This window comes from Cellulosimicrobium marinum (assembly GCF_020551945.1).
Taxonomy (GTDB): domain Bacteria; phylum Actinomycetota; class Actinomycetes; order Actinomycetales; family Cellulomonadaceae; genus Cellulosimicrobium; species Cellulosimicrobium marinum.
In genome coordinates this window covers 249,294-364,636 of record NZ_JAJBZH010000003.1, presented here as the reverse complement: position 1 = coordinate 364,636, position 115,343 = coordinate 249,294, and the positions used below count along the sequence as shown (strand labels likewise).

The window sequence follows — 115,343 nt, the reverse complement described above, 5'->3', positions numbered from 1 at the left end:
ACGACCTCATGACCGAGCACCCGACGGTCGTCGACGGGTTCGTCGACGTCTACCAGGACTGGATCGACCTCGGCATCGACGGGTTCCGCATCGACACCGTCAAGCACGTCGACTTCCCGTTCTGGGAGCGCTGGACCACCGAGGTCCTCGACTACGCGCACGCGCAGGGCAAGGACGACTTCTTCATGTTCGGCGAGGTGTACGACGCCGACGCCGCGAAGCTCTCGCCGTACGTGCGCCGCACCGACATGAGCTCGACGCTCGACTTCACGTTCCAGTCGGCCGCGACGAGCTTCGCGAGCGGCAACAGCGCGAAGGGGCTCGCGGCGCTGTTCGCGAGCGACGACATGTACACGACGCCGGGCACGTCGGCGAGCGCGCTCCCGACGTTCCTCGGCAACCACGACATGGGCCGCGTCGGCTACATGCTCGCGGGCACCGACGACCCGCTCGCGCGCGACGAGCTCGCGCACGAGCTCATGTACCTCACGCGCGGCCAGCCCGTCGTGTACTACGGCGACGAGCAGGGCTTCGCCGGCACGGGCGGCGACAAGGACGCGCGCCAGACGCTCTTCGCGACGCAGGTCGCCGAGTACGCCGACCAGCCGCTCGTCACCGGCGAGACGGCGGGCAGCGTCGACCGCTACGACACCGACGCGCCGCTCTACGCGCACATCGCGTCGCTCGCGGCGCTGCGTGACGCGCACCCCGCGCTCGCGACCGGTGCGCAGGTGGAGCGCTACGTCGAGAACGGCGCGGGCGTGTACGCGTTCAGCCGCGTGGACCGCGAGGAGAAGGTCGAGCACCTCGTCGCGCTGAACAACGCGGCGCAGGCGCGCGAGGCGACGGTCACGACGCTCACCCCCGGCGCCTCGTACGCCGTGCTCCACGGGGACGCCGAGCCCGTCACCGCCGACGCCGACGGCACGGTGACGCTCACCGTCCCGGCGACGTCCGCCGTCGTGCTCGTGGCCGACCGCGAGGTCGGCGCGGACTCGACCGGCGAGATCGCCGTGACCGTCCCGGCCGCGGGCGCGGGCGTGACCGGCGTCGCGCCCGTCGCGGCGACGGTCGACGGCGACGCCTGGTCGGAGACGTCGTTCGCGTGGCGCGAGGTGGGTTCTCAGGGGTGGACGCCTCTCGGCACGGCCGAGGACACCACGCCGCGCGTCTTCCACGACGTGACCGGCCTGCCCGACGGCACGCTCGTCGAGTACCGCGCCGTGACGACCGACGCCGACGGCGACCGCGCCGCCGCGTCGACGTTCGCGAGCGTGGGGGTCGACGTGACCGGCACGGTCTCCGAGGAGCCCGAGCCCGACATCGACCTCGTGACCGTCCCCGGGAGCCACAACTCCGAGATGGGCTGCGCGGGCGACTGGGCGCCCGGCTGCGAGGCGGCGAAGCTCACGAAGCGCCCCGACGGCGTCTACGCGGGCACGTTCGACGTCGCCCCGGGCACGTACGAGTACAAGGTCGCGATCAACGGGTCGTGGGCCGTGAACTACGGCGTCGGCGGCGTGCCGGACGGCGGCAACGCGACGTACACGACCGAGGGCGGCGCCGTCACCTTCTACTGGGACCCGGTGAGCAAGGACTTCTCGAGCACCGCGCAGGGCCCGGTCGTCACGCTCCCCGGCTCCTACCAGGACCAGGTCGGCTGCCCCGGCACCTGGGCGCCCGACTGCCTCGCGACGTGGCTCAAGGACCCCGACGGCGACGGGACGTACACGTGGTCCACGGACGACCTCGCCGCGGGCGCGTACGAGACGAAGGTCGCGCACGGCCTCGGCTGGGCCGAGAACTACGGCGTCGGCGGCGCGCCCGGCGGAGCGAACTACCCGTTCTCCGTCGGTGACGACGAGGTCGTGACGTTCACGTACGACCTCGAGACGCACGTGCTCGAGATCGGCGTCGAGAACCCGCCGCTGCCGGGGACCGGCCAGCAGTCGGCGCACTGGGTCCGCGAGGGCCTCCTCGCGTGGCCGACGACGCTCGGCTCGGGGGACGCGTTCACGCTGTGGACCGCCCCGGAGGGCGGGATCACGGTGTCGCCCGGCGACCCCGACGGCGAGGTGAAGGCCCCCGAGGGTGCGACGTCGTACGCGCTCGAGGTCGACGCCGACGGGCTGCCCGACGACGTCGTCGCCGACTTCCCGGCGCTCGCCGCGTACACCGCGCTGCGCGTGACGGGCGACGACGGCGAGCCGGTCGGGCGCGACGCCGTCGAGGCGGCGCTGCGCGGCCAGCTGCTCGTGACGCGGGCCGACGGCGACGTGCTCACCGCCGCGACCGGGGTGCAGGTGCCCGGCGTGGTCGACGACCTGTTCGCGCAGGACGCCGCCGACCGCGAGCTCGGCGTCACGTGGCACGCCAACGGCAGGTGGGCTTCCTTCGCCCTCTGGGCGCCGACCGCGCAGGACGTCACGCTGCTCGCGTGGCCCGCGGGTGCGTCGCTCGACGACGACCCGCGCCGGTTCGCGGCCACGCGCCAGTCCGACGGCACGTGGACGCTCGACGGCAAGGAGGCGGACACGAAGCTCGGCGGCGCGTCGGTCGGGTGGAAGGGCGCCCGCTACCTCTACGAGGTGCGCGTGTACGTGCCGAGCACGGGGAAGGTCGAGACGAACGTCGTCACCGACCCCTACTCGGTCGGCCTCACGCTCGACTCGACGCACTCGGTCGCCGTCGACCTCGACGACCCCGCGTTCCGTCCCTCGGCCTGGGAGGGGACGCCCGCCCCGGTCGTGGAGCGCGCCGTCGACCAGACGATCTACGAGCTGCACGTGCGGGACTTCTCGATCGCGGACGAGACCGTCCCCGCCGAGGAGCGCGGCACCTACCTCGCGTTCGCGCACGAGGACTCCGACGGCATGACGCACCTCGCCGAGCTCGCGGACGCGGGCCTGACGACCGTGCACCTGCTGCCGACGTTCGACATCGCGACGATCCCCGAGGACCGGGCCGAGCAGGCGACGACCGGTGACCTCACCGGGTTCGCGCCCGACTCGGCCGAGCAGCAGGCCGCGGTCGCCGCGGTCCAGGCGCGCGACGGCTTCAACTGGGGCTACGACCCGCTGCACTTCTCCACGCCGGAGGGGTCGTACGCCGTCGAGGCCGACGGCGGCGCGCGCGTCGCCGAGTTCCGCACCATGGTCGGCGCGCTGCACCGCACGGGCCTGCAGGTCGTGCTCGACCAGGTGTTCAACCACACCGCGGCGAGCGGGCAGGACGCGAGGTCCGTGCTCGACAAGGTCGTGCCCGGCTACTACCACCGCCTGAACACCGCCACGGGCGCGGTCGAGACGAGCACGTGCTGCCAGAACGTGGCGACCGAGCACGCGATGGCCGGCAAGCTCATGGTCGACTCCGTCGTCACGTGGGCGCGCGACTACAAGGTCGACGGGTTCCGCTTCGACCTCATGGGCCACCACTCGAAGGAGAACATGCTCGACGTCCGGGCCGCGCTCGACGAGCTGACGCTCGCCGAGGACGGCGTCGACGGCGCGTCCGTCTACCTGTACGGCGAGGGCTGGGACTTCGGCGAGGTCGCCGGGAACGCGCTGTTCGAGCAGGCCACGCAGGGCCAGCTCGGCGGCACGGGCATCGGCACGTTCTCCGACCGGCTCCGCGACGCCGTGCACGGCGGGTCGCCCGTCGACGGCGCGTCCACCTTCACGCAGGGCTTCGGCACGGGCCTCGCGACCGACCCCAACGGGCAGCCCGCCCGGGCGGGGGAGCCCGGCACGGTCAACGACGGGTCGGACGACGAGTACGCCGACCTCGGCCACCAGACCGACCTCGTGCGGCTCGGGCTGGCGGGCAACCTGCGCGACTTCACGTTCGTCACGTCGACGGGCGAGGAGAAGCGGGGCGACGAGATCGACTACCGCGGCGCGCCCGCGGGATACGCCGACTCGCCCGAGGAGGTCGTCACCTACGTCGACGCGCACGACAACGAGACGCTGTTCGACCTGCTCGCGCTCAAGCTGCCGGCGGACACGCCCATGGACGAGCGCGTGCGGATGAACACGCTCTCGCTCGCCACCGCGGCGCTGTCCCAGACGCCGTCGTTCTGGCACGCCGGCACGGACCTGCTGCGGTCCAAGTCGCTCGACCGCAACAGCTACGACTCCGGCGACTGGTTCAACGCGATCGACTGGTCCGGCCAGGACAACGGCTTCGGCCGCGGCCTGCCGATGGCCGCGGACAACGAGGAGAAGTGGCCGCTCATGGCCCCGCTCCTCGCGGACCCGGCGCTCAAGCCCTCCCCGGAGGACATCGCGACGGCGTCCGCCCAGGCCCGCGACCTGCTGCGGCTGCGGCACTCGACCGACCTCCTCCGGCTCGGCGACGCCGACGCGATCCGCGAGAAGGTCACGTTCCCCGGAGCGGGACCCGAGCAGGAGCCCGGTGTGGTCGTCATGTCGGTGGACGACCTCGTCGGCGCCGACGCCGACCGGACGCTCGACGGGCTGCTGGCCGTGTTCAACGCCTCGCCCGAGCCGGTCACCCAGACCGTCGACGCGCTCGCGGGCCGGGACTACGTGCTGTCGCCGGTCCAGGCCCAGGGGAGCGACGCCGTCGTGAAGCAGACGGCGTGGGACGCCGCGACGGGAACGGTCACCGTGCCGGCCCGCACGGTCGCGGTCCTCGTCGACCCGCAGGCGGGCGACGAGCTCCCCGTCACGGTCGAGGCGCAGGCCCGCTGCCTCGCGGGCAAGGCGTACGTCGCCGTGCGTGCGACGAACGACGGCCCGCTCCCGGTCCACGTGCGCCTGGAGACGCCGTTCGGCTCGCGCGCGGCCGGGACGGTGCAGCCCGGCAAGAACGCGTACCAGTCGTTCACGACGCGGGCGCGCTCGGTCGAGGCGGGCGAGGCCACGGTGACGGCGACGGCGCGGGTCGACGGCGCGGAGGTCACGTCGGCGTTCACCACGCCCTACGAGGAGCTGACCTGCTCCTGACGCCGGGGGAGGGCGCTGCTCCGCGAGGTGGGGCCCCGGTCGCCGACCAGGGCCCCATCTCGTGCGGCATGCGCCCTCACGCGAGCGCGCGAAGGGACCGGGGTCAGCGGAAGACGACCGTGCGGTGGCCGTCGAGCAGCACGCGGTGCTCGGCGTGCCACCGGACAGCGCGGGCGAGTGTCTGGCGCTCGACGTCCTCGCCGATCGCGACGAGGTCCTCGACGCGGCGCGAGTGGTCCACGCGCTCGACGTCCTGCTCGATGATCGGGCCCTCGTCGAGGTCGCCCGTCACGTAGTGCGACGTCGCACCGATGAGCTTCACGCCGCGGTCGTGCGCCTGCGCGTACGGGCGCGCGCCCTTGAAGCTCGGCAGGAACGAGTGGTGGATGTTGATGATCCGGCCCGGCATCTCGCGGCACAGGTCGTCCGAGAGGATCTGCATGTACCGGGCGAGGACCACGAGCTCGACGTCGAGCTCGGCCACGAGCTCGCGCAGCCGCGCCTCCGCGCCCGGTTTCGTGTCGCGCGTGACGGGCACGTGGTGGAACGGCTTGCCGTAGAACGTCGCGATGTCCTCCAGGTCGCGGTGGTTCCCGACGACGCCCACCACGTCGATCGGCATCGCCTGGGACCGCTCGCGGTACAGCAGGTCGACGAGGCAGTGCGGCGCCTTGGAGACCATGAGCAGGGTGCGCACGCGCCGCCCGACGACGTCGAGGTCCCACGACATCCCGAACCGCTCCGTCACCGGCACGAGCGCCTGCTCCAGCGCCTCCCGCGGGACGTCGGCCTCCACCTGGACCCGCATGAAGAACAGGCCCGACAGCGGGTCGCCGAACTGCTGCGACTCCGTGATGTTGCCGCCGAGCCCCGCGATCGCGCCCGCCACGGCGTGCACGATCCCGGGCCCGTCCGGGCACGAGAGGGTCAGGACCCAGTGGGTGGGGGGCGGCGCTGTCGTGGACACCCCTCAGAGGGTAGCCGCGGACCCGGGGCCGGGGCGCCGTCGTCCCCCCGGCGGACACCCCGCCCCCCACCGACATCACCCGGACACCGGACGTGAGCCAGGCCCATCTCTGACACGATGAGGACATGACCGACGCGCAGACCACCACCCGCCTCGTCACCGACGCCGAGGCCGGCGAGCTCCTCACGCTGCGCCGGGCCGCGTTCGTCACCGAGGCCCAGCTCTACGGCGACCCGAACATCCCGCCGCTCACCCAGACGCTGCACGAGCTGCGCGACGACCTCGCCCGCGAGGACGTCGTCACCGTCGGCGCCTGGCTGGGCCACCGCCTCGTCGGGTCGGTGCGCGTCGAGATCGAGGACACCAGGGCCACCCTCGGTCGTCTCGCCGTCGCCCCCGACATGCAGGGCCGGGGGATCGGCACCCAGATGCTCTTCGAGGTCCTGCCGTACCTGCCCGAGCAGACCTCCGAGATCTGGGTCTTCACCGGCAAGGACTCCAAGCAGAACCTCGCCATGTACACCAAGCACGGGTACGAGGAGCAGTACGACAAGGCCGCCGGCGACCTCACCTACACCTACCTGCGCCGCATCCTCGGTGCCGCCGAGGTGCGCGACGGCGGGGCCGACGCCTCCGGGGCCGTGCGCTAGGATCGAGGCCGTCGCGACTGGCGCGCCCGTCCTCCACGGACCGGGCAGGGTGGATCACCACCGGGGAGCGACGAGCTGTGCAGACGACGGGTCGTTCGCCTGGGCCCCGGGTCACCCCCTCGGTGGTGCGTGCCCGGACGTGAGCCCGCACCAGCCCCCGGACCGCAACCGGCCCGGACCCCGACCACTGCCCAGACCGCGAGGAGACGCCATGAGCGCCCAGCCCGTACACCGCCCCGCACAGAACGTCCTCGACGCCCCGCTCGCCGAGCTCGACCCCGAGATCGCCGCCGTCCTCGACGGGGAGCTCGCCCGCCAGCGCGACACCCTCGAGATGATCGCGTCGGAGAACTTCGTCCCCCGCGCCGTCCTGCAGGCCCAGGGCAGCGTCCTTACCAACAAGTACGCCGAGGGCTACCCCGGTCGCCGCTACTACGGCGGCTGCGAACAGGTCGACATCGCCGAGAACCTCGCCATCTCCCGCGCCAAGGAGCTCTTCGGGGCCGAGCACGTCAACGTCCAGCCCCACTCCGGCGCCCAGGCGAACGCCGCCGTCCTGCACGCCCTCATCAACAAGGGCGACAAGATCCTCGGCCTCGAGCTCGCCCACGGCGGCCACCTCACGCACGGCATGAAGATCAACTTCTCCGGCAAGCTCTACGACGTCTCCGCGTACGGCGTCGACCCGCAGTCCTACCGCGTCGAGATGGACGAGGTCCGCAAGCAGGCCCTCGAGACCCGCCCCGACGTCATCATCGGCGGCTGGTCCGCCTACCCCCGCCACCTCGACTTCGCGGCGTTCCGCGAGATCGCGGACGAGGTCGGCGCCAAGCTCTGGGTCGACATGGCGCACTTCGCCGGCCTCGTCGCCGCCGGCCTGCACCCCTCCCCGGTGCCCTACGCCGACGTCGTCTCCTCGACCGTCCACAAGACGATCGGCGGCCCCCGCTCCGGCTTCATCCTCAGCAAGGAGGAGTACGCCAAGAAGATCGACTCCGCCGTGTTCCCCGGCCAGCAGGGCGGCCCGCTCATGCACGTCGTCGCCGCCAAGGCCGTGTCGTTCAAGGTCGCCGCGTCCGACGACTTCAAGGACCGCCAGGAGCGCACCCTGCGCGGCGCCAGCATCATCGCCGACCGCCTCGCCCAGCCCGACGTCGCGCAGGCCGGCGTCTCCGTCCTCACCGGCGGCACCGACGTGCACCTCGTGCTCGTCGACCTGCGCCACAGCGCGCTCGACGGCCAGCAGGCCGAGGACCTCCTCCACGAGGTCGGCATCACCGTGAACCGCAACGCCGTGCCGTTCGACCCGCGCCCCCCGCGCGTCACGTCCGGCCTGCGCATCGGCACGCCCGCCCTCGCGACCCGCGGGTTCGGCGACGCCGAGTTCACCGAGGTCGCCGAGATCATCGCCACCGCCCTGCGCGAGGGCAGCGCGGCCGACGCCGAGGCGCTGCGCGGACGCGTCGCGACGCTCACGGCCGACTTCCCGCTGTACCCGGACCTGCAGCAGTAGTCCTCTGCGCGAGGCCCGGGGACGGGCGTCTCGTCGCGGGTCGACCATCCGCACCGCTCGTTCCTCGCGGTGCTCCCGCCAGACCCGCCACGACCCGCGACGAGACGCCCGACCCCGGCCCGCGGTCACCGGCCGCACGCCCCCGCCGCACCCGTCCTCGTCCGTCCCCGCGTCGTCACACCCGCCGCACGCCACCCGGAGGTCCACCCATGACCGCACAGATCCTCGACGGCAAGGCCACCGCCGCCACCATCAAGTCCGAGCTCAGGTCCCGCGTCGCCGCGCTGCGGGACCGGGGGGTCGTGCCCGGCCTCGGGACCGTGCTCGTGGGCGAGGACCCCGGCTCCGTCTCGTACGTCGCGGGCAAGCACCGCGACTGCGCCGAGGTCGGCATCGCGTCCATCCGTGAGGACCTTCCCGCCGACGCGACGCAGGCCGACGTCGAGGCCGCGATCGACCGGCTCAACGCCGACCCGGCGTGCACCGGGTACATCGTGCAGCTCCCCCTGCCGAAGGGCGTCGACACCAACGCCGTGCTCGAGCGGATCGACCCCGACAAGGACGCCGACGGCCTCCACCCCACGAACCTCGGGCGCCTCGTGCTGCGCGTCAACGAACCCGTCACCTCGCCCCTGCCCTGCACCCCCGCGGGCATCATCGAGCTCGTGCGCCGCCACGGCATCGAGCTGGCCGGCAAGGACGTCGTCGTCGTCGGGCGCGGCACCACCGTCGGGCGCTCCATCGGCCTCCTCCTCACCCGCCGCGAGATCAACGCGACCGTCACCCTCACCCACACCGGCACGCGCGACGTCGTCGCCCACCTGCAGGGCGCCGACGTCGTCATCGCCGCCGCCGGCGTCGCCGGGTTCGTCAAGCCCGCGCACGTCAAGCGCGGCGCCGTCGTGCTCGACGTCGGCGTCAGCCGCGTCGTCGAGCCCGAGACCGGCAAGGCGCGCCTGCGCGGCGACGTCGACCCCGGCGTCGCCGAGGTCGCCGGGTGGCTCTCGCCCAACCCGGGCGGTGTCGGCCCCATGACCCGCGCGATGCTCCTCGCCAACGTCGTCGACACCGCCGAGCGCGCCTTCGCCTGACCACACGACCCCGCACGACGTGAGCGGGACCACCACGCCCCGGTGACCGCGTCGGCGGCCGTCCGTGATGGGATGTCCCGGTGCTGACCATCGCCACCGCCAACGTCAACGGCATCCGCGCCGCCGTCCGCCGAGGGATGGACACCTGGATCGCCGACCGCACCCCCGACGTCCTGCTGCTGCAGGAGGTCCGCGCACCCGACACCGTCGCGCGCGACCTCCTCGACGGGTGGCACGTCGCCCACCAGGCGTGCGACCTCAAGGGCCGCGCCGGCGTCGCCGTCGCCTCCCGCCTGCCCCTGACCGCCGTGCGGGTCGGCCTCGGAGCGGGCGAACCCGAACCGCCCGTCGACACCGGCCGCTGGGTCGAGGCCGACGTCGAGCTGCCCGACGGCGGGACCGTCACCGTCGTCTCCGCCTACATCCACTCCGGCACCGTCGCCCAGCCCGAGACCATGGTCGCCAAGTACGCCTACCTGGAGAAGGTCACCGCACGCCTGCGCGAGCTCACCACCGACGGACGCCGCGCCGTCCTCGCCGGCGACCTCAACATCGCGCACACGAACGCCGACATCAAGAACTGGAAGGGCAACCTCAAGAGCGCCGGGTTCCTCCCCGAGGAACGTGCGTACGTCGACACGTGGCTCGACGACGTCGGCCTCGTCGACCTCGGACGCGTCCACGGCGGCGACGGCCCCGGCCCGTTCACCTGGTGGTCCTGGCGCGGACGCGCGTTCGACAACGACTCCGGGTGGCGCATCGACTACCAGCTCGCGACCCCCGCGCTCGCGGAGCACGCGGTGAAGGTCGAGGTCGACCGGGCGCCGTCGCACGCCGAGCGCTGGAGCGACCACGCGCCGCTCGTCGTGACGTACGACCTCTGACGTCGGGCGGGTCCGGTCGCGGTCGTCGGGTCGGTGCGGTCCGGTGGGCGGAGGGGCGGCCGCGCCGGGTCTGCCATCCGCGCCGCTCGTTCCTCGCGTCGCTCCCGCCAGACCCGCCACGACCCGGCACGGCCGCCCCTCCGCCCGCCTTCCGGGCGGTAGTTCGCACCCCCGGCCTTGCCGCCCACCTCGGTCGGACGGCGGTCCTTCGCTCTCCGACTCTCCGCGGACCTGGTCGGGCCGTTCGGTCAGGCGGTCGGGCCGGCCGCGGCGGAGGGAGTGGCGAGGAGGAAGCCGGGGGCGCCGAAGCCCTCGCGCTCGAACGCGGTGCGGACCGCATCGGCCACGGCCTCGGCGCGGTCGGCGGGGACGAGGGCGATGGCCGAGCCGCCGAAACCGCCACCCGTCATGCGGGCGCCGAGCGCGCCGGCGACGCGGGCGGCGTCCACGGCGACGTCGAGCTCGACGCTCGACACCTCGTAGTCGTCGCGCAGCGACGCGTGGGACGCGGTGAGGAGCGGGCCGACCTCCGTCACGCGGCCGTCCTGCAGGAGCGCGACGAGGTCGCGGACCCGGCCGATCTCCGTGACGACGTGGCGCACCCGGCGGCGGGAGACGTCGTCGGGCAGCTTGTCGAGCGCCACGTCGAGGGTGCCGGTCGGGTCGTCGGACGTGGCGACGGCGTCCGCGAGCTCGCGCAGGTGCGCGAGACCGAGGGTCAGGGCCGCGGCCTCGCAGGTGTCCCGGCGCTGCGCGTACTGGCCGTCCACGAGGCGGTGCTCCGCCCGGGTGTCCATGACGAGGACGGCGAGCCCCGCGGCCGCGAGGTCGAACGGCTCCTGCTCGGCCGAGTCGTCGGGGTCGAGGCCGAGCCGGCAGTCGAGCAGCAGGGCGTGGCCGAGCGTGGCCCGCAGCGCGGCGGACTGGTCCATGCCGCCGGTCGGCGCGCCCGCGACCTCGTTCTCCGCCCGCACGCACACCGCGGCGAGGGTCGCGCGGCCGGTGTCGGTCGCGGAGAGGCCGAGGCCTGCGACGTCGTCGAGCGCGACCGCGACGGCGCACTCCAGCGCCGCCGACGAGGACAGCCCCGCGCCGAACGGGACGCACGAGTCCACCGCCGCGTCGAACCCCGGGACGCGCTCGGCGTCGTCCCCGGTCGCCGCGAGGTGCTCGCGCAGCGCCCACGCGACACCCGCCGCGTACGTGCCCCAGCCCGCGACCGTGCCGGGGGCGACGTCGTCGAGCCGCGCCTCCCACACCTCGCCGAGCGCCTGCGCGGATACGAGCCGCACGACGCCGTCCGTGCGGGGCCGCAGCGCCACGTACGTGCGGTGCGGCAGCGCGACCGGAAGGCACAGGCCCGCGTTGTAGTCCGTGTGCTCGCCGATGAGGTTGACCCGGCCCGGTGCGCTCCACACGCGGGGCGCGCCTTCGCCGGACCCTGCCGCGGCACCGGCGTCGGACACGCCGCCGAACGCCTCGGCGAACACCGCCCGCGCACGGCGGGCGCCCTCCTCGGGCGTCCACGCGGGCACCCAGCCCCGCGCCGTCCCGGCGGGGGCGAGCTCCTGGAGGCGGGCTGCGACGCGCTCCGGCGTCGTGTCGCTGATCCAGGCGCCCATCCCCGACTCGGACCCCGCGAGGTACTTGAGCTTGCCCGGGGCGCGGAGCACGGAGAACACCTGCAGGTGCAGGCGTGCCAGCGTGACGTCGTCCGTGCCTCCGTCCGCGACGGAGCGGCCCTGGTGCGCGGGCGCCTGGTGCCACGCCGCGATGTACGGCAGGGGGATGGGGTCGCCGTCGGCCGTCTCGAAGAACCGGTCGAGGCGGCGCAGCAGCTCGAGATAGGTCGTGGCGAGGTCGTCCCGCTCGGCGTCCGTGAGCGCAGGCAGGTCGGGGACGTCGCGGCGCGGCGCGAGGTGCACCTCGACGGGCCAGCGCGCCGCGTACGGCACGTACGCCACCCAGTGCTCCGTCTCCAGCACCACCCGGCGCCCGTCCGCGAGCTCGGAGTCGAGGAGGTCGCGCAGCAGGTTGCGCCCCGTGCGCTCGTGGTGCGCCCGCGCCTGGGCGAGCATCTGGCGCGTGCGCGGCGTGACGTACGGGTAGCCGTAGATCTGCCCGTGCGGGTGGTGCAGGGTGACGCCGATCTCCTGGCCCCGGTTCTCGAAGCAGAACACCTGCTCGACGCCGGGCACCTCGCCGAGCGCGGCCGTGCGGTCCGCCCAGGCGTCGATGATGGTGCGGACGCGCTGCGGGGGCAGCGCCCCGAACGACGTGGTGTGGTCGCTGGAGAAGCACACGACCTCGCAGCGCCCCGCGGCCGGCCCGTGGACCTGCAGCGGCGCGTCCTGGACGCGCTCGTCGCCGATCCCCGGGACACGCTGGAGCGACGGGAAGCGGTTCTCGAACACGACGACGTCGTAGTCGGTGTCGGGGACCTCGCCGTCGGAGTACGCGCTGCCGGGACGTGCCGGGCACAGCGGGCACGAGTCCGCGGCGGGCAGGAAGGTGCGGTTCATGCGGTGCGCGGCCATCGGCACCCAGTCGCCCGTGAGCGGGTCGAGGCGCATCTCCGGGCCCGTGTACGGATGGGGCTCGCCGTCCGGCCCCGGGACCGGGGCGTAGCGGTCCGGCAGCGGGCGCGGGTCGTGGAGGCGCCGGGTGCGCTCGCCGGAGACGAACTCGGGGGAGTCGTCGAAGTAGACGAGGTCGCGGCCGTCGGCGAGGTGCGTCGCGGTGCGTCGCAGGTGCTGGTTCATGGTGCGGGGGCTTCCGATCGTGGTGCGGGTCGCGCGGGGAGCGGCGGGTCAGGCGACGACGAGCTGCTCGACGAGCTCGCGGACGCGCTCCTGCTCGTCGGTGGGCAGCGCGGCGTCCGTGACGAGCACGTCGACGTCCGCGAACGACGCGAACACCCGCAGGCCCGTGGTGTGCCACTTCGTGTGGTCGGCGAGGACGACCGTGCGCCCTGCCGCGTCGATGAGCGCCCGGTTGGTCGCCGCCTCGTCGAGGTTCGGCGTCGTGAGCCCGACCTCGACGTCGATGCCGTGCGTCCCGAGGAACGTCTGGTCGACGCGCAGCCCGGACAGCGCGGACTCCGCGAGGGGCCCGACGAGCGCGTCGGACGGCGTGCGCGAACCCCCCGTGAGGATGACCTCGAGGCGCGGGTCGTTCGCCCGGTGCAGCGTCTCGGCGACGGGCAGGGAGTTCGTGACGACCGTGAGCGGGCGCAGCGTCGCCGAGGTGGCGATCTGGGCGGCCAGCAGGTGCGTCGTGGTCCCTGCTGACAGCGCGACGGACGAGCCCGGCGCGATGAGCCGGGCCGCGGCCTCGGCGATGGCGCGCTTCTCGTCGGCCTCGCGTGTGCTCTTCGCCGCGAACCCGGGCTCGTGCGACGTCGTGTGCGGCGCGACGGCGCCGCCGTGCACCTTGCGGACCAGGCCCTGCTCGGCGAGCTCGAGCAGGTCGCGCCGGACGGTCATGTCCGAGACGCCGAGGTCCCGGGTCAGGTCCCCGATCCGGACCGCACCGGCGTCACGGACCTGGGCGAGGATGCGCTCGTGGCGCTGCGAGGCGAGCATGGGTCACAGTATTGTCCAACCGCGCGGGAAAACCAACACGATCGAACACTAATGAACACGTCGCCCTCGGCGGTCGCCAGGGGTCAGACGACCGTGACCCCGAGCGACCGTCCCGCCAGGCCGCGCGGCCGGCGCGCGAGGCTCCGCGCGACGTCGTGCAGGGCGACCGCCGCTGCAGCCCCCGGGTCCGCGAGCACGACCGGGGTGCCGGTGTCCCCGGCCTCGCGCAGCGTGACGTCGAGCGGCACCTGCCCGAGGAGCGGGACGTCGGTGCTGGTGGCCGCCGAGAGGTTGCGTGCCACGCGCTCACCGCCGCCCGACCCGAACACCTCCAGGCGCGAGCCGTCGGGCTGCACGAGCCACGACATGTTCTCCACCACCCCGACGACGCCCTGCTGGGTCTGCGTCGCGACCGACCCCGCCCGCTCCGCGACCTCCGCGGCCGCGACCTGCGGCGTCGTGACGACGACGATCTCGCTGCCCGGCAGGAGCTGGGCCACGGAGATCGCGATGTCCCCCGTGCCCGGGGGCAGGTCGAGGAGGAGCACGTCGAGGTCGCCCCAGTACACGTCGGCGAGGAACTGCTGCAGCGCGCGGTGCAGCATCGGGCCGCGCCACACCACCGGTTGCCCCGCGGGGACGAACATCCCGATGGAGACGACCTTGACGCCGTGGGCCACGGGCGGCAGCAGCATCGAGTCGACGCGCGTGGGCTGGCGGTCCACGCCGAGCATGCGGGGGATGGAGAAGCCGTAGATGTCGGCGTCGACCACGCCGACGGACAGCCCGTCCGCGGCGAGCGCGACGGCGAGGTTCGCCGTCACCGACGACTTGCCGACGCCGCCCTTGCCGGAGGCGATCGCGTACACCCGGGTGAGCGACCCGGGCTGGGCGAACGGGATGACCGGCTCGCCGACGCCGCCGCGCAGCATGGTGCGCAGCTCGGCCCGCTGCTCGGCGCTCATGACGCCGAGGTCGACCCGGGCGTCCGCGACCCCCACGACGCCGCGCACGGCGGCGTCGACGTCCCGCACGAGCGTGTCGCGCATCGGGCACGTCGCGACGGTGAGGTCCACCCCGACGGTCACGACCGCGCCGTCCGGGCCCGGCGCCACGTCGACCGACCGCACCATGCCGAGCTCGGTGACGGGGCGGCGGATCTCGGGGTCGAGGACGGTCGCGAGGGCCGCGCGCACGGCCTGCTCGTCGGGGGCGGCAAGGGCGTCGGGCATGGCCCCATCGTAGGCGGGCGGGGCGCCGCGCCCCGTACTAGCGTGCACGGCATGGAGGCCCTGGAGTCCCTGGTGCGCGACAGCGAGCTGTTCGGCGACGCGGCCCGCGGCGCGCCGCCGGACGCGCGCGTCCCGTCGTGCCCCGCGTGGGTGGGCGCCGACCTGGTCTACCACCTCGCGGAGGTGCAGGACTTCTGGGCGCGCGTCGTCGGCCCCGCGCCGGGCCGCGGCGTCGCCGGCCCGGACGTGACGCTCCTCGCCCGTCCGGCGTCCGACGCCGAGCTCCCCGCCCTCCTCCAGCGGTCAACGAGCGCGCTCGTCGCGGCCCTGCGCGGGCGTGATCCGCACGAGCCGTGCTGGTCGTGGCACGCCGACGGCGGCCGCGTCGGGTGGGTGCTGCGCCGCCAGGCCCACGAGGCGCTGATCCACCGGGTGGACGCCGAGCTGACCGCGGGGCGCGACGTCACGCCCGCCGACCCGGCCGTGGCGGCGGACGGCGTGGACGAGGCCCTCACGGTCCTCGTCGACGCCGCGCCGGGCTGGGGGGTCTTCACGCCCGACGGCACGACCGTGTCCGTCGTCGTCGACGACCCGGACGTGCCCCCTCGCGTCCGGCGGCTCGCGCTGGGGCGCTTCGCCGGCACCGGGCCGGAGTCGGGCACCGTCTACGACCTGGACGCGGCCCGGCTCGTGGACCTCGACGGCCCGACGACCGCCCAGGTCGGGGGACCGGCCTGGGCGCTCGACCTGTGGCTCTGGGGCCGGGGCGGCGCCGACGGCCTCGACGTCGCGGGAGACCCGACCGTCGCCGACCGGCTGCGGCGCGTCGCCGCCCAGGGCATGCAGTAGGTCTGTCCGGACGCCGGGTGCCCGACGCCGGGCGCCACGGGACCTCAGTCGCGCGCGGCCTCGTCCTCGCTCGCCGTGCGGGCCGACTTCTCCTCCAGCTCCTCGAGGAGGTTGCGGATCTCCGAGCGCACGAAGTCGCGCGTCGCCACCTCGTTGAGGGCGAGCCGCAGCGCCGCCATCTCGCGCGCCAGGTACTCGGTGTCCGCGAGGTTGCGCTCCGCGCGCTGGCGGTCCTGCTCCGCGGTGACGCGGTCGCGGTCGTCCTGCCGGTTCTGGGCCAGGAGGATCAGCGGCGCGGCGTACGACGCCTGGAGCGAGAGCATGAGCGTCAGGGCCGTGAACCCGAACTCGGCCGAGTCGAACCGCAGCCCCTCCGGGCCCCACGAGTTCCACGCGATCCACAGCGCGCAGAAGATCGTCAGGTAGATGAGGAACCTCGGCGTGCCGAGGAACCGCGCGATGCCCTCCGTCGAGCGGCCCACCGCGTCCTGGTCGACGCGCACCCGCGGCCACAGGCTGCGGCGCGCGGACTTCGGGGTGTCGAGACCGTCAGCCACGGGACACCTCCGTCCGTGCCGGGGTGCCGGTGCGCGGGTCCTCGGGCCGTCGTTCCACCTCGAGGTGGTCCGTCTCGCGCCAGTCCTCGGGCAGCATGTGGTCGAGCACGTCGTCGACGCTGATCGCGCCGAGCAGTCTCCGCTCGGTGTCGAGCACGGGCACGCACAGCAGGTCGTAGGTCGCGAGGATGCGTGTCACCCGGCCCAGGGGGGCGTCGGGAGCGACCCCCTCGACGTCGGTGTCGAGCACGGACCCGACGGCCGCGTGGGGAGGTTCGCGCAGCAGGCGCTGGAAGTGCGCGACGCCGAGGAAGCGGCCCGTGGGCGTCTCCAGCGGCGGCCGGACGACGAAGACCATCGACGCGAGCGCGGGCGCGAGGTCCTTGCGCCGGATCTGCGCGAGAGCCGTGGCGATGGTGGTCTCGGGACCGAGCACGACCGGCTCGGTCGTCATGAGACCGCCCGCGGTGTCCTCGTCGTAGGCGAGGAGACGGCGCACGTCGCGCGCCTCGTCGGGCTCCATGAGCTCGAGCAGCTGGGCGGCCTGCGCCTCGGGGAGCTCGTGCAGGAGGTCGGCGGCGTCGTCGGGCTGCATCGCCTCGAGGACGTCGGCGGCGCGGTCGGTGTCGAGGCCGGAGAGGATCGCGACCTGGTCGTCCTCGGGGAGCTCCTCGAGGACGTCCGCGAGCCGTTCGTTGTCGAGCGCGCCCGCGACCTCGAGGCGTCGTGTGTCGGCGAGGTCGTGGATGACGTCGGCGAGGTCGGCCGGCTTGAGGTCGTCGTAGGCGGCGAGGAGCATCGTGGCGCCCTGGGCGGCGCTGCTCCCGGCGAGACCCGTGACGGCGTCGACGTCGACGACGACGGCGTCGCCACGACGCCGCAGCCTCAGCGTGCCCTTGTGCGCCGCGGTGCGGCGCACGTACAGCTTGGTGACGAGCCAGTCGCCCGTGCGCTGACGCTCGATCGCGAGGTCCTCGACCGTCCCGGTGCCGGAGCCGTCGGTGAGCTCGACCGTGCGTTCGAGCAGCTCCCCGACGGCGAGGGTCTCCATGGCGCGCTGCTCGAACCGGCGCATGTTGACGAGCCCGGTGGAGATGACCTGGCCCGCGTCGATGCTGGTCACGCGCGTGAGGGGCAGGAACACGCGACGGCGGCCCGGGACCTCGACGACGAGCCCGACGGCACGCGGGGCGCCCTTGGGCCGCAGGAGGACGACGACGTCGCGCACCCGGCCGACCTGGTCGCCGATCGGGTCGAACACGGTGGTGCCGGCGAGGCGTGCGACGTAGACGGTGGTGGCTGCGCTCACGCCGCAAGCCTACGCACCGAGCGCCCGGCGGCACGCCGGGCAGCTCCGGCGGGAGGGACGGCGCAGGGCGGCGGCTCGCGGCGTAGCGCCGTGCCGCGGAGTAGGACAGACTGGGCGAATGAGCATGACGCGGCCGAACGCGATCCCCCGAGTGCCCACCCCTCCGCGCGGCGAGCCGGTCGCGTCCTACGCGACGTACCTCGAGGCGCAGAAGGCCGTCGACTACCTGTCCGACAACCGGTTCGCCGTCGAGTACGTCACCATCGTCGGCACGGACCTGCGCATGGTCGAGCGGGTCACGGGGCGCCTGACCTACGGGCGCGTGGCGCTCGCGGGCGCGGCGTCGGGCGCGTGGTTCGGCCTGTTCGTCGGCCTGCTGCTCTTCCTGTTCGGCGGGTCGGGCGGGTACGTCCTCACCGGCATCGCGATCGGCGCCGGGTTCGGCCTGCTGTTCTCCGTGCTGTCGTACGCGCTGACGCAGGGGCGGCGCGACTTCACGTCGCAGAGCCAGATCGTCGCGTCGGCGTACGCGATCCTCTGCGCGCCCGAGCGGGCGGAGGACGCGCGCCAGATGCTGGCCCGCATGCCCGACGGCGCGGGCGGGGTCCGCGGGCCCGCCGCCCCGGCGAACCCCGCGTGGGGCAGCGCGCAGCCGCCTGCACAGCCCGGGCAGCCGCCCTACCCCGGGCAGCCCGCCCCGCCGTCGCAGCCCGCACCCGCACCGCCCGCGGGTGGCTCGGGCGCGGCGCAGCCCCCGGCGCCGCAGCCCGCACCGCCGACGCGCACGCCGGACCCCCGGTGGACCACGCCCTCCGGCGAGCCGCGCTACGGGGCGATGCGCCCGACGTCGGGCACCGCGGACGCCCCCGCCGAGCAGACGCCGCCGGAGCCCCCGGCCGAGCCCTCGTCGCGGCCCGACACCCCCGCCTGACCCGAGGGCGCGCGGGTCAGCCGCGCAGCGACGCCATCCACGCCTCGACGTCCTCCGGGCGCCGGGGGAGCGCTGCGGACAGGTTCTCGTTGCCGTCGGCGGTGACGAGGACGTCGTCCTCGATCCGCACGCCGAGGCCGCGGTACTCCGCCGGGACCGCGAGGTCGTCCGCCTTGAAGTACAGGCCGGGCTCGATGGTGAACACCATGCCGGGCTCGATCACGCCGTCGAGGTAGAGCTCGCGGCGCGCCTGCGCGCAGTCGTGCACGTCGAGGCCGAGGTGGTGGCTCGTGCCGTGCACCATCCAGCGGCGGTGCTGCTGGCCCTCGGGCGACAGCGACTCGGCGGCCGAGACGGGCAGCAGGCCCCACTCCTCCAGGCGGGCGGCGATCACCTCCATCGCGGCGGCGTGCACGTCGCGGAAGCGCGCGCCCGGCACGGCGACGGCGAACGCGGCGTCGGCGGCGTCGAGCACCGCCTGGTAGACGCGGCGCTGCACGTCGGTGTACGTCCCGTCGACCGGCAGCGTCCGCGTGACGTCGGCGGTGTACAGCGAGTCGACCTCGACCCCGGCGTCGAGCAGCACGAGCTCGCCCGCGCGCACGGCGCCGTCGTTGCGGATCCAGTGCAGCGTCGTCGCGTGCTCGCCCGCCGCCGCGATGGTCTCGTAGCCGACGGTGTTGCCCTCCAGGCGGGCGTGCGCGTCGAACGTCGTCTCGACGACCCGCTCGCCGCGCCGGTGCGCCAGGGCGCGGGGCAGGTTCCGCACGACCTCCTCGAAACCGGCGATCGTCGCGTCGACCGCGGCGCGCATCTGCTCGACCTCGTGGGAGTCCTTGACGAGACGCAGCTCGGAGACGGCCTCGACGAGCGCGGCGTCGGTACGGCGGTAGGCGGCCTCGGCGCGCTCGACCCACTCGGCGTCCGTGAGGGTCTCGCCCGCGGCGACGTCCTCGGCCGATGCGGCGTCGACACCGGCCTCGGCGCGGATCGCGTCGACGAGCGCCTCCACGCCCTCGTCGGCACCGGTGACGACGAGCAGCACCACCCCGCCGGGACCGACGTCCTTCGCGAGCGCGTCGCGCAGCCCGTCGACGTGCTGCGCGTCGACGCCCGTGCGGGTCGTCACGTCGTCGAGCGACGGGCGGGCGCCGACCCAGAACTCGCCGTAGCGCGCGTCGGCGTAGAACTCCTCCGTGTCGCGGTCCGCCAGCGGGCGCACGTACAGCACGGCGCGGTGCCCGGTGCGGGTGCCGTCGTCGGCGAGGTCGCCCGTGCCGGCCTCGACGGGGTGCAGCACGAGCACGGCGTCCGGGTCGGTGTCCCAGCCGGTCCCGGTGAGGTGCGCGTACGCGGAGTGGGGGCGGAAGCGGTAGTCGGTGTCGTTCGAACGGACCTTGAGCGGGCCCGCGGGGACCACGAGGCGCGACCCGGGGAAGCGCGCGGAGAGCGTGGCACGCCGGGCGGCGGCGAACGGCGCGGCGGGCGAGGGCTCGACGTCGAGCGCGGCGCGCGGCGCCCAGCCGCTCGTGATGAAAGCCTTGAACGCGGCGGAGTCCGGACGCTGCGAGCGGTTGCTGCCGCGCGCCGACACGTCCTGGGCCGTGCCCGCGGCGACGGGGTCACCGGCGCGGGCGGTCTCGGGCGGGGTGGTCTCGGGGGTGACGGGGGTGGCGTCGGTCATGCCCCCAGTGTCGCACCGCGGGGGCGGCCGAAGTCCGCCAGCGCCCGCGAGAGCACACGGTTGAAGACGTCGGGCGCCTCGCTGTTCACGTCGTGGCCGGCGCGCGGCACGACGACGAGCGCGGCGTCGGCGGCGGCGGCGAGGTAGCGCTGCTCGTCGAGCCGCAGGTGGTCGCGCGCACCGTTGACGAGCCACACGGGGACGTCGACGTCGCGCACGTGGGCGAGCCACGACCGTCCCGCGAGCTCGGTGAGCGCGTCCGTGACGATGCCCCACCCGGGTCGCGGCGTCGTCGGCTCCCCGGCGGGGGTGCGCAGCGCGTACGACGCCGCGGCGCCGGCCGGCAGGGAGCGGCCCGCGCGGGTCATCCCCGCCCAGGCGGCGCCGGTCGTGCGGGCGGCCCAGCGGGCGCCGCGACCGACGGCCCCGCCCCCGGCGACGACGAGGCGGGCGACGTCGCGGTAGAGCGCGACGGGCTTGCCCTTGGGGTCGGAGGTGCAGGCCGCGGCGACGACGCCCGCGAGGTTCGCGGGGCGGCGCGCGGCCCACGCGAGCGACGTGTAGCCGCCGAGCGAGAGCCCGACGAGCGCGACGCGACGACCGGGACCGAAGGACGCGACGGCGTCGTCCACGACGTCGAAGGCGCGGTCGAGGGTGAAGCGCTCGTGCGCGCGGGTCCCGTGCCCGGGGAGGTCGACGGCGACGGCGGGGTGGCCGAGCCCGCGCACGTGCTCGAGCTGCCGGTCCCAGATCGCGCCGGACGTGCGCATCCCGTGGACGAAGACGACGGCGGGCGGGTGCTCGTCGGCGACGTGCTCGGTGCGGGGATGCGCGGCGGGCGGGGGCGTGGGGGCGCTCGGGGCGGTGGAGGTCATCGCCATCGACCCTCGCACCTGTGCCTGGGAGCCGGGTGGTGGGGGACGGTGGCCGGGGTGGACATCGTGTGCGGGTCCGGTGCCCGCGCCGGGACGGTCTCACTATCCTGGGCGGGTGCGCATCGACCTCCACACCCACTCGACGGCGTCCGACGGCACGGACGCGCCGGGGGCGGTGGTGGAGGCGGCCGCGGCGGCGGGGCTCGACGTCGTCGCGCTCACGGACCACGACACGACGGCGGGCTGGGCGCAGGCGACGGACGCCGCGCTGCGCACGGGGGTCGCGCTGGTGCGCGGCGCGGAGATCTCCGCGCGCTCCGGCGGGATCAGCGTGCACGTCCTGTCCTACCTGCACGACCCGGCGCACGTGGCCCTGCTGGACGAGCTGGAGCGGACGCGCGAGGCCCGCACGTCGCGGGCGCGGCGGATGGTCGACCTCGTCGGCGAGGACTACGCGATCACGTGGGAAGATGTGCTCGCGCAGACCGCCGAGGGCACGACGATCGGGCGACCGCACATCGCGGACGCGCTCGTCGCGGCCGGGCACGTGACCGACCGCTCCGCGGCGTTCGCGACGATCCTCGCGCCCGGCACGCCGTACTACGTGCCGCACTACGCCCCCGGCGCGGTCGACGCGGTGCGGGGCGTGCGTGCGGCGGGCGGCGTCCCCGTCTTCGCCCACCCGGGCGCGGACGGGCGCGGCCGGGTCGTCGCGGACGTGGTGATCGAGGAGATGGCCGCGGCGGGGCTCGCGGGGCTCGAGGTGCACCACCGCGACCACGACGAGCGGCAGCGCACCCGGCTCGACGGCATGGCCCGCACCCTGGGCCTGTTCGTCACCGGGTCGAGCGACTACCACGGGGCCGGCAAACCGAACCGGCTCGGGGAGAACACGACGGCACCGACCGTGCTGGAGCAGATCGAGGAGCTGGGACTGTTGGACGTGATCCGGTGACCGGGCGCACGCGTGGGGCGAGCACGGGGGGCGGACGATGAGCGACGTCCTGGACGTCCGGCTCTTCACCGAGGTGTTCGTCACGCTGTTCGTCATCATGGACCCGCCCGGGACGGTGCCGGTGTTCCTCGGCCTGACGAGCGCGATGGGCGCCAAGCAGCGCAACCAGGCGGCGCGGACGGCGATCCTCGTGGCGTTCGGCGTCATCGTGGCGTTCGCCGCGTTCGGCCAGCAGATCCTCAGCTACATGCACATCTCGCTGCCCGCGCTCCAGACGGCGGGCGGCCTGCTCCTGCTGCTCGTCGCGATGGAGCTGCTCACCGGGAAGATGGAGGAGCCGCAGCCGTCGGGCAAGGCGGGGGTGAACGTCGCGCTCGTGCCGCTCGGCACGCCGCTGCTCGCCGGCCCCGGCGCGATCGTCGCGACGATGGTGTTCGTGCAGCGCGCGCAGCAGCAGGGCGGCGGCGTGGCCGAGTGGGTCGCGATCGCCGCGGGCGTCGTCGCCGTGCACCTGTGCCTGTGGCTGGCGATGCGGTTCGCGAACGTCATCAACCGGGTTCTCGGCGACTCGGGCACGATCCTCGTCACGCGCATCGCGGGGCTGCTCCTCGCGGCGATCGCGGTGCAGCTCGTGGCCGACGCCGTCACGGAGTTCGTGCAGACGGCCTGACCGCGGGCCCGGCCGGTGCCCGGGGGCGGCGCGGCCCCCGGGCACCGCGGTCTCACGGCCAGTAGGCGTCGAAGTTCCGCGAGAACTCCCAGGCGTTGTAGCGGTCCCAGTTGATCGACCACGTCATGAGGCCGCGCAGCGCGGGCCAGCGCCCGTGGGTCTGGTACGACCCGCACCCCGTGCCCTTCGTCAGGCAGTCCAGCGCCTGGGTGACCTGCGCGGGCGACGTGTGCCCGTTGCCCGCCTGCGTGCTCGCGGGCAGGCCGATGGCGACCTGCTCGGGCCGCAGGGCGGGGAACACGCGCGACGGGTTCTTCGCGACGGGGAACCCGGTGAGGAGCATGTCCGTCATCGCGATGTGGAAGTCCGCGCCGCCCATGGTGTGGTACTGGTCGTCGAGGCCCATGATCGGGCCGGAGTTGTAGTCCTGGACGTGCAGGAGCGTCAGCTCGTCGCGCAGGGCGTGGATCACGGGCAGGTAGGCGCCGCACCGCGGGTCCTGGCCGCCCCACGGGCCCGACCCGTAGAACTGGTACCCCATCTGCACGAAGAACGTCTCCGGCGCCATGGTGAGGACGAAGTCGTCGCCGTACCGTGCGGTGAGCGTCTCGAGCGCCGCGATGAGGTGGACGACGACGGGCGTGGTCGGGTTGCGGAAGTCCGTGTCGCCGGTGTCGAGGGACAGCGAGTGGCCCTCGAAGTCGATGTCGACGCCGTCGAGCCCGTACGTGTCGATGATCGAGCTCACCGAGGCGACGAACGCGTCGCGCGCCGCCGGCGTGGTGAGCCGCACCTGTCCGTTCTGCCCGCCGATGGACAGCAGGACCTTCTTCCCGGCGGCCTGCTTCGCGGCGATCGCGGCCTTGAACTCCGCGACCGACTCGACGTTCGGGCACTCGGTCCGCGGGCACAGGCTGAACCGGATGTCGCCCGACGTCACGGACGTCGGCTCGCCGAACGCGAGGTTGATGACGTCCCAGCTCGCCGGGACGTCGGCGAGGCGCGTGTACCCCGAGCCGTTCGCGAACGACGTGTGCAGGTACCCGACGAGCGCGTGCTCGGGCAGCCCGCCGCCCGGCGGGGGCGGCGGCGTGTCGTCGCCGGTGGTGCGGGCGCGCAGCGCGGGCGACCGGCCGGACTCCCCGGCGGCGTTGCTCGCCGTCACCTCGAACCCGTACTCCGTCGCGGGGGCCAGGCCCGTGACGGTCGCGGCGGGGGTCGCGACCGTGGCGACGCGCGCGCCGTCGCGGTACACGGCGTAGCCGGTCGCGCCCGCGACGGTGTTCCAGGCGAGGGAGACGGACGTGTCGGTGGCGCCGGTCTGCAGCGGGCGGGCCGGTGCGGGCGGCGTCTGCGGCGTCCCGGTGCCGCCGCCGGGCCCGACCAGGCTCACGTCGTCGGCGTGGTACGCGGGCTGGCCGTACCAGCCGTGCAGGAAGACCGTGGCCGACGTCGCCGTCGCCGTGGTCGTGAACGTCAGGGAGAGCTTCTGCCACGTCGACGCGGACGGCGTCCAGGTGCTGACGTCCTGCGCGGTCGCGCCGCTCGCCCCCAGGTACACGTACGAGCCCTGCACCCATGCGGTGAGCGTGTACGTGGACGACGGCCGCACGGCGACGGTCTGCGCGCACCGCGCGTTGCTGCTGCCCGCGGGCGTGGCGCGCAGCGCGCCGGTGCCCGTGCGGGCCGGTGTCGTGACGACCTGGCCGGTGCCGCCCGCGCAGGTCCAGCCGGCCAGCCCCGACTCGAACCCGCCGTTGGTCGCGAGCTCGCCGTCGGCGGCGCTCGCGGGCGAGCCGGGGCCGAGGAGCGAGCCGGCGAGGGCCGCCGAGGCGACCAGGGCGAGGAGCCGGGTGATCCGGCGGCGCGGTGGGGAGGTGCGTCTCATGGTCGTCTCGCTTCCGTCCTTGGTGAGCGGTCCAGCGCAACGTCCTCCCGGTGCGCCGTGGTGGTCAACACCCGTACGAGGGACCCCGTACGCCCCGAGATCGGCAGACCCGGCCGAGATCGGCGAACCCGACCCGCCGACGTCGGCCAGGTTCGCCGATCTCGCCCCGACGACTCAAACAGGGGATGTTAGGGTCTTTCGGTGCCGCAGCCGATCACCCCGCCTCGCACGGTCTCCCAGCTCGTCGTCGAGCAGCTCGCCGGGCTCGTCGAGCGCGGCGAGTGGCCGGTGGGCAGCCGCATCCCGCCGGAGCCGGAGCTCGTGACGCAGCTCGGCGTGGGGCGCAACACGGTGCGCGAGGCGGTCCGCGCGCTGGAGCACGCCGGCATCCTCGAACCGCGCCGCGGCGACGGCACGTACGTGCGCGCCGCGAACGGGCTCGACGCCGCCCTCGGGCGACGCGCCCGCACGGCCGACGCGCTCGACGTCCTCGAGGCGCGGGCCGTCCTCGAGCGCGGGGCCGCCCGGCTCGCGGCGACGCGCCGCACGCCCGGAGCGCTCGCCCGACTGGAGTCCGCGCTCGCCGCGCAGGTCGCCGCGCGAGGAGCCGACGACGCCGCGTTCCAGGCCGCCGACGTCGCGTTCCACGCCGAGCTCGTCCGCGCCGCGGGCAACCCGCTGCTCGCCGAGATCTACGACGGCCTCGACCACGGTCTCGTCCGTGCGCTCGCGTCCGGCGCCGCACGACCGCACCACCGCGACGTCCCGGGCCACGAGGAGGTCGTCGCCTCCGTCGCCGCGCAGGACCCCGAGGCGGCCGAGCGCGCTGTCGACACGACCATCGCCGCCGTGCGCGAGCACGTCGTCGCCGCGCTCGCCGCCGCCGAGGGGACGTCCGGGGGGTCCGCGGACGGGGCACCGGCGTGAGCGTCGGACGCCGGCCGCTCGGCGTCGCCGCCGTCGTCGCCATCGTCCTCGCCGCGCTCAACCTGCGGCCCGCCGTCGTCGCGATCTCGCCCGTCCTCGGCGAGATCCGTGCCGACCTGGGCCTGAGTGCCGGTGCTGCCGGGATGCTCACCACGCTGCCGGTCCTGTGCTTCGGCGCCCTGGCGCCCGTCGCCCCGGTGCTCGCCCGGCGCTGGGGGCTGGAGCGGGTGCTCCTCGCGAGCCTCCTCGTGCTCTCGGTCGGGTTCGCCCTGCGCCTCGTCCCCGACACGTGGGCGCTGTTCGCCGGGACGCTCGTCGCGGGGTGCGGGATCGGCGTCGGCAACGTGCTGTTGCCCGCCCTCGTCAAGCGCGACTTCGCCGACCGCGTCGGCCTCATGACCGGCCTGTACTCGATGTCGCTCGCCGGCGGCGCCGCGCTCGCGGCCGGGCTCACTCTCCCGGTCGCGGCCGCGGCGGGCCTCGACTGGCGCGGGGCGCTCGCGACGTGGGGACTCCTCGCCGTCGCGGGGGCGCTCGTCTGGGTGCCGCGGGCCGCGCGCGCCACCCTGCCCGGACGGACCGGGCTCACCGGGGCGGGGGTGCCGTCGGCCGGTCGGGACTCCGTCTGGCGCAGCCCCCTCGCGTGGGCCGTGACCGCGTTCATGGGGACGCAGTCGCTCTCGTTCTACGCGACGAACGCGTGGCTGCCGGAGATCGCGGTCGACCAGGGCCGCACGCCCGAGGCCGGCGGGTGGCTCCTCGCGCTGTGCAACCTCGTCGGCATCCTCGGCTCGTTCGTCACCCCCGTCCTCGCCGGGCGGATGCCCCGCCAGCGCGGCATCGGCCTCGTGCTGGTCACGCTCGTCGGCGGCGCGATGCTCGGCCTCGCGCTCGCCCCGGGAGCGGCGGTGCTCTGGGTCGTGCTGCTGGGGCTCGGTCAGGGCGGCGGCATCAGCCTCGCGCTCATGCTCATGGCGCTGCGCGCCCGCGACGCCGCGCACACGAGCGAGCTGTCCGGCATGGCGCAGTGCGCCGGGTACGGGCTGGCCGCGTGCGGCCCGCTCGGGGTCGGGCTCGCCCACGACGCGAGCGGGGGCTGGACCCTGCCCCTCCTGCTCCTCGTGGTCGCCGCCGCCGCCCAGGGCGTCGCGGTGTGGTTCGCGGGGCGCGACGCGCACGTGCGCTGAGACGCCCGGGCAGGGCGCCCGGCGCAGGACGTCCGGCGCAGGACACCCGGTGCAGGCACCCGTGCAGGGACCCCGTGCACGACGGCGGCCCCGGACCAGCACCGACCGTGGGGTCGTGCCGGCCCGGGGCCGCCGTCCGAGGAGCCCTCCGGGGAACCGCCCCGGGACCGCTCCCGGCTACTCCGCGGCGGGCGCGCCGCCCTGCTGCTCCACCGGCTTGCCGCCGCGGGTGCGGCGACGGTTGCGCGACCGACGACGACGCTCGCCGCCCTCGGCCGCCGCGTTCTCGCCCGCGGCCCGCTCGCCGTCGGCCCGCTCGCCGCCCTGGCGCGCCTCGCGCGCGGTGTCCCGGCCGCCCTGGCCCTGGTCGCCACGACCACGACCGCTGCCGCCCCGACCGCCACGACCCGACCGGTCGCCGCCGCGCCCCCCATCGCGGGAGCCGCCACGCCCTCCGTCACGGTCCGAGCGCGTCGGGGTGTGGCGCTTGCCGGTCTCCCCGAGGTCCTCGACCTCCTCGGCGTCCAGCCCGGCGAGGGTGCGCTTCTCCTTCGGGAGACGCCCCTTCGTGCCCGCGGGGATCGACAGGTCGGTGTACAGGTGCGGAGACGTCGAGTACGTCTCGACCGGCTCGGGGATGCCGAGGCCCAGCGCCTTGTCGATGAGCGACCAGCGCGGCACGTCGTCCCAGTCGACGAACGTGACCGCGGTGCCCGTGTTGCCCGCGCGACCGGTGCGCCCCGTGCGGTGCAGGTACGTCTTCTCGTCCTCGGGGCACTGGTAGTTCACGACGTGCGTGACGTCCTCGACGTCGATGCCGCGCGCGGCGACGTCGGTCGCGACGAGCACGTCGATCTTGCCGTTGCGGAACGCGCGCAGCGCCTGCTCGCGGGCGCCCTGCCCGAGGTCGCCGTGGATCGCGCCGGACGCGAACCCGCGGTCCGCGAGCTCGTCCGCGACCTTCGCGGCCGTGCGCTTGGTCCGGGCGAAGACGATCGTGCGGCCCCGGCCCTCGGCCTGCAGGATCCGGGCGAGCACCTCGACCTTGTCGAGCGCGTGCGCCCGGTAGACCACCTGGGCGATGTTCTTCACCGTCTGGCGGCCGTCGTCGTCCGGGTCGATCGCGCGGATGTGCGTGGGCTGCTTCATGTAGCGGCGCGCCATCGAGACGACGGCGCCCGGCATCGTCGCGGAGAACAGCATCGTGTGCCGCTGCGCGGGCGTGCGGGCGAGGATCTTCTCCACGTCGGGCAGGAAGCCGAGGTCGAGCATCTCGTCGGCCTCGTCGAGCACGACCGTGTTCGCGCGCGTGAGGTTGAGGTGCCCCTGGTTCATGAGGTCGATCATGCGGCCCGGCGTGCCGACGACGACCTCGACGCCGCGCTGCAGCGCCTCGACCTGCGGCTCGTACGCCCGGCCACCGTAGAGCTGGACGATGCGCACGCTGCGGCGGCGGGACGCGGTCTCGAGGTCCTTGGCGACCTGCACGGCGAGCTCGCGGGTCGGCACGACGACGAGGGCCTGCGGCTTGCCGGGGGAGGGGAGGGCGTCGAAGCCGTCCTCGCCGGGGGCGACGACGCGGTGCAGCAGCGGGACGCCGAAGCCGAACGTCTTGCCGGTGCCGGTCTTCGCCTGGCCGATGATGTCGTGCGCCGACATCGCGACGGGCAGCGTCATCGCCTGGATGGGGAAGGGGTGGGTGATGCCCGCGTCGGCGAGCGCGTCGACGATCTCCGGGCGGACGCCGAAGTCGGCGAACGACGTGTCGTCGGCCTGCACGCTCGCGGCGACGGCGCGCGCGTCGGCGCTCACGTCGGGCGTGGTCTCGGTGGTGGTCGCGTCTGTGGTGGTCACTGGTGCCTCTGTCTCGTGCGGCGCACGCGACCTCGGGGCGGGCCGCCGTCGTGACGGTCCCGCGGCCCGGTGGGCCGTTCGGTCGTGAGCGCTTCGTGGCCGGCAGCCGATCGTGGATGTCGTGGCGCGGACCCGTGGGACGGGGCCGCTCCTGCCGTCGCCGCACGAGGACGGGCGTCGCCCTGCGTGCCGGCCGGGGCCGGGACGGGCGCGTGAGGTCGGGACGACCGGGCAACCGATGTACCCGGCCATGGTATCGGACACCGCGGCCATCACGGTGGAAGCACGGTGGAAGCACGGTGGAAGCACGCCGCACCACTATCCTGGCCGGATGACCGACGCCGCCCCGCACGCCCGGACGTCCACGTCGACGGCCGACGCGATCGAGCTCCTCGGTCTCGTCGCCTACACCGAGCTCGCAAGCTTCGGGCGACTCGCCGGCGACGCCGCGCACGCGCCGACGCTGCGGCAGCGGCAGACCCTGTCCCGGATGGCGGCGTCCCTGCTGGAGCGGCAGGGCACGGTGCTCGAGCGCGTCGCCGAGCTCGGTGGCGACCCCGAGTCGTGCATGGCGACGTTCGACGGGCTCTTCGACGACTTCGACGCGCGCACCCGCCCGAGCACGTGGTGGGAGGGCATCCTCAAGGGGTACGTCGGGCAGGGGGTCGCCGACGACTTCTGCCTGCTCACCGCGGGCGGGCTCGACGACCGCTCGCGCGACGTCGTCGTCGGGTCGCTCACGCAGGACGCGCCCGCGGACCGCACGGCACCCGTGATCGCTGAAGCCGCCGCCGCCGACGGTGTGCTCGCGTCGCGCCTTGCCCTGTGGGGCCGTCGGCTCGTCGGCGAGGCGCTCGGCGTCGTGGGCGTCGTCCTCACCGAGCACCCCGCGCTGGAGCGTCTCGTGGCCGACGCGATCGCCGAGGGCGGGGTCGACCGGCGCGCGAGCGCGGACGAGACGCGCTCGGCGGTCTTCGCGCACCTCACGGCCGAGCACACGCGGCGCATGGACCGCCTGGGCCTCGCCGCCTGAGACGCGCCGCCCGAGCCCCCGGCCCCCAGGCCGAGAGTCTCTGCTCCCGGGGTCACGAGGCTCGGGCGCCGGGAGCACCGTCCGGGAACGCGGACGGCCGCCGTCCCGGGGACGCGGAGGTCCCGGGCGGCGGCCGTCGGGCCGGGCGGTCAGAGCGAGCCGAAGCCGACCTTGCGCTGCTCCTCCGTGCCGATCTCGACGTAGCCGAGCGACGCGGAGGGGATGATGACACGGCGTCCGCGCGAGTCCGTGAGCTCGAGCGCGGGGGCGCCGGCCAGGGCGTCCGCGACGGCCTGGGCGACGTCCTGCGCGGACTGGTCCGTGTCGACCACGAGCTCGCGGGCCAGGTTCTGCACACCGATCGTGACTTCCACGGGATCTCCTCACAGCGGCCGCGGGTGGCGGCGGTTCGACGGGTCGCGGGCGGTGGACCCGCCGCGACGTCGTCGATAGTAGTCAGATTCCGTCGGCGGGCGCGCCCGCCGACGGGCGACGCAGCATCCCGTGGACGCCGCGCCACACGAGGCGGGGCACGAGGCGCACGACGTCGTCCGCCGTCGTGGTCCCGTCGGGTCGCACCGCCTCCGTGGCGGCGGCCCGCCCGACGGCGGTGCAGGTGCGGGCGACGACGAGCGCCTCGGCGGGGTCGAGGTCGGTGATGCGGCCCAGGACGTCCGCGAACGCCCCCGCGATCCGCGTGTCGGGCGCGAGCACGCGGGCGCGCACCGCCGGGTCGCGCATGACGTCGGACTCGAAGAGGAGCGCGGCGCTGCGGCCGGCTGTGCGCGCGTACGCGACGTAGGCGCGCACGATCCCCTCGAGCACGGCGAGCCCGTCCACGGCGAGCGCGTCGAGGTCCTCGGGCCCGGTGCCGGGCGCGGGGTCGCGGAACGGGTCGAGGACGGCCTGCACCGACCGCACGAGCCGCTCGCCCTGCTCGTCGACGATCGCGAGGTAGAGGTCGAGCTTGGACGGGAAGTGCCGGTACAGGACCGGCTTGCCGACGCCCGCGCGGTCGGCGATGTCGTCCATGGAGATGTGGTGGTAGCCGTCCGTCGCGAAGAGCTCTTCGCCGATCGCGAGGAGCTGCGCGCGGCGCTCCGTCCGCGGCATGCGCGTGCGGACCGGCCCCGCGTCGACCGCGCGGGTTCCGGGGGCCGTGCCGTCCGCCATGGCGCCGAGGATACGGGCACCGCGGCCGTGGTCGACCGCCGCGTCGAGGAGTGGGACGATGGGCGCGTGCCCGACCCTGCCGTCCCGACCCACCGCCCGCGCGACGTCGTCCGGACCGGGTGGCCGCCCTTCGTCGCCGTGGTGGCCAGCCTGGGTCTCGGGTTCGGCGCCGGTGCGGCGACCGCGGAGGTCGTCGAGGTCCCCGGCAGCACGGTGCCGACGCCCGCTCCCGTCGCCGCGGAGCCGGACCCCACCGTCGAGGAGGCCGCGCCCGCGTCGCGCGTGGACGCGCGCGACGCCGGACCGCGCGTCACGAGCCGCAGCGAGGAGACGCGCTCGGCCGTCGGGGCGCTCCCCCTGCCCGACGCCCTCGCGCCGCTCGCCCCGGTCCGCCCTCCGGAGCCGGTCGAGCCCCCGGTGCCCGTCCCGACGGCGCCCGAGGTGCCGCCGACGCCCGCACCGGCCCCGGCAGAGCCCGTCGCGGAACCGGGCTCGGGCCTCCTCGGGACCGAGGTCGAGCCGGACCTGGGGGGCGTCCTCGTACCGGTGCCGGGCGAGGTGGACGCGCCGGGCGAGGGCACGGTGCGCTCGGTGCGCGTCGAGGTCGAGGACGGGCTGCCCGTCGACGGCGAGGTCCTCGCGGAGGCCGTGCTCACCACGCTCAACGACGCGCGCGGCTGGGGCGCGACGGACGGCGTGACCTTCTCCCGGACGGGGGGCGACGAGCCGTCGATCCGGGTCGTGCTCGCCAGCCCCGCGACGACGGACCGGCTCTGCGCGCCGCTGCAGACCGAGGGGACGTACTCGTGCGGCAATGCGGCGACCGGCGTCGCCGTCCTCAACTTCGAGCGCTGGGTCCTCGGCGCGCCGGACTTCGGCGACGACGTCGCGACCTACCGGCAGTACCTCGTCAACCACGAGGTGGGCCACGTGCTGGGGCACGGGCACGAGTCGTGCCCGGGGGAGGGCGAGGTCGCTCCGGTGATGGTGCAGCAGTCGATCAGCACCGAGGGCTGCCTGCCCAACGGCTGGCCGGCGCCCTAGGGTCCGTCGCCGGGCGCCGCCCGACCCGTGTCGGTGGCCCGTGGTTCGATCACGTGGTGCTCCGGACCGCTGCCCCCCGTCTCGTCGTGCCGGCTCTCGACACCGAGGCCCCGGTCGTGCTCGACGACGCGCAGCGGGCCGCGGTGGAGGCGGCGTCGCACCCCGGCGCGACGCTCGTCGTCGGCGCTCCGGGCACGGGCAAGTCGCTCGTCGCGCAGGAGGTCGTGCTCGCGGCCCTCGACGGCGGGACGGACCCGGGCCGGGTGCTCCTGCTCGCGGCGTCGCGCCGTGCCGCCGCGGCGGCACGGGACCGCCTGTCGGCGCGTGCGCGCCGGACGGTCGGCGCGCCCATGGTCCGCACGGCAGCGTCGGCGGCGTTCGCCGTCCTGCGCGAGCGCGCGGCGGCACTCGGGGAGCCCGCCCCGACCCTCGTCTCGGGGCCCGAGCAGGACCTCGTGCTCGCCGAGCTGCTGGAGGGGCACGCCGCGGAGGGCGGTGCGCGGCTGGAGCTTCCGCCCGGTCTTCCCGCCGAGGTCCTGGGCCTGCGCGGGCTGCGGCAGGAGCTGCGGGACCTGCTCATGCGCGCCGCGGAGCGTGGTCTGACGCCGGGTGACCTCGAGGACCTCGGGCGCCGGCACGAGCGGCCGGAGTGGCTGCTGGGCGCCGCCCTGTACGGGGAGTACCTCGACGTCACCGCCCTGCGCGGCAGCACACCGGACGCCGGGGCGCGCCTCGACCCGGCGGTCGTCGTCGACGAGGCCGCGGAGGCGCTCCTCGCGTGGACCGACGAGGTGCCGCACGTGCCGCGGCCCGGGTGGGACCTCGTCGTCGTGGACGACTACCAGGAGGCGACGGTCGCGACGGCGCGCCTCCTGCAGGTGCTTGCCGACGACGGCGCCCGGCTCGTGCTGCTCGCCGACCCGGACTCCGCGGTCCAGGGGTTCCGGGGGGCGAGCCCCGGGCTCGTCGGGCGGGCGTCGGCCCCGCGCCGCCGGGGTGCACCGGGTCGGGGCGAGCTCGACGCGCGCGTCGCCGTGCTCGGGACGGCGTGGCGCCAGCCCGCGGCGCTGCGGGACGTCACGCGGCGGGTCTCCCAGCAGGTCGGGACGCTGTCCGGTGCGGTGCACCGCGGTGCGGCCGCGCGCCCCGGCGACGCCGAGGACGTCCCCGCCCCGGGCGCCGGGCGGGACGGCGACGCCCCGGCCGTCGAGGTCGCCGTGCTCGCGGGACCGGCGCAGGAGGCGGCGTACGTGGCCCGCGAGCTGCGGGCGGAGCACCTCCTGCACGGGACGCCGTGGCAGCGGATGGCGGTCGTGTCGCGGTCCGGGGGGCGGCTGGCCGCGCTGCGGCGCGAGCTCGTCGCCGCCTCGGTGCCGGTGACGCTCCTGGGCTCGGACGTCCCGCTGCGGGACGAGCCGGCGGTCGCGCCCCTGCTCGCCGCGGTCCGCGTGAGCGTCGCGGAGCCCGACGAGGACGCTCTCGACCCGGCGACGGCGGCGCTGCTGCTCACGTCCCCGCTCGGTGGCCTCGACGTGGTGACGCTGCGCAGGCTGCGCCGCGCCCTGCGCGCCGAGGAGCTCGACGGCGGCGGCGGCCGGTCCTCCGACGCGCTGCTCGTCGAGGTGCTCGCGGACCCCGCGCGGGCGGCGACGCTGCCCGCGACGGTGCGTCGCGGGCCGGTCGCGGTCGCCCGCGCGCTCGCGGCCGGCCGGGAGGCGGCGGGCGAGCGGGGCGCGACCGCGCAGACGGTGCTCTGGGCGGTGTGGGCCGCGACCGGGCTGGCCGAGCGGTGGCGCGGTGCCGCGCTCGACGGCGGTCCCGCGGGTGCGCGCGCCGACCGCGACCTGGACGCCGTGCTCGCGCTGTTCCGGGCGGCGGAGACCTTCGTGGACCGCATGCCCGGTGCGCCGGTCGCCGCGTTCGTCGACTACCTCGCGTCCCAGGACCTGCCCGCGGACTCGCTCGCCGCGCGGGCGAGCGGCGCCGGGGCGGTCGCGGCGCTCACCCCGGCGGGCGCCGCGGGCGGGGAGTGGGACGTCGTCGTCGTCGCGGGCGTCCAGGACGGCGTCTGGCCGGACCTGCGCCTGCGCGACTCGCTCCTGGGCTCCCAGGCGCTCGTCGAGCTGCTCGCCGGCCGGACCGACGACGCGCGCGGCGTCGGTCCGCAGGCGCGGGCGCAGGTGCTCGCCGACGAGCTGCGCGCGTTCGTCGTGGCGACGTCGCGCGCGACGCGCCGGCTCGTCGTCACCGCCGTGGAGGACACCGAGGACGTGCCGTCGGTGTTCTGCGACCTCGTCGTCCCACCGCAGGACGGGCCGGGCTGCCCGGACCCGGACCCCGACGGCGTGCCGGGCGGCGGGTCCGGCCTGTCCGGCGCTCCCGCCGGGGTGCGCCGTCGTGTGCGGGTCGGCGCGCCGCTCGACCTGCGCGGCGTGGTCGCCGCCGCCCGGTCCGTGCTCGTCGCCGACGCCGCGCGCTCGGCTCCCACGACGGCCGGACCCGGTGCTGCTCCCGCCTCCGCGGCGCCGACGCACACCGAGGACCCGGCGGCCACGGCCGCGGCGGCCCTGCTCGCGGACCTCGCCGCGCTCGACGTGCGCGAGGCGCGGCCGGAGTCCTGGTACGGCGTCGCCGGCGTGTCGAGCACGACGCCGCTGCGCGCCCCCGAGGAGACCGTCACGGTGTCGCCGTCGAAGGTGGAGACGGCCACCACCTGCCCGCTGCGGTGGTCGCTCGAGGCGGCGGGCGGCACGGCCCCCGACGCCGCGCACCAGAACCTCGGCACGCTCGTGCACTCCATCGCCGAGTCGGCCCCCGGCGGCTCGCTCGCGCAGCTGCGCGCGGAGCTCGACCGGCGCTGGCCGGAGCTCGCGCTGCCCGACGGGTGGCCCTCGCGCCAGCTGCGGCGGCGCGCCGACCGGATGGTCGTCAAGCTCGCGGAGTACCTTGCCGGGGCGGGCGAGGCGCTGCTCGTCGAGCCGTCGTTCGACGTCACGGTCGGGCGCGCCCGCCTGCGCGGGACGATCGACCGGGTCGAGGACGCCGGGGACGGCGCGGTGCGCGTCGTCGACCTCAAGACGGGCCGGCGCACGGCCACGAAGGCCGAGGGGGCGGAGCACCCGCAGCTCGGCGCGTACCAGCTCGCCGTCGAGGAGGGCGGTCTCGACCTGCCGGAGGGCACGCGCAGCGCCGGCGCCCAGCTGGTCTACGTCGGGAGCACCCACGTGGGCCACGCGGTCGTCGCGCAGCCGGCCCTCGACCCCGGGCCGGACGGGTCGAGCTGGGCGCGCGACGTCGTCGAGGACGCCGCCGGGACGATGTCCGCGGCGACCTTCACGGCGCGGCAGAACGGTCTGTGCGAGGTGTGCCCCGTGCGGCGGTCCTGCCCGGTGCAGCCCGAGGGACGGAAGGTCGTCGCATGAGCGGGGAGCTGTTCGAGCTGCCGGAGACACCGCGGCCGCGGCCGGTCGCGGTCGCGTCGCCCGGCACCGCCGGGGACGGTGCCGCGGGGGAGCGTGGGGCACCCGGCACCGGGACGCCCCGGCTTTCCGCGACGCAGATCGCGGACCTCCTGGGACGCCCGCGGCCCACGACGGAGCAGGTCGCCGTCATCGAGGCGCCGCTCGAGCCCGCGCTCGTCGTCGCGGGCGCCGGGTCGGGCAAGACGGAGACGATGGCCGCGCGCGTCGTGTGGCTCATCGCCAACGGGCTCGTGGCGCCCGACGCGGTGCTCGGCCTGACGTTCACGCGCAAGGCCGCGGGCGAGCTCGCCGAGCGCGTGCAGGTCCGTCTCGCCCAGCTCGCGCGGGCGCGCGGCACCGCGGCGTCCGCGCTGTCCCTCCTCGACCGGCCCACCGTCGCGACGTACAACGCCTACGCCGCCTCGCTCGTCGCGGACCACGGGCTGCGCGTCGGCGTCGAGCCCGGGGCGCGGCTGCTCGGCGAGGCGCAGCAGTGGCAGCTCGCGTCGGAGGTCGTCGAGAGCTGGGACGACGACCTCGGGACCGACCGGGCGGTGAGCACCGTCGTCGCGGCCGTCCTCGGCCTGTCCGGGGCGCTCGGCGAGCACCTCCTGGAGCCCGACGCCGCGCGCGAGCGGCTCGCGGACATCGTCGCCACGCTCGACGGGCTGCCCCTCGGGCCGCGGCAACGGGCGCGGACGAAGGAGGTCACGAAGCTCGTCGGCGACGTCGCGGAACGCGTCCGGTTGCTCGACGTCGTGGCGGAGTACCGCCGTCGCAAGCGTGCGACGGACTCCCTGGACTTCGGCGACCAGGTGGCGCTCGCGGCGCGGCTCGCGCGGGAGGTCCCGGTGGTCGGGACGACGGAGCGGTCGCGGTACCGCGTCGTCCTGCTCGACGAGTACCAGGACACGTCGCACGCGCAGGTCGAGCTCCTCGCGGGGCTGTTCGGCGACGGGCACCCCGTCACGGCCGTGGGCGACCCCCACCAGTCGATCTACGGCTGGCGCGGCGCGAGCGCCGGCGGGCTCGCGCGCTTCCCGGAGCGGTTCCACCACCGCGACGGCGGACGGTCCGCCGTGCACCTGCTGTCGACGTCGTGGCGCAACGACGCCGCCGTGCTCGACGCGGCGAACGTGACGTCCGCGCCGTTGCGGGAGCCGGGCACGGGCACGTCGGTCGTCGTGCCGCCGCTCGCGCTGCGCCAGGACGCGGGGCCGGGTGTCGTGCGCGCGCACGTGGCGACGACGGCCGAGGAGGAGGCGGCGGCGGTCGCCGAGCTCGTCGCGAGCCGCTGGCGCCCGGCGGGGGCCCCCGGCGGGCGTGTCACGGCCGCGGTGCTGTGCCGCAAGCGGAGCCAGTTCCCCGCGATCGAGGTGGCGTTGCGGCGCCGCGGCCTGCCCGTGGAGGTCGTGGGCCTCGGCGGGCTGCTCACCACGCCGGAGATCGTGGACGTCGTCTCGCTGCTGGAGGCCGTGCACGACCCCTCGCGCGGTGACGCGCTCGTCCGTCTCCTCACCGGCCCGCGGGTGAACCTCGGGGCGGCGGACCTGCACGCGCTCGGGTCGCACGCGGCCGACCTCGCGCGGCGCGACGGCGGTCCGTCGGGTCGCCCGCACGGCGCGGCGTCCGCGGTCGTGGAGGGCGACGTCGTGGACCACCGGTCGGTCGTGGACGCGCTCGACGACCTTCCCGAGCCGGGTGCCGCGGCGACCGACGGCCGGGTCCTCAGCCCGGCCGCGCGGAACCGCCTCGGCGTGCTGGCGGGGACGCTGCGCGCGCTGCGCAGCCTGACGTACCTGTCCCTGCCCGAGCTGGTCGTGGAGGCCGAACGGGCTCTCGGCCTCGACGTCGAGGCCGTCACGACGGCGTCCCTGCTCGCGCCCGGCCGCGTCGTGGACCCGGACGCGGTGAGCGACCGTGCCCGCGAGCACCTCGACGCGTTCCGCGACGTCGCGGCGACGTTCGCCCAGACGGCGGACGTCGCGACCCTGGGCGCGTTCCTCGCGTGGCTCGGCGTCGCGGCGTCGCGCGAGAACGGGCTCGACCTGCCGGTGCGGGAGCCGGACCCGGACGCCGTGCAGGTCGTCACGGCGCACGCCGCGAAGGGCCTGGAGTGGGACGTGGTCGCGGTGCCGGGCCTCGTGGACGGGGTGTTCCCGACCGTGGCGCGCTCGGCGTCCGGCACGCGGGCGGACAGCGGGTGGCTCACGGACGTCTCGCAGCTGCCGTACCCGCTGCGCGGTGACGCGGCGGACCTGCCCGCGTTCCGCTACGACCTCGCGGGCGACACCAAGGACCTCGTGGCACGCCGGGACGAGTTCCGCCAGGCGTGCGGGGAGCACCTGCTCGCGGAGGAGCGGCGCCTCGCGTACGTCGCGTTCACGCGGGCGCGCCACGAGCTGTTCCTCAGCGCGTCGTGGTGGCAGACGGGGTCGACGCCGCGCGCGCTGTCCCCGTTCCTCCTGGAGCTGGTCGAGGCGGGGGCGGTGCGCACGGACGGGTGGGCGGCCCCGCCGGAGGCGGGCGCGACGAACCCGCTGGAGGACGTCGAGGTCACGGCCACGTGGCCGGCGCCCGACGACGCGGCGCCGGGCAGCGCCCGCGCGGTGCTGCGGGCGACGGCGGAGCGGGTCGGGCGTGCCGCGGCCGAGCGCGCCGCCGCGCGGGTCGGCACGTCGGTCGCCGACGACACCGGTGGGCCCGCCCTCCTCACCGCGCCCGAGGGGCACCTGCACGACGAGGACGGGCGCGACCTCGTCGCGACCGCGCGCGTGCTGCTCGCGGAGCGGGCCGACCGCACCGGCGGCGCCGTCGCGCTGCCGCCCCACCTCTCGGCGTCGGGCCTGGTCCGGCTCGCGAGCGACCGCGAGGAGTTCGCGCTGCACCTGCGCCGGCCGGTGCCGAGCGAGCCGACCGTGCACGCGCGGCGCGGGACGAGCTTCCACCTGTGGGCGGAGCGCTACTTCACGAGCGCGTCGCTGCTCGACGTGGAGGACCTGCCGGGCGCGGACGACTCGGGCCTCGACCCGGACCTGGACCTCGACGCGCTGCGGCGTCGGTTCCTCGCGTCGTCGTGGGCCGCGCGGACGCCCCTCGCGGTCGAGGTCGACGTCGAGACGCCCGTGGGCGGCACGGTCCTGCGCTCGCGGATCGACGCGGTGTTCCCCGAGCTGCCGCAGGACGCCGGCGGCGCGGACGACGCCGTCGTGGTGGTCGACTGGAAGACGGGCCGGGCGCCGTCGGACCCGACGGCGCGCCGTCACCGGGAGGTCCAGCTCGCCGTGTACCGGCTCGCGTGGTCGCGATGGTCCGGCCTACCGCTGGAGAAGGTGAACGCGGCGTTCTACCACGTGGCGTCCGACGAGACGGTCCGGCCCGAGCGCCTGCTCGACGAGGCGGAGATCGAGGCGTTGCTGCGCGGCTGAGGCGGGCGCCTCGGGAGCGGGGCCGCGCGGGAGGTGGGGCCCCTCAGTCCTGGTCGTCCGCGCGGGTGGCGTCCTCGAGGTCGGCGAGCATGTCGAGGGCGTCGGCGACGACGTCGTCGAGACCGTGGCGGACGCCGTGCAGGAGCCACCGGGCGACGGCGAGCTCGCCCACGAGCAGCGCCCGGTCGGCGAGGTGGGAGTCGGTGAGCTCGGTCCGGCGCAGCTGGTACGCCTCCATGACGGAGTCGACGGCCTCCGGCGGTGCGGACACGAGGAGCCAGGCGAGGTCGTCCGCGGGGTCGGCGACCCGCGCGTCGGACCACCCGGTCACGGCCGTGACGCGACCGCGCGTGACGAGCACCTGCTCGGGCCCGAGGTCGCCGTGCACGACGACCGGTCGAAAGCGCCACAGCGCGACGTCCTCCAGGGCCTTCTCCCAGCGGCGCAGCAGCGCCGTGGGGACCTTCCCGGTGGCCGCGGCCTCGTCGAGCTCGGCCATGCGGCGCTGCCGGTACTCCTCGGCGTCGTAGGACGGCAGCCCGGCGTCGTCGACGATCGCGCGGGGGAGCTCGTGGACCGACGCCACGACGCGACCGAGGTCGGCGGCGAGCCCGGGGCCGGGTGTCAGGGCGTCGACGTCGAGCGGGACGCCCTCCACGGTTCGGTGCACGACGGCGCGCCCGCCCTCGGGCAGGACGGCGGTGCCGCTCACGCGCGGCACGGTGAACGACAGCACGCCGGACTCGGCGAAGTGCTGGAGCGACGCGAGGAGCTCGGTCTCGGCCTCGAGCGCCGCCCCGGCCTGGAGGGTGCGGGGTGCGCGGACCGTCCAGCGCGTGCCGTCGGCGTCCGTGACGACCGCGGTGTCGTAGTCGCCCGGGTCCTCGACGGGTCGTGCCGTCCGCGCGTCGAGGCCGGGTACGGCCGCGGTCGCGAGGGCGGCGAGGGTCAGCGCTGAGCGGGGCACCCGACCACGGTAGTCGGCGCGGTGACCCCGCGGCGGGACCCACGCCGTCGCACCGTCGCCGACGGCCCCGCCGTCGCCTACGGTCGGTGCGTGAGCACCGTTCCCCTGCCGACCCCGTTGCCCCAGCCGCTCGACGCCGCCCCGGTGGACCGGGCGGCGCACCGCCGCACCGAGCCCGACCTGGTCCGGAGGCTCCTCGCGGAACCCGCGACGCGGGTCCTGCTGGTGCACCGAGGGCGGCTCGCGGTGGACCCCGGCGGCGGCCTGGCGCTGCTCCCGGGGCCGTCGCTGGAGGGCCTGGGACACGACGGGCACGAGCCGCGTGCGGGGTACGAGGGGCAGGAGCGGTACGAGGGGCAGGGGCGCCACCGGTGGCTCTTCCTCGGCGAGGACGTCCCGGCCGCGGGGGCGCGGCCGGCGTCCTACCTGGCGCTCGTCCTGCCGGACGACGCCGACGCGGAGGAGGTCGACATCGAGGGCGTCGACCCCGCGGACCCGCTCGCGGTCCTCGCGCGCTCGCACGCGTGGTCGGGGCTGCGCGAGCTCACGGCGGTGCTCGCGCCCGCCCCGGCGTCGCTCGCGACGGAGGCCGTGGCGCTCGCCGCGTGGCACGCCGCGCACGAGCGGTGCCCGCGGTGCGGGGAGCCGACCGTCGTCGGCTCGGCCGGGTGGACGCGCCGGTGCCCCGCGCAGGGTGTCGAGCTGTACCCGCGCACCGACCCGGCCGTGATCATGGCCGTCGTGCACGAGGCCGAGGACCCGGAGGACGAGCGGCTCCTGCTCGGGCACGCGGCGCACTGGCCGGACCGCCGCTTCTCCACCCTCGCGGGCTACGTCGAGCCGGGCGAGTCGCTGGAGCACGCGGTGCGGCGCGAGGTCCGCGAGGAGGTGGGGGTCGAGGTGGGCGAGGTCGCCTACCGGGGCAGCCAGCCGTGGCCCTTCCCCGCGTCCCTCATGCTCGGGTTCGTCGCCCGGGCGCTCACGACCGACCTGCGGCCCGACGGCGTGGAGCTCACCGACGCGCGCTGGTTCACCCGCGCGGCGCTGCGGCGGGCGGTGGACGCCGGGGAGGTCCTGCTGCCGGGCCGCGGGTCGATCGCGCGGTCCCTCGTGGAGGACTGGTTCGGCGGGGAGCTCCCCGGCGTGTGACCGGTGCGGGAGGTGCCGGTGCGGGAGGTGCCGGTGCGGGAGGCACCGACACGGGAGGTGCTGGTGCGGGAGGTCAGGCCGCGAGGCGCTGCTTGACCTCGGCGAGGGACGGGTTGGTCGCGGCGGAGCCGTCGGGGAACACGACGGTCGGGACGGTCTGGTTCCCCCCGTTGACCTCCTCGACGAACGCGGCCGTCTCGGGGTGCTCCTCGATGTTCACCTCGGTGTACCCGATGCCCTCGGACTCGAGCTGCGTCTTGAGCCGGCGGCAGTAGCCGCACCAGCTCGTCGAGTACATGACGACGGAGCCTGCGGCGGGGGTGGTCGGGGCGGTCGGCATCGCGGTGCGTCTCCTCGGGTCGGGCTGCGGTTCGGATGGTGCGGGTGCGCGGGTGGTGCGGGTGGTGCGGGGTCGTGCGGTCGGGACAACGTCGCGGACCGTCCCGGTGTTCCCGGACGGCTCCGTGCGACCGGTGTCGGCGGCGGCTGCGACAATCGCCGGTGATGTCTTCCGCACCGACCGCCCCGGGCCCCGCCGTCCTCCCGAGCGCCGACGCGATCCTCGACGCGCTCGACCCCGACCAGCGCGACGTGGCCCTCGCGCTGCGCGGACCGGTCTGCGTCCTCGCGGGCGCGGGCACGGGCAAGACGCGCGCGATCACCCACCGCATCGCCTACGGCGTGCGCACCGGGGCGTACAGCCCGACGTCGGTCCTCGCCGTGACGTTCACGGCGCGGGCCGCGGGGGAGATGCGCACGCGGCTGCGCGAGCTCGGGGCGACGGGCGTGCAGGCCCGCACGTTCCACGCGGCTGCGCTGCGCCAGCTCGGGTACTTCTGGCCGAAGGTCGTGGGCGGCGCGCCGCCCCGCATCCTCGAGCACAAGGCCTCCGCGGTCGCCGAGGCGGCCCGACGGCTCGGGGTGGGCGTCGACCGCGTCGCGGTGCGGGACCTGTCGTCGGAGGTGGAGTGGGCGAAGGTCTCGCTCGTCACGGCCGACGACTACGTGCGCGCCTGCGACGCGATCGGCCGCGACGCGCCCGCCGGGTACGACCACCAGACCGTGGCCCGTCTCATCTCGGCCTACGAGGACGTCAAGACGGAACGCTCCGTCATCGACTTCGAGGACGTGCTCCTCATGCTCGGCGACATGCTCGCCACGCAGGGTGCGGTCGCCGACCAGGTCCGCCGCCAGTACCGCCACTTCGTCGTCGACGAGTACCAGGACGTCTCCCCGCTCCAGCAGTTCGTCCTCGACCAGTGGCTGGGCGGGCGCGACGAGCTGTGCGTCGTCGGCGACCCGTCCCAGACCATCTACTCCTTCACGGGCGCGACGCCGCACCACCTCCTCACGTTCTCCCGCACCCATCCCGGCGCGACGGTCGTCCGGCTCGTGCGCGACTACCGCTCCACGCCGCAGGTGGTCCACCTCGCCAACCAGCTCCTCGCCCGGGCGGGCCGGGCGGGCGGCGCCCACCAGGCCCTCGAGCTCGTGGCCCAGCGCCCCGCCGGCCCTCCCGTGTCCTACACCGCGTACGACGACGACGAGGCCGAGGCGGCGGGGATCGCCGCACGCGTCGGGCGGCTCCTCGCCGCGGGCACCCGCGCGAGCGAGATCGCCGTGCTCTACCGCACCAACGCGCAGTCCGAGGCGTTCGAGGCCGCGCTCGCCGACGCGGGCGTCGGGTACCTCGTACGCGGCGGGGAACGGTTCTTCCAGCGCAAGGAGGTGCGGGACGCCGTCGTGCTGCTGCGCGGCGCCGCGCGGTCCGCCGACCCGGAGGTGCCGATGGCGGACTCCGTGCGCGACGTGCTGGCCGCCGCGGGCTGGGCGCCGCAGCCCCCGGCCGCCCGGGGCGCCGCCCGCGAGCGCTGGGAGTCGATGCAGGCCCTCGTGGCGCTCGCGGACGACCTCGCCGCGTTCGCCGCGTCCGCGGGCGGGGAGCCGCCGTCGGTGGCGTCCTTCGTCGCGGAGCTGGAGGAGCGGTCCGCCGCGCAGCACGCGCCGACGGTCGAGGGCGTGACGCTCGCGTCGCTGCACGCCGCGAAGGGCCTGGAGTGGGACGCGGTGTTCCTCGCGGGGATGAGCGAGGGCCTCATGCCGATCTCGCTGGCGGAGACGGACGAGGCCGTCGCCGAGGAGCGTCGGCTGCTGTACGTCGGGATCACCCGTGCGCGCGAGCACCTGGAGGTGTCGTTCGCGCGCTCGCGGAACCCGGGCGGGCGGGCCACGCGGCGTCGGACGCGCTTCCTGGACGGGCTGTGGCCGGACGACCCGGCCGCGCCGCGGGGCCGGCGCGCTCGCTCGGGCCAGGCACGGGTGCAGCTCACGGGCGAGTACGACCGCGCGCTCTTCGACCGGCTGCGCGAGTGGCGGCTCCAGGTGGCGCAGGAGACGGACAAGCCGGCGTTCACGGTGCTCGTGGACGCGACGCTCGCCGCGGTTGCGGAGACCCGGCCGAGCACCGTCGCGGAGCTCGCGCGCATCAACGGCCTGGGGCCCGCGAAGATCGAGCGCTACGGCGCCACGCTCCTCGAGATCGTGGCCCGCGCGGACGGCTGACGGCGCCGCCGAGAACTTCTCGAAAGAAATCTCGGAAATAAGTTGTGCGCCCTTCCCGGGGCGGCATATGGTCGACGAGTCCTGATGGAGAGGGGCGCGCCGAGAGGCGGGCTCCCGACGGAGAGAGGGGGTGGGAGAGCTGATGAAGAACCAGATCGCCATGGTGCACCTGCTGGATCTCGCGACCGCGAACGCGGGCACGCCAGGAGGGCTCCGTCCGCGTGCAGCCGCACATGGCGGCGGCACCTTCGTCACCCGCCCCGCTCCCGACTCCGCCTCCAGGACGTCTCCGGTCTGACCGACCGGCGCCTCCCAGGCCGCGGAGTCCCTCTCGGACCCGCGGCCTTCGTGTTCCTCCCGGAGCACGACTGTCGATGAGGATCACCCGCGATTCCCGTCCACCGGACGGGACCGCTGTCCTCAGGGTCCTGTGACGACGACGTTCACACCCACGACAGGACATCACTGGAGGACATCGTGCGGCTCACCGCGCTGCTCGACAACATCACGGCCCAGGGCGGATCCGGCCCCTGGGCACCCCACCCACCTCATCGACCGACCGCCGCCCCGCTGGGGGCGAACGACGCCGCCGAGTTCGACCGGCTCCTGGCCGGTCTCCTGCCGTGCCGCAGCAACGACCCCGAGCTGTGGTTCGCGGAGCGCACCGCCGAGGTCGAGCAGGCCAAGGCGCTGTGCCGCACGTGCCCGCTCGTCGAGGGTTGCCTCGCCGGGGCCGTGGACCGTCGCGAGCCCTGGGGCGTCTGGGGCGGCGAGGTCTTCGTGGACGGCGTCGTCGTCGCCCGCAAGCGGGGCCGCGGCCGCCCGAGCAAGGCCGAGGTGCTCGCCCGCCAGGAGGAGGAGGCCCGGCAGCAGGCCGACGCCTCAGCCACCGCCGCCTGACCGCCGCACCCCTCGGACGAGGCGCGTCCCGTCCGGGGGTGCGGTGGTCAGCCCGCCGCACCCGCAGCGCGGGTGCCGGTCGAGGTCGCGCACCCGCGGAACGCCGTCCGGGGCCGGGACCTCGAGGAACGCGCCGCACGTCCGCGGCGTCGACCCGTCGAGCGCCGCGAGCACCTGACCCGCGGCGACCGCGCCCGCGACGGCCGCGAGGACGGACTCCTCGCTCCCGGCACCCGCCTGCTCGCGCAGCTGCCGGGCGACCTGCGGCCAGCACGGGTCCACCTCGGCGCGGGCGAGGTCCGCGCACGTGAGGCACGGGTCGGTCCCGGGACGGACGAACGGGCCGACGACGACGTCCGCCTCCCGGACCACGACCGACAGGTGCGCCACGCCGTCCCCGACGAGCTCGCGCACGCGCTGCGGGTCGGCGCACCCGTGCTCGACGACCACGACGACGTCCGGCGGCTCGACCCCGCTCCCGCCCGTCCCCGTCCCCGACCCGGTCACGGTCCCCGTCGCGTCCGCCGAGCCCGGTCCTGCTCCCGCACTCGTCCCCGTCCCCGCAGCCGTCCTGACGTCGGGGGAGACCTCCGCGACCGTGCGCGCGAGGGCACGTTCGCGGGGAGTGCCGACGTCCCGCAGGCGGTACGGTCCGGCGCCGACGTCGGTGACGAGGACGGGCGCGGGGTCGTGGAGGGTCACGGCCCCGACGCCGGCGCTCGCGAGCGTCACCGCGACCGTGGCGCCGATCCTGCCGAGCCCCACGACGGCGACGGTGGACCGCGCGCGCGTCGCGAGCGTGCGGTGCCCGGCGCCGTCGGGCCGCAGCGCCCCCAGCACGGCCAGGTCGGCGGCACCGGCGCCGGGTGCGGGGCTCCGGACGCGCCGTACCGGGCGCGGGACGAGCACGTTCGCGTCCCCGAGGAGCCGTTCCAGGCGTGCGCCGCGCTCGGTGGGCAGGTCCGGGAGGTGCCGCGCGGCGCCGGCCGCGGCGCCCAGGGCGAGGACGAGCTGTTCGTCCTCCTCGGCGAGCCCGACCAGCCGCACCGCCCATCGCGGGTCGGTGCCGAGCTGCACCTCGCCGGGGGCGCGGCGCAGGACGGGGGTGGACGGGCGCAGGACGCGCGGTCGGGGCACGGGACGCTCCAGTCGGTCGACCGGCCGGGCGGCCGGGACGCCAGGCTCGCACGTCGCGACGTGTCGGCGGGCGTCGTCCACAGGCCCGGGGACCGTGTCGCCAGCGGGCCCGCGCGTGGCGGGTCGGCGCCGGTGTGCTGGTGAACGTTTGACCCGGACCCGGCCGACCGCCGGGCCCGTGCCGCGGCGCACGGCGTGGACCCTGCCATTTCATGGCGAGAACCACTACGGTCGTGGCGTGGTCCGAGAGACGGTCGTGGAGGTCCGGCGAAGCCGCCGGCGCAAGAGCACCGTGAGCGCCTACCGCGACGGCGACCGGACGATCGTCGCGATCCCGGCGCGGTTCACGCGCGAGCAGGAGCGCGAGTGGGTGCAGCGCATGCTCGGCCGCCTCGCGGACTCCGAACGCCGCCGCCGCCCGTCCGACGACGAGCTGGAGCGTCGGGCCGTCGAGCTCTCCGCGAAGTACCTCGACGGCCGCGCACGGCCCACGAGCGTCCGGTGGGCGGAGAACCAGGACCGCCGGTGGGGGTCGTGCACGCTCATCGACGGCTCGATCCGCATCTCGACGCGGGTGCGGGGGATGCCGGGCTGGGTGCTCGACTACGTGCTCCTGCACGAGCTCGCGCACCTGCTGCACGCGGGGCACGGGCCGGGGTTCTGGCGGCTCCTCGACGCCTACCCGCGCACCGACCGTGCGCGCGGCTTCCTCGAGGGCTACTCGTTCGCGCGCGACGCGGCGGCGCCGGGCTCCCCGGCGGACGACGAGCCGGGGGCCGACGAACCCGCCGACGACGAGCCTTCCGAGGACCAGCCCGCCGACGACGAGCCGGCGGTCACCTGACGTCCGGCCCCTCGGGGCTCTCGGGCGGGGTGTCGCCGGGCTCCGCGGTCCGGAAGATCTCCTCCAGCGCCTTGTCGACGTCGGCGACCTCCTCGCGTGCGGCGTCGCGGCGGCCGGAGTAGCCCGCGGGGTCGTCGAGGTCGGTCGCGCCGGGCAGCAGGTCGGGGTGGTCCCACACGGCGTCCCGGCCGGCCGGACCGGAGCGCGTGGTGATGAGCGCCCAGAGCGCGGCGGCGTCGCGCGAGCGTCGGGGCCGCAGCTCGAGGCCGACGAGCGAGGCGAAGGTGTGCTCGGCGGGGCCGCCGGCCGCGCGGCGTCGGCGCAGCATCTCGCGCAGGGGCACGGCGTGCGGCAGGTGGGGGAGCGCGGCGGTCGCCGTCACCTCGTCCACCCAGCCCTCGACGAGGGCGAGGGTGGTCTCGAGGCGGAGCAGGGTCGTCTGCTGCTCCGGCGTGTTCTGCAGGCCGAAGACCCCGCCCGACAACGCGGCCTGGATCGCGCCGGTGTCGGTGAGGTCGACGTCGGCGAGCCCGGACTCCAGCGCGTCGAGGTCGATGGTGATGCCGCGCGCGTAGGCGTCGACGAGGCCGAGGAGGTGGCCGCGCAGCCAGGAGACGTGCGTGAAGAGCCGGGCGTGCGCGGCTTCGCGCAGCGCGAGGAACAGGCGCACCTCGTCCGCGGGGGCGTCGAGGCCCTCCGAGAACGCGGCGACGTTGGCGGGCACCAGGACGGTGGCGGGCCGGTCGAGGAGCGGCAGCCCGACGTCGGTCGCGCCGAAGACCTCGCGCGACAGCGTGCCCGCGGCCTGGCCGATCTGCATGCCGAACACCGCGGACCCGAGGCGCTGCATGAGGGCCGTCGGGTCGCTCCCCAGCCCTCCGAGCCCGCCCGCCGGCCCGCCGTCGGGCAGGCCCGGGAGCCGGAACCCGATGCCGGGTGCGGCGTCCTCGGGGCCGGAGAGGTCCCCGAACCGGTCGCCGAGCTGGTCGCGGAGCACGGTCGCGAGGGCGTCGGCCACGGACGACGCCACCGGCGCGACGAGCGTGTTCCACGCCGGCAGGGTCGCCTCGACCCACTCGGACCGGCTCCAGGCGTGGCTGCGCCCGCCGGCGGGCGGGAGGTCGGTCACGGCGTCGAGCCACAGCTCGGCGACGGACAGGGCCTGGACGACGTCGCGCTGCTGCGCGCCCGTCACGGACGGGTCGCCCTCGGCGACGGAGACCTGCCGCGCGACGTCGTGCGCGACCTCGGTGTTCACGGGGCCGTCGGTCGGCGTCGCGAGAAGGCGCTGCACCTGGGCCATGACGTGCTGGAGGAGCTGCGGGTCCGGTGCGGCGCCCCCGGTGGCGGCGAGCGCCTGCGGGTCGAACCCGCGGGCGCGCAACTCGCGCAGCGCGTCGTCCGCGCCCGGGCCGAGCATCGAGCGCAGGAGCTCCTCGAAGCCGCGGTCCGCCCCCTCGTCGTCGGGGCCGGGGGTGCGGTCGGGGGGAAGGCTGCTCATGCCGGGACTCCTCACGGTAGCGTCGGGACTCACCGTAACCACGATCGCGCGCGCAGAACGGGGGCAGGCCCATGTCCGAGGGTGCGGTTCGCTCACGGCGCAGCGCCGACGGGCCCGGTCCGGGCGACGAGCCCGGCGAGACGGTCGTGGTGGGGGCGGGCGCGGTCGCCGAGGCGGTGCGTTCCGGGCTGGGAGCACGCGGCACGACGACGCGTCCCGGCTCGGACGGGACGTGGACGGACGCGGTGCGTCGGCTCGTGCTCGTCGTCCCGGCGGGCGAGTTCGGTCCGCCGGCACCGGACCCCGACGACGTGCGGCGGGTCGTCGCCGCGGCGGTCGCGCACGGCGCGGAGCACGTCGTCCTCGTGACGTCGGCGGCGGTGCACGGCGCCGCCCCGGGCCGCCTCGTGGACGACGACGACCCGGTCGACCCGGCGGCGTCGGGCCTCGCGGCCGACCTCGCCACGGCGGAGGAGGCCGCCCGGGGCGCGTGCGGCCCCGTGCCGTTCGCGGTCGTGCGCCCCGCGGTCCTCGTGGGGCCCGGCGTCGACACGGTCCTCACCCGACACTTCGAGGCCCCGCGCCTGCTCACGGTGCGCGGCGGGGACCGCACGTGGCAGCTCCTCCACGTGGAGGACCTGGTCGCGGCGGTGCGGGTCGTCCTGGAGCAGCGCCTGGAGGGGGCCCTCACGGCCGGGGCGCTGCGCGGTGGCGCCCCGGACACGCTGGACTCCGAGACGGTCGCCGCGGTCGCAGGCCTGCGGACGGTGTCGCTGCCCGCGCACACGGCGTTCGGCGTCGCCGAGCGCCTGCACCGGGTGGGCGTGCTCCCGTCGCCCGCGAGCGACCTCGCCCTCGTCGTGTACCCGTGGACGGTGACCGCGCGGCGGTTGCACGACGCCGGGTGGTCGCCCGCGTGGTCGAGCGCGGCCGCGCTCGAGGTGCTCGTGGACCAGGTCCGGGGGCGGGTCGGGGTGGGCGGTCGCCGCTTCGGCGGCCGCGACGCCGCGGCCCTGGGCGCGGCGGGGGCGGCCGTCGCCGTGGTCGCCACGGCGGCCGTGTGGCGCCAGGCCCGGCCCCGCCGCTGACCGGTGCGCCCAGGACGGGCGACCGGGCGGCGTCGGGCACCTGGAGCACCGTCCCAGGAATCTCGGGGATGATGGCCCGGTGAGCGACACGCCCTCCTTCGACGACCTCCTCACCGAGGACGAGGCCCCGCCCGTCACCCGCCGGTCCGTGACCTTCGGCATCTCCCTGCTCGCCACGACCCTGCTCGTCGCGGGGCTCGCCGTGCTCCCCGCGCCGTACGCGGTGCGCTCGCCCGGGCCGACCGAGGACACCCTCGGGTCGCAGGACGGGACGCCGCTCATCTCGGTCACGGGCGCGCAGACGTACGACTCGACGGGCGAGCTGCGCCTGACGACCGTGTCGGTCGCGGGCGGGCCGGGCTACCCGGTGAACCTCGCCCAGGTCGTGCAGGGATGGTTCGACGGCTCGCGGTCCGTGCGGCCCGTGGAGGAGGTGTTCCCCGCCGACCGGACCAAGGAGGAGACGGAGGAGCAGGGGCAGGCCGAGATGATCTCCTCGCAGGAGAACGCGACGGTCGCCGCGCTCACCGAGCTCGGGTACGACGTCCCGGCGACGCTCACCGTGCAGGGCACGAGCCCGGGCACGGGTGCGGCGGGCGTGGTCGAGGAGGGCGACGTCATCGTGGCGCTCGACGGCGCGCCCGTGCCCACGTACCAGGACCTCATCGACGGGCTCGCCGCGGTGACGCCGGGCGACGACGTGTCCCTGGGGGTGGTGCGGGACGGGGACCGCACGGACGTCACGGTGACGACGAGCGACGGCGGCGACACGGCCGTGCTCGGGGTCTTCATCGACCCGGCGTTCGACTTCCCGGTGGACGTCACCATCCAGATCGACGACATCGGCGGCCCGAGCGCGGGGATGATGTTCGCGCTCGGCATCGTGGACCAGCTCACGCCCGAGGACGAGGCGGACGGCGTCTCGATCGCGGGCACGGGGACCATGAGCGTCGAGGGCGACGTCGGGCCGATCGGCGGCATCCAGCAGAAGCTGTACGGCGCGGTGCGCGACGGGTCGACGTGGTTCCTCGCGCCGCAGGAGAACTGCCCCGAGGTCGTCGGCAACGTCCCGGACGGCCTGCAGGTCGCCGCGGTGTCGACCCTCGCGGACGCCCGTGCGGCGATGACGGCGATCGGCGCGGGGGAGGGCTCGACCCTGCCCACGTGCGAGGCGCGGGGCTGAGGATCAGTCCTCGAGCGTCGCGGCCAGCCCGCCGACGAGTCCCGGGACGAGGTCCGGGCCGGAGGCGACGTCCGCGGAGGTGTCGTGCGCGCGCGAGCGCACGGCGCACCACGCCTCGCCCGTGCGCAGCACCCCGACGGCGACGCGCACGTCCTGCCGGTCGGGGTGGTTCACGAGGTGGTCGAGCGCGGCCTCGGGGTCGTCCGGCACGCCCTCCTCGGCGGCGGGCGGCAGGACGATGCGCTCGACGACGAGGGCGGTGCCGTCGACCGTCGCAGGCCACGCGACCCGCGCGAGCGCCTCCTCGAGGTCGCCGTCCACGCCGAACCCCTCCTGCTCCACCGAGAGCAGGTGGTGCGGGTCGGCGGCCGCTGCGGCGACGACGTCGGCCGGGAGCCGCCCGGCGAGCGACGGGTCCTCCGCGAGCGCACGGGCGGTGCTCACGAGCGCGAACAGGCGGGGCGGGGCGTCCCAGCCGGCGTCCGCGGCGTGGTTCTCGATCTCGTGCACGGACAGGGCGAGGGAGCGCTGCGCGGCGGGCAGGGGCGGCCGGGTCGCCGGGTCGTCGGGGGTCGCCGGGTCGCCGGGGGAGGAGGCGGACGGGGCGTCGTCGGGGCGGGTCATGGGCCCATCGTCGCAGAGGCCCGTGCCGACCACCCCGTCCGGCGCGTGGACGTGGGAACCTAGGAGGACGTGCAGGCGTTGACCCGGTGGGCACGTCTGCGATGACCGACGGCCGACCGACGGCCGACCGCCCAGCACGTCCGAGTCTCGACGCAAAGAGGTACACGCACCGTGTCATTCGCCGCAGCGCCCCGCCGGCCGTCCTCCGGGGCGCGGCCCGCCCGGCGCCGGAGTCCTATCGGGATCGCGATCGCCGTCGTCGGCGTCCTCGTGGTCCTGCTCCTGCTGCTCGCCCAGTTCTGGACCGAGGTCCTGTGGTTCACCCAGCTCGACTTCGAGAGCGTGCTGTGGACGCAGTGGGGCACGCGCATCGCGCTGTTCGTCGCCGGGTTCCTCGTCATGGGCGGGCTCGTCTTCCTGTCGTTCTCCCTCGCCTACCGGTCACGGCCGATCTACGCGCCGTCGACGCCCGAGCAGGCGACGCTCGACCAGTACCGCGAGGCGGTCGAGCCGCTGCGCAAGGTCGTCATGATCGTCGCGCCGGCGCTCGTCGGCTTCTTCGCGGGCGCGGCCGCGGCGTCCCAGTGGCAGACCGTGCTGCTCGCGCTGAACTCGGTGCCCTTCGGGACGAACGACCCGCAGTGGGGCATCGACCTGTCGTTCTACGTCTTCACGCTCCCGATGCTGCGCTTCGTCGTGAGCTTCCTCATGGCGGTCGTCATCATCTCCGGCATCGCCGCGCTCGCCACGCACTACCTGTACGGCGGCGTGCGCATCGGCGGGGGCGCCGACGCCGGGCCGCGCACCACGACCGCGGCACGCGTGCAGCTCTCCGTCACGGCGGCGATCCTCATGCTGCTCATCGGCGCGAACTACTGGCTCGACCGGTACTCGATCCTCACGTCCGCCGGTGACCGGTTCGACGGCGCGTCGTACTCCGACGTGCACGCCGTCATCCCGTCGAAGGCGATCCTCACGGTCGTGGCGCTGCTCGTCGCCGCGCTGTTCGTCGTCACCGCGGTCCGCGGCGACTGGCGCCTCCCCGCGATCGGCGTGGGCCTCATGGTCGTCTCGGCGATCGCCATCGGCGGGATCTACCCGTCGGTCGTGCAGCGCTTCCAGGTCACGCCGAACGCGCAGGACTTCGAGGAGCCGTACATCCAGCGCAACATCGACGCGACGAAGGCCGCGTACGGCATCGACGACGTGCAGACGGAGCCGTACAACGCGAGCACGCAGGCCGAGGCGGGCGCGCTGCGGGAGGATGCCGACACGACCGCGTCGATCCGCCTGCTCGACCCGGAGATCGTCAGCCCGTCGTTCAGCCAGCTCCAGCAGAACAAGCAGTACTACCAGTTCTCCGACTCGCTGTCCGTCGACCGCTACACGATCGACGAGGAGAGCCGCGACACGGTCATCGCCGTGCGCGAGCTCAACCAGGAGGGCCTCGGCGCCGACGCGCGCAACTGGGTCAACGACCACACCGTCTACACCCACGGGTTCGGCGTCGTCGCGGCCTACGGCAACCAGATCGGCCCCGACGGCCGCCCCGCGTTCTACGAGGGGTCGATTCCCTCGACGGGCGCGTTCACGGACGCGGGCGGGTACGAGCCCCGCATCTACTTCTCGCCCGAGGCGCCGCAGTACTCGATCGTCGGCGCCCCCGAGGGCACGGACCCCTGGGAGCTGGACTACCCCGACGACGAGTCGGGCGGCCAGGTGAACAACACGTTCCCCACGCAGGACATCGCGGCCGGGCCGAGCGTCGGGTCGTTCATGAACAAGGTGCTGTACGCGCTGAAGTTCGGGTCCGAGCAGATCCTCTTCTCCGACCGCGTGACGGAGGACTCGCAGATCCTCTACGACCGCAGCCCGCGTGACCGCGTGGCGAAGGTCGCGCCGTACCTCACCCTCGACGGGCGCGTGTACCCGGCGGTCGTCGACGGGCGCGTCAAGTGGATCGTCGACGGGTACACCACGAGCAACGCGTACCCGTACTCCACGTCGGAGTCGCTCGACGAGTCGACGGCGGACTCCCTCGTCGCCGCGAACTCGGTCGAGGCTCTCGCCCCGCAGGAGGTCAACTACATCCGCAACTCCGTCAAGGCGACGGTCGACGCGTACGACGGCTCCGTCGACCTGTACGCGTGGGACGCCGAGGACCCGGTGCTGCAGGCGTGGACGCAGGTGTTCCCGAGCTCGGTGCAGCCGATCACGGAGATCAGCGGCGACCTCATGAGCCACCTGCGGTACCCGGAGGACCTGTTCAAGGTGCAGCGCACCCTGCTCGCGGCGTACCACGTGGACGACGCGCGCCAGTTCTTCTCCCAGCAGGACTTCTGGCGCACGCCGGAGGACCCGACGGCGTCCACGACCGGGGGCACCACGCCGCTGCAGCCCCCGTACTACCTCACGCTGCAGATGCCGAGCCAGGACGACCCGACGTTCTCCCTCATGTCAACGTTCATCCCGGGCGGTCAGAGCGACCGCAACATCCTCACCGGGTTCCTCGCGGTCGACGCGGAGCCGGGCGACGAGGACGGGGTGCGCTCGGAGGACTACGGCACGCTGCGGCTGCTCGAGCTGCCGCGCAACTCGACCGTGCCGGGCCCGGGCCAGGTGCAGAACAACTTCGACTCCAACCCGACGGTCTCGACCGAGCTCAACCTGCTGCGTCAGGGCGACTCGAGCGTGATCAACGGCAACCTGCTCACCCTCCCCGTAGGCGGCGGTCTGCTGTACGTGCAGCCGGTCTACGTGCAGTCGACGCAGGGCACCCAGTTCCCGCTGCTGCGCAAGGTCCTCGTGTCGTTCGGCGACGAGGTCGGCTTCGCCGACACGCTCGACGAGGCGCTCGACCAGGTGTTCGGCGGAGACTCCGGCGCGAGCGCCGGCGACGCCGACGGCGGCGTGGACACCGAGGTGCCCGACCAGCCGGCCGACGGCGAGACCCCGGCGCCCACCGAGCCCGGGACGGGCGAGGACACCGAGACGGAGGAGCCGACGGACGGCGAGACCTCCGCGCCGTCGGACGGCACGGTCAACGGCGAGGCGCGGGCCCGGCTCGACCAGGCGCTCAGCGCCGCGCAGCAGGCCATCGAGGACGGCCAGGCGGCGCTCGCGGAAGGTGACTTCGCGGCGTACGGCGAGTCGCAGGAGCGCCTGCAGTCGGCGCTCGAGTCGGCCCTCGCCGCCGAGCAGGAGCTCGACTCCACGCCGTAGGGCGGCTGACGCCTCTGCACGGCCCGGACGGGCGGGACCACGCACCGTGGTCCCGCCCGTCCGTCGTCGCAGGACCGGGCGTGACGCACGTCTCCGCGGAGCGATTTGGCCGGGTCGCCGGGTTGTGCGTAGAGTAGTGATCACCGACGCGGGGTGGAGCAGCTCGGTAGCTCGCTGGGCTCATAACCCAGAGGTCGCAGGTTCAAATCCTGCCCCCGCTACGAATGTCCTCGGACATCGGATGGCCGGACCTTCAGCACGAAGGTCCGGCCATTCGTCATTGCGGGAGGGCGACCGGTGACGCCGGCGCCCGACGTTCCGACACCGCGGCGCGGGGCCAGGTCCAGGCGGTCCGCAGGACGAGGGCGAGGAGGACGAGCTCCAGCACCACGCCCAGGCCGTAGAAGTAAACCCAGGTCTCGCCCACCACGTTGAACAGGGCGTAGGGGACCTGCACGGCGGCCACGACGAGGTTGGTCGTCCGGTTCGCGCGTGCGGGTAGCGTCGCCGACAGCACGATCATGAGGATCGGGACGGCCATGAGCGCGACGAACGTGGTCAGCAGGGACTGGCTGACGTCGAACTCCCAGACCGTGCCCGCGAGGATGCCGTCGACGACGCCGGGTTTGAAGAACGCGACGATGTCCACGTACGCGTACAGGAACATCACGCCCGTCCAGGCTGCGACGAGCGTGGCGCGTACGGGCAGGGGCTGGTCGTCGAGCGGGCCGGTGGTGCGGTGCGGTCTCATCGTCGTCTCCGTCGGTCGTGGTGGGTGTCGGCGGTTCCACGATGGCCGGGGCCCGGCGTCGGGCACACCGTCCGAGGGGTCGGAGTCCGCTCGGCCGAAGGGACGGCCCGTCCCTCCTGCTGTCGGGTGGCCGTCGACGTCGGGCATCGCGACCGGGGGCGGACGGACGGGGGAGTGCGGGCTCGGCTCCCTAGGGCCCGACCCTGCCGGTGTCGTAGGCCCACATGGCGATCTCGACCCTGTTCCGCGCGCCGAGCTTGGTGAGCAGGCTCGCGACGTGGGTCTTGGCGGTGGTGAGGCTGATGAAGAGCTCGCCGGCGATCTCGGGGTTCGTGCGGCCGACGGCGACGAGCCGGAGCACCTCCTCCTCACGCGGGGTGAGGGGCTCGACCGGCTGGGCGCGGCGCGTCGGCGAGGCCCCCGCGGCGAGGGTCGCCAGCAGCCGCCGGGTGACGTTGGGCGCGATCAGGGCGTCGCCGTCGGCGGCGGCGCGGACGGCCTGCAGCAGGAGGTCCGGACCGGCGTCCTTGAGGAGGAACCCGCGGGCGCCGGCGCGCAGCGCTCCGTGGACGTACTCGTCCAGGTCGAACGTCGTGATCACCACGACCGCGATCGGGTCCGCGACGTCCCGGCCTGCGAGCCTCTCGGTCACCTCGATGCCGTCCAGCCCGGGCATGCGGACGTCGACCAGGCACACGTCGGGCCGGAGCCGTCGCGCGAGGTCGACGGCGACCCTCCCGTCGGCGGCCTCGCCGACGACCTCGACGTCGGGCTGGGCGTCGAGGATCATCGCGAGGCCGGTGCGCACGAGGTCCTGGTCGTCGGCGACGAGCACGCGCACGGTCATCGGGGCGCCTCCGTCGGCAGCTCGGCGTCGACCGCCCACCCGCCCCCGGGCGTCGGCCCGGAGCGCAGCGTGCCGCCGAGCAGCCGCGCGCGCTCGGTCATCCCCAGCAGACCGAAGCCCTGTGGAGCCGGTTGCGCCGAGGTGGTCCGGCCGTCGTCGACCACGCGGAGGCATACCCGGCCCGCGTCCTCGGTGACCGTGATCTCGACGCGCGACGCGTCCCGGGCGTGCCGCAGCGCGTTGGTGAGCGCCTCCACGGCGATCCGGTACACCGCCGCGGAGACCTGGGGCTGCACCCCGTCCAGGTCGTCGGCCAGGTCGACGTCGACCACGGGGTCGGGGGCGCGGCGGGCGAGCGGCACCAGGTCGGCGATGCCGGGCTGGGGACCGTGGTCCGCCGGCCCCCGGTCGCGCAGGACGCGGACCATCGCCCGCATCTCCGCCAAGGTCCGCGTCGCCTCCTCCTCGATACGGGCCAGCGCGTCGAGCGCCCCTCCCGGTCGCTGCCCGGCCACGGCCCGGCCGGCCTGCGCCTGGAGGGTGATGGCCGAGACGTGGTGGGCGACCGAGTCGTGGAGCTCGCGGGCGAGGTGCACGCGCTCCTGGTCCCGGACCTGGTCGAGCGCCCGACGGCGACTCTCGGCGCGGTAGCGGGCCGCCGCACCGGCTGCCGCTGCCGCGACCAGGACGGCGAGCCCGCCCAGCAGCTCCGCCGGTGCGGTGTCGGCGGTCGCGGTGCCGACCGTCGCCGCGACCGCCACCACGGCGAGCCCGACCACGACCTGTCGTCCCGAGCCCCACCGGACCAGCGCGTGGACGAGCACCAGGAGGAACACCATCGTGTCGAGGCCCACGTCGGGGACCCCCGCCAGCGCGCCCAGCAGCCCCAGCGTCGTGCTCGCCCCGAAGCCCACGGCGACGCAGACCAGCGGGTGGGTGCGCCGCCACAGCAGCACCGGGGCGAGCGCGACGGCCGCGACGGTCACGACCGGCCACCACGCGACGTCGTCGCGCAGGATCCCTTCGAGCACCGCGGCCACCATCACCACGCCCACCAGCGCCCCGTCGCGCCACGTCCGCCCGGGCGGGTCCGCGACGCGCGGCTCGTCCCAGACCGAGCGCACGACCGTTCCGATCACGTCCCCCAGCCTAGGGACCGACGCCGCGTCGCGGACCGGCCGAAAGGACGAGAAGCCGCCCCCCGGCGGAGAGCCGCGTCGCGCAGGGCCCCGGGTCGAGGTCGCGCGGTGACGCGCCCCACACGTCGCGCACGTCACGCGGGAAGCAGGGGGCCCGCGCGCGGCGTTATCGTCAGTGGCCGGCGCCGACGACCCTGCGGCGCCCGACTCCCGGAAGGTCACCATGCGCCGTCGTTCCACTGCCCGTCCTGCCCGCCGCCCCGCGGCCCTCGTCGCCCTCGCCGCCGCGTCCGTGCTGACGCTCGCGGCGTGCGGCGACGGCTCGCAGGACGCCGGCACGGCCGAGCCGACCGACGGCGCGTCCTCGGCCGGGCAGTGCGCCCCGGGCGACCTGGCGACGCTCACGGACGGCGTGCTGACGGTCGGCGCGGGCGAGCCGTACTCCCCGTGGTACGTCGGCGAGCCGGAGTCGGGGGAGGGCTTCGAGTCGGCGCTGATCTACGCGGTCGCGGACGAGCTCGGCTACGCCGCCGACGACGTGGTCTGGGAGACGGTGACGTTCGAGCAGATCATCAGCCCCGCGGTGAAGCCGTTCGACGTCGCCGCCTACCAGACGTCGATCACGGAGGAGCGCACGCAGGCGGTCGACTTCTCCAGCCCCTACCTCACGACGCGGCAGGGCGTCATCGTCATGGAGGACGGCCCGTACGCGGACGCGACCACGCTCGCGGACCTGGAGGGCGCGCGCATCGGCGTGACGGCCGCGCAGACGAGCCTCACGCTCTCGGAGGCCGCGTTCGGCGAGGACGCGGACATCTCGCCGTACAGCGCCGCCGGCGACGGGATGCAGGCGCTCCAGTCGGGCTCGATCGACGCGATGGTCATGGACGTCGACCAGGGCATGGCCGCGTCGACCGAGTACTTCCCGGACTCGGTGGTCATCGGCACGCTGCCCGACCAGGGCGTCGTCGAGCAGTACGGCCTCGTGCTCGACGTGGACTCGCCGCTCACCGACTGCGTCTCCCAGGCCGTCGACGCCCTGGAGGAGGACGGCACGCTCGCCGGGCTGCGCACCACGTGGCTGAAGTCGGACGACGTCCCCGTCCTCGAGTGAGCCGGACGTGACCGTGCCCGACGACGCGTCGTCGCGCGATCCCTGGACGCCCTCGGCGCTCGCGCTGGACCGCGCCGCGTTCCGACGCGCTCAGCGGCGCCGGTCGGGCCTCGTCGCGCTCGTGAGCACGGTCGTCGTCGTGACGACCGTCGTCCTCGTCGTCACCGGCGCACCGGGGTGGGACCGGGCGCGCGACGCGTTCTTCGACCCGGAGAAGGCGTGGGAGTCGCTCCCCGCGATCGTCGAGGGCCTGTGGCTCAACCTGCGCGTGTGGGTCGTGGCGGGGGTGCTCGGGACGCTGCTGGGACTCGGGCTCGCCGTCGCGCGCACGAGCCGCGTCCCGGCGCTGTTCCCGCTGCGGGCCTTCGCCGTCGTGTACGTCGACCTGTTCCGCGGCGTGCCCCTGCTCCTCGTCCTGCTGCTCGTCGGGTTCGGTCTGCCGGCGCTGCGCCTGCCGTGGCTCCCGTCGTCGGGCGCGTTCCTCGGGGCGCTCGCGATCGTGCTCACCTACACGGCCTACATCGCGGAGGTCTTCCGGGCGGGCCTGGAGTCCGTGCACCCGTCGCAGGTCGCCGCGGCGCGCTCCCTCGGGCTGACGCGCGGGCAGACGACCCGTCGCGTCGTGCTGCCGCAGGCGGTCCGCAACGTCACCGCGCCCCTCGCGAACAACCTCGTCGCGCTGCAGAAGGACTCGGGCCTCATCTCCGTCCTCGGTGCGGTCGACGCGATCCGGGCCGCGCAGATCGCGACGACCGGGAGCTACAACTTCACGCCGTACGTCGTCGCGGGGCTGCTGTTCTTCCTCGTGTCCTTCCCGCTCACGCGGGCGGTCGACGCGTACCAGGCGCGACGCGGGTGGGGGCGCTCGCTCGCGACCGTGAGCGGGGCCGGGGACATCCGGTGACCCACGTGCTCTCCTTGCGCGGCGTGCGCAAGACGTACCCCGCGCCGTCGGGCACCGGGTGGCGCCCGTGGCGGGGCCGCGGTGCCGGGACGGCGCCGGCCGCGCCGCGCGTCGTCCTCGACGGCGTCGACCTCGACGTCGACCGGCACCGGTGCGTCGTGCTCGTCGGGGCGTCGGGCTCCGGCAAGTCGACGCTCCTGCGCGTGGTCAACCTGCTCGACGAGGTGGACGACGGGCAGGTCCTCCTCGACGGCGTCGACGTCGCGGACCCGCGCCTCGACGCGAACAGGGTCCGCGCGCGGATGGGCATGGTGTTCCAGGCGTACAACCTCTTCCCGCACCTGCGCGTCCTCGACAACGTCACCCTCGCGCCGCGCCTCGTGCACGGCCGACCGGCGATGGTCGCCGAGGAGGCGGCCGTCGCGATGCTGGAGCGCGTCGGCCTCGGCGACAAGGTCACCGCCTACCCGGACCAGCTCTCCGGCGGGGAGCAGCAGCGCGCCGCCATCGCCCGCGCCCTGGTGAACGGGCCGGAGCTGCTGCTGCTCGACGAGGTGACGTCCGCGCTCGACCCGGAGCTCGTCGGCGAGGTGCTCGACCTGCTCACGGAGCTGCGTGCCGAGGGGCGCACCATGCTCGTCGCGACCCACGAGATGGGGTTCGCGCGCCGCGTCGCGGACGAGGTGTGCTTCCTGCACGACGGTCGCGTCCACGAGCGCGGCACGCCCGAGCAGGTCCTGGGCGACCCGCAGCGCGCGCGCACGCGCGAGTTCCTGCGTCGCCTGCACGCCTGACGCCGAGCACGAGGTTGCTGTCGTTCTCGGCCGTGGAACGACGGCAACCTCGTGCTCGACGGCGCGAGCGGCCCGGGCCCGTACCGGGCGAGCGTGCCGCGGGCTGGGAGAGTGGGGTCATGGTCAACCGACTCGGCGACGCCGTGAGCCCGTACCTGCGCCAGCACGCCGACAACCCCGTCGACTGGTACCCGTGGGGCGACGAGGCGTTCGCCGAGGCCCGGCGCCGGGGCGTGCCCGTGATGGTGTCCGTGGGGTACGCGACCTGTCACTGGTGCCACGTCATGGCGCGCGAGAGCTTCTCCGACCCCGCGGTCGGGGACGCGCTGCGCGCCGCCTTCGTCGCGGTGAAGGTCGACCGCGAGGAGCACCCCGACGTCGACGCGAGCCTCATGGCGGCGGCGAGCGCCTTCACGCAGCAGCTCGGGTGGCCGCTCACCGTGTTCACGACGCCCGACGGCGCGCCGTTCTTCGCGGGAACGTACTGGCCGCCCGTGCCGGTCCAGGGACGACCCGCGTTCCGCGACGTGCTCGACGCCGTGTCCCAGGCCTGGTCGCAGCGGCGCGACCAGGTGCTGGAGACCGGCGAGGCGGTCCGTGCGGCGCTGCGCGACGTCGCGGCCGGGGGAGCGGGGGCCGCCGGTGCGGCAGGCACGGGGGCGGACCTGCTCGACGTCGCGGGCTGGGCGCCCGGTGTCGTCGCGGGTCTCGAACGTCTCGAGGACACCACGCACGGCGGCTTCGGGGGCGCGCCCAAGTTCCCCGTCGCGCCGGGGCTGGAGCTCCTGCTCGACGTCGCCGCGTCCGGCGTCGTCGACCCCGACGTCGCGGAGCGGGCGCTCGCCCTCGCCGGGCGGACCGTGGACGCGATGGCCGCGAGCCCGTTGCGCGACGCCGACGGCGGCTTCTTCCGCTACGCGACGCGCGCGGACTGGTCCGAGCCGCACTACGAGCGCATGCTCTACGACAACGCCCAGCTCCTCTCCGCGTGCACCACCCTCGCCGTGCTGCGCCGCACGCGGCCCGGGGCGAGCGAGGACGCGGGCGACGGCGCCGCGCAGGTCGCGGCCGGCGTCGGGCGCTTCCTCCTGTCGACGCGGCGCCGGCCCGGCGGCGCGCTCGCGCGCGCGCAGGACTCCGAGTCGACCGTCGACGGGCAGCGGGTCGAGGGCGCGTACTACCGTCTCCCACCGCACGAGCGGGCGGCGCTCGACCCGCCGCCCCTGGACGCGAAGGTCCTCACCGGCTGGAACGGCCTCGCGATCGAGGCCCTCGCCCGCGCCGGGCACCACCTCGGACTGCCCGACCTCACGCAGGCCGCGTGCGCAGCCGCGGACCGCCTGCTCGCGACGCACGTCCGCGCGGACGGGACGCTGGCCCGCGCGTCCGTCGGCGACCGGGTCTCGGACGCCGTCGCCACCCTCGAGGACCACGGCGCCCTCGCCGCGGCGCTGCTCGTCCTCGGGGGCCTCACCGGCCGGCCCGGGTACGTGCGCGAAGGGCTCCGGCTCGTCGCCGCGACCGTGGACGACGACGCGCGCCTGCGCGCCCCGGACGGCGCCGACCCGGTCCTCGCCTCCCTCGGCCTCGACGCCGGGGCCGCGGCCGACCCGTCGGAGGGCGCGGTGCCGTCCGGCCCGACGGCGGCCGGCCGGGCCGCGCTCCTCGCGCACCGCGCGACGGGGGACGCGCGCACGCTCGACGCGGCCAGGGCGCACGTCGTCGCGTCCGCGACGGCGGCCGGAGCGACCGCGCGCCCGCTCGGCGCGGGCGGGGTGCTGCGCCTCGCCGTCGGGCTCGCGGAACCGCCGCACCAGCTCGTCGTCGTCGCCGACGACCCCGACCGCGCCGCGTTCACCGCCGCCGCCCGGGACTGGTACCGACCCGGGGCGCTGCTCCTCGGGGCGGCGCCCGCCGACGCCGCCGACCTCGCGGAGGACGGCGCCGACGCGCTCGCCGGGCGCGGCCCCGGCGCGTATCTCTGCACCGGGTTCGTCTGCCGCCTCCCCGCGCACGACCCCCACGCGCTGCGCGACCAGCTCGCCCCCTGATCCCGCGCGCGTCGCCACGCCGGGTGCGGCACCCCGCGCGCCGACGCATCATGGAAGGACGAGCGGCCGGAGGAGGAGCCATGAAGGCATCGGTCGGGGACCGGATCGTCACCGCGTCGGGCGTCGTCGGCGGGGCCGTGCGCGACGGGGTCGTCGTCGAGCTGCGGCACGACGACGGGTCGCCGCCCTACCTCGTCGAGTGGGGCGACACCGGCGAGCGCACCCTCGTCTACCCCGGGGCGGACAGCTACGTGGAGCACGTGCCCGGCGCCGAGAACGGCGGCGGGACCGACACCACCAAGGTGTGGCGCGTCCAGGTGAGCGTCGTCGAGTCCGACGGGCGCACCACCGCCGAGGCCGTGCTCGTCGCCGACTCGTCCGAGCACCTGCGGACCGTCGGCCGCGCCCGGCGCGACCCCCACGACACCGACGTCCCCCTCATCGGCGACGAGATCGCCGTCGGGCGCGCCCTGCGCCGCCTCGCGGACCGCCTGCTCGACGACGCCGAGTCCGGGATCGAGTCCCGCACCGGCGCCCCGGCGCACGTCCACCTGTGACCCGGCTGCGCGCCGTCGTCCACGGGCACGTCCAGGGCGTCGGGTTCCGCTGGACGACGCGCGGACGCCTCGCCGCGCTCGGCCTCGACGGGACCGCCACCAACCTGCCCGACGGGACCGTCGAGATCACCGCCACCGGGCCGCCCGAGCGGCTCGACCGGCTCGTCGACTGGCTGCGCGACGGACCCACGCCGGGCCACGTCACCCACGTCGACGTCACCCGCTGACCGGGCTGCCGGCGCCGCACGTATCACCCGGCCCCCGCGCCGCCTCCCTCGTGGTGTCCCCGACGACGACGCCGGGGCGAGCCCGGGAGGGGTCATGAAACGGCTGGTGCTGTGCTGCGACGGCACGTGGAACTCGCCGGTGAACGCCAGCGTGTCCAACATCGAGAAGATCGCACGGTCCGTCGTCACCGGCATCGGGCCCGACGGCGTGCAGCAGATGGTGTTCTCCGTCGAAGGCGTCGGCGCGCAGGGCTACCTCGTCGACCAGCTCCTCGGCGGCGCGTTCGGCTACGGCCTCACCCGCAACGTCGTCGCCGGCTACCGGCACCTCGCCCTCAACTACGAGCCCGACGACGAGATCTACGTGTTCGGCTTCAGCCGCGGCGCGTACACCGCCCGCAGCGTCGTCGGCATGGTCGCCACCGTCGGCCTGCTCACCAAGGACGCGCTCGCGCAGGACCTCCTCTGCGAGGCCGAAAGGATCTACCGGCTCCAGGACCCCGACCGACGACGCGACCTCGCCACCGCGTTCCGGGCCGAGCACTGCCACCCGGCCGTCCCCGTCGCGTTCCTCGGCGTCTTCGACACCGTCGGTGCGCTCGGCGTCCCCGGGCTCTCGCGCCGCCGCTCCCGCTTCCACGACCTGCGCCTCTCCGCCGACGTCGAGCAGGCGCGGCAGGCCCTCGCCATCGACGACCGCCGCCTCACCTACGAACCCTGCCTGTGGGAGGTCCCCGCGGACCGGGCCGACCGCGTCAAGCAGGTGTGGTTCCCCGGCGCCCACAGCGACGTCGGAGGCGGAGCACCGTGCCGCGCCCTCTCCGACTCCGCGCTGCTCTGGATGGTCGGCGAGGCGATCGCACGCGGCCTCCAGATCGACGAGGACCGGCTCTTCGCCCAGCTCCGCAGCGAGGACGAACGCGTGTGCCGCTTCCGGCCCGGCCCCCTCTTCCGCGTGCTCAACGTCCTGCGACGCCTCGGCCCCACCCCCCGGTTCCGCGGCACCCGACGACTCCTCGCCGGTGTGCCGGTGCGGGAGGGGTACGTCGACGCCGTCTCCCTCGCCGAGACCGCCCAGCTCCTGACCGTCGACCCGGCGAGCCCCTACGCACGGCACGCCCGCAACGTCGCCTGGTGGCGCGACGCCGCCCGCGACGACCTCCCGCTGCGCGTCGAACCCGTCCCCGGGGCCTCGCTCGAGGACCGCCCGCTCGTGCTCGCCTGACCGTGGTGAACGCCTGACCGTGGTGACCGCCTGACCGCGGTGCCCGGACGGCGTGCCCCCGAACGGCGGGCCGTGAGGGGCCGTGCCATCCTGGCCCCGTGAGCGAGCAGCCCTCCGCCGACCGCCTCGTCCCCGCCGGAGCCCACGTGCTCGGTGCCGCCGACGCACCCGTGACGATCGTCGAGTTCGGCGACTTCGAGTGCCCCTACTGCCGCGCCGCAGCGCCCGTGCTGCGCGACGTCGTCGAACGCTCCGACGGGCGGGTACGGCTCGTCTTCCGGCACTTCCCCCTCTTCGAGATCCACCCCCACGCGCTCACCGCCGCCCTCGCCGCCGAGGCCGCCGGCGCGCACGGGCGCTTCTGGGAGATGCACTCCGCACTGTTCGCCGACCAGGACCGGCTCGACGACGCCGCCCTCGCCGAGCGCGCCGACGCCCTCGACATCCCCGCGCACGAGGTCGTCGGCGACGACGTGCAGCAGCACGCCGACGCCGTCCGTCGCGACTACGCCGACGCCCTCGCCCTCGGCGTCCAGGGCACCCCCACGCTCTTCGTCGACGGCGAGCGCTACCACGGCCGCGTCACCGCCGAGGGCCTGCAGGCCGCGATCGACGCCGCCCGCGCGAGGTAGTACCGAGGTCCGCGAGGTAGAACCCAGGTCCGCGAGGTAGTACCGAGGTTTGTCGAGGTAGTACCCCGGTTCGTGGTCGCCTGCGGGAGTGCGTGGGGCGGGGCGGTGGGGTCACGACGGCGCGGGCGGGCGCCAGGGGAGCGGGGGGAGGTCCGGGGGCGGGCCGTCGGCGCCGGGGGAGCACAGGGGCCAGCGCTCGCCGAAGAGGCGCAGGGCCACGGAACCGAGCACGGCGGCGACGAGCGACCCGGCGAGGATGCCGATCTTCGCCTGCTCGACGAGGGCCTCGTCGTCGAACGCGAGCTCGGCGATGAACAGCGAGATGGTGAAGCCGATGCCGGCGAGGATCGACCCGCCGAGCAGGTGGGAGTACCGCACGCGGCCCGGGAGGTCGCCGAGGCCCATGCGCAGCGCGAGGGTCGACGCCCCGAAGATGCCGATCGCGTTGCCGGCCACGAGCGCGACGGCGACGCCGATGGTCAGGGGCGACGTCGCCGCGGTCCGGAGCGTCTCGGCGTCGAGCGCCACCCCGGCGTTGGCGAGCCCGAAGACCGGTACGACGAGGTAGGCGCTCCACGGGTGCAGGACGCGCTGCAGGCGTTCGCTGGGGGCGATGGCGGCGCGGGCGGCGAGCTCGGTGAGGTGCTCGCGCTCCGCCGTCGTCTCCTGCGCGAGGCGTTTGGCGTACCGGGGGACGACGGCGACGTCGTCGGGCCGGGCGGGTCGGGACGGGACGAGGAGGCCGACGAGGACGCCGGCGAGGGTCGCGTGGACCCCGGAGGCGTAGACGGCGCCCCACAGCCCGATCCCGACGAGGACGTAGGGCGCGAGCTGCCAGACCCCGAGCCAGCGCAGGGCGAGCATGGCGGCGACGAGCACGACGGCGACGGCGAGGCCGGGCAGCCACACGTCGTCGGTGTAGAAGATCGCCATGACGGTGATCGCGCCGATGTCGTCGACGACGGCGAGGGTGAGGAGGAACAGGCGGAGCTGGTCGGGGCAGCGCGGCCCGAAGAGCGCGAGGACGCCGACGAGGAACGCGGTGTCGGTCGACATGACGATGCCCCACCCGTGCTGCGCGGGCGTGCCGGCGTTGAACGCGAGGAAGAGGAGCGCGGGCACGGCGAGGCCGCCGAGCGCGCCGAGCGCGGGCACGGCGACGGTGCGCCGGTTGCGCAGCTCGCCGCTCGTCACCTCCCGGTTGATCTCGAGGCCGATGACGAGGAAGAACACGGCCATGGCGGCGTCGTTCACCCAGTGGTGGAGGTCCATCTCGAACGACCACGCGCCCACGTGCCATCCGGCGGTCGTGTGCCACAGGTCCTCGTACGCCCCGGCCCACGCGGAGTTCGCCCAGACGAGCGCGACGACGGTCGCGGCGAGGAGGAGGACGGCGCCACCGGCCTCGGTGGCGAGGAACGACCGCAGCGACGGCGCGAGGGGGCGGAGCTGGATGCGCAGCGGCGGGCCCGGGCGCGCGGGGGTCTGGACGATCGGGAACGACGACGGGGGCGGGGCGGGTTCGGTCACGGAACCTCCGGCCGGTCGGGGCAGCCGGCGGCCCGGCGTGCGCAGCGCTCCCACTCTCGCGGGCGGGGGCACGGTCCGCAACGGTCCACGTCGCTCCCGTCCCGCGGACCACCCTCCGCCTCCTTCCGAAACTCCTCAGATAGTCCACATCGTGGAAAGATTCTTCCGAAACCCTTGTGGGCTGGGTCACCCGATGCTAGCGTCGTGCGAGCCAACGGCGGGCCCGGGCCGAGCGTGCAGCTCGGTGGTCGACGCGATCGATCCGACACCGGCAGCTACCAACCAGGCGGAAGAGAACGACAACTCGCCTGCAGCGGCCCGCCGGCCGGACCGGGCTCGACGACGAGCCCGCGCCCCCGGGCGGAGCCACGGACCGCTGCCCGAACCGTGGAGACTCACCATGGAATCTCTTGCCGTGGAAGCAGCACACCGTCCAGCCCCGGCGGCCAACCCGCGCCACCTCGACCGGGCCGTCGCGCTCGCCGTCGAGTCCGTCGCGAACGCCGGCGGGCCCTTCGGCGCCGTCGTCGTCACGTCCGACGGGCGGGTCTTCGAGGGGAACAACCGGGTCACGCAGGACCACGACCCGACCGCCCACGCCGAGGTCACCGCGATCCGCCGCGCGTGCGCGGCGCTCGGCACGCACGACCTCACGGGCGCGACGCTCTACTCGAGCTGCGAGCCGTGCCCCATGTGCCTCGCGTCGGCCCTGTGGGCCCGCGTCGACGCCGTCCACTTCGCCGCCGACCGCCACGACGCCGCGAGCGCCGGGTTCGACGACGCGGTGTTCTACGACTTCTTCGCCGCCGACCCCGGCGAGCGGGTGATGAGCGTGCTCCACACGCGCACGCCCGACGCCGTCGCCCCGTTCGACGCCTGGCGCGTCCTCGAGTCCCGGATCGAGTACTGACCGGCCCCGGCCGGCCCGTCCCCGCACGGAAAGGACACAAGGACGTGACCATCCTCGGCACCCGGCGCACCGCCGACGACGCCCCCGGCACCCGTCCCGACGGGGCCGCCGCCCCCTCGCGGCTGGACCGCTTCTTCAAGATCACCGCACGTGGCTCGACGACCGGCCGCGAGGTCCGCGGCGGGCTGGTGACCTTCTTCGCGATGGCGTACATCGTCATCCTCAACCCTCTCATCCTCGGCGGCACGAGCGCCGAGAACGCCCCGACGGACGTCGCGGGCGGCTGGCTCGCGACGGCGCAGGTCGGCGCGATGACCGGCCTCGCCGCCGGTGCGCTGACGATCCTCTTCGGCCTCGTCGCGAACCTGCCGTTCGCGCTCGCGGCCGGGCTCGGCATCAACTCGTTCCTCGCCGTCGCCGTCATCGGCGACGTCACGTGGCCCGAGGCGATGGGCCTCGTGCTCATCAACGGCCTGCTCATCGTGCTGCTCGCCGTGACCGGCGCGCGCTCGGCAATCTTCAACGCCGTGCCGCGCCAGCTCAAGGCCGCTATCACGGTGGGCATCGGCCTGTTCATCGCGTTCATCGGGTTCGTCGACTCGGGGTTCGTCACGCGCACCCCGGGCGGCCCGCCCGTGCAGCTCGGCGACGGCGGGTCGATCACCACCGTCCCGACGCTCGTGTTCGTCCTCGGCCTGCTCACCATGGGCGTGCTCGTCGCGCGCAAGGTCAAGGGCGGGCTGCTCGTCGGGCTGGTCGCGACGACGATCGTCGCGGTCGTCGTCGAGGCGGTGCTCGACCTCGGGCCGGCGTCCGAGGACAACCCGGGCGGCTGGCACCTCACCGTGCCGCAGCTGCCGTCCTCGCTGGTGTCCGTCCCGGACCTCAGCCTGCTCGGCGACTTCTCGTTCGGGGCGTTCGACCGGATCGGGGCGCTCGCGGCGACGATTCTCGTGTTCACGCTGTTCTTCACGAACTTCTTTGACGCCATGGGCACCATGACGGGACTGGCGAAGCAGGGCGGGCTCGCCGACGCCGACGGCAACTTCCCTCGCATCAAGTCGGCGCTCGTCGTCGAGGGCGTGGGCGCCGTGGTCGGCGGGGCGACGTCGTCGTCGTCGAACACGGTCTTCGTGGACTCGGCGGCGGGCGTCGGCGAGGGGGCGCGCACGGGTCTCGCGTCCGTCGTGACGGGCGCGCTGTTCCTCGTCGCGATGTTCCTCACGCCCCTGACGGCGGTCGTGCCGATGGAGGTCGCGAGCGCGGTCCTCGTCGTCGTGGGCGCCATGATGATGCGCGAGATCAAGGAGATCGACCTGGGCGACTTCTCCGTCGCCCTGCCGGTCTTCCTCACGGTCGTGACGATGCCGCTCACGTACTCGATCGCGAACGGCATCGGGATCGGGTTCGTCACGTGGGTCCTGCTGCGCACCGCGTGCGGGCGTGCGCGCGAGGTGCACCCGCTGCTGTGGGTGGTCGCGGCCGGGTTCGTCGTGTACTTCGTGCGCGGACCGTTGACGGCGGTCGTCGGAGGCTGAGCACGGCTCCGGGAGGGGTGGCCGGGCGGCCCCGGTCACCCCTCCCGCGCGCCGGTCCGGCGTCGTCGGCGCACGACCCGGGTCGCGAGGACCACCGCGAGGGCGAGGGCGGCGAGGGCCGCGACCGTCGCGACCGGGCCCGCGGACGCGACGGCACCGACGACGGCGGACTGCACGCGGACGGCGGCGTCGACGACCGGGTCGCCGGTGGTCCCGCCGCCGAGGACCCGCAGCTCGTACCAGCCGTACCACGCCACGTACGCACCGGCGAGGAGCAGGAGCGCGCCCGAGAGCCGATACACCACGGGGGCGGCGCGGCGCAGCCCGCCGACGAGGCCCGCGGAGGCGGTCGCCCCGGCGAGCGCGAGCACGCCCACCACGGCGCCCATGCCGAGGGCGTACACGACGTACACCGTCGCCGTGGCGAGCAGGCCGCCGGAGCTCATCGCGCCGCCCGTGACGGCGAGGAAGGGGGCGATGGTGCAGCTCAGGGACGCGAGCGCGAACGTCACGCCGTACCCGACCTGGGACCACCAGGACCGGCGTGGCGCGCGCCCGAACCGCCCCAGGGCGGCGATCCCCAGGCTCCGCCCGGCGAGGAGCCAGACGCCGAGCAGGACGAGGGCGACGCCGACGACGACGGTCACGACCGGCAGCCACCGCTCCACGCCCGCGGCCACGGTCGACAGCAGCACGCCGAACGCCGCGAACACGAGCACGAACCCCGTCGTCATGGCGAGGGTGAAGGTCGCGCCACGCCGCACGGCCGCGGAGGTGGACGCGTCGCCGTCGGGCGGCGGGGTCGCGACGAGCAGGGTGAGGTACGCGGGGAGCAGGGCGAAGCCGCAGGGGTTGAACGCCGCGACCGCTCCCGCGACCAGGGCGACCGACACCAGGACGGGATCCACCGGGTCAGCCCTCCGCGAGGCGCGCGGCCTCGTCGGCGAGCCGGTCGCCGCCCAGGGCCCCCACGACGAGCTCCGAGGACCCGTCGGGCGCGACGAGCACGTACGACGGCTGGGAGACGACGCCGTAGTGGTTCCACACGGCACCGTCGGCGTCGACCAGGTGGTCGAACCCGCCGGTCCCGGTGTCGGCGACGAAGCCGCGCATCGCGTCGACCTCGCCGAGCCCGGGCACGCCCACGAACGTCACCTCGCCCTCCAGGTCGGCGGCGACCTGCGCGACGTCGGGCGCCTCGCCGCGGCACACCGTGCACCACGGTGCCCAGAACCACAGGACGACGGGCTCGCCGGCAAGGGAGGCGAGGTCGAGGGACGACCCGTCGACCGTGGTGCCGGAGACCTGCAGCGCCTCGGGGACGGCCGTCGGGGTGGTCGCTGCGTCGTCGTCGTCGGCGGCCCGCGCGTCGGTGGCCTCGTCCTCGGGCGCCGTCGTGGCGGAGGCCGTCTCCCGGGCGTCCGTGCCCGACGTCGCGGGTCCCGTAGCCGCGGGCGAGCCCGGACCGCCGCACGCGGCGAGGCCTCCGGCGACGAGGACGAGGGCGAGGGTGCGGACGGTCCTGCGCATGACTGCTCCTTCACGGCGGTCGGGGAGCGCGTCGTCGTGCCCCCGGGTCGGCTGCTTCTCCGATCCTCCCCGGGCCAGGGCCCGCCGGGGGTCCCGTGGACCTGACAGGTCCCTGACGTCCTGGTCCGGGCTGCGCGCTCAGGGACCGGTGCGGAGCCGCTACCGTGGTCCCATGCCCACGACGCTCGAGGAGCACCGTGCCGACGTGGAGGCCCTGCTCGCCGGGCTGGCTCGCGACGAGACGGTCGACCTGACGGCCGCCGCGGGCCGCGTGCTCGCCGTCGACGTCGTCGCCCGGGTGGCCGTCCCCGCGTTCCGCAACGCCCAGATGGACGGGTTCGCGGTCCGCGCGGCCGAGGCCGTGCCCGGCGCGACGCTCCCCGTGCGCGGCGAGGTACCCGCCGGCGCCCGCGACGTCGCCCCCCTCGCACCCGGCGCGGCCGCGCGGATCATGACCGGCGCGCCCGTCCCGGCCGGCGCCGACGCGGTCGTCGCCGTCGAGCGGACGTCCGTGGGCGCCTTCGTCCCCGGGGTGGTGCCCGACCAGGTGGGGTTCGACGCGCGCGTCGAGCCGGGAGCATCGGTGCGGGAGGCGGGCGACGACGTCGCCGTGGGCGCCCTGGTCGTGCCGGCCGGGGCCGTGCTCACGCCCGCCCGCCTGGCGGCCTGCGCGGCGTCGGGCGTCGGGCAGGTCGTCGTGCGGGCGCGACCCCGGGTCGCCGTGCTGTCCACCGGGGCCGAACTCGCGCCGGCCGGCGCGCGGCTCGGACCCGGCCAGGTGTACGACACGAACTCCCTCGCGCTCGCCGCGGCGGTCGAGCTCGCGGGCGGGGTCGTCGTCCACCGAGGCACCACGAGCGACGACCCGGGGGAGCTCGAGCGGACGCTGTCGCGGGCGGCGTCGGACGCCGACCTCGTGCTCACGTCCGGCGGCGTGAGCAAGGGGGCCTACGAGGTGGTCAAGGACCTGCTGCAGGACGAGGGGGTGCGGTTCCGCACCGTCGCGATGCAGCCGGGTGGCCCGCAGGGCTGGGGGACGTTCCGGGGCACGCCCCTCGTCGCGTTCCCCGGGAACCCGGTCAGCGCCCAGGTGTCGTTCGTCGTGCTCGTACGGGACGCGCTGCGGCGCGCGGCGGGTCTCGGCCCGGCGCCGCGGGGGCGCGCCGCCCTCGTCGAGCCGGTGTCGTCGCCGCGGGGCAGGCGCCAGCTGCTCCGCGGGGTGCGCGACGGCGCCGGTGTCCGACCCGTCGGCGGCCCGGGGTCGCACCTCGTGGTGACGATGGCCCGGGCGGACGTCCTGGTGGACGTGCCGCAGGACGTGACCGCGCTCGGCGCGGGCGACGAGGTGGAGGTGTGGGAGCTGTGAGCGACGGGGAAGGTACGGGCGGTCGTGCGTCGGTCGGCGGCGTGAGCCGCGTGACGACGGACGTCCTCGACGCGGGCGTCGCGCAGGCGGTCGAGGACGCGGTCGCCGCGCCCGAGTGCGGTGCCGTCGTGACGTTCCGCGGCGTGGTCCGCGACGTCGACGACGCCCGCGGCGTCACCGGCCTGGACTACGAGGCGCACCCCGACGCGACGGACGTGCTGCGCCGCTGCGTCGCCGCGGTCGCGGCCGAGACGGGGCTGCGGGTCGCCGCCGTGCACCGGTACGGGACGCTCGTCGTCGGGGACGTCGCGCTCGTCGCGGCGGCGTCCGCGGGCCACCGCCGGGAGGCGTTCGAGGCGTGCTCGCTCCTCGTGGAGCGCATCAAGGCGGAGGTGCCCATCTGGAAGCGGCAGCACTTCACCGACGGCGTGTCGGAGTGGGTCGGCCTGTAGGACGTGACGGGTGAGGGGTGCGGGTCAGCGCTCGGCGGGACGGTTGTCGAGCAGCATCCCGACGCCGAGGCCCACGGCCGCGCCGACGACGAGCCCGAACCAGCTGAGCACGACGGTCCCGACGATCGCGCCGATCGCGACCCCGAGCACGCTCCGCGTCCCGACGGTCCACGGCCCGGAGCGCTCGTCGTCCCGGTAGATCGGCAGCGCCGACGCGCTGTTGTCGCGGGTCGTGGGGGTCGAGGCGGCGGGGCGGTTCACGGGGGCGGGGGAGATCGTCGTCACGGTGTCCATGGTAGGAAGCGTCGCCGGCCGTGACCTGGGGAAACGTGCGCTCGTGACGGGCTTCACCCTATGACGTGCGACACCCGCCGGGCGCCGTCGCGTGCGGCGGGGCCATCAGCCCGCATCGCCCCGCGATCACCCCCCGATGGCCCCCATGCTGCGGGTCGTCGGGGCGAACGCGTCGGCGGCGAGCGTGGGCGCGTCGCTGCCGTGCGCGAGCGGCTTGCGCCACATGGCGCCCTGCCAGGCGCGGGCGAGGGCGTCGTCGCGCTCGTGGTCGTCGAGGTCGGGTGCGCGCAGCACGGCGCGCAGGTCGGTCTCGTCGTCGCCGAACAGGCACGACCGCACGGTGCCCTCGGCGGTGAGGCGCGTGCGGTCGCACGCGCCGCAGAACGAGCGGGTGACGGAGGCGATGACGCCCACGGTCTGGGGCCCGCCGTCGACGAGCCACTCCTCGGCGGGGGCGGACGGGTCGTCGCGGCCGACCTCGACGAGGTGGAACCGGTCGCCGAGGGCGTCGAGGAGGTCCGCGGCGGAGACGAGGTGGTCGCGGGCCCAGTTCCCGTCGGCGTCGAGGGGCATCTGCTCGATGAACCGCAGGTGGCAGCCGTGCTCGACGGCCCACGCGAGCAGGTCGCCCGCGCCGGCGAGCGTCTCGGGCATGAGCACGGCGTTGAGCTTGACGGGCGCGAGCCCGGCGGCGAGCGCGGCGCGGATCCCGGCGAGCACGTCGGGCAGGCGGTCGCGCCGGGTGAGGCGCGCGAAGTGCGCGCGGTCCACGGAGTCGAGGGAGATGTTCACGCGGTCGAGCCCGGCGTCGACGAGCTCGCCGACGCGCTTGTCGAGGCCCACCGCGTTGGTGGTGAGGGAGAGCGACACGTCGGGCGCGGCGGCGCGGGCGGCCCGCAGGATCTCGGCGAGGTCGGCGCGCAGGAGGGGCTCGCCGCCGGTGAACCGGACGTCCGTGATGCCGAGCCGGCCGACGGCGACGCGCACGACGCGGCCGATCTCGGCGGGCGTGAGCAGGTCCTCGCGCGGGATCGCGGGCAGGCCCTCGGCCGGCATGCAGTAGGTGCAGCGCAGGGAGCACTTCTCCGTGACGGAGATCCGCAGGTCGCGCGCGACGCGCCCGTAGCGGTCCACGAGCGCGGGGGTCGCGGGCCGGTCCGGGTCGAGCCCGGTGGGCCCCGCGGGCACGGCGGGGCGCACCCTGGGCATACCGAGAGAGACCGCGGTCATGGGCCGATCGTAGACGCGACCCGTGACCGCCGCGCCATCGCGTGCTAGCGTGACGATCGTCGAGCGGAACAACTCTTCCACTCAGTGGAAACGTTCGGCACGGGCTCTCCCGACGGAGGGAGCGGCCCGAGGGCGGATTCAAGCCCTGTGTTTCCGGCGCGTCACGGCCGACGCGCGCCAGGACACGCAGGGGACTCACCGCAAGGGTTCACTGGAAGGACGCCGGTACGCCGGCACCCTGGCGGAAGCGAGGCCCACGATGCTCCACCTCGTCGACCGGATCGGTCCCTGGCTCGACCCCGGGCGGACGCCCTTCGCCGTCGCGACGGTCGTCGCGGCGTCGGGCTCCGTGCCGCGCCCCGTCGGCACCGCGATGGCGGTCCGCGCGGACGGCGCCGTGCTCGGCAGCCTGTCCGGCGGGTGCGTCGAGGGCGCCGTCCACGCCGCCGCGCTCGACGCCGTCGCCACCGGGGAGTGCCGTCGCGAGACGTTCGGCTACAGCGACGACGACGCCTTCGCCGTCGGCCTGAGCTGCGGCGGCACGCTCGACGTCCACGTCCAGCCGGTGCTCCCCGGCGACGACGCCGCGCGCGCGCTCGCCGCCCTCGCGGCGCGGGCCGGAGCCCCGGGAGGCGGGACGGCGCCCGCCGCGCTCGTGCGGAGGGTCGACGGCGCCCGCCGGACCGCCGTCGTCCTCGACGACCCGGGCAGGGCGGACGAGCGCGCCGTCGCCGCCGCGCTGCGCGACCTCGTTCCGCCCGGGGCGCTCGACGCCGCGGCCGCGCAGGTCGTCGCCGTCCTGCGTGCCGGGGGTACGGCGACCGTCCACGCGGCCCACGCCGCGCCGTCGGGCAGCGGGACTCCGGGCAGCGGGACCCGAGGCAGCGGGGCGCCGGACCCGGGTGCACCGGGCTGCGACGAGACCGAGCCCGTGACCCTGCTCGTCGAGACCCGCCTGCCCGCGCCACGGTTCCTCGTGGCCGGGGCGAACGACTTCGCCGGCGCGCTCGTGCGCCACGTGCGGCTCCTCGGGTACCGCGTCACGCTCGTCGACGCCCGCGAGGTCTTCGCCGACCCTCGCCGCTTCCCGGAGGCCGACGAGGTCGTCGTCGAGTGGCCCGACCGCTACCTCGCCGCCGAGGCCGCCGCGGGCCGGGTCGACGCGCGCACCGCGCTGGCCGTCCTCACGCACGACGCGAAGTTCGACGTCCCGCTCCTGCGGCTCGCGCTCGACCTGCCCCTCGCCTACGTCGGGGCGATGGGGTCGCGGCGCTCGCACGACCAGCGCGTCGCCGCCCTGCGCCACGAGGGTGTCGGCGACGCCGCCCTCGCGCGGCTCCGCTCGCCCATCGGCCTCGACCTCGGCGCCGTCACGCCCGAGGAGGTCGCGGTGTCCGTCACCGCCGAGCTGGTCGCCGCCCGGCACGGCCGCGACGGCGCCGTCGCACCCCTGAGCCGCGGCGACGGCCCCCTGCACGCGGCCCCCACCACCGTCGACCAGCCCGAGGAGGCCCCCTGATGGACCTGAACACCGTCACCGACCTCGTCCCCACCGCCGACCCCGCCGACTGGCGCGAGGGCGACGCGTGGCTCGCGGGCGGCACCGTGCTCTTCTCCTACGGCAGCCAGACGCTGCGGCGCCTCCTCGACGTGACGAGCGCCGGCTGGCCGCCCCTCACCGTGACCGACGCCGGGCTGGAGATCGCCGCGACCTGCACCGTCGCGCAGCTGTGGGCCTTCGAGGAGAGCGACGCCGCGGCGCAGGTGCGCGGGCGCTGGACCGCGCTCGACCTCGTCCGCCCGTGCTGCGACGCGTTCGTCGCGTCGTTCAAGATCTGGAACACGTCCACGGTCGGGGGCAACGTCTGCACGTCGCTGCCCGCCGGGCCGATGATCTCCCTCACCGCGGCGCTCGACGGCGTCGCCGAGGTGTGGGGACCGGGCGGGACGCGGCGCGAGCAGCCCGTCGCCGAGCTCGTCACCGGCGAGATGCGCAACACGCTCGCCCCCGGTGAGCTCCTGCGCGCGATCCGCGTCCCGGACCACGCCCTTCGCGCGCGGACCGCGTTCCGCCGGCTGTCGCTGTCGAACCTCGGGCGCTCGGGCGTCCTGCTCGTCGGCCGCGTCGACCCGCCCGACGCCGGCGGCGGCCTCGTCCTCACCGTCACCGCCTCGACGCGCCGGCCCGTCCAGGTCCGGTTCGCCGCCGACGCCCACCCCACGGCGCCGGACCTCGTCGCCGCGCTCGACGCCGCGATCCCGCCCGACCTGTACCACGACGACATCCACGGGCTGCCGCGCTGGCGCCAGGACATGACCTACCGGCTCACCGAGGAGATCCGCTCCGAGCTGGCCGACGGCACGAGCACGGACGGAGGCCGCCGATGAGCGCGACGACCGACAGCACCCACCCCCGCCCCGCGGGGGTCACCGTCGACGGCCGGACCGTCGACGCCGCGCCCCGCGCGGGCCAGTGCCTGCGCACCTACCTGCGCGAGCAGGGCGCGCTCGGCGTGAAGAAGGGGTGCGACGGCGGCGACTGCGGCGCGTGCACCGTGCACGTCGACGGCGTCCCGGTCCACTCGTGCGTCTACCCCGCACGCCGCGCCGTCGGGCACGACGTGACGACCGTCGCGGGGCTCGCCGCGACCGTGCACGGCCCCGAGGCCGCCGCGGCGGGGGCGTTGCACCCCGTGCAGCAGCAGTTCCTCGACGCGCAGGGCTTCCAGTGCGGCTTCTGCACGGCGGGCATGATCATGACCGCCGCGACCTTCGACGACGCGCAGCGCGAGAACCTGCCCCGCAACCTCAAGGGCAACCTGTGCCGCTGCACGGGCTACCGCGCGATCGCCGACGCCGTGCTCGACGGCGCGTCGTGCGGGACGGCCCACCCCGCCGGGGCGGCGCCGTGCGACCACGCCCACGACCAGGGTTCTCCCTCACGGGACCAGGGTTCTCCCTCGGCGGACCCGGGTGGCCGAGGGAGTACCACGGTCCCGCGAGGGAGTACCCCGGTCGACCCGGGAGCCTCGTCCGCGTTCGGGACCGACGTGCCGGCGCCGGCGGGCCGGGGCGTGGTGACGGGCAGCGTGCGGTACACGCTCGACGTCGACCCGGCCGACTACCCGGGGCTCGCGCACCTCACGCTCGTGCGGTCCCCGCACGCCCACGCGCGCGTCCTCGCGGTCGACACGACCGACGCGCTCGCCGTGCCCGGCGTGCTCGCGGTCCTCACGCACGCCGACGCCCCGACGACCCGGTTCTCGACCGCCCAGCACGAGCTGTTCACCGACGACCCCGACGACACCCGGATCCTCGACGACGTCGTCCGGTTCGTCGGGCAGCGCGTCGCGGCCGTCGTCGCGGAGACCGTCGCCGCCGCGGAGGAGGGCGCGCGGAGGGTGCGGGTCGAGTACGAGGTGCTGCCCGCCGTCGTCGACCCCGAGGACGCCATGGCCCCGGGCGCGCCGCTCGTGCACTCCGACCTCGACGCGACGGCCGCGCGCGTGTCGCGGCCCGAGGCGAACGTCGTCGCGGAGGTGCACAGCGAGCTCGGCGACGTCGAGCGCGGCCTCGCGGAGGCCGACGTCGTGCACGAGGCCACCTACCGCACGCAGCGGGTGCAGCACGCCGCGCTGGAGACGCACTGCGCTATCGCGTCGTTCGACGACGACGGGCGCCTCGTCGTGCGGTCCTCCACGCAAGTCCCGTTCCTCGCGCGCCGCCACCTCGCGCGCGTCCTCGACCTCGACCCGGATCGCGTGCGCGTGCACTGCGAGCGCGTCGGGGGAGGGTTCGGCGGCAAGCAGGAGGTGCTCACGGAGGACGTCACGGCGCTCGCCGCGCTGCGCCTCGGGCGCCCGGTCCAGCTCGAGCTCACGCGCCGCGAGCAGTTCGTCGGCACGACGACGCGCCACCCGTTCCGCATCCGGGTGCGCGCGGGCGCGCGCCGCGACGGGACGCTCACGGCACTGCACCTCGACGTGCTCACCAACACGGGCGCGTACGGCAACCACGGCCCGGGCGTGATGTTCCACGGGTGCGGCGAGTCGGTCGCGGTGTACCGGTGCGACAACAAGAAGGTCGACGCGCACAGCGTGTACACGCACACCGTCCCCGCGGGCGCGTTCCGCGGGTACGGGCTGTCGCAGATGGTCTTCGCCGTCGAGTCCGCGATGGACGAGCTCGCACGCCGGATCGGCATGGACCCGCTGGAGATGCGGCGGCGCAACGTCGTGCGCGAGGGCGACCCCATGCTCAGCACGCACCCGACGCCCGAGGAGGACGTCCGCTACGGCAGCTACGGCCTCGACCAGTGCCTCGACCTCGTCGACGACGCGCTGCGCCGCGGCCGCGAGCGCGACGACCGCGAGCTCGGCGACGAGTGGGGCGTCGGCGAGGGCACGGCCCTGTCGATGATCGACACCGTGCCGCCGCGCGGGCACTTCTCGCACGCGCGCGTGCGGCTGCGCGCCGACGGCGTCGTCGAGGCGGAGGTGGGGACGGCCGAGTTCGGCAACGGCACGACGACGGTGCACGCCCAGCTCGTGGCGAGCGCGCTCGGGCAGGACGCGGGCGCCGTCGTCGTGCGCCAGTCCGACACCGACCTCGTCGAGCACGACACGGGCGCGTTCGGCTCGACGGGCACGGTCGTCGCGGGCAAGGCGTCGCTCGCGGCCGCGCAGGACCTCGCGGAGGCGGTGCTCAAGGTGGCGGCGGGGATGCCCGCCGCGAGCTCGGACGGCGCGGGGGTCGCGGCGTCGGACTGCCGCCTCGTGCCCGGCGGTGTCGAGCGCGGCGGGACGGTGGTGCCGCTCGCCGACGTCGCGCGCGCCGCCGAGGCGGCCGGGGTCGCGCTCGTCGCCGAGGGCCGCTGGGGCGGCACGCCGCGCTCCGTCGCGTTCAACGTGCACGGGTTCCGCGTCGCGGTACACCGCGGGACGGGCGAGATCCGCATCCTGCAGAGCGTGCAGGCCGCCGACGCGGGCGAGGTCGTCAACCCGCGCCAGTGCCGCGGCCAGGTCGAGGGCGGCATCGCGCAGGCGCTCGGCGCGGCGCTGTACGAGGACGTCGTGGTCGACGCGAGCGGCCGTGTGACGACGGACATCTTCCGCCAGTACCACCTGCCGACGTTCGCGGACGTCCCGCGCAGCGAGGTGTACTTCGCGCGGACGTCGGACGCGCTGGGGCCGATGGGCGCCAAGTCGATGAGCGAGAGCCCGTTCAACCCGGTCGCGCCCGCGCTCGCCAACGCGATCCGCGCGGCGACGGGCGTGCGGTTCACCGAGCTGCCCCTGGCCCGCGACCGCGTCTACCTCGGCATGCGGGCGGCCACCCCCACCCGCTGAGTGCGGGGGATCCGTCGTCGTCGGCCCGCGCCGACGACGAATCCCCCGCACTCAACGAGGGGGTGGCGGGGGCGGGTGCAGGAGGTCGAGGTCGCCCTCCGTGTCGACGTCGCGGCCGTCACCAGGGTGGGTCACGACGTCCACGAGGTCCGCGCGGTCCCGCAGGAGGTCGCGCGCGCCCCGGTCGCCCTGGGCGCTCGCGGCCGCGGCCGGCACGAGCGTCACGTCGAGCACCAGCGGGTGCCCCCACCGGGGCTGCCCGACGGCGCCCGCCCACCCCGAGGCGACCACGCGCCCGGGGCGGTGCGCGGCGAGGAGGCGCGCGACGTCGTCGGGCACCACGCCCGGCTGGTCCACGTGCGCGACGACGACCCGCGCCACGGTCCCGAGCGTCCCGTCCTGCGCGGCCGCCAGACCCCGTCGCAGCGACGACGCCATGCCCGTCGCCCAGTCGTCGTTGACGACGACGCGCACCCCGGGCCGGTCGAGCGCGGCGTCCGCGCGCACGGCGTCGGCCCCCGCCCCGAGGACGACGACGACCGTCGCGCACCCACCCTCGAGCAGCACCTGCACGACGTGCTCGACGAGCGGGCGGCCGCGGTGGGGGAGCAGGGCCTTGGGGCCCCGACCGAGCCGCGTGCCGGCGCCGGCGGCGAGCAGCACCGCGACGGTCGCGGCGGTGGGCTCGGGGCGTCCGGGGTCGTGCACCTCGCCAGGATAGGCCGCGGGAGACCGCCGCCTCGGGGCCGGGCCCGGCGAGGGAGAGGGGGCCGTCGGACCGTGCCCCGTCCAGCGGACTTTGCGAGCGCTTGGCGCAACGCACGCCTGGTCATGCCGTTCCGCTATGCTCGCGCAGGGCCGGGGGTCGGCCCGCCGCGCGTCGGGCGACGTGCGGGACGCGAAGGGAGCGGCATGGCCTTCCTCGACAAGCTGCGCGGCCAGCTCATCGACATCATCGAGTTCCTCGACGACAGCCGCGACACCGTCGTGTGGCGCTTCCCGCGGCAGGGGAACGAGATCAAGAACCAGGCGAAGCTCGTCGTGCGCGAGGGGCAGTCCGCGGTGCTCGTCAGCGAGGGGCGGCTGGCCGACGTGTTCGGCCCCGGCACGTACACCCTGGAGACGAAGAACCTGCCCGTGCTGTCCACGCTGCAGGGGTGGAAGTACGGGTTCGACTCCCCGTTCAAGGCGGAGGTCTACTTCGTCACGACCCGCCGCCTCACCGACCTCACGTGGGGCACCCAGAACCCCGTCATGCTGCGCGACCCCGAGCTCGGCGCCGTCCGGCTGCGCGCCTTCGGGACGTACGCGCTCGAGGTCGTCGACCCGGCCGCGCTCCTGCGCCGGCTCGTCGGGACCGACCCGCAGTTCCGCACCGAGGAGATCGGCGACTACTTCCGGCGGCTCGTCGTCGGGCAGCTCGGCCCGGCGTTCGCGGAGGCGGGCGTCGCCGCGATCGACCTGGCCGCGAACCAGCGGGAGATCTCGACGCGCCTCGCGGGCCAGCTCTCCGAGGACCTGTCGGAGTACGGCATCGCCGTGCCGCGGTTCGTCCTGGAGAACGTGTCGTTCCCGCCGGAGGTCGAGGCCGCGCTGGACAAGCGCACGCAGATGGCCGTCGTGGGGAACCTCGACCAGTACACGAGGTTCCAGTCCGCGAACGCGATCGAGACCGCGGCCGCCAACCCGGGCGGGGCGGGGGAGGGGCTCGGGCTCGGGATGGGCATGGCGATGGGGCAGCAGATGGCGCAGGCCCTCGGCGGCGCGTCGGCACCGCAGCCCGTACCCGCGCCCGCCGCTGCTCCGGCCCCCGCCGCGGGGCCGCCGCCCCTGCCGGGTGCGGGCGCCCCGTGGTACTGGGCGGTCGACGGCGCGCAGGCCGGTCCCGGCTCGACGGCCGACCTCGGCGCGCAGATCCAGGCGGGGCGCGTCACGCGCGCCACGCTCGTGTGGCAGGAGGGCATGGCGGGCTGGACGGCCGCCGGGGACGTCGCGGCGCTCGCCACGCTCTTCGCCGCCGTCCCGCCGCCGCTCCCGCCGACCCTCCCGCCGTCGGCCGCCGGGACGGGCGCATGAGCGAGCCGGCGGGCTCTCCGCCGCCCCTGCCCGACGCCCTGCCTGACCCCGTGCCAGACGGCGTGCCCGCCGTCGTGCGCACCCGGTGCGACGCGTGCGGCTCGCAGCTCGCGTTCGCGCCCGGCACACGGCACCTGGAGTGCGTGGCGTGCCGCGGGACCGTGCCGATCGTGCACGCCCCCGGCGACGCGGTCGACGAGCACTCCTACGACGCGTGGCTCGCGACCGGGGCCGCACCCGTCGCGGCGGTCGCGGCGCAGGTGTTCGCGTGCGACGGGTGCGGCGCCACGACCACCGGCACCGACCTGTCGGTGGCGTGCGGGTTCTGCGGCGGGCACCTCGTCGCCGGGGCTCCGGTCGCGGGCGTCGTCGAGCCGGAGGCCGTCGTGCCGTTCGGGCTGGCGCACGCGCAGGCGCGCGACGCGTTCCGCGGGTGGGTGCGCTCGCGCTGGTTCGCCCCCGGAGCGCTGAAGAAGGTCGGCGACACCGAGTCGCTCCACGGCACCTACGTGCCCCACTGGACGTTCGACGCCGACACCACCTCGCAGTACACCGGGGAGCGCGGCGACGCGTACTGGGTGACGGTCAAGGACGGCGAGAACGAGCGTCAGGAACGGCGCGTGAGCTGGTCGTGGACGTCGGGGACGACCGTGCGGTCGTTCGACGACGTCCTGGTCCCCGCGTCGACGCAGGTCGCCGAGAAGGACCTGGGCCGGCTCGGTCCCTGGCGGCTGGAGCACGCGCAGCCCTACCGGCCGGAGTACCTCGCGGGCTTCGCGACGGCCCGGTACGACGTCGACCCGCCGCACGGCCTGGAGCGGGCGAAGTCCGACATGGCCCCGGCGATCCGCAGCGACGTAGAGGGGGCGATCGGCGGCGACGAGCAGCGGGTGCACTCGATCAGCACGGCGTACGCCGCGGTGATGTTCAAGCTCGTCCTCCTGCCCCTGTGGGTCGCGACGTACGTGTACGCGGGGACGCAGTGGCAGGTGATGGTCAACGCGAACACCGGCGAGGTCGTGGGGCGTCGCCCGTACAGCGCGTGGAAGATCACGCTCGCGGTGGTGGTCGGCCTCGCTGTCGTCGCGGCGCTCGTCGGGTGGTACCTGAGCAGTCAGGCGGCGTCGACCTGACGCGAGGTCGGCGGACCTGGGCGAGCTCGGCACCCCGGGACCGCCGACCTCGGACCGGTCTGCCGATCTCGCCGGCGGTGATCCCGAGGGAATACGGCCGGGCGTCCAGGTGGTTGAAGGTTCAATGAACCGCCCGCCCCTCCCCGCCCGCGCCGCCGACGACCTGCTCGCCGCGGGCACCCGCATGGACGCGGTCACGCTCCACGTGCGCGACCTCGACCTCATGACGCGCTACTACCGCGACGCCCTCACCCTCGCCGTGCTGCCCACCCCGGACACGCTCGCACTGCCCGACGGCGCCCGCCCGGCCGAGACGGTCGTGCTCGGCCGGGGTGCGGTACCCCTCGTCGTGCTGCACCGCACGCCCGACCTGCCCGCCCCCGGGCGTCACGAGGCGGGCCTGTTCCACACCGCCGTGCTGTTCGACGACGAGCCCGGCCTCGCGCACGCCCTCGCCGCGGTCGCGACCACCGCGCCGAGCACCTTCGTCGGCAGCGCCGACCACCTCGTGTCCCAGGCGTTCTACTTCACCGACCCCGAGGGCAACGGCGTCGAGCTGTACGCCGACCGGCCGCGCGACACGTGGCGCTGGGACGAGAACGGGGTGCGCATGGACACCGTCCACCTCGACCCGAACGCGTTCCTCGCCGACCACCTCACCGACGCCTCGCGCGACCTCCTCGCGGGGCCGCGCACCGACGTGGGCGAGCGGACCGGGTCGACGGGGCCGGGCGGCGCCGTGGTGGGTCACGTGCACCTGCAGGTCGGCGACGTGGCGGCCGCGCGCACCTTCTACGTGGACGCGCTCGGCCTGGAGGAGACCGCGTCGGTGCCCGGTGCCCTCTTCGTGTCGGCGGGCGGGTACCACCACCACCTGGCCGTGAACACGTGGAACAGCCGAGGCGCCGGGCCGCGGGCGTCGACGCTCGGGCTCGGGTCGGTGGCGCTCACGGTGCCGGGGGCCGACGACGTCGGCGCGCTCCGCGAGCGGCTGGTGCGGGCCGGCGTCGGCGTCCAGGACGACGGGGCCGTGCTCCGGTTCGTCGACCCGTGGCGCAACCGGCTCGAGGTGCGCTCGGCCGGGTGACGACGTGCGTCAGTGACGCGCCTTGACGACGAGCACCGGGGCGGGGGAGTCGAGCAGGACGCGCTGCGTGGTGCTGCCGAGGAGGAACTTGCCGACGGGCGACCGCTTGCGCGCGCCGATCACGACGAGCTCGGGGTGGGTGCGCTCGGCCTCGTCGACGATCGCGTCGGCCGGCCCCACGTGCTCGGGACGGTAGGTGACCTCGGGGGCCTCGACCCCGTCGGGGAGGGCGTCGAGCTGGTGGGCGAGCCCGGCCGGGATCCCCGCCTCGGGGTCCTGCGGCGTGAGCACGAGGACCGCGAGCGCGGTGCCGCGCCGCTGCGCCTCGGCGATCGCCGCGTGGAGGGCGGACTCGCCCTGCGGTGAGTCGTTGTACGCCACGAGGACGGTCATCGCCGGGCCCTTCCGTGCTCTGCCGATCGGAGTGCGCTTGAACTCTCTCACACGGGCGCGCGCGTCGCCGTGCGGGCGCGCGGTCGGTCCGTGACCCCTGTGCTGACCCCTGTCCGTGGGCCGGGCGTGCGGCCCGGGTCGGCGGCCCGGGTCAGCGGTCCGGGTCGGTCGCCCGGTCCGGGAGGGCGAGGGTGTCGGGGAGCAGAGGGGGCACGACGCGCGCGAGCGTCGCCTCGACCTCCGCGCGGCGTCGGGTGCCGAGCCGGTCGGCGGGCGCGGTGACGCTGATCGCGGCGACGGGGCGCCCGGCGCGCAGCACGGGCACGGCGACGCAGCTGATCCCCACCTCGTTCTCCTCGTCCTCGTGCGCAAACCCGCGCTCGCGCGTGCGCCGGCACACGTCGTGCAGGTCGGCGGTGCGGACGCGGTCGTCCGGGACGGCGGCGGCGTACCAGCCGAGGCGGTCGTCGTCGAGGTGGTGGTGGGCGAGCATCGCGCGCCCGAGCGCTGTCGTGGCGGCGGGGCGGCGGCGACCGACGGCCGACCACACGCGGACGGCGCGGGACGGCTCGACCTTGTCGAGGTAGACGATCTCCGTCCCGGCGAGCGCGCCGAGGTGCACGAGCTCGTCGGTGGCCTGGCACACGGCGACGAGCACGGGGTGCAGGAGGGCGGGCAGGTTCTCCTCGCCGAGGTAGACGGTCGCGAGCGCGGTGGCCGCGGTGCCGAGCCGGTAGCGGCCGGTGTCGGCGTCCTGGTCGGCGTACCCGCGGTGGCGCAGCGCCGCGAGCGTGCGGTGCAGCGACGCCTTGTGCAGACCGAGGTCCGCGGCGAGCGTGCCGAGCGCGACGCCCGGCGGACCCGCGGCCGCGAGGGCCTCGAGCGCGAGGAGCGCCTTGTCGACGCTACCGAGCGGGCTGGCGGCGATGCCCGTGTCGACGTCCGTGCCGGCACCGTGCGGGGCGTCGTCGACTTCCGGCATCGTGGGCCCTTCCTCTACAGTGCGTTCCGTAGTGAACAACAGGCGTTCACCATAGCGAAACGGAGTGAGGATGTCAGCCGACCCCAGCGTCCTGGACCAGATCGGCCGGGCCCGCGTCGTGCCCGTCGTCGTCGTCGACGACGCCCGCGACGGGCTCATGGTCGCCCGCGCGCTGTCCGACGGCGGCCTGCCCGTCGCCGAGGTCACGTTCCGCACCGCCGGCGCGGCCTCCGCGATCGAGGCGATCGCCCGCGAGGTCCCCGACGTCCTCGTCGGCGCCGGGACCGTCGTCACCGTCGCGCAGGTCGACGAGGCCGTGCGCGCCGGAGCCCGCTTCCTCGTCTCGCCGGGCCTGTCCGCCGACGTCGTGCGTCGCGCGCAGGAGCACGGCGTGCCGATCCTGCCCGGCGTCGCCACGCCGTCCGACATCATCGCTGCGCTCGACCTCGGCCTGCGCGCCGTCAAGCTCTTCCCCGCGAACGTCGTCGGCGGCCCCGCCGCCGTGAAGGCCTTCGCCGCCCCGTTCCCCGGCCTGCGCTTCGTCCCGACCGGCGGCGTGAGCGCCGCGAACCTCCTCGACTACCTCGCCCTGCCGCCCGTGCTCGCCGCCGGCGGCTCCTGGATGGTCGACCGCGCCCTCGTGCGCGCGGGCGACCACGCCGAGATCACCCGCCGCACGCGCGAGGCCGTCGAGCTGGCCGCCTCGCTCGCCACCGAAGGAGCCTGACCCGTGACCGAGCAGCACACCGCCGCCCCGCCCCTGACGGTCCGCCCCGCCGCCGAGACCGCCTACGACGTCGTCGCGCTCGGCGAGGTCATGCTCCGCCTCGACCCGGGCGAGCGGCGCATCAAGACCGCCCGCAGCTTCGACGCGTGGGAGGGCGGCGGCGAGTACAACGTCGCACGCGGGCTGCGCCGCTGCTTCGGCCTGCGCGGCGCCGTCGTCACGGCGCTCGCGGACAACGAGGTGGGTCGTCTCGTCGAGGACCTCATGCTCACGGGTGGCCTCGACACGAGCCACGTCGTGTGGCGGGCCTACGACGGCATCGGCCGCACCGTGCGCAACGGCCTGAACTTCACCGAGCGCGGCTTCGGCGTGCGCGGTGCCGTCGGCGTCTCCGACCGCGGCAACACCGCGATCTCGCAGCTGCGTCCCGAGGACGTCGACTGGGACGCGCTGTTCGGCCGCGGCGTGCGCTGGTTCCACACGGGCGGTATCTTCGCCGCGCTGTCGGAGTCGAGCGCCGACGTCGCGGAGGCGGCGATGGCCGCGGCGCGGCGCCACGGCACGATCGTGTCCTACGACCTCAACTACCGGCCGTCGCTGTGGCAGGGCATCGGGGGCGTCGAGCGCGCCCAGGAGGTCAACCGCCGCCTCGCGCGCTACGTCGACGTGATGATCGGCAACGAGGAGGACTTCACCGCGTCGCTCGGCTTCGAGGTCGAGGGCGTCGACGAGAACCTCACGGACCTCGACACCGGGGCGTTCCGGGCGATGATCGCGCGCGCCGCCGAGGAGTACCCGAACTTCCAGGTCATCGCGACGACGCTGCGCGGCGTGAGGACCGCGACGGTCAACGACTGGGGCGCGATCGCGTGGTCGCGCGTGCAGGGCTTCGCCGAGGCGACGCACCGCCCCGGCCTGGAGATCCTCGACCGGGTGGGCGGCGGCGACTCGTTCGCGTCGGGCCTCGCGTACGGGCTCATGGAGCTCGGCTCGATCGCGGAGGCCGTCGAGTACGGCGCCGCGCACGGCGCGCTCGCCATGACCACGCCCGGGGACACGTCGACGGCGTCGCTCGCCGAGGTCCGCAAGCTCGCCACCGGGGGCAGCGCGCGCGTGCAGCGCTGACGGTCCGCTTCGGCGGTTTTGCCCGACGTGCCCGTTCACCCTGCCCCGTCCGCGGACCGGGGTTAGGGTGAACGGGCTCTCGGAGCCGCCGCCCCGAGGGCCCGGCCGGCCCGCCCGGGCGACCGGACCGCTGTCGCGACGGGGAGGTGCGCGTGGGTCCAGGGCCCGTCGTCCCGTCCCTCCCGCGCCGCGGCACCGAGGAGCCGCCCGACCTCGCGCGCGCCGTCGAGCACGCGCGGATCCTGCGCGGCGCGGGCGACCCCGCGGGAGCGGCACGAGTCCTCGACCGGGCCTTCGCCGCGGAGGGCGTGCGGGCCCGCAGCGTCTCCGAGCGGGTCCGGTTCCGCGCGCTCGTCCTGCGCGCCGACCTCGCCCTGCTCCTGCACGACGACGCGTCCGCCGCCCGCTTCCTCGCGGGGGCCGAGTGGTTCCTCGCCGGGGCGGAGTTCCTGCCACAGGTCGCGGACGCGCTCGCCGCCCTCGACGAGGAGGTGCACCGGGTCGAGGAGCTGCGCGAGCGGCTCGACGTGGACCCCGGAGCCGCCGGGACCGACTGGCCCGGCGACGACTGAACCCGGCCGCCGGGAACCGCACGACCGCGTGAGGCGTTGGCCCTACCAGCCGACCATCCGGAGGACCGCATGCTGTGCCCGACCGACCAGACCGTGCTCGTCATGGCCGAGCGCAAGGGCGTCGAGATCGACTACTGCCCGACGTGCCGCGGGGTGTGGCTCGACCGGGGAGAGCTGGACAAGATCATCGACCGCTCCGTCGAGTCCGAGATCGCGGCCGAGGCCGGTGGGCCGGTCGCCGCCACGCCGCCCCCGGCGGCCGCACCGGGACCCACCGCCTACCCGCCGGCCCCGCCCGTCGACTACGGATCCCCGCACGGCGACGACCGGCGCGACGGCCGTCGCCCCGACGACCGGTACCGCGACGACCGGTACCGCGACGACCGGCGGGACGACCGGTACCGCGACGACCGGCGGGACGACCGGTACCGCGGCGACGACCGCTACGGCCAGGGCTACGACCCGCGCTACCGCAAGCGCAAGAAAAAGGAGTCGTGGCTCGAGGACCTCTTCGACTTCTGATCGGGCGCGTGGTCCACTGACCCGCGTGACCGTCCTCGACTCGTTCTCGCTCGTCGGCCGCACGGCCCTGCTCACCGGCGGGAGCCGGGGGATCGGGCGTGCCGTCGCGCGGGCGCTCGCCGAGGCGGGCGCCCGGGTCGCCCTCACGGCGACCACCGCCGAGGCCGCGCACGCCGCGGCGGCCGACCTCGCGGCGTCGGGCAGCACCGTGCGCGGCTACGCGCTCGACGTCACCGACCGTGCCCAGGTGGACGACGTGGTCGCCCGGGCGTCGGACGACCTCGGCACGGTCGACCTGCTCGTCAACAACGCGGGCGTCTCGATCGGTGGCGCGGCGCTCGAGATCGACGACGACGTGTGGCACCGCACCCTCGCGACGAACCTCGACGGCGTCTGGTACTGCTCGCGCGCCGTCGCCCGCGGGCTGGTCGTGGCGGGCCGGCCGGGGACGATCGTCAACGTCGGCTCCATGTCCGCGCAGGTCGTCAACCGGCCGCGCTGGCAGCCCGCCTACCTCGCGTCCAAGGCCGCCGTGCACCAGCTCACGAAGGGGCTCGCCGCCGAGTGGGCGCCGCACGGCGTCCGCGTCAACGCCGTCGCGCCCGGGTACGTGCGCACCGAGGCGTCGCCCGTCGACCGGCCCGAGTACTTCGACGACTGCGTCGCGCCCGCCGCGATGCGCCGCTGGGCCGAGCCGGAGGAGATCGGCCCGCCCGTCGTGTTCCTCGCGAGCGCCGCGTCCAGCTTCATGACGGGCGCGGTCGTCACCGTCGACGGCGGGTACACCCTGTTCTGAGCCGGGAGATCGCCGGGAGCGCGGGACTCGTCCCCGGCCCGGCCCGTCGCCGACGTCACACCACCGGTGGGCGTCGTCCGCCCCGAGGCCTCGACGACCGCGGGCTAGGCTCGTGCCTCGTGCGCGCAGTGCTGAGCCGGTGGGTCGACCCGTTCGTCGTGACGCTGCTGGTCGTCCTCGTCCTCGGTCTCGTCGTCCCCGTCGGCGCGGACGCGCAGCGCGTCGTGGACGTCGTCGCCGACGTCGCCGTGACTGTCCTGTTCCTCGTCTACGGCATGCGCCTGTCCACGGGCGAGGTGTGGGCGGGACTGCGGAACTGGCGCCTGCAGGGCGGGATCCTCGCGTCGACCTACGTCGTGTTCCCGCTCCTCGGCATCCTCACCGCGTGGGCGGTCGCGCCCGTGGTCGGCGACGACCTCGCCGTCGGGGTCCTGTTCCTGGCGCTCCTGCCGTCCACCGTGCAGTCGTCGGTGGCGTTCACGTCCGTCGCGCGCGGCAACGTCGCCGGCGCGATCTGCGGCGCGACCGTGTCGAACGTGCTCGGCATGGTGATCACGCCGCTGCTCGTGCTGTGGCTCCTGAGCGACGTCGCGGGGGGAGCGGGCGAGCCGGGCGGCGCGACCGGCGGGCTCGGCGGCCTGCGGACCGTGCTGCTCCAGCTCCTGCTGCCGTTCGTCGTCGGGCAGCTCCTGCAGCCCTGGGTCGGGAGCTGGGTCCGGGCCCGACGGTGGCTCACGCTCGGCGTCGACCGCGGCACGATCCTCGTCGTCGTGTTCGGGGCCGTCGCGGCCGCGACGTCGGCGGGCGTGTGGTCGAGCGTGTCGGGATGGGCGATCGTCGCGCTGCTGGGCGTGAGCGCGCTGCTGCTCGCCGTCATGCTCGCGCTGACGTGGTGGGGCGGCGCGGCGCTGCGCCTGCCCGTCGAGGACCGGGTGGCGCTGCTCATGTGCGGGTCGAAGAAGTCCCTCGCGACAGGTCTGCCGATGGCGAGCGTGCTGTTCCCCGTCGCCGTCGCGGGTGTCGTCGCGGTGCCGGTGATCGTCTTCCACCAGCTCCAGCTCGTGGTCTGCGCGGTGCTCGCGCGTCGCCTCGCCCTGCGCGACTGACACCGCCCCCGCCGAGCACGAGGTTGCTGTCGTTTTGGCGTCCAGAACGACAGCAACCTCGTGCTCGGCAGCGAGCACGGCCATGTTCGGCGGGTGCGGGCGGCGCGGAGCGCGCCTAGCGTCGGAGGATGGCGACGAAGGAGCACGACGCGACCGGGAAGCGGTGATCGCAGGACGTCACGGAGCACTCCGACGCTCTCGACCTCGAGGACGACGTCTTCACCTGGGACGACCCCGCTCGGATCGCGGCGTCGTTGAAGAGGTCCGCGGAGCGCAGCGACCGCCGCAAGGGCACGCCGTACCGGTCGGCGATGTCCATGCTGACGTTCTACCTCAACCGTGCCGGGAAGAACCTCCCGCAGGAGCAGGTGGAGGTCCTCGAGCGCGCGAAGGACGCGCTGCGCGCGGCGTTCGGCCGGGACTGAGACCACGCACCGCGGGCCGCCGCCGCTCCGGGGACGGAGCGACGGCGGCCCGGTGGTGTCGACGCGGGATCAGCCGCAGTCGAGCGCGCCGTGCTCGACGTCGGCCGCGAACGTCCGTCCGTCGCCGGCGGCGCTCACCTGCGCCGCACCTGCCGCCACGGACGTCGAGCGCGTCGCGAACGACTGGTACGCGCTCGCACCCGGTGCGACGTCGGCGACGGTCCTCGTGCCGAACGGCGTGGTGAGGGTGACGTCGACGGGCACCGAGTCCTCGTTGGTCGCCCGCACCGCCACGTACACCTTCCCGGCGAGGCACCGCGGCACGACCTGGGTCGAGACCGCGAGCCCGGCCGGCGCCGGGTCGGTCGAGACGCCGTCACCGACGAACTCGAACATGTTGATGTTCGCGATGTAGTGCGAACCCGTCGCCGTGAACACGAGGACCAGCGTGAACGGCTCGCCCGGGTCGGTCACCGGCGTCTCGAACCACCGGTACGACTGGCCGCCGCCCGTGTTCGTGATCGTCGTGCTCCCGAGGAGCGCGCCGCCGGCCGTGTCCTGCCGCAGCTCCAGCCTCCCGCCGATGCTGCTCGACGCGAGGCGGAAGCGGATCGCGTCGATCCCCGCGAGGTTGACGTCCTCGTAGGAGATCGTCGCGCCGGTGCGCAGCCACCCGACGTTGAGACCGCCGCCGAGGGAGTCGCCCGTCGCCTCGGTGCGCACCGTCGAGTCCGCGTGCTCGGCCTCGACGAGCGACGGCTGCACCCGCACGCTCGCGCGGGCCTGCTCGAGGTTGCGCACCTCGCCGTCGTGGCCGCCGCGCGCGTACAGCACCTCGACCTCGTACCGCAGGCGCTCGGTCGGCCCGGCGTCGTCGGGCCGGACCATCGTCACGAGGCCCGTGCACCCGTCGCTCGGATCGCCGCGCCACGTGCGGTCGTCGCCCGTGACGACGAGCCGCGCGCGGACGTCGGCGCAGTCGGCCTCGGGGTCGCCGACGTCGGCCGTGTAGCGCACGGCCTGGCCGAACGGCACGACGCCGCCGAGCGGGGGCTCGCTCAGCGAGACCTGCGGTCGCTGACCGCTCGGGCTCGCGAAGCGCACCGTCCGCCACTCCTCGACGTTCCCCGCCGCGTCGGTGCTGCGCACCTGCACGGTGTGGTCGCCGTCGCCGGTCACCGTGAACGGGCCGTCGTAGGCGACCTCGTCGCCGCCGTCGACCCGGACCGTGGTGGCCTCCACGCCGGACGTGGCGTCCTGCGCGTCGAGCGTCACGACCACGTCGCCCGTGAACGTCTCGCCCTCGGTCTGCGCGACGAGGTCGGTGGTCGTCGTCGGGTCGGTCCCGTCGACCTGCACCACGACGCTGCCGCGGTTCGACGTGTCCTCCCCGCGCACGGCACGGAAGGCGACCTCGTGGCGGCCGTCGTCGGCGAACGTGACCGGTGCGTCGTACGGCGTCCACGCGCCGTCGCCCACCTGGTACTCGATCGCGTCGTCCGCCTCGGAGGTCAGGGTGAGGCTCACCGCGTCGCGGTACCAGCCGCCCTGGACCGGGTCCGCCGGGGCGAGCTGCGCCGTCGGCGTCGGGATGACGACGGGCGGACCGCCGGCCGCGCCCTCGCCGAGCACATCGAACCAGTTGAGGTTGAGCAGGTAGCCGTCGCCGCCCGTGAACGTGAGCACGAGGTCGAACGTGCCGCCCGGGTCGTCGACCGCGGCCTCGACCCAGCCCCAGCTCTGGAACCCGCCGGTGCTGGGCACCGCGACGCTGCCGAGCAGGTCGCCGTCCGCCGTGTCCTTGCGGATCTCGATGCGGCTCGTGGCGTTCGGCGACGCCACCCGGAAGCGCAGCGCGTCGACGTTCGCGAAGTTGAAGTCGTCGAACGTCATGGCGCTGTTCGTCCGGATGAACCCGACGTTGAGGTCGCCGCCCATCGGGTCGGCCGTCGCCTCGGTGCGCACCTCGGTGCCGAGCGAGTAGTGCTCGGCCTGCTTGCGCGACGGCTGCATCGCGACCACGTCACGACCGGTCAGCGGTGCGACGGTCCCCTCCGGGGAGCCCCCGTCCGTGTACCGGGCCTCGATGGCGTACGTGATGCGGTCGGTGTCGGTGTGGCCGCTGTCCTCCTCCAGCACGAACGAGCCGGTGCAGCCCGTCGCCTCCTTCATGGGGTGGCCGTGGTCGTCGTGCCCGAGGATGAGCTCGACCGTGACGTCGGAGCAGTCGATGTCGCCCGCGGTGGTCGAGCCGTCCTCGGCGTCGGTCACCGCGACGTCGAACTCGACGGTGTCGCCGTACGTGAACACCGTGCCGTTCGCGGGCCAGCGGATGTCGACCACGGGCTCGGTGTTGCCCGCCGAGATCGTGACGTTCGCGGTGCCGGTGCGGCCCTGGACGTCGGTCACGGTGAGGACGGCGGTGAAGTCGCCCTCCTCGGTGTACGTGTGGGTGGGGTTCGGGTCGGTCGACGTCGCGCCGTCACCGAAGTCCCACGCGTACGTGAGGTCCCCGCCCTGGGGGTGCGCCGTGCCCGCGCTGGAGAACTCGACCTCCAGCGGGACGCCGCCGGACCGCGGCGTCGCCGTGGCCTTCGCGAGCGGGCGGTCGTTGCCGCCGGTGTAGTCGATGCGCACCACCTGGGAGTCGGGGTTGTTGCCGCCGAAGCCGGCGCCCCACTCGATGAGGTACATCGCGCCGTCGTGCTCGCCGAAGACCATCGCGTGCGGTCGCACGAAGCCCATCGACGCGAGCACGCGCGTCACGTCGGTGCGCGCCCCGTCCTCGTCGAGGTGGAGCTGGTACAGCCGGTTCTGGCCCCACTCGTAGAAGAACGGCTTGTCGGCCATCGAGCGCGGCCACTGGCGGTCGGACTCGAGGTCCTCGTCGAACACGTACGCGGGGCCGCCCATGGGCGCGCCGCCGGTGCCGACGTCCGGGTCGCGCAGCGACCGCCCGTAGGCGACGAGCGGGTCGACGACCGGGGGGAGCTCGCTGACGCCCGTGTTGTTCGGGGAGTCGTTCACCGGGGCCGAGCAGTCGAACTCGGCGCCCGGCGTGCTCGTCGCGTAGTCGTAGTCGACGTACGCGCCGCCGCCGTGGCAGTACGGCCAGCCGTAGTTGCCGGGCTCCGTGATGACGTTCCACTCGACGCGGCCGTCGATGCCGCGGGCGTCGGCGACGCTCGCGTCCGGCCCGTAGTCGCCGAGGTAGACCGCTCCGGTGGTCTGGTCGACGGCGAACCGGAACGGGTTGCGCAGGCCCATGACGTAGATCTCGGGCCGGATCTTCGTGGCGTCCTGGCCGGCGGCCCACTCGGTGTCGACGAGGTTGCCGGCGGGCACGGTGTACGACCCGTCGTCCGTCGGCGTGATCCGCAGGAGCTTGCCACGCAGGTCGTTCGTGTTGGCGGAGGAGCGCTGCGCGTCCATGGCCTCCTGGCCCGGGCGCTCGTCGATCGGGGCGTAGCCGCCGGGTGCGCCACCGGGGGAGGAGTCGTCGCCGGTGGAGATCCACAGGTTCCCGTCGGCGTCGAAGTCGAGGTACCCGCCGGAGTGGCAGCACTCCTCGCGCTGGTGGGGGATCTGCAGGAGGATCTGCTCGCTCGCCATGTCGAGCGTGCCGCCCTCGAGCGTGAACCGGGACAGCCGCTGGTGCGGCGACTCGATGAGGTCGCTGTCGGGCGTGTAGAAGAGGTACACCCAGCCGTTGTCGGCGAAGTCGGGGTCGAGCTCGATGCCGAGCAGCCCGTTCTCCTGCGCGCTGTGGACCTGGAGGCGGCCGGCGGTCGACGTGGTCGACGTCTCGGGGTCGATGACCCGCACCTGCCCGGCGCGCTCGATGTACAGGACGCGGCCGTCGGGGGCGACCTGGAGGCCCATGGGGCTCGCGACGTCGTCGTCGAGCACGACCTTCTGGTAGTTGGCGTCGACGGTCCCGCCGCAGTCGTTCGACGCGGCGCCGACGGCCCAGAGGACACCGCCGGTGAGGTGCTCGACGAACGCGGGCTCGACGAAGCTCTCCGGGGTGTGGCCGAGGCCGGTGTACCAGGAGCGTCCGCCCTCGTGGTACTGGCACCAGGCGATGGGGTGGTCGGCGCCCATCGCGCCGCCGCCGGCCTCGTACGACGTCTCGTCGAGCGTCATGAGGACGTGCACGTCGCCGCGGGGGTTGTCGCCGAAGTTGTACCACTCGTCGGTGCGCTCCCACCGCTGGGGCAGGTGCGCCGTCGAGGGGTGGGTGCGGTCCTCGACGTGGATGCCGGCCTCCTGGACGGCGGGGTGGCCGGCGAAGTAGGCGCCGACGAGCTCGCCGTACCAGGGCCAGGAGTACTCGGTGTCGCTCGCGGCGTGCACGCCGACGTAGCCGCCGCCGCTGCGGATGTAGTCCTCGAACGCGGCCTGCTGGCCGTCGTCGAGCACGTCGCCGGTCGTCGACATGAAGGCGACGGCGTCGTACTGCGCGAGGTTCTCGGGCGTGAACGCCGCGGAGTCCTCGGTCGTGTCGACGGCGATGCCGTTCGCCTCGCCGATGGTCTCGAGCGCGGCGATGCCGTCGGGGATGGAGCCGTGCCGGAACGCCGCCGTCTTGGAGAACACGAGCAGGCGTTGCTCGGGCTCGGCGACGACGGGGGGTGGTGGTGGGTCGTCGGCGGTGGCCGGTGGCGCGAGGACCGCGCCGACGACGACGAGGGACAGTGCCGTCGTGAGGGAGAGAGCGCGTCTGAGGTGGGACATGCGATCGACACCTTTGTGATCAGCGGTCTGGACACCGCGATAATGTCAATCCGTTGAACTATCCACAAGGGGGTTTCCGTCTGTTCTTCAAACAAATTCAGCAGAAAGCGATGTCGATATCGTTTCAGCCCGGCGGTGGGCGGTGCGCGGCCGGTCAGGCGCGCGCGAGCTGCTCCCGAACCTGACGCTTCGCGCGCGTGAGCATGCCGTTCATGCCGCCGATCCGCAGCGGGCTCACCGCGCGGGTCAGACCGATGGACATGGGGAAGTCGTCCGGCACCGCGAGCACCTGCTCGGCCGTCAGGCCCGAGAGGCCCTGCGCGAGGATCGACGCGAACCCGCGCGTCGTCGGCGCCTCCGCGGGCGCCGTCGCGAAGAAGTGCACGACGCCCTCGCCGTCCACCTCGGCGAACGCGCGCACGGGGGACTGGCACTCCTCGATGCGCTCCAGCATGCCCGGCGCGCTCGCGTACCGCTCCGGCAGCGCCGGCAGCTCGTTCGCGAACTCCAGCAGGAGCTGCAGGCGCTCGCGCTCCGGCAGGGCGAGGAAGTCCTCGCGGATCTCCGCCAGCGCGGCGGGCAGGTCCGCGGACGGGGCGGCGTCGGGCGTGAGAGCGCTCATGGGTCGATCCTCGCACCCGCCGGGCGCCGCAGGCGTGGCGGTCCCACCGGGCGGAACGCCGACGGCGCGCGGCGAGCCTCGCAGGGAGGGCCGCCGCGCGCCGTCGGGCACGCCGGAGGTCAGTTCAGCGACGCGGGCGCCTCGCCCGGCTGGTCGCCCTTGACGATCGGCACGCGCACCGCGTTGCCCCACTCGGTCCACGAGCCGTCGTAGTTGCGGACCTTGTCGAAGCCCAGCAGGTACGTCAGCGCGAACCACGTGTGGCTGGAGCGCTCGCCGATGCGGCAGTAGGTGACCACCTCGTCGTCCGTGGCCAGACCGAGGCCGCCCTCCTGGTAGATCGCCTCCAGCTCGGCGCGCGACTTGTACGTGCCGTCCTCCGCGACCGCCGTCGCCCACGGCACGTTGCGCGCGGTGGGGATGTGGCCGCCGCGCAGCACGCCCTCCTCCGGGTAGTCCGGGATGTGCAGGCGCTCGCCCGTGAACTCCTGCGGGGAGCGGATGTCGACGAGCGGGCCGTTGCCGATGTGCGCGAGCACGTCCTCCTTGAACGCGCGGATCGTCACGTCGTCGCGCTCGACCACGGGGTACTCGACGGCCTCGGGCGCCGGGACGTCCGTCGTCGTCTCGCGGCCCTCGGCGATCCACTTGCCGCGGCCGCCGTCGAGCAGACGCACGTCCTCGTGGCCGAACAGCGTGAAGACCCACGCCGCGTACGCGGCCCACCAGTTGTTCTTGTCGCCGTAGACGACGATCGTCGTGTCGCGGCCGATGCCCTTGCTCCCGAGGAGGGCGGCGAAGCCCTTGCCGTCGATGTAGTCGCGCGTGTCCGGGTCGTTGAGGTCCGTGTGCCAGTCGATCTTCACGGCGCCCGGGATGTGGCCGGTCTCGTAGAGCAGGACGTCCTCGTCGGACTCGACGACGACGACGCCCGGCTGCCCGAGGTGCTCCGCGAGCCAGTCCGTGCTCACGAGGCGGTCGGGGTGGGCGTACTGCGTGATCTTCTCGGCGGTGTCGAGCGGTGCGGGCATGGTGTCCTCCGTGGGCCGGCGTGCTGTCGGTGCGCGCGGGTGCGCGGCTGTCCGACCGCCAGGCTAGGTCGCGCGTCCACCTGATGAGAAGCGGGGGCGCATGCTGAGACAGTGTTACGCGCCACGTCAGCGTCCCGCGCCGCCACCGACGTCGCGCCGACCGTCACGCACGTGCGCGCCCACCCGACGTCGCGGCACGCACGGTGTGACGGCCGTCACGGCGGCCCCTACACTGGCCGCAGCACCCCGGACACCGACGTCGGAGGCGAGCATGGCGCAACGGTCCACGACACCGGGCGCCCCGGCACGCCGTGACCCCCGGTCGGTCCGGACCGCGTACGACATCTTCCTCGGCACCGGCGACCTGCTGCCCGGGGTCGACCCCCTCGTCGCCGCGTCGTGGCGACGCAGCGTGCGCTCCGGCGTCGACCCGGACGAGCCGCGCCCCGGCGCCGGGCTCGCGGACGACGAGCTCGAGGCGTACCGCGCCTCCCACCCGCTCGCCCCGCTCATGCCGGTCGTGCGGGAGCTCGTCGTCGAGGGCGCGCGCGACGACGGTCTCGTCGTCGCCGTGTCCGACGACGCGGGGCGCCTCCTGTGGGTCGAGGGCAGCGCCCGCACGCGCGGCACGGTCGAGCGGGTCGGGTTCGTCGAGGGCGCGGTGTGGCGCGAGGAGCGCGTCGGGACCAACGCCCCCGGGACGGCGCTCGCCACCCGGCGCCCCGTCCAGGTGCTCGGCGCCGAGCACTTCTCCCGCCCCGTGCAGGACCTCAACTGCGCCGCCGCACCGATCCACGACGCCACCGGGCGCGTCGTCGGCGTGCTCGACGTCACCGGCGGCCGGGCCGCCGCGTCGCACGTCGTGCTGTCCCTGGTGCGCGCGACGGTCGCGAGCCTGGAGCGCGAGCTCGCGGTGCGGACGGCCCGGCCCGCACGGCCCGCCCCGGGTCTGCGGCTCCTCGCCCGTCCTGCGCTCGTCGGGCCCGACGGCGAGCAGCACCTCTCCCTGCGGCACGCCGAGATCCTCGCGCTCCTCGCCGAGCACCCGCGCGGCCTCGCCGCGGACGAGCTCGCCGTGCTCCTGCACCCCGGCGACCTGTCCGACGTCACCGTCCGTGCCGAGGTGTCGCGCCTGCGTCGCGTGGCCGGATCCTTGCTGGAGGGCTCACGGCCCTACCGGCTCGCGCGGCCCGTGCACACCGACGTCGGCGCGGTGCGGGGACGCCTCGCCGCGGGCGACGTGCACGGCGCCCTCGACGCCTACGCCGGTCCGCTGCTCCCGCGCTCCGTCGCACCCGGGATCGAGCGGCTGCGCGCCGAGCTCACGGCAGAGGTCCGTGCCGCCGTCCTCGCGAGCGGCGACCTGCGGGCGCTCGACGCCTGGACCCGCACCGACGACGGCGTCGACGACCACGCCGCCTGGACCCGGCTCGCCCGCCGCGCCGACCACGGCAGCCCGTCGTGGGCCCGCGCCCGCGCGCACCTCGCGGTCCTCGACGCGGAGCTCGCCTGAGCTGCTCCGCCGGACCTGACCCTGCCTGACCCGCTCCACCGGACCCGCCGACCACGAGGTTGCTGTCGTTCTGGACCGCAGAACGACAGCAACCTCGTGATCGACCGCGAGCAACCTCGTGCTCGGCGGGTGCTCGGCGGCTTCCCGGCGGCTGCAACGCCGCTGCAACCCTCGGCCTCCTAGCGTGACGACCACGGCGCGACGACGCGCCGGGCCGCGCACGCGCCGTCGGGCATCCGTGCCGCACCGCGACGCAGCGGCCAGCAGCACTGCGAGGAGGCAGACGCATGACGGTCTACGCAGCCCCCGGCACCGACGGGGCCATCGCCGAGTACAAGGCCCGGTACGACCACTGGATCGGCGGCGAGTACGTCGCTCCGTCGAGCGGGCAGTACTTCGAGAACCCGAGCCCCGTCACGGGCCGCCCGTTCACCGAGGTCGCGCGCGGCAACGCCGACGACATCGAGCGCGCGCTCGACGCCGCGCACGGCGCCGCCCGGTCCTGGGGCCGCACGAGCGCGACCGAGCGCGCCGTCGTCCTCAACAAGATCGCCGACCGCATGGAGGCGAACCTCGAGAAGATCGCCGTCGCCGAGACCTGGGAGAACGGCAAGCCGGTGCGCGAGACCCTCGCCGCCGACATCCCGCTCGCGATCGACCACTTCCGCTACTTCGCCGGGGCGATCCGCGCGCAGGAGGGGTCCATCTCCGAGATCGACGAGGACACCATCGCGTACCACTTCCACGAGCCGCTCGGCGTCGTCGGGCAGATCATCCCGTGGAACTTCCCCATCCTCATGGCGGTGTGGAAGCTCGCCCCGGCGCTCGCGGCGGGCAACTGCGTGGTGCTCAAGCCGGCCGAGCAGACGCCCGCGTCGATCCTGTTCCTCATGGACATCGTCGGGGACCTGCTGCCGCCGGGCGTGGTGAACGTCGTCAACGGGTTCGGCGTCGAGGCGGGCAAGCCGCTCGCGTCCAGCCCACGCATCCGCAAGATCGCGTTCACGGGCGAGACGACGACCGGCCGCCTGATCATGCAGTACGCGAGCCAGAACATCATCCCCGTGACGCTGGAGCTCGGCGGGAAGTCGCCGAACATCTTCTTCGCCGACGTCGCGGACGCCCGCGACGACTTCTACGACAAGGCGCTCGAGGGCTTCACGATGTTCGCGCTCAACCAGGGCGAGGTGTGCACGTGCCCGTCCCGCGCGCTCATCCAGTCGTCGATCTACGACTCCTTCCTCGGCGACGCGATCGCCCGGACCGAGGCCGTGACGCAGGGCAACCCGCTCGACACGGACACGATGATCGGCGCGCAGGCGTCGAACGACCAGCTCGAGAAGATCCTGTCGTACATCGACATCGGCAAGGCCGAGGGGGCGAAGGTGCTCACGGGCGGGGCGCGCGCCGAGCTCGACGGCGACCTCGCGGGCGGCTACTACGTCCAGCCCACGATCTTCGAGGGCAAGAACTCGATGCGGATCTTCCAGGAGGAGATCTTCGGCCCGGTCGTCGCCGTCACGGACTTCTCCGACTTCGACGACGCCATGGCCGTCGCCAACGACACGCTCTACGGCCTCGGCGCCGGCGTGTGGTCCCGGTCGGGGAACACCGCGTACCGCGCCGGGCGGACCATCGAGGCCGGCCGCGTCTGGACGAACTGCTACCACGCGTACCCTGCGGCGGCGGCGTTCGGCGGCTACAAGGGCTCCGGCGTCGGGCGCGAGAACCACAAGATGATGCTCGACCACTACCAGCAGACGAAGAACCTGCTCGTGTCGTACTCGGCCCAGAAGCTCGGCTTCTTCTAGGCCGGCCCGTCCCGCCCGCCGCCGAGCACGGGGTTGACGTCGTTCTGAGCGTCGTCACGGCACTCACCTCGTGCTCGGCGGCGAGCGATGTCGTTCTCGTCCGTCCCCGCCAGGAGGTCCCCGTGCCCGACGACGCCCGCTCGCCCGATCTCGTCGCGCCACCCGCGCGGGTCGCGCTCACGGACGACGCCGCCGTGCTGCTCGCGCGGCTGCGCACGATCCACGGCGAGCTGATGTTCCACCAGTCCGGCGGGTGCTGCGACGGGTCGTCGCCGATGTGCTACCCGCAGGGCGACTTCCTCACCTCCGACGCCGACGTCCACCTCGGAAACCTCGTCGTCGAGCCCGATACCGCCACCGGGGCCGACGGCCAGGCCGGTGAGCGGTTCACCGTCCCCGTGTGGATGAGCCGCAGCCAGTTCGAGTACTGGAAGCACACGCACCTCACCATCGACGTCGTGCCCGGCCGCGGCGCGGGCTTCAGCGTCGAAGCACCCGAGGGCGTGCGCTTCCTCATCCGTTCCCGGCTCCTCACCGACGACGAGCTCGACGCCCTGGCCGTCTGACCTCGCCCGCCGAGCACGAGGTTGATGTCGTTCTGAGCGCCAGAACGGCAACAACCTCGTGGTCGGCGGCGAGCAGGGTCGTTCTCGGCGTACGTCCGGCGGCACGGGCGCCCGACGGCGGCCGGGTCAGTCGAGCGTGTCGGTCACCAGGCGGGAGCGGGCCTCGTACACGCGCAACGGCTCGGCCGTGCTGGTGGTCGTGGCGGTGCCGGGCACGTCGGTCCACGTCGGGGACCCGGTGATGCGGAACTGGCCCGACCACGTCGTGGTCAGCCCGATCGTCAACGACTCCACCGGCTCGACGTACGTGTGGTGCACCGTGTGGTCCGGGTACGGTGCCCCCGGGTCGGTCGTGACCACGGGGTCCGTGCCGTCGGCGTAGTCCCACGCGAACGACTCAGGGGTCGCACGGATCTCCACCCCGATGCCCAGCAGCGTCGCCGCCAGGACCTGCGGCTCGTCCTGGGTGTAGGTGATCGTGGGGACGTTGACCAGGGTCCACCCGTCCGGCGGCTGCACGACGACCTGCGACGGGACGATCGGCAAGGTCGCGAACTGCCGCTCGGCCTCGGCGAGCAGGTCCGCCGGGGACACGCAGTCGCCCTCGTTGAGGACCTCCTCCAACGTCCACGCACCGACCGCACCGTCGGTGCCCACCGTGCGCGTCTGGCGGTACAACGGGTCCAAGGTGTGCTCGTCCGCCCCGCACTCCACCCCCGCCATCGCGACCTCGGTCCCCTCAGCGCACGACTGACGCAACACCTCCGCCGAGCCCGCCAGGTCCACCGTCAGACACCGGCTCGCGTCCGCACGCCAGAACCGCTCCGTCGCCGGCCCGCCATCCGCACCCGACTCGAACACACCCCCACCCCACGTCGCCCGCTCCGCGATCGCTTCCGCGGTGACGTTCTCGTCAGCCGCATGAGTCCTGACACCGCCCCAGGGTTCTGCCGCCTCGCCAGTTCCGTGGGCGTGCGTCGCTCCAATCAACACAAAGAGCGAGACGAGGACGAGCGCGGCGAAACCAGCGGAAGCCGGGAGGAGGACGCCGATGCGGGGCAGTTCGCGCGGCGTGCAGTTCACGCACATAGTCATGCCTCCGGAGAACCCGCGACCTCGAAGACGACCCATGTTCCGTCGCGGATGCCCATCTCCACCCGGTAGAGGTCGGAGGTTCGATCGTCGGCGAAGAGCTCGGCGTTGCTTGAGTCCCGAATCACCATCGGTTCTTGGTCGATCTGCACGTCCAGCGGATAGAGCCCTGTCAGATCGTCTTGCGCGTAGGTGGTGATCACCGTTGTCGCGATCTCACCACCTTCGAACGATGCCTCCTCGTCGACGATCCTCGTGGCCTGACCGATCGAGTCGCTGCAGAACCCGCACGCCTCGTGGGTCATGGCTTCCCATTCAGCGGTGTCGCCGGTGGTCATGACGTACGGGTAGAGCTCGAGGAAGTACTCCGCGGCAGCGGCGGCACCCTCGGCGTCGTGCTGGTCCATCGCAGCCGGACGCTCGGGCTTGACCGGGCCGGTCTCGGTGTGGGCGTCGGTTCGGGCGTCTGGGTCGGCGTCGGTTCGACCGCGCTGCTCGAGCTCGCCGAGGTCTCGGGCTCGGCCGGATCACCCGTGCACCCGGACACGACCAGGCCCACCACCAGCACGGCACCGGCGACGCGCAGCCCCGCGCCCCGGAACCCGGCGACCGGGAACCCGGCGACCGAGAACCCGGCGTCCCGGTACCGGGCGCCCCGACACCCCCCGGCGACCGGACGACGTCGGGCACGACGCGACGAACGACCTACGAACGGCATGACTTCCCCCTGCAGCAGACCCCCTGCACGCCACCCGACCCGGGCGGCGCTGCACGAACTGCCCCAGAACCTAGCGAAACACCCGACCGGACGGAACCATGCTTCTCGACCTGTGGACAGCCGTCAGGTCGGAGCCGCGCGTCAGGAGGCCGCTCCGGACGGCTGGGCGAGGTGCACGGGACCGGCGGTGCCGAGGGTGAGCCGCCACGCGCCGTCGGGCACGGTGGGTGCGGTGACGCAGAGCGTGCCGACGCGCGTCGCCTCGACGGGGACGCGGCCGGTGGTGACGAGCTCGCCGGGGACGGCGGGGCAGGGGGTGTCGTGGACGGTGCCGTCGGCGGCGACGAACGCGAACCGGACGGAGTGGACGTCCTTCACGGCGGCGGACGCGCCCCAGTAGGAGGCGGCGGCGGGGACGGCCCAGTACGCGGCGCCGTCGGGCGGCGGCGCGGCGTCGGGGTGGGCTGCGAGGATCTCGGCGGTGGCGTCGCGCGGCGTGCCGAGGGTGACGTCCCACTCGGGCCCGTACACGGTCCGGTCGAGGCGCCACGGGTCGTCGAGGGTGCCCGCACCGGGTCCGTCCGACCAGACCTCCTCGTCCCACGTGTCGTCCCACGTGTCGTCGTACGCGGCGCCGGTGGTGGGGACGAGGAGGGCGTCGCCGTGCTCGGTGAGGTACGCGGCCGTGAACGCGAGGACGCCGGACACGAGGAGCGCGACGCCGCCGCTCACGCAGCCGACGACGACGCGCTGCCGGGTGGTCGTGGGCCGCTGCGGTGCGGGCGGACGGGTGCCGGGCCCTGTCGGGGTCCGGTAGGGGCTGGGCGCGCGGTCGTGGGCGGGGTCGGCGAGCAGGCCGGGCGGGACGCTCACCGGAGGTGCACCGACGACGTCGCGGCGGCGGGAGCGGCGTCGGAGCCGGGCACGGGGCCGGGCACCGCGTGGGCGAGCCACACCCCGCCGAGCGTGCCGAGCACGACGCCGAGGAGCGCGGCGACGACCCCGACGGTCGTGGCGGACGGCCCGCGGGCTGGCAGGGGCGGCGCGGGCAGCGGTGCGGGCGCGGAGGGCGCCGCGAACACCGCCGGGCGGGCGGCGGGGACCGGGGAGGCCGGGGTCGGTGCGGGGGGTGGCGCGGTCGGCGGGACGAAGAGGTCGCTCACCTGCGGCTCCGTGGTGTCGGGCGGCCGGTCGGCCGGTCGGCCGGTCGGGTCGGGCGCGCGGACGACGTCGGCCTGCCGTGCGTGGGCGGATCCTCGCACACCCCGGGCCCCGCCGACCAGCGTCGGCCGGCACCGCCCACCACGGCCCCAGCGCGACCACCTCGGCCGGCACCCTCACCACAGCACGCATCCCGCATCGGCCGGCCCTGGTCGCCGCGCCGCCGGTGTGCCAGGGTGTGCGCCATGACGGACGCGGGCGGGTTCCCCGGCAGGTTCCACGGCGACGACGAGGACGACGTGGAGGTGCCGCTCGTCGGCGGCGACGTGTCGGACGGGCTGGTGCGTCGCGGGTCGACGGTGCGCCGGCCCCGCGACGACCACAGCCCCGCGGTGGAGGCGTACCTGCTGCACCTGGAGCGCGTCGGGTTCGACCGCGCGCCACGCTTCCTCGGGGTCGACGACGCGGGGCGGGAGGTCGTGACGTTCGAGCCCGGGGAGATGGGCGGGCGTCCGCCGCACCCGTGGGCGACGGACGAGGCGCTGCTCGTGCAGCTCGGCGAGTGGCAGCGCGCCCTGCACGACGTGTCGCAGGACGTCGTGCTGCCCGAGGGCGTGGCGTGGCGCGATCGGCCGCAGTTCCGGGAGGTGCCGGACGTGTTCGACGTGCCGGACGTCGTCGGGCACAACGACGTCACGGTGGAGAACGCGCTGTTCGTCCCGGCGGGGGACCGCCCGGACGGCCCGCGGGTCCTCTCGGCCGTCATCGACTTCGACCTCGCAGGGCCGACGACGCGGCTGCTCGACGTCGCGACGACCCTGCTCTACTGGGCGCCCGTGAGCCCGCCCGACGCACGCCCCGCGGTGTTCCGCGACCTCGACGCGGGGCGTCGCGCCCGCATCCTGGCGGAGGCGTACGGGCTGGACCGGTCGGAGCGGGTCGCGCTGCTCGACGTGCTCGCGCAGCGGTTCGCGCGCAGCTGGTACGCGATGCGGCACGCGGCGGCCACCCGCGGCGGGGGATGGCAGCGCATGTGGGACGACGGGGTCGGGGACCGCATCCGGGAGAACGAGGCGTGGCTCGCCGCGTCGCGCGGCGAGCTGGTCCGCGCGCTCTCCTGACGCCGTCCGCGGAACCGCGCGTCGGTCGTGCCCGCGGCAGCGCGCGCGGGTCTCGCCCGGCGGGGAGGGGCGTCAGCCGCGGCGCAGCGCGGACCGCGCGCGGGCCCACAGCCGGCGCAGCGGGCCGGGACCCCGCACCACGGGGATCTGCTCGGTCTCGACGCCGCGGACCAGCCATGCGTGCGCGTGCCGTGACGCCAGCTCGGTGGACTCCCCGATCACGGGCGTCGCGGGGAAGACGCGGATCTGCTCGTGCTCGCGCACGTCGACGACGCGGGCGAACCGCTGGGCGAGCGCAGGGTCCACGCCGCTCGCGTAGAGCCGCCCGCCGCCCGCACCGAGCCGGTCGGCGTAGCCCGCGAGCACCGTGAACGCGGTCGCCCCGAGGCTGGCACGACCGCGCAGCCGCAGCACGACGACCGCCTCCCGGGACCCGGTCGGGTCGGGCAGGGCCGACTCCAGCGCCCGGGCGCCGGCGTAGAAGAGGCTGCCGTGCACGTCGAGCACGGTGACGGCGTGGTCGTCGGGCCGGCGCGGCGCCCGTTCCTCGCGCACGCGGCCGTCGTCCTGACGCACGAGGCGCACGATCCGCAGGTCCTGCGACTCCCGGTTCGCCTGGAGGAGGATCGACAGCGCCGCCCCGATCCCGACGGCCGCGGCGACGGGCAGCAGGAGCGTGGCGACGAACGTCGTGACCATGGCGACCTGCGACTGCCCGCCGGTGCGCCACGCGGTCGCCATCGCGGCGACCCGCAGGGACCCGAGGGACGCGACGACGAGCACCGCGGCGAGGGTCGGCGACGGCACGGCGCCGACGAGTCCGGAGAGCGCGACGAGGACGACGAGCACCCACACGCCCGAGAGGATCCCCGCCCACCGGTCGCGCGCCCCGGCGGCCGTGGACACCGCCGTCTGGCCGACGGACCCGCCGACGGGGATGCCGCGCACGAGGCCCACCGCGACGTTCGCGACGCCCTGGCCGACGAAGTCGCGGTCGGCGTCCGCGCGACGCCCGCCCGGGTTCGGCACCGACTCCGCGACGCCCGCGCCCTGGACGAGCACGATCGCCGCGACCGCGACCGCACCGACGACCACGTCCGTCGTGAGGAGCCCGACCTGCGGGAGGGCGGGGGCGGGCAGCCCGACGGGGATCGCACCGGCGTCGGACACGACCGCGACGGAGTCGAGGTGCAGGACGGCGACAGCCACCCCGGTGACGACGAGCGCGACGACGGCCGCGAACCCGCCCAGCCGGGTCCGCGCGAGGGCGACGAGCAGCACCACGGCCACGCCCCCGACGACGAGCGACGGCACGTCCCACGTGCCCGGCGCGCTCACCACCTCGAACGCCCGCACGACCGCGACGGAGCCCGCCGGGTCGGTGCCGGTGAGCACGGCGAGCTGGCCGAGCAGGATGTTCACCGACACGCCCGTGAGGAACCCCGTCATGACGGAGTGCGAGACGAACCCCGTGAGACGGCCGAGCCGCGCGACCCCCGCGAGGACCATGAGCACGCCCGCGAGGACGGTCATGAGGACGAGGGCGTCGAGCCGGTCCTCCGGGTCGACCCCTGCGACGGCCGACCCTGCGGCGAGGGCCGCCGCGCTCGTCGTCGTCACCACCATGAGCTGGGAGTCCACGCCGAGCCCGCCCACGACGCGCCCGACGGCGGTCGCGTAGAGCCCGTGGACAGGGCTGACCCCGACGAGCGTCGCCGCCGCCATCCCGTCGGGCACGCCCCCGACGGCGCCCGGGACGCCCGCGCCGGCCGACCGCCAGAACGTGCCGCGCGCGGGCCGGACCCCGGCCCACCACGCTCGCACGGCGCGCAGGGGCCGAGGCCCGGGACGCGGCGCGTGCGGCATGGCGACGACTCTGGCACGACGGCGCCCGCCCGACCAGGCGAGCGGCGCGCCGTCGGCCCAGGATGGCGTCATGCCCCGCACCTCGTCGCCGCCCCGCACCGCCGTGCGCCCGCGCGTCTCGCGGGTCGTGCGCTGGCTCGCCACGCACCCGGCCTGGGCGGTGGCGCTGCGCTCCGGGATCGCGGCCGGGCTCGCGTGGTGGGTCGCGTGGGTCGTCGGGCTCGCGTTCCCCGACCCGTTCGCCGACTACCGCTACTACGCGCCGCTCGGCGCCGTCGTCGCGACGTCGTCGACGGCGGCCCGGTCCGTGAGCCAGTCGGTGCGCGCGACCGTCGCCATCGTGCTCGGCGCCGCCGTGGCAGGCGTGCTCGACCTCGTCCTGCCCGTCGACTCGCTCACGGTCGCGGTCGTCGTCGTCGCCGCGAGCCTCCTCGCCGGGTGGCGCACGCTCGGCGACATGGGCACGTGGACCGTGAACTCCGCGCTGTTCGTGCTCGTCATCGGCGGCGCACGCGACCAGTCGGACTTCGTGATCGCCTACATCGGGCTCGTCGTCGTCGGCGCGGGCGTCGGCGTCCTCGTCAACCTCGCCGCCCCGCCCCTCCCGCTCGCCCCGTCGGAGAAGGCGCTCGACGACCTGCGCGACGTGCTCGCCGACCAGCTCGACGCCCTCGCCGACGGCCTGCACGGCGACCGGGCACCGCGCGCCGAGGAGTGGGAGGAGCGCCGTCGTGCCGTCGCGCCCGCGGTCGACGGGTCCCGGCAGGCCGCCGAGCGGGCGCGCGAGGCGCAACGGCTCAACCTCCGCGCGCGCCGCCACCGGGGCCGCCTGCACGAGCAGGAGCTCCGCTCCGAACGGCTCGCGGTGACGACCGCCGTCGTCACGGACCTCGTGCGGGTCCTCACCGAGGGCGAGCGCGACGACCTCGACCTGGACCGCCAGGTCCTCGGCGCGACCCTGCGCCACCCGGTGGCGGAGGCGCTCGCGGCGCTCGCCGTCGTGGTGCGCGACGGCCCCGACGCCGACCGCGAGCCGGCGCGCGAGGCGGTGCTGGCGCTGCGCCGCGCCCTCGCGCACGAGCGGGACCGCGGGAGCGGCGACGACTACCTCGCCGCGGGGGCCGTCGTGCTGGACATCGAGCGGGCGCTCGAGGCCAACCGTGCGACGACGGACGGCGCGGACGACGGCTGACGCGACGCGACCGCCGCCGTCCCGCGCGCGACGCGAGGGAACGGCGGCGGCCACGTGCCCGGGCGCGGGGAGGTGCCTCAGGCAGGGTCGGGCTGGTCCACCTCCGACCCGACGAGGAACTGCGAGTACGCCCCGATGGTGAGGAAGGTCGGGAAGTCCTCGGCGAGCGCGACGGCGCGGAACACCGCCGCGGCGTCGTCGACCCGGTTGCCCGGGGTGCGGGGGAGGTCGTCGACGATCTCGGCGAGCAGCGCCTCGACGCGCTCGCGCGTGATCGGCACGCCACCTTCCGTGCGGGTCCCGGACGCGATCCACTGCCACACCTGCGACCGGGAGATCTCGGCGGTCGCGGCGTCCTCCATGAGGTGGTCGATCGCCGCGGCGCCGACGCCGCGCAGCCACGACTCGACGTACCGCACGCCCACCGACACGTTGGCGCGCAGCCCGGCGGCGGTCACGGTCGCGCCCGCACGGCGTGCGGAGCCGATGTCGAGCAGCTCGTGCTGCCCCACGCGGACGTCGTCGCGGAGCCGCGACACCTGGTTCGGGCGGTCGCCGAGCACGGCGTCGAACTCGGCGCGCGCGGTCTCGACGAGGTCGGGGTGCGCGACCCACGTCCCGTCGAACCCGTCGCCCGCCTCGCGCCGCTTGTCGGACCGCACCTGCTCCAGCGCGCGCTCCGTGACGTCGGGGCGCCGCCGGTCGGGGATCGACGCGCTCATCCCGCCGATGGCGTGCGCGCCGCGCCGGTGGCACGTCGCGACGAGCAGCTCGGTGTACGCGCGCATGAACGGCGCCGTCATCGTGACCTGCCCGCGGTCGGGCAGCACGTACGACTCCCCGCGCGTGCGGAACGCCTTGATGATCGAGAAGAGGTAGTCCCAGCGTCCCGCGTTGAGCCCGGCGCAGTGGTCGCGCAGCTCGTGGAGGATCTCCTCCATCTCGAACGCCGCGGGCAGCGTCTCGACGAGCACGGTGGCCCGGATCGTCCCCTGCTCGATCCCGACCCACTCCTGGGCGAACACGAACACGTCGTTCCACAGCCGTGCCTCCCGGTAGCCCTCGAGCTTCGGCAGGTAGAAGTACGGGCCGCGGCCGCGTGCCACGAGCTCGCGCGCGTTGTGGAACAGGTACAGCCCGAAGTCGACCAGCGAGGCCGACGCCGACACGCTCACCCCGGCGCGGTCCACGTACCGCATGTGCTTCTCGATGAGGTGCCACCCGCGGGGACGGAACACGATCGTCGGGAGGTCCGTGAGGTCGGACGAGCGCAGGCGGTACCGCTTGCCCTCGGCGCTGGTGTGCTCGATCGTGCCGCGGATCGCGTCGTGCAGGGCGAGCTGGCCCTCGATCACGTTGCGCCACGTGGGGCTGGACGCGTCCTCCGCGTCCGCGAGCCACACCTTCGCCCCGGAGTTCAGGGCGTTGATCGTCATCTTCGGGTCCGTCGGACCGGTGATCTCGACGCGCCGGTCCTCCAGGCCCGGCGCGCCGGCCGACCCGGCGACGCGCCACGTCGGGTCGTCGCGGACGGGTCGGGTCGACGCGCGGAAGTCCGGGTCGATCCCGTCGGCGACGTCCTGGCGGCGCTGCTGGCGGTCCATGAGCAGCTCGTGCCGGCGGGCGACGAACCGGTCGTGCAGCGCGGTGAGGAAGTCGAGCGCCTCGGGCGTGAGGATCTCGCGGTACCGCTCGCCGAGCGCGCCGGTGACGCGCAGCGTGCCGTGCGGCGTGCGCTCCGTGCCCGACGCCGCGTGGCGGGCCGGGTCGCCCGGGTGCGGGCCGCCGTCGGGCAGCGGCGTGGTGGAGGGCGAGGTGGTGGACGTGGTGAGGGTGGTCATGGCGTGCTCCGGAGGTCGGGTCCCGCAGAGGGAGGGTCTAGTGGAACTGGGCGGTCTCGGTGGACCCGGCGAGCGCGAGGGTGGCGGCGTCGGGGTTGAGAGCCGTGGCGACCCGGTCGAAGTAGCCGGTGCCGACCTCCCGCTGGTGGCGGGTGGCGGTGTAGCCGTCGGCCTCGGAGGCGAACTCGGCCTCCTGCAGCTCGACGTAGGCGGTCATGGCGCGCTCGTGGTAGCCGCGCGCGAGCTCGAACATGGAGTGCGAGACGGCGTGGAAGCCGGCGAGGGTGATGAACTGGAACGCGTACCCCATCGACGCGAGCTCCTTCTGGAAGCTGGCGATCTGGGCGTCGTCGAGGTGCTTCCTCCAGTTGAACGACGGCGAGCAGTTGTAGGCGAGCTTCTTGTCCGGGTGCTCGGCGTGCACCGCCTCGGCGAAGCGGCGCGCGAGCCCGAGGTCCGGGGTGCCGGTCTCGACCCAGATGAGGTCGGAGTACGGCGCGTAGGCGAGCCCGCGCGCGATGACGGCGTCCTCGCCCGGGCGGACCCGGTAGAACCCCTCCGAGGTGCGCTCGCCCGTGAGGAACGGCCGGTCGCGCTCGTCGACGTCGGAGGTGAGCAGGTCCGCGGCGAGCGAGTCGGTCCGGGCGATGATCACCGAGGGGACGCCCGCGACGTCGGCCGCGAGCCGGGCCGCGTTGAGCGTGCGGACGTGCTGGGACGTGGGCACGAGCACCTTGCCACCCAGGTGGCCGCACTTCTTCTCCGACGCGAGCTGGTCCTCCCAGTGCACGCCCGCGGCGCCCGCGGCGATCATCGACCGCATGAGCTCGTAGGCGTTGAGCGGGCCGCCGAACCCGGCCTCGGCGTCGGCGACGATCGGGGCGAGCCAGTCGCGACCCGGCCGGTTCTCGGGCGACTCCGCGGTCTCGATCTGGTCCGCGCGCAGCAGCGCGTTGTTGATGCGGCGCACGACGGCGGGCACGGAGTTGGCGGGGTAGAGGGACTGGTCGGGGTACGTCTGGCCCGACAGGTTGGCGTCGGCGGCGACCTGCCACCCGGACAGGTAGATGGCCTTCAGCCCGGCGCGCACCTGCTGCACGGCCTGGTTGCCGGTGAACGCGCCGAGCGCGGGCACCCACTCCTCGGTGTGGACGAGGTCCCACAGGCGCTCGGCGCCGCGGCGGGCGAGGGTGTGCTCCTCGTGCACCGAGCCGCGCAGCGCGACGACGTCCTGGGCGGTGTAGTCGCGGCGGAGCCCGGCCCAGCGGGGGTCGGCCTCCCACTGCGCGGCGAGCTGGTCCGCCGTCTGCGTCTGGTCGCCGGGCCGCGACGACGGCGCGGTCGGGTCCGAGGCGTGCCCGGCGTGGGGGCTCGGGGAGGTGGGCCCCGCGACGCCGGCCGTGGTCGCGACGGCGCCGAGGGGGCGGGTGCCGCCCGCGTACTCGGACGGGGAGCGGCGGCTGACGATGGTGGGCCTGGTCACGGGTGCCTCCTGGAGGTGCGCCGACCCGCGCTGCGCGGGACGGCCTGCCGGTTCACGGACCTCGGCGAGGCCCGTGAATCGACCTTCGTGCCGCGGGCAACCCGTTCTCAAGCCAGATAGGACGAAAGAATCATCGTTCTTCTCTTGTGCGCAAGGAGTGGCCCGTGCCACCCTCAGTCATGGCAATCCCGACGACGCCACCCGCCGGAATCGCGGAACATGCGGAAATCCCCCTCGAGAGCGAGCCCGACGCCCTGACGATCGGTCGCCGGATCCGCCACCTGCGCACCGAACGAGGCCTGACGCTCGACGAGCTCGGCGCCGCGATCGGGCGCGCCCCCTCCCAGGTGTCGCTCCTGGAGAACGGGAAGCGCGAGCCCCGGTTCGCCCAGCTCCAGGCCGTCGCCCGGGCCCTCGGCGCGAGCCTCGACGACCTCCTCTCGCCGGAGCCGCCGTCACGACGCGACGCGCTCGAGATCGAGCTCGAACGTGCGCAGCGCGGCCCCCTGTTCGACGCCCTCGGCGTGCGCCCGGTGCGGGTCGGCAAGTCGCTGCCGACCGACGCGCTCGAGGCGATCGTCGCGCTGCGGCGCGAGCTCGAACGGCTCCACACCGAGCGCGCCGCGACGCCCGAGGAGGCGCGGCGCGCCAACGCCGAGCTGCGCGCGACGATGCGCGGGCAGGACAACTACTTCCCGGAGCTGGAGGACGCGGCGGCCGAGCTCCTCGACGGGGTCGGGCACACCGGCGGCCCGCTCCCGCAGCGTGTCGCGGCCGACGTCGCCGCGCACCTCGGCTTCACGCTCCACTACGTGCCCGACCTGCCGCACTCCACCCGCTCCCTGCTCGACCTGCGCCACCGGCGCGTCTACCTGCCGAGCAACGGGATGCGCGGGCGGTCCAACGCGACGTCGGCGCTCCTGCAGGCGCTCGCCCCGTTCGTCCTCGGGCACGCCGAGCCCACAGGCTACGGCGAGTTCCTGCGCCAGCGCGTCGAGGCGAACTACCTCGCGGCGGCGATCCTCCTGCCGGAGAAGCACGCCGTGAAGGTGCTGCGCGCCGCCAAGGACGCGCGCGCCATCTCCATCGAGGACCTGCGCGACGCCTTCGCTGTCTCCTACGAGACGGCGGCGCACCGCTTCACCAACCTCGCGACGCGCCACCTCGGGATCGGCGTGCACTTCATGAAGGTCCACGAGTCCGGCGTGATCCACAAGGCGTACGAGAACGACGGCGTCCGGTTCCCCGCCGACGCGCTCGGCGCCGTCGAGGGTCAGTACGTGTGCCGGGCGTGGACCGCGCGCACCGTGTTCGACGTTGAGGACCGCCTCAGCCCGTTCAGCCAGTACACCGACACCCCCACGGGGACGTACTGGTGCACCAGCCGCGTCCAGGACAGCGCCGACGGGCTGTTCTCCGTGAGCGTCGGGGTGCCGTTCGCGCACGTCAAGTGGTTCCTCGGGCGCGACACGACCGAGCGGCTCACGTCCCGCTGCCCCGACGGCGCGTGCTGCCGCCGCCCCCCGGACGACCTCGCGGCCCGGTGGGCGGGCCACGCGTGGCCGAGCGCCCGGCCGCACGCCTCCATGCTCGCCGCGATGCCCGCCGGGGCGTTCCCGGGCGTCGACCAGACCGAGGTGTTCACGTTCCTCGACCGGCACGCCCCGTCGTGACCGCGGACCGGCCCGGGCCGACGAGGCGCCCGGCCGGTGTGCGGGACGTCACCGGGGCGCGCGACGCCCCGGCTTGCCGCCGCGTCGTCCGCTCCTGACGATGGGCAGATGACTTCCCGCCGTCCCGCCCTGCTCGCCGTCCCCGTCCTGCTCGTCCTCGGCCTCGCCGCCTGCGGCGGCGACCCCGAGGACCCGGCGACCGTGACGCAGACCGTCACCGCCGACGGCGCGACCACCGACGACAGCGGCGCCACCGACGACGCCACCGACGACGCCACCGACGACGCGAGGGACGACGGCGCGGACGACGGCGCGGCGTCGGACCGTCAGGTGTTCTCCGAGCACGGCGCGCGCGACGCCCGCCTCGACTGCGGCGGGGGCGCGGTGGAGATCAGCGCGGACGGCGCGGACGTCGACGTGGTCGGGTCGTGCACGTCGGTGCTGCTCACGGGGCACGGCACCGAGGTCGACGTCGAGGCGTCGGACCTGGAGAGCCTGGAGATCTCCGGCAACGACGCCGACGTCGACGTCGACGGCCACGTCGCGTCGGTGATGATCTCCGGGCACGGTGCCTCCGTCGACGTGCGCAGCGTGGACTCGGTGCAGGTCAGCGGGAACGGGACGCGCCTCGAGTACGAGACGGGCCCCGCTCCCACGGTGGACGACGGCGGCGAGGGCACGAGCGTCGTCCAGGGCTGAGCCGGGTCACGCCTCCAGCAGCAGCGCCTCGCCCTGACCGCCGCCGCCGCACAGCCCGACGGCGGCACGTCCGCCGCCGCGGCGGGCGAGCTCGTGGGCGGCGTGGACGGCGAGGCGCGCGCCGGACGCCCCGATGGGGTGGCCGAGCGAGATGCCGCCCCCGTGGACGTTGACGACCTGCGGGTCGACGCCGAGCACGCGCGTGGACACCGCGACGACGGTCGCGAAGGCCTCGTTGATCTCGACGAGGTCGAGGTCCTCGACGGCCCACCCGGCGCGGTCGAGCGCCTGACGGATGGCGCGCGCGGGCTGGGAGTGCAGCGACGTGTCGGGCCCGGCCACCTGTCCCCAGGTGCGGACGGTCGCGAGCACCGGCGCCCCGGCCGCCTCGGCGTGGGCGCGCGTCGTGAGCACGAGGGCGGCGGCGCCGTCGGAGATCTGCGACGCGTTGCCCGCCGTGATCGTCCCGTCGGGGTCGAACGCCGGGCGCAGGCGCGCGAGGCCGTCGACGGTCGTGTCGGGGCGCACGCCCTCGTCGTCGCGGACCTCGACCGGTTCGCCGCGGCGCTGCGGGACGTGCACGGGCGCGAGCTCGGCCTCGAACAGGCCGTCCTTCGCCGCGGCCGCGGCCCGCTGGTGCGAGGCCGCCGCGACGGCGTCCTGCTCCGCACGGGACACGAACACGTCGCCGACGTTGGTGCGCTCGGTCGAGACGCCCATGGAGGCCCGGTCGAACGCGTCGGTGAGGCCGTCGCGCGCGACCGCGTCGACGAGCGTCGTGTCGCCGAACGCGAACCCCGCACGCGCCCCGGGGAGCAGGTGCGGCGCGTTCGTCATGGACTCCTGACCGCCGACCAGCACGACCTCCGCCTCGCCGGAGCGGATCATCCGCGTCCCGTCGATCACGGCCGTGAGCCCGGACAGGCACACCTTGTTGACCGTGACGGCAGGCACGTCCCAGCCGACGCCCGCCGCGGCCGCCGTCTGCCGGGCCGGGTTCTGCCCGGCACCGGCCTGCAGGACCTGGCCGACCACGACGGCGTCGACCGCGTCCGCGCCGAGGCCGGAGCGGTCGAGGGCCGCGCGCGCGGCGACCGCGCCGAGCTCGACGGCGGTCAGCGCGGCGAGCGACCCCCGGAGCCGCCCCTGGGGCGTGCGGGCGGCGGACACGACGACGACGTCCTCGGGGCGGGCGTCGGAGACGGGTGCGGTGCTCACGGGTGGACCTCCAGGGGTGCGGCGGCGTCGAGGGGTGCGGTGGAGCCTGGGGTGTCGAGCGCGACGGCGAGCTCGGGCTCGGTGGCGGCGCGCACGTCGTCGACGCTCACCCCGGGCGCGGTCTCGCGCAGGACGAGCCCGTCGGGCGTCACGTCGACGACGGCCAGGTCGGTGATGACCCGGTGCACGACGCCCCGCCCGGTGAGCGGCAGCGTGCACGAGCGCAGGAGCTTGGGCGAGCCGTCGCGCGCGACGTGCTCCATGAGCACGACGACGCGCGCGGCGCCGTGCACGAGGTCCATCGCCCCGCCGGGCCCCTTGACCATCTTCCCGGGGATCATCCAGTTGGCGAGGTCACCGTTCTCGGAGACCTGCATGCCGCCGAGGATCGCGGCGTCGATCTTGCCGCCCCGGATCATCCCGAAGCTCGTCGCGGAGTCGAAGACCGCTGCTCCCGGCAGGAGCGTCACGGTCTCCTTGCCCGCGTTGATGAGGTCGGGGTCGACCTCGTCCTCGGCGGGGTAGGGCCCGACGCCGAGCAGCCCGTTCTCCGACTGCAGCACGAGGTGCTTGTCCGCCGGGACGTGGTTGGGCACGAGCGTCGGCAGGCCGATGCCGAGGTTGACGTACCAGCCGTCGGCGAGCTCGCGCGCGGCGCGCGCGGCCATCTCGTCGCGGGTCAGCGGCACGGCTCAGCCCTCCGTCACGGTCGTGGTGCCCGACGGCGCGGGCCCGGCCCCGTGGTTCGGGGCGCCCGGGCGGACCGTGCGGCGCTCGATACGCTTCGGCGCGTCGGGACCGACCTCGACGACGCGGTGCACGAACACGCCCGGCAGGTGCACGTCGTCGGGGTCGATCTCACCGGGCTCGACGAGCTCCTCCACCTGCGCGACGCACACGCGGCCCGCCATCGCGGCGAGGGGGGAGAAGTTGCGCGCGGAGCGGTGGAACACGAGGTTGCCGTACCGGTCCCCGCGCCGCGCGTGCACGAGCGCGAAGTCCGTCGTGATCGCCTCCTCGAGGGCGAACTCGGCCTCCTCGGCGTACGACCCGTCGCGCCGGCGGGGCCCGACCCCGAAGGTGCGCACCTCCTTGGGCGCGCTGGCCAGCGCGACGCCGCCCGCGCCGTCGTACCGCTGGGGGAGACCGCCGTCGGCGACCTGCGTGCCAACGCCCGTGCGCGTCCAGAAGCCCGCGACGCCCGCGCCCCCGGCGCGCAGCTTCTCGGCGAGCGTGCCCTGCGGCGTGAGCTCCAGCTCGAGCTCGCCCGAGAGGAACTGACGCTCGAACTCCTTGTTCTCGCCCACGTACGAGCTCGTCATCTTCCGGATGCGGCCCGCGGCGAGCAGCACGCCGAGCCCCCAGTCGTCGACGCCGCAGTTGTTGCTCACGACCCACAGGTCCCGGGTGCCCTGGGCGAGCAACGCCTCGACGAGCGCGATCGGGTTCCCGCACAGGCCGAACCCGCCGACGGCGAGCGACGCGCCGTCGGGCACGTCCGCGACGGCCTCGGCCGCCGAGGCGACGACCTTGTCTAGGCCTCTCCCGGGTCGCGGCGGTGTTCGCGGCGCGGTGGGCGGGGGAACGGGTGGGCTCGTCAGGCTCATGGCGCGACCTCCTCGTCGGGGTCGTCGCCCGGGGGTGGTGGGCGACGACCTACCACCGTGCGGCGCCGGTGCCGCACGGAACTCGTAGGTCGATCATGGCCCGTCGAGAGCGTCCGTGG

At 75.2% G+C, this 115,343-nt stretch carries 93 protein-coding genes, 1 tRNA gene, 4 pseudogenes and 1 riboswitch (1 of these 99 only partly in view); of the genes and pseudogenes, 56 read left to right on the top strand and 42 right to left on the bottom strand.

What is annotated here, in order from left to right; translation table 11 throughout:
• Positions 1-4,967, top strand: the 3' portion of a protein-coding gene (gene pulA, locus LGQ04_RS08815; protein ID WP_229243321.1) for a pullulanase-type alpha-1,6-glucosidase. 1,201 nt of this gene lie to the left of the window's left edge; only the last 4,967 of its 6,168 coding nucleotides appear in the window; its start codon lies beyond the left edge, outside the window; its stop codon occupies positions 4,965-4,967.
• A gap of 103 nt (positions 4,968-5,070) precedes the next feature.
• On the opposite strand, the gene purU is transcribed toward pulA, so the two are convergent.
• On the bottom strand, positions 5,071-5,934 hold the full coding sequence (gene purU / locus LGQ04_RS08810) for a formyltetrahydrofolate deformylase (RefSeq protein ID WP_229243320.1): 864 nt from the start codon (positions 5,932-5,934) through the stop codon (positions 5,071-5,073).
• A gap of 125 nt (positions 5,935-6,059) precedes the next feature.
• On the opposite strand from purU, the gene LGQ04_RS08805 reads away from it, so the two are divergent.
• The 4 genes from LGQ04_RS08805 (at position 6,060) to LGQ04_RS08790 (ending at position 10,072) form a co-directional block, all read left to right on the top strand.
• A complete protein-coding gene (locus LGQ04_RS08805; RefSeq protein WP_229243319.1) occupies positions 6,060-6,584 on the top strand; it encodes a GNAT family N-acetyltransferase in 525 nt (174 codons plus the stop codon).
• 3 nt (positions 6,585-6,587) lie between these two features.
• Positions 6,588-6,696: riboswitch (ZMP/ZTP riboswitch) on the top strand.
• A gap of 99 nt (positions 6,697-6,795) precedes the next feature.
• Positions 6,796-8,097: a serine hydroxymethyltransferase gene (glyA, locus tag LGQ04_RS08800; protein ID WP_229243318.1), complete on the top strand. Its 1,302-nt coding sequence runs from the start codon at positions 6,796-6,798 to the stop codon at positions 8,095-8,097.
• A gap of 209 nt (positions 8,098-8,306) precedes the next feature.
• The gene (locus LGQ04_RS08795; protein WP_229243317.1) at positions 8,307-9,188 is read left to right on the top strand and encodes a bifunctional methylenetetrahydrofolate dehydrogenase/methenyltetrahydrofolate cyclohydrolase; all 882 of its coding nucleotides are present in this window, start codon (positions 8,307-8,309) and stop codon (positions 9,186-9,188) included.
• Positions 9,189-9,268: 80 nt separating this feature from the next.
• A complete protein-coding gene (locus LGQ04_RS08790) occupies positions 9,269-10,072 on the top strand; it encodes an exodeoxyribonuclease III (protein WP_229243316.1) in 804 nt (267 codons plus the stop codon).
• A 248-nt stretch (positions 10,073-10,320) separates the two neighbouring features.
• Here the strand turns inward: LGQ04_RS08790 and galK are convergent.
• The 4 genes and pseudogenes from galK to LGQ04_RS08770 form a co-directional block, all read right to left on the bottom strand.
• Positions 10,321-11,487: pseudogene (galK, locus tag LGQ04_RS08785) on the bottom strand (galactokinase); the annotation flags it as partial.
• A 144-nt stretch (positions 11,488-11,631) separates the two neighbouring features.
• Positions 11,632-12,834, bottom strand: a pseudogene (galT, locus tag LGQ04_RS08780) (galactose-1-phosphate uridylyltransferase); the annotation flags it as partial.
• A 48-nt stretch (positions 12,835-12,882) separates the two neighbouring features.
• Complete coding sequence (locus LGQ04_RS08775; protein WP_229243315.1) at positions 12,883-13,656, bottom strand: DeoR/GlpR family DNA-binding transcription regulator; 774 nt, start codon at positions 13,654-13,656, stop codon at positions 12,883-12,885.
• Positions 13,657-13,739: 83 nt separating this feature from the next.
• Entirely contained in the window at positions 13,740-14,888 is a 1,149-nt protein-coding gene (locus tag LGQ04_RS08770; RefSeq protein ID WP_229243314.1) for an Mrp/NBP35 family ATP-binding protein, read from the bottom strand.
• A 51-nt stretch (positions 14,889-14,939) separates the two neighbouring features.
• Between LGQ04_RS08770 and LGQ04_RS08765 the strand changes: the two genes are divergently transcribed.
• Positions 14,940-15,737: a maleylpyruvate isomerase N-terminal domain-containing protein gene (locus LGQ04_RS08765; RefSeq protein ID WP_229243313.1), complete on the top strand. Its 798-nt coding sequence runs from the start codon at positions 14,940-14,942 to the stop codon at positions 15,735-15,737.
• A gap of 44 nt (positions 15,738-15,781) precedes the next feature.
• On the opposite strand, the gene LGQ04_RS08760 is transcribed toward LGQ04_RS08765, so the two are convergent.
• Positions 15,782-16,294 carry a DUF1003 domain-containing protein gene (locus LGQ04_RS08760; RefSeq protein WP_229243312.1) on the bottom strand — a complete coding sequence of 171 codons (513 nt, stop codon included), beginning with the start codon at positions 16,292-16,294 and terminating at the stop codon, positions 15,782-15,784.
• Entirely contained in the window at positions 16,287-17,603 is a 1,317-nt protein-coding gene (locus LGQ04_RS08755) for a magnesium transporter MgtE N-terminal domain-containing protein (protein WP_229243311.1), read from the bottom strand. Before LGQ04_RS08755 ends, LGQ04_RS08760 begins: the two co-directional genes overlap by 8 nt.
• A 118-nt stretch (positions 17,604-17,721) precedes the next feature.
• Between LGQ04_RS08755 and LGQ04_RS08750 the strand changes: the two genes are divergently transcribed.
• Positions 17,722-18,534, top strand: a complete 813-nt coding sequence (locus LGQ04_RS08750; RefSeq protein ID WP_229243310.1) for a YflT domain-containing protein — start codon at positions 17,722-17,724, stop codon at positions 18,532-18,534.
• Between the two features lie 16 nt (positions 18,535-18,550).
• Here LGQ04_RS08750 and LGQ04_RS08745 read toward each other — a convergent pair whose 3' ends face one another.
• Positions 18,551-20,218 (bottom strand): aminopeptidase P family protein, encoded by a 1,668-nt coding sequence (locus LGQ04_RS08745; protein ID WP_229243309.1) that lies wholly within the window; start codon positions 20,216-20,218, stop codon positions 18,551-18,553.
• Complete coding sequence (locus tag LGQ04_RS08740) at positions 20,215-21,093, bottom strand: alpha/beta fold hydrolase (RefSeq protein ID WP_229243308.1); 879 nt, start codon at positions 21,091-21,093, stop codon at positions 20,215-20,217. The genes LGQ04_RS08745 and LGQ04_RS08740 overlap by 4 nt, the downstream gene beginning before the upstream one ends.
• 115 nt (positions 21,094-21,208) lie before the next feature.
• Between LGQ04_RS08740 and LGQ04_RS08735 the strand changes: the two genes are divergently transcribed.
• Together LGQ04_RS08735 and LGQ04_RS08730 are read left to right on the top strand one after the other, a co-directional pair.
• Positions 21,209-22,048, top strand: coding sequence for a PHP domain-containing protein (locus LGQ04_RS08735; protein WP_229243307.1), 840 nt, complete (start codon positions 21,209-21,211; stop codon positions 22,046-22,048).
• Between the two features lie 37 nt (positions 22,049-22,085).
• The gene (locus tag LGQ04_RS08730) at positions 22,086-22,718 is read left to right on the top strand and encodes a MarC family protein (protein ID WP_229243306.1); all 633 of its coding nucleotides are present in this window, start codon (positions 22,086-22,088) and stop codon (positions 22,716-22,718) included.
• Positions 22,719-22,770: 52 nt separating this feature from the next.
• Here the strand turns inward: LGQ04_RS08730 and LGQ04_RS08725 are convergent, their stop codons facing one another.
• Positions 22,771-24,606: a chitinase gene (locus tag LGQ04_RS08725; RefSeq protein ID WP_229243305.1), complete on the bottom strand. Its 1,836-nt coding sequence runs from the start codon at positions 24,604-24,606 to the stop codon at positions 22,771-22,773.
• Between the two features lie 201 nt (positions 24,607-24,807).
• On the opposite strand from LGQ04_RS08725, the gene LGQ04_RS08720 reads away from it, so the two are divergent.
• A complete protein-coding gene (locus LGQ04_RS08720; RefSeq protein ID WP_229243304.1) occupies positions 24,808-25,533 on the top strand; it encodes a FadR/GntR family transcriptional regulator in 726 nt (241 codons plus the stop codon).
• Positions 25,530-26,720 (top strand): CynX/NimT family MFS transporter, encoded by a 1,191-nt coding sequence (locus LGQ04_RS08715; RefSeq protein ID WP_229243303.1) that lies wholly within the window; start codon positions 25,530-25,532, stop codon positions 26,718-26,720. The genes LGQ04_RS08720 and LGQ04_RS08715 overlap by 4 nt, the downstream gene beginning before the upstream one ends.
• Before the next feature lie 177 nt (positions 26,721-26,897).
• Here LGQ04_RS08715 and LGQ04_RS08710 read toward each other — a convergent pair whose 3' ends face one another.
• Positions 26,898-28,574 (bottom strand): DEAD/DEAH box helicase, encoded by a 1,677-nt coding sequence (locus tag LGQ04_RS08710; protein ID WP_372470024.1) that lies wholly within the window; start codon positions 28,572-28,574, stop codon positions 26,898-26,900.
• Between the two features lie 331 nt (positions 28,575-28,905).
• On the opposite strand from LGQ04_RS08710, the gene LGQ04_RS08705 reads away from it, so the two are divergent.
• A complete protein-coding gene (locus LGQ04_RS08705) occupies positions 28,906-29,607 on the top strand; it encodes a ferritin-like fold-containing protein (RefSeq protein ID WP_229243302.1) in 702 nt (233 codons plus the stop codon).
• 149 nt (positions 29,608-29,756) lie between these two features.
• Here LGQ04_RS08705 and LGQ04_RS08700 read toward each other — a convergent pair whose 3' ends face one another.
• Positions 29,757-29,981, bottom strand: coding sequence for a DUF3107 domain-containing protein (locus tag LGQ04_RS08700; protein ID WP_229243301.1), 225 nt, complete (start codon positions 29,979-29,981; stop codon positions 29,757-29,759).
• A gap of 82 nt (positions 29,982-30,063) precedes the next feature.
• On the bottom strand, positions 30,064-30,780 hold the full coding sequence (locus tag LGQ04_RS08695; protein ID WP_229243300.1) for a TetR/AcrR family transcriptional regulator: 717 nt from the start codon (positions 30,778-30,780) through the stop codon (positions 30,064-30,066).
• Positions 30,781-30,846: 66 nt separating this feature from the next.
• On the opposite strand from LGQ04_RS08695, the gene LGQ04_RS08690 reads away from it, so the two are divergent.
• From LGQ04_RS08690 to LGQ04_RS08680, 3 genes are read left to right on the top strand one after another with little or no spacing between them, the layout of a single operon-like run.
• Entirely contained in the window at positions 30,847-31,824 is a 978-nt protein-coding gene (locus LGQ04_RS08690; RefSeq protein WP_229243299.1) for a DUF3152 domain-containing protein, read from the top strand.
• A 56-nt stretch (positions 31,825-31,880) separates the two neighbouring features.
• Positions 31,881-35,246 (top strand): UrvD/REP family ATP-dependent DNA helicase, encoded by a 3,366-nt coding sequence (locus tag LGQ04_RS08685; RefSeq protein WP_229243298.1) that lies wholly within the window; start codon positions 31,881-31,883, stop codon positions 35,244-35,246.
• Positions 35,243-38,713: an ATP-dependent helicase gene (locus LGQ04_RS08680; protein WP_229243297.1), complete on the top strand. Its 3,471-nt coding sequence runs from the start codon at positions 35,243-35,245 to the stop codon at positions 38,711-38,713. The genes LGQ04_RS08685 and LGQ04_RS08680 overlap by 4 nt, the downstream gene beginning before the upstream one ends.
• 43 nt (positions 38,714-38,756) lie before the next feature.
• Here the strand turns inward: LGQ04_RS08680 and LGQ04_RS08675 are convergent, their stop codons facing one another.
• On the bottom strand, positions 38,757-39,680 hold the full coding sequence (locus tag LGQ04_RS08675; RefSeq protein ID WP_229243296.1) for a macrolide 2'-phosphotransferase: 924 nt from the start codon (positions 39,678-39,680) through the stop codon (positions 38,757-38,759).
• 90 nt (positions 39,681-39,770) lie between these two features.
• On the opposite strand from LGQ04_RS08675, the gene nudC reads away from it, so the two are divergent.
• Positions 39,771-40,829, top strand: a complete 1,059-nt coding sequence (gene nudC, locus LGQ04_RS08670) for an NAD(+) diphosphatase (RefSeq protein WP_229243295.1) — start codon at positions 39,771-39,773, stop codon at positions 40,827-40,829.
• Between the two features lie 73 nt (positions 40,830-40,902).
• On the opposite strand, the gene LGQ04_RS08665 is transcribed toward nudC, so the two are convergent.
• On the bottom strand, positions 40,903-41,169 hold the full coding sequence (locus LGQ04_RS08665; protein ID WP_229243294.1) for a mycoredoxin: 267 nt from the start codon (positions 41,167-41,169) through the stop codon (positions 40,903-40,905).
• Positions 41,170-41,333: 164 nt separating this feature from the next.
• Here LGQ04_RS08665 and LGQ04_RS08660 point away from each other — a divergent pair, with 164 nt between their 5' ends.
• The 3 genes from LGQ04_RS08660 to LGQ04_RS08650 all read left to right on the top strand — a co-directional run bounded on the left by LGQ04_RS08660 (position 41,334) and on the right by LGQ04_RS08650 (position 44,291).
• On the top strand, positions 41,334-43,391 hold the full coding sequence (locus LGQ04_RS08660; protein WP_229243293.1) for an ATP-dependent helicase: 2,058 nt from the start codon (positions 41,334-41,336) through the stop codon (positions 43,389-43,391).
• Positions 43,392-43,533: 142 nt separating this feature from the next.
• On the top strand, positions 43,534-43,689 hold the full coding sequence (locus LGQ04_RS08655) for a hypothetical protein (RefSeq protein ID WP_229243292.1): 156 nt from the start codon (positions 43,534-43,536) through the stop codon (positions 43,687-43,689).
• Positions 43,690-43,868: 179 nt separating this feature from the next.
• Complete coding sequence (locus LGQ04_RS08650) at positions 43,869-44,291, top strand: WhiB family transcriptional regulator (RefSeq protein WP_372470023.1); 423 nt, start codon at positions 43,869-43,871, stop codon at positions 44,289-44,291.
• Here LGQ04_RS08650 and LGQ04_RS08645 read toward each other — a convergent pair.
• The gene (locus tag LGQ04_RS08645) at positions 44,274-45,428 is read right to left on the bottom strand and encodes a ThiF family adenylyltransferase (protein WP_229243291.1); all 1,155 of its coding nucleotides are present in this window, start codon (positions 45,426-45,428) and stop codon (positions 44,274-44,276) included. The genes LGQ04_RS08650 and LGQ04_RS08645 overlap by 18 nt on opposite strands.
• Before the next feature lie 238 nt (positions 45,429-45,666).
• Between LGQ04_RS08645 and LGQ04_RS08640 the strand changes: the two genes are divergently transcribed.
• Complete coding sequence (locus tag LGQ04_RS08640) at positions 45,667-46,272, top strand: YgjP-like metallopeptidase domain-containing protein (RefSeq protein ID WP_229243290.1); 606 nt, start codon at positions 45,667-45,669, stop codon at positions 46,270-46,272.
• Here the strand turns inward: LGQ04_RS08640 and LGQ04_RS08635 are convergent.
• Positions 46,265-47,773: a zinc-dependent metalloprotease gene (locus LGQ04_RS08635; protein ID WP_229243289.1), complete on the bottom strand. Its 1,509-nt coding sequence runs from the start codon at positions 47,771-47,773 to the stop codon at positions 46,265-46,267. The two genes, LGQ04_RS08640 and LGQ04_RS08635, sit on opposite strands and share 8 nt — an antisense overlap.
• 71 nt (positions 47,774-47,844) lie before the next feature.
• On the opposite strand from LGQ04_RS08635, the gene LGQ04_RS08630 reads away from it, so the two are divergent.
• Both LGQ04_RS08630 and LGQ04_RS08625 read left to right on the top strand, forming a co-directional pair.
• Positions 47,845-48,861, top strand: a complete 1,017-nt coding sequence (locus tag LGQ04_RS08630; RefSeq protein ID WP_229243288.1) for an NAD-dependent epimerase/dehydratase family protein — start codon at positions 47,845-47,847, stop codon at positions 48,859-48,861.
• Between the two features lie 79 nt (positions 48,862-48,940).
• The gene (locus LGQ04_RS08625) at positions 48,941-50,044 is read left to right on the top strand and encodes a YlbL family protein (protein WP_229243287.1); all 1,104 of its coding nucleotides are present in this window, start codon (positions 48,941-48,943) and stop codon (positions 50,042-50,044) included.
• Between the two features lie 3 nt (positions 50,045-50,047).
• Here LGQ04_RS08625 and LGQ04_RS08620 read toward each other — a convergent pair whose 3' ends face one another.
• On the bottom strand, positions 50,048-50,668 hold the full coding sequence (locus LGQ04_RS08620) for a PPA1309 family protein (protein WP_229243286.1): 621 nt from the start codon (positions 50,666-50,668) through the stop codon (positions 50,048-50,050).
• A gap of 171 nt (positions 50,669-50,839) precedes the next feature.
• Here LGQ04_RS08620 and LGQ04_RS08615 point away from each other — a divergent pair, with 171 nt between their 5' ends.
• Positions 50,840-53,890, top strand: a complete 3,051-nt coding sequence (locus LGQ04_RS08615) for a UPF0182 family membrane protein (protein WP_229243285.1) — start codon at positions 50,840-50,842, stop codon at positions 53,888-53,890.
• Between the two features lie 147 nt (positions 53,891-54,037).
• Positions 54,038-54,111 (top strand) — tRNA-Met (locus LGQ04_RS08610).
• Positions 54,112-54,167: 56 nt separating this feature from the next.
• Here the strand turns inward: LGQ04_RS08610 and LGQ04_RS08605 are convergent.
• From LGQ04_RS08605 to LGQ04_RS08595, 3 genes are all read right to left on the bottom strand, one after another.
• A complete protein-coding gene (locus tag LGQ04_RS08605) occupies positions 54,168-54,641 on the bottom strand; it encodes a DUF6326 family protein (RefSeq protein WP_229243284.1) in 474 nt (157 codons plus the stop codon).
• Positions 54,642-54,831: 190 nt separating this feature from the next.
• Positions 54,832-55,488 (bottom strand): response regulator, encoded by a 657-nt coding sequence (locus LGQ04_RS08600; protein ID WP_229243283.1) that lies wholly within the window; start codon positions 55,486-55,488, stop codon positions 54,832-54,834.
• Entirely contained in the window at positions 55,485-56,627 is a 1,143-nt protein-coding gene (locus LGQ04_RS08595) for a sensor histidine kinase (RefSeq protein ID WP_229243282.1), read from the bottom strand. Before LGQ04_RS08595 ends, LGQ04_RS08600 begins: the two co-directional genes overlap by 4 nt.
• Before the next feature lie 223 nt (positions 56,628-56,850).
• Here LGQ04_RS08595 and LGQ04_RS08590 point away from each other — a divergent pair, with 223 nt between their 5' ends.
• From LGQ04_RS08590 to LGQ04_RS08555, 8 genes are all read left to right on the top strand, one after another.
• Positions 56,851-57,741, top strand: coding sequence for an ABC transporter substrate-binding protein (locus LGQ04_RS08590; protein WP_229243281.1), 891 nt, complete (start codon positions 56,851-56,853; stop codon positions 57,739-57,741).
• Positions 57,742-57,748: 7 nt separating this feature from the next.
• Positions 57,749-58,645, top strand: coding sequence for an amino acid ABC transporter permease (locus LGQ04_RS08585; RefSeq protein ID WP_229243280.1), 897 nt, complete (start codon positions 57,749-57,751; stop codon positions 58,643-58,645).
• Positions 58,642-59,439 (top strand): amino acid ABC transporter ATP-binding protein, encoded by a 798-nt coding sequence (locus LGQ04_RS08580; protein ID WP_229243279.1) that lies wholly within the window; start codon positions 58,642-58,644, stop codon positions 59,437-59,439. Before LGQ04_RS08585 ends, LGQ04_RS08580 begins: the two co-directional genes overlap by 4 nt.
• Before the next feature lie 119 nt (positions 59,440-59,558).
• A complete protein-coding gene (locus tag LGQ04_RS08575; RefSeq protein ID WP_229243278.1) occupies positions 59,559-61,490 on the top strand; it encodes a thioredoxin domain-containing protein in 1,932 nt (643 codons plus the stop codon).
• 80 nt (positions 61,491-61,570) lie between these two features.
• Entirely contained in the window at positions 61,571-62,047 is a 477-nt protein-coding gene (locus tag LGQ04_RS08570) for a dsRBD fold-containing protein (protein WP_229243277.1), read from the top strand.
• Positions 62,044-62,274: an acylphosphatase gene (locus tag LGQ04_RS08565; RefSeq protein WP_229243276.1), complete on the top strand. Its 231-nt coding sequence runs from the start codon at positions 62,044-62,046 to the stop codon at positions 62,272-62,274. Before LGQ04_RS08570 ends, LGQ04_RS08565 begins: the two co-directional genes overlap by 4 nt.
• Positions 62,275-62,368: 94 nt before the next feature.
• Positions 62,369-63,499, top strand: coding sequence for a T6SS phospholipase effector Tle1-like catalytic domain-containing protein (locus LGQ04_RS08560; protein ID WP_229243275.1), 1,131 nt, complete (start codon positions 62,369-62,371; stop codon positions 63,497-63,499).
• Positions 63,500-63,597: 98 nt separating this feature from the next.
• Positions 63,598-64,131, top strand: coding sequence for a DsbA family protein (locus tag LGQ04_RS08555; RefSeq protein WP_229243274.1), 534 nt, complete (start codon positions 63,598-63,600; stop codon positions 64,129-64,131).
• A gap of 111 nt (positions 64,132-64,242) precedes the next feature.
• Here LGQ04_RS08555 and nhaA read toward each other — a convergent pair whose 3' ends face one another.
• Positions 64,243-65,661, bottom strand: coding sequence for a Na+/H+ antiporter NhaA (gene nhaA / locus LGQ04_RS08550; RefSeq protein WP_229243273.1), 1,419 nt, complete (start codon positions 65,659-65,661; stop codon positions 64,243-64,245).
• Between the two features lie 415 nt (positions 65,662-66,076).
• Between nhaA and LGQ04_RS08545 the strand changes: the two genes are divergently transcribed.
• Together LGQ04_RS08545 and LGQ04_RS08540 are read left to right on the top strand one after the other, a co-directional pair.
• Complete coding sequence (locus LGQ04_RS08545) at positions 66,077-66,571, top strand: nucleoside deaminase (RefSeq protein ID WP_229243272.1); 495 nt, start codon at positions 66,077-66,079, stop codon at positions 66,569-66,571.
• Between the two features lie 44 nt (positions 66,572-66,615).
• The gene (locus tag LGQ04_RS08540; protein ID WP_372470022.1) at positions 66,616-68,109 is read left to right on the top strand and encodes an NCS2 family permease; all 1,494 of its coding nucleotides are present in this window, start codon (positions 66,616-66,618) and stop codon (positions 68,107-68,109) included.
• 35 nt (positions 68,110-68,144) lie between these two features.
• Here the strand turns inward: LGQ04_RS08540 and LGQ04_RS08535 are convergent, their stop codons facing one another.
• Complete coding sequence (locus tag LGQ04_RS08535; RefSeq protein ID WP_229243271.1) at positions 68,145-69,017, bottom strand: cytochrome c biogenesis CcdA family protein; 873 nt, start codon at positions 69,015-69,017, stop codon at positions 68,145-68,147.
• A gap of 4 nt (positions 69,018-69,021) precedes the next feature.
• Positions 69,022-69,639 carry a redoxin domain-containing protein gene (locus LGQ04_RS08530; protein WP_229243270.1) on the bottom strand — a complete coding sequence of 206 codons (618 nt, stop codon included), beginning with the start codon at positions 69,637-69,639 and terminating at the stop codon, positions 69,022-69,024.
• 172 nt (positions 69,640-69,811) lie between these two features.
• Here LGQ04_RS08530 and LGQ04_RS08525 point away from each other — a divergent pair, with 172 nt between their 5' ends.
• Positions 69,812-71,005, top strand: coding sequence for a molybdopterin molybdotransferase MoeA (locus LGQ04_RS08525; RefSeq protein WP_229243269.1), 1,194 nt, complete (start codon positions 69,812-69,814; stop codon positions 71,003-71,005).
• A complete protein-coding gene (locus tag LGQ04_RS08520; protein WP_229243268.1) occupies positions 71,002-71,457 on the top strand; it encodes a molybdenum cofactor biosynthesis protein MoaE in 456 nt (151 codons plus the stop codon). Before LGQ04_RS08525 ends, LGQ04_RS08520 begins: the two co-directional genes overlap by 4 nt.
• A 24-nt stretch (positions 71,458-71,481) precedes the next feature.
• Here LGQ04_RS08520 and LGQ04_RS08515 read toward each other — a convergent pair whose 3' ends face one another.
• Together LGQ04_RS08515 and moaA are read right to left on the bottom strand one after the other, a co-directional pair.
• Positions 71,482-71,742, bottom strand: coding sequence for a glycine zipper domain-containing protein (locus tag LGQ04_RS08515; protein ID WP_229243267.1), 261 nt, complete (start codon positions 71,740-71,742; stop codon positions 71,482-71,484).
• Between the two features lie 135 nt (positions 71,743-71,877).
• Positions 71,878-72,981 (bottom strand): GTP 3',8-cyclase MoaA, encoded by a 1,104-nt coding sequence (gene moaA, locus LGQ04_RS08510; RefSeq protein WP_229243266.1) that lies wholly within the window; start codon positions 72,979-72,981, stop codon positions 71,878-71,880.
• Between the two features lie 259 nt (positions 72,982-73,240).
• Here moaA and LGQ04_RS08505 point away from each other — a divergent pair, with 259 nt between their 5' ends.
• From LGQ04_RS08505 to LGQ04_RS08495, 3 genes are read left to right on the top strand one after another with little or no spacing between them, the layout of a single operon-like run.
• Positions 73,241-74,500, top strand: a complete 1,260-nt coding sequence (locus LGQ04_RS08505) for an XdhC family protein (RefSeq protein WP_229243265.1) — start codon at positions 73,241-73,243, stop codon at positions 74,498-74,500.
• On the top strand, positions 74,500-75,369 hold the full coding sequence (locus LGQ04_RS08500; protein ID WP_229243264.1) for an FAD binding domain-containing protein: 870 nt from the start codon (positions 74,500-74,502) through the stop codon (positions 75,367-75,369). The genes LGQ04_RS08505 and LGQ04_RS08500 overlap by 1 nt, the downstream gene beginning before the upstream one ends.
• Complete coding sequence (locus LGQ04_RS08495) at positions 75,366-78,329, top strand: molybdopterin-dependent oxidoreductase (RefSeq protein WP_229243263.1); 2,964 nt, start codon at positions 75,366-75,368, stop codon at positions 78,327-78,329. Before LGQ04_RS08500 ends, LGQ04_RS08495 begins: the two co-directional genes overlap by 4 nt.
• A gap of 51 nt (positions 78,330-78,380) precedes the next feature.
• Here LGQ04_RS08495 and LGQ04_RS08490 read toward each other — a convergent pair whose 3' ends face one another.
• On the bottom strand, positions 78,381-79,037 hold the full coding sequence (locus tag LGQ04_RS08490) for a nucleotidyltransferase family protein (RefSeq protein WP_229243262.1): 657 nt from the start codon (positions 79,035-79,037) through the stop codon (positions 78,381-78,383).
• 204 nt (positions 79,038-79,241) lie between these two features.
• Between LGQ04_RS08490 and LGQ04_RS08485 the strand changes: the two genes are divergently transcribed.
• From LGQ04_RS08485 to LGQ04_RS08475, 3 genes are all read left to right on the top strand, one after another.
• A complete protein-coding gene (locus tag LGQ04_RS08485) occupies positions 79,242-80,405 on the top strand; it encodes an SPFH domain-containing protein (RefSeq protein WP_229243261.1) in 1,164 nt (387 codons plus the stop codon).
• A complete protein-coding gene (locus LGQ04_RS08480) occupies positions 80,402-81,538 on the top strand; it encodes a hypothetical protein (RefSeq protein ID WP_229243260.1) in 1,137 nt (378 codons plus the stop codon). Before LGQ04_RS08485 ends, LGQ04_RS08480 begins: the two co-directional genes overlap by 4 nt.
• A gap of 124 nt (positions 81,539-81,662) precedes the next feature.
• Positions 81,663-82,625, top strand: coding sequence for a VOC family protein (locus LGQ04_RS08475; protein WP_229243259.1), 963 nt, complete (start codon positions 81,663-81,665; stop codon positions 82,623-82,625).
• 9 nt (positions 82,626-82,634) lie between these two features.
• Here the strand turns inward: LGQ04_RS08475 and LGQ04_RS08470 are convergent, their stop codons facing one another.
• Both LGQ04_RS08470 and LGQ04_RS08465 read right to left on the bottom strand, forming a co-directional pair.
• On the bottom strand, positions 82,635-83,018 hold the full coding sequence (locus LGQ04_RS08470; RefSeq protein ID WP_229243258.1) for a universal stress protein: 384 nt from the start codon (positions 83,016-83,018) through the stop codon (positions 82,635-82,637).
• 151 nt (positions 83,019-83,169) lie between these two features.
• Positions 83,170-84,000 (bottom strand): IclR family transcriptional regulator, encoded by an 831-nt coding sequence (locus LGQ04_RS08465; RefSeq protein ID WP_229243257.1) that lies wholly within the window; start codon positions 83,998-84,000, stop codon positions 83,170-83,172.
• 70 nt (positions 84,001-84,070) lie between these two features.
• Here LGQ04_RS08465 and eda point away from each other — a divergent pair, with 70 nt between their 5' ends.
• The 7 genes and pseudogenes from eda to LGQ04_RS08430 form a co-directional block, all read left to right on the top strand.
• A complete protein-coding gene (gene eda, locus LGQ04_RS08460) occupies positions 84,071-84,727 on the top strand; it encodes a bifunctional 4-hydroxy-2-oxoglutarate aldolase/2-dehydro-3-deoxy-phosphogluconate aldolase (RefSeq protein ID WP_229243256.1) in 657 nt (218 codons plus the stop codon).
• A gap of 3 nt (positions 84,728-84,730) precedes the next feature.
• Positions 84,731-85,852 (top strand): sugar kinase, encoded by a 1,122-nt coding sequence (locus LGQ04_RS08455; protein ID WP_229243255.1) that lies wholly within the window; start codon positions 84,731-84,733, stop codon positions 85,850-85,852.
• A 152-nt stretch (positions 85,853-86,004) separates the two neighbouring features.
• Positions 86,005-86,424, top strand: coding sequence for a DUF8817 family protein (locus LGQ04_RS08450; protein ID WP_229243254.1), 420 nt, complete (start codon positions 86,005-86,007; stop codon positions 86,422-86,424).
• A 69-nt stretch (positions 86,425-86,493) separates the two neighbouring features.
• Complete coding sequence (locus LGQ04_RS08445) at positions 86,494-86,946, top strand: TFIIB-type zinc ribbon-containing protein (protein ID WP_229243253.1); 453 nt, start codon at positions 86,494-86,496, stop codon at positions 86,944-86,946.
• A 25-nt stretch (positions 86,947-86,971) separates the two neighbouring features.
• The gene (locus tag LGQ04_RS08440; RefSeq protein ID WP_229243252.1) at positions 86,972-87,742 is read left to right on the top strand and encodes an SDR family NAD(P)-dependent oxidoreductase; all 771 of its coding nucleotides are present in this window, start codon (positions 86,972-86,974) and stop codon (positions 87,740-87,742) included.
• 119 nt (positions 87,743-87,861) lie between these two features.
• On the top strand, positions 87,862-88,848 hold the full coding sequence (locus tag LGQ04_RS08435) for a bile acid:sodium symporter family protein (protein WP_229243251.1): 987 nt from the start codon (positions 87,862-87,864) through the stop codon (positions 88,846-88,848).
• Between the two features lie 179 nt (positions 88,849-89,027).
• Positions 89,028-89,273 (top strand): annotated as a pseudogene (locus LGQ04_RS08430) (DUF3175 domain-containing protein); the annotation flags it as partial.
• A gap of 69 nt (positions 89,274-89,342) precedes the next feature.
• Here the strand turns inward: LGQ04_RS08430 and LGQ04_RS08425 are convergent.
• From LGQ04_RS08425 to LGQ04_RS08415, 3 genes are all read right to left on the bottom strand, one after another.
• Positions 89,343-94,010 (bottom strand): ThuA domain-containing protein, encoded by a 4,668-nt coding sequence (locus tag LGQ04_RS08425; RefSeq protein ID WP_229243250.1) that lies wholly within the window; start codon positions 94,008-94,010, stop codon positions 89,343-89,345.
• A 154-nt stretch (positions 94,011-94,164) separates the two neighbouring features.
• The gene (locus LGQ04_RS08420) at positions 94,165-94,632 is read right to left on the bottom strand and encodes a SufE family protein (protein ID WP_229243249.1); all 468 of its coding nucleotides are present in this window, start codon (positions 94,630-94,632) and stop codon (positions 94,165-94,167) included.
• 119 nt (positions 94,633-94,751) lie between these two features.
• Positions 94,752-95,663 carry a sulfurtransferase gene (locus LGQ04_RS08415; protein WP_229243248.1) on the bottom strand — a complete coding sequence of 304 codons (912 nt, stop codon included), beginning with the start codon at positions 95,661-95,663 and terminating at the stop codon, positions 94,752-94,754.
• Positions 95,664-95,934: 271 nt separating this feature from the next.
• On the opposite strand from LGQ04_RS08415, the gene LGQ04_RS08410 reads away from it, so the two are divergent.
• The 3 genes from LGQ04_RS08410 to LGQ04_RS08400 all read left to right on the top strand — a co-directional run bounded on the left by LGQ04_RS08410 (position 95,935) and on the right by LGQ04_RS08400 (position 99,553).
• Positions 95,935-97,176: a GAF domain-containing protein gene (locus LGQ04_RS08410; protein ID WP_229243247.1), complete on the top strand. Its 1,242-nt coding sequence runs from the start codon at positions 95,935-95,937 to the stop codon at positions 97,174-97,176.
• A 287-nt stretch (positions 97,177-97,463) separates the two neighbouring features.
• The gene (gene adh / locus LGQ04_RS08405; RefSeq protein ID WP_229243246.1) at positions 97,464-98,987 is read left to right on the top strand and encodes an aldehyde dehydrogenase; all 1,524 of its coding nucleotides are present in this window, start codon (positions 97,464-97,466) and stop codon (positions 98,985-98,987) included.
• Positions 98,988-99,109: 122 nt separating this feature from the next.
• Positions 99,110-99,553: a DUF779 domain-containing protein gene (locus LGQ04_RS08400; protein WP_229243245.1), complete on the top strand. Its 444-nt coding sequence runs from the start codon at positions 99,110-99,112 to the stop codon at positions 99,551-99,553.
• A 126-nt stretch (positions 99,554-99,679) separates the two neighbouring features.
• Here the strand turns inward: LGQ04_RS08400 and LGQ04_RS08395 are convergent, their stop codons facing one another.
• The 4 genes and pseudogenes from LGQ04_RS08395 to LGQ04_RS08380 form a co-directional block, all read right to left on the bottom strand.
• Positions 99,680-100,240, bottom strand: a complete 561-nt coding sequence (locus tag LGQ04_RS08395; RefSeq protein WP_229243244.1) for a hypothetical protein — start codon at positions 100,238-100,240, stop codon at positions 99,680-99,682.
• A gap of 404 nt (positions 100,241-100,644) precedes the next feature.
• A pseudogene (locus tag LGQ04_RS08390) lies at positions 100,645-101,061 on the bottom strand (DUF6318 family protein); the annotation flags it as partial.
• Between the two features lie 443 nt (positions 101,062-101,504).
• A complete protein-coding gene (locus LGQ04_RS08385; protein ID WP_229243242.1) occupies positions 101,505-102,236 on the bottom strand; it encodes a hypothetical protein in 732 nt (243 codons plus the stop codon).
• Positions 102,233-102,526: a hypothetical protein gene (locus LGQ04_RS08380; RefSeq protein ID WP_229243241.1), complete on the bottom strand. Its 294-nt coding sequence runs from the start codon at positions 102,524-102,526 to the stop codon at positions 102,233-102,235. Before LGQ04_RS08380 ends, LGQ04_RS08385 begins: the two co-directional genes overlap by 4 nt.
• A 243-nt stretch (positions 102,527-102,769) precedes the next feature.
• Here LGQ04_RS08380 and LGQ04_RS08375 point away from each other — a divergent pair, with 243 nt between their 5' ends.
• Entirely contained in the window at positions 102,770-103,645 is an 876-nt protein-coding gene (locus tag LGQ04_RS08375; RefSeq protein WP_229243240.1) for a phosphotransferase, read from the top strand.
• A 72-nt stretch (positions 103,646-103,717) separates the two neighbouring features.
• Here LGQ04_RS08375 and LGQ04_RS08370 read toward each other — a convergent pair whose 3' ends face one another.
• Complete coding sequence (locus tag LGQ04_RS08370) at positions 103,718-105,583, bottom strand: SulP family inorganic anion transporter (protein ID WP_229243239.1); 1,866 nt, start codon at positions 105,581-105,583, stop codon at positions 103,718-103,720.
• Between LGQ04_RS08370 and LGQ04_RS08365 the strand changes: the two genes are divergently transcribed.
• Complete coding sequence (locus LGQ04_RS08365) at positions 105,582-106,703, top strand: aromatic acid exporter family protein (protein ID WP_229243238.1); 1,122 nt, start codon at positions 105,582-105,584, stop codon at positions 106,701-106,703. The two genes, LGQ04_RS08370 and LGQ04_RS08365, sit on opposite strands and share 2 nt — an antisense overlap.
• A 77-nt stretch (positions 106,704-106,780) precedes the next feature.
• Here the strand turns inward: LGQ04_RS08365 and aceB are convergent, their stop codons facing one another.
• Positions 106,781-108,544 (bottom strand): malate synthase A, encoded by a 1,764-nt coding sequence (aceB, locus tag LGQ04_RS08360; protein WP_229243237.1) that lies wholly within the window; start codon positions 108,542-108,544, stop codon positions 106,781-106,783.
• Between the two features lie 37 nt (positions 108,545-108,581).
• Positions 108,582-110,027: an isocitrate lyase gene (aceA, locus tag LGQ04_RS08355; RefSeq protein ID WP_229243236.1), complete on the bottom strand. Its 1,446-nt coding sequence runs from the start codon at positions 110,025-110,027 to the stop codon at positions 108,582-108,584.
• A gap of 179 nt (positions 110,028-110,206) precedes the next feature.
• On the opposite strand from aceA, the gene LGQ04_RS08350 reads away from it, so the two are divergent.
• Positions 110,207-111,700 carry a helix-turn-helix transcriptional regulator gene (locus tag LGQ04_RS08350; protein ID WP_229243235.1) on the top strand — a complete coding sequence of 498 codons (1,494 nt, stop codon included), beginning with the start codon at positions 110,207-110,209 and terminating at the stop codon, positions 111,698-111,700.
• A 108-nt stretch (positions 111,701-111,808) separates the two neighbouring features.
• Positions 111,809-112,399, top strand: coding sequence for a DUF3060 domain-containing protein (locus tag LGQ04_RS08345; protein WP_229243234.1), 591 nt, complete (start codon positions 111,809-111,811; stop codon positions 112,397-112,399).
• A 6-nt stretch (positions 112,400-112,405) separates the two neighbouring features.
• Here LGQ04_RS08345 and LGQ04_RS08340 read toward each other — a convergent pair whose 3' ends face one another.
• The 3 genes from LGQ04_RS08340 to LGQ04_RS08330 are packed head-to-tail and all read right to left on the bottom strand — an operon-like array spanning position 112,406 to position 115,224.
• Entirely contained in the window at positions 112,406-113,617 is a 1,212-nt protein-coding gene (locus tag LGQ04_RS08340; RefSeq protein ID WP_229243233.1) for an acetyl-CoA C-acyltransferase, read from the bottom strand.
• On the bottom strand, positions 113,614-114,306 hold the full coding sequence (locus tag LGQ04_RS08335; protein WP_229243232.1) for a CoA transferase subunit B: 693 nt from the start codon (positions 114,304-114,306) through the stop codon (positions 113,614-113,616). The genes LGQ04_RS08340 and LGQ04_RS08335 overlap by 4 nt, the downstream gene beginning before the upstream one ends.
• A 3-nt stretch (positions 114,307-114,309) precedes the next feature.
• Positions 114,310-115,224 (bottom strand): CoA transferase subunit A, encoded by a 915-nt coding sequence (locus LGQ04_RS08330; RefSeq protein ID WP_229243231.1) that lies wholly within the window; start codon positions 115,222-115,224, stop codon positions 114,310-114,312.
• Positions 115,225-115,343 lie beyond the last annotated feature (119 nt).

Bases quoted from the DNA above. Each gene is read 5' to 3' on its own strand.
- LGQ04_RS08570 (WP_229243277.1), top strand. From the start codon at position 61,571: ATGAAGGCATCGGTCGGGGACCGGATCGTCACCGCGTCGGGCGTCGTC.
- LGQ04_RS08620 (WP_229243286.1), bottom strand. From the start codon at position 50,668: ATGACCCGCCCCGACGACGCCCCGTCCGCCTCCTCCCCCGGCGACCCG.
- LGQ04_RS08605 (WP_229243284.1), bottom strand. From the start codon at position 54,641: ATGAGACCGCACCGCACCACCGGCCCGCTCGACGACCAGCCCCTGCCC.
- LGQ04_RS08465 (WP_229243257.1), bottom strand. From the start codon at position 84,000: ATGCCGGAAGTCGACGACGCCCCGCACGGTGCCGGCACGGACGTCGAC.
- LGQ04_RS08500 (WP_229243264.1), top strand. From the start codon at position 74,500: ATGGACCTGAACACCGTCACCGACCTCGTCCCCACCGCCGACCCCGCC.
- LGQ04_RS08775 (WP_229243315.1), bottom strand. From the start codon at position 13,656: ATGCTCGCCTCGCAGCGCCACGAGCGCATCCTCGCCCAGGTCCGTGAC.
- eda (WP_229243256.1), top strand. From the start codon at position 84,071: ATGTCAGCCGACCCCAGCGTCCTGGACCAGATCGGCCGGGCCCGCGTC.
- LGQ04_RS08330 (WP_229243231.1), bottom strand. From the start codon at position 115,224: ATGAGCCTGACGAGCCCACCCGTTCCCCCGCCCACCGCGCCGCGAACA.
- LGQ04_RS08470 (WP_229243258.1), bottom strand. From the start codon at position 83,018: ATGACCGTCCTCGTGGCGTACAACGACTCACCGCAGGGCGAGTCCGCC.
- LGQ04_RS08575 (WP_229243278.1), top strand. From the start codon at position 59,559: ATGGTCAACCGACTCGGCGACGCCGTGAGCCCGTACCTGCGCCAGCAC.
- LGQ04_RS08725 (WP_229243305.1), bottom strand. From the start codon at position 24,606: ATGAGACGCACCTCCCCACCGCGCCGCCGGATCACCCGGCTCCTCGCC.
- LGQ04_RS08680 (WP_229243297.1), top strand. From the start codon at position 35,243: ATGAGCGGGGAGCTGTTCGAGCTGCCGGAGACACCGCGGCCGCGGCCG.
- LGQ04_RS08630 (WP_229243288.1), top strand. From the start codon at position 47,845: ATGTCCGAGGGTGCGGTTCGCTCACGGCGCAGCGCCGACGGGCCCGGT.
- LGQ04_RS08805 (WP_229243319.1), top strand. From the start codon at position 6,060: ATGACCGACGCGCAGACCACCACCCGCCTCGTCACCGACGCCGAGGCC.
- LGQ04_RS08485 (WP_229243261.1), top strand. From the start codon at position 79,242: ATGGCCTTCCTCGACAAGCTGCGCGGCCAGCTCATCGACATCATCGAG.
- LGQ04_RS08415 (WP_229243248.1), bottom strand. From the start codon at position 95,663: ATGCCCGCACCGCTCGACACCGCCGAGAAGATCACGCAGTACGCCCAC.
- glyA (WP_229243318.1), top strand. From the start codon at position 6,796: ATGAGCGCCCAGCCCGTACACCGCCCCGCACAGAACGTCCTCGACGCC.
- LGQ04_RS08745 (WP_229243309.1), bottom strand. From the start codon at position 20,218: ATGACCGACGCCACCCCCGTCACCCCCGAGACCACCCCGCCCGAGACC.
- LGQ04_RS08410 (WP_229243247.1), top strand. From the start codon at position 95,935: ATGGCGCAACGGTCCACGACACCGGGCGCCCCGGCACGCCGTGACCCC.
- LGQ04_RS08655 (WP_229243292.1), top strand. From the start codon at position 43,534: ATGAAGAACCAGATCGCCATGGTGCACCTGCTGGATCTCGCGACCGCG.
- LGQ04_RS08475 (WP_229243259.1), top strand. From the start codon at position 81,663: ATGAACCGCCCGCCCCTCCCCGCCCGCGCCGCCGACGACCTGCTCGCC.
- LGQ04_RS08480 (WP_229243260.1), top strand. From the start codon at position 80,402: ATGAGCGAGCCGGCGGGCTCTCCGCCGCCCCTGCCCGACGCCCTGCCT.
- LGQ04_RS08660 (WP_229243293.1), top strand. From the start codon at position 41,334: ATGTCTTCCGCACCGACCGCCCCGGGCCCCGCCGTCCTCCCGAGCGCC.
- LGQ04_RS08350 (WP_229243235.1), top strand. From the start codon at position 110,207: ATGGCAATCCCGACGACGCCACCCGCCGGAATCGCGGAACATGCGGAA.
- LGQ04_RS08635 (WP_229243289.1), bottom strand. From the start codon at position 47,773: ATGAGCAGCCTTCCCCCCGACCGCACCCCCGGCCCCGACGACGAGGGG.
- aceB (WP_229243237.1), bottom strand. From the start codon at position 108,544: ATGACCACCCTCACCACGTCCACCACCTCGCCCTCCACCACGCCGCTG.
- adh (WP_229243246.1), top strand. From the start codon at position 97,464: ATGACGGTCTACGCAGCCCCCGGCACCGACGGGGCCATCGCCGAGTAC.
- LGQ04_RS08370 (WP_229243239.1), bottom strand. From the start codon at position 105,583: ATGACGCCATCCTGGGCCGACGGCGCGCCGCTCGCCTGGTCGGGCGGG.
- LGQ04_RS08770 (WP_229243314.1), bottom strand. From the start codon at position 14,888: ATGCCCGACGCCCTTGCCGCCCCCGACGAGCAGGCCGTGCGCGCGGCC.
- LGQ04_RS08365 (WP_229243238.1), top strand. From the start codon at position 105,582: ATGCCCCGCACCTCGTCGCCGCCCCGCACCGCCGTGCGCCCGCGCGTC.
- LGQ04_RS08695 (WP_229243300.1), bottom strand. From the start codon at position 30,780: ATGGCGGACGGCACGGCCCCCGGAACCCGCGCGGTCGACGCGGGGCCG.
- LGQ04_RS08590 (WP_229243281.1), top strand. From the start codon at position 56,851: ATGCGCCGTCGTTCCACTGCCCGTCCTGCCCGCCGCCCCGCGGCCCTC.
- LGQ04_RS08730 (WP_229243306.1), top strand. From the start codon at position 22,086: ATGAGCGACGTCCTGGACGTCCGGCTCTTCACCGAGGTGTTCGTCACG.
- LGQ04_RS08345 (WP_229243234.1), top strand. From the start codon at position 111,809: ATGACTTCCCGCCGTCCCGCCCTGCTCGCCGTCCCCGTCCTGCTCGTC.
- LGQ04_RS08375 (WP_229243240.1), top strand. From the start codon at position 102,770: ATGACGGACGCGGGCGGGTTCCCCGGCAGGTTCCACGGCGACGACGAG.
- LGQ04_RS08750 (WP_229243310.1), top strand. From the start codon at position 17,722: ATGAGCATGACGCGGCCGAACGCGATCCCCCGAGTGCCCACCCCTCCG.
- LGQ04_RS08420 (WP_229243249.1), bottom strand. From the start codon at position 94,632: ATGAGCGCTCTCACGCCCGACGCCGCCCCGTCCGCGGACCTGCCCGCC.
- LGQ04_RS08445 (WP_229243253.1), top strand. From the start codon at position 86,494: ATGCTGTGCCCGACCGACCAGACCGTGCTCGTCATGGCCGAGCGCAAG.
- LGQ04_RS08665 (WP_229243294.1), bottom strand. From the start codon at position 41,169: ATGCCGACCGCCCCGACCACCCCCGCCGCAGGCTCCGTCGTCATGTAC.
- LGQ04_RS08495 (WP_229243263.1), top strand. From the start codon at position 75,366: ATGAGCGCGACGACCGACAGCACCCACCCCCGCCCCGCGGGGGTCACC.
- moaA (WP_229243266.1), bottom strand. From the start codon at position 72,981: ATGACCGCGGTCTCTCTCGGTATGCCCAGGGTGCGCCCCGCCGTGCCC.
- LGQ04_RS08530 (WP_229243270.1), bottom strand. From the start codon at position 69,639: ATGCGCAGGACCGTCCGCACCCTCGCCCTCGTCCTCGTCGCCGGAGGC.
- LGQ04_RS08705 (WP_229243302.1), top strand. From the start codon at position 28,906: ATGACCGACGCCGCCCCGCACGCCCGGACGTCCACGTCGACGGCCGAC.
- LGQ04_RS08740 (WP_229243308.1), bottom strand. From the start codon at position 21,093: ATGACCTCCACCGCCCCGAGCGCCCCCACGCCCCCGCCCGCCGCGCAT.
- LGQ04_RS08525 (WP_229243269.1), top strand. From the start codon at position 69,812: ATGCCCACGACGCTCGAGGAGCACCGTGCCGACGTGGAGGCCCTGCTC.
- LGQ04_RS08795 (WP_229243317.1), top strand. From the start codon at position 8,307: ATGACCGCACAGATCCTCGACGGCAAGGCCACCGCCGCCACCATCAAG.
- LGQ04_RS08560 (WP_229243275.1), top strand. From the start codon at position 62,369: ATGAAACGGCTGGTGCTGTGCTGCGACGGCACGTGGAACTCGCCGGTG.
- LGQ04_RS08425 (WP_229243250.1), bottom strand. From the start codon at position 94,010: ATGTCCCACCTCAGACGCGCTCTCTCCCTCACGACGGCACTGTCCCTC.
- LGQ04_RS08765 (WP_229243313.1), top strand. From the start codon at position 14,940: ATGGAGGCCCTGGAGTCCCTGGTGCGCGACAGCGAGCTGTTCGGCGAC.
- LGQ04_RS08600 (WP_229243283.1), bottom strand. From the start codon at position 55,488: ATGACCGTGCGCGTGCTCGTCGCCGACGACCAGGACCTCGTGCGCACC.
- LGQ04_RS08505 (WP_229243265.1), top strand. From the start codon at position 73,241: ATGCTCCACCTCGTCGACCGGATCGGTCCCTGGCTCGACCCCGGGCGG.